At 58.6% G+C, this 111,791-nt stretch carries 121 protein-coding genes and 1 tRNA gene (2 of these 122 running past the window's edge); 33 read left to right on the top strand and 89 right to left on the bottom strand.

The window, feature by feature from the left end; genetic code table 11:
- Window positions 1–1,119 carry the 3' portion of a lytic murein transglycosylase gene (locus tag D3Z90_RS03000; RefSeq protein ID WP_136474339.1) on the top strand. The gene continues 198 nt to the left of window position 1, outside the view, so 1,119 of the gene's 1,317 nt are visible here — the last part of the coding sequence; its start codon lies off the left edge, out of view; the stop codon is at window positions 1,117–1,119.
- Window positions 1,120–1,195: 76 nt separating this feature from the next.
- Here the strand turns inward: D3Z90_RS03000 and D3Z90_RS02995 are convergent, their stop codons facing one another.
- The 13 genes from D3Z90_RS02995 to D3Z90_RS02935 all read right to left on the bottom strand — a co-directional run bounded on the left by D3Z90_RS02995 (window position 1,196) and on the right by D3Z90_RS02935 (window position 13,562).
- Window positions 1,196–2,152: an LD-carboxypeptidase gene (locus tag D3Z90_RS02995; RefSeq protein WP_136474338.1), complete on the bottom strand. Its 957-nt coding sequence runs from the start codon at window positions 2,150–2,152 to the stop codon at window positions 1,196–1,198.
- Between the two features lie 133 nt (window positions 2,153–2,285).
- A complete protein-coding gene (gene lipA / locus D3Z90_RS02990; RefSeq protein WP_136474337.1) occupies window positions 2,286–3,284 on the bottom strand; it encodes a lipoyl synthase in 999 nt (332 codons plus the stop codon).
- A gap of 2 nt (window positions 3,285–3,286) precedes the next feature.
- On the bottom strand, window positions 3,287–3,934 hold the full coding sequence (gene lipB, locus D3Z90_RS02985; protein WP_136474336.1) for a lipoyl(octanoyl) transferase LipB: 648 nt from the start codon (window positions 3,932–3,934) through the stop codon (window positions 3,287–3,289).
- Entirely contained in the window at window positions 3,934–4,206 is a 273-nt protein-coding gene (locus D3Z90_RS02980; RefSeq protein WP_038606559.1) for a DUF493 domain-containing protein, read from the bottom strand. Before D3Z90_RS02980 ends, lipB begins: the two co-directional genes overlap by 1 nt.
- Before the next feature lie 76 nt (window positions 4,207–4,282).
- A complete protein-coding gene (locus D3Z90_RS02975; protein WP_136474335.1) occupies window positions 4,283–5,443 on the bottom strand; it encodes a D-alanyl-D-alanine carboxypeptidase family protein in 1,161 nt (386 codons plus the stop codon).
- 134 nt (window positions 5,444–5,577) lie between these two features.
- Window positions 5,578–6,576: a septal ring lytic transglycosylase RlpA family protein gene (locus D3Z90_RS02970; protein WP_136474334.1), complete on the bottom strand. Its 999-nt coding sequence runs from the start codon at window positions 6,574–6,576 to the stop codon at window positions 5,578–5,580.
- Window positions 6,576–7,586, bottom strand: a complete 1,011-nt coding sequence (gene mltB, locus D3Z90_RS02965) for a lytic murein transglycosylase B (RefSeq protein WP_136474333.1) — start codon at window positions 7,584–7,586, stop codon at window positions 6,576–6,578. Before mltB ends, D3Z90_RS02970 begins: the two co-directional genes overlap by 1 nt.
- Before the next feature lie 17 nt (window positions 7,587–7,603).
- Window positions 7,604–8,707, bottom strand: coding sequence for a rod shape-determining protein RodA (gene rodA, locus D3Z90_RS02960; protein ID WP_168198505.1), 1,104 nt, complete (start codon window positions 8,705–8,707; stop codon window positions 7,604–7,606).
- 38 nt (window positions 8,708–8,745) lie between these two features.
- A complete protein-coding gene (mrdA, locus tag D3Z90_RS02955; protein ID WP_136474331.1) occupies window positions 8,746–10,635 on the bottom strand; it encodes a penicillin-binding protein 2 in 1,890 nt (629 codons plus the stop codon).
- Window positions 10,636–10,651: 16 nt separating this feature from the next.
- Window positions 10,652–11,119 carry a 23S rRNA (pseudouridine(1915)-N(3))-methyltransferase RlmH gene (gene rlmH, locus D3Z90_RS02950; RefSeq protein ID WP_136474330.1) on the bottom strand — a complete coding sequence of 156 codons (468 nt, stop codon included), beginning with the start codon at window positions 11,117–11,119 and terminating at the stop codon, window positions 10,652–10,654.
- A 9-nt stretch (window positions 11,120–11,128) separates the two neighbouring features.
- On the bottom strand, window positions 11,129–11,557 hold the full coding sequence (gene rsfS / locus D3Z90_RS02945) for a ribosome silencing factor (RefSeq protein WP_136474329.1): 429 nt from the start codon (window positions 11,555–11,557) through the stop codon (window positions 11,129–11,131).
- A 45-nt stretch (window positions 11,558–11,602) separates the two neighbouring features.
- Window positions 11,603–12,259 carry a nicotinate-nucleotide adenylyltransferase gene (nadD, locus tag D3Z90_RS02940; RefSeq protein ID WP_371922238.1) on the bottom strand — a complete coding sequence of 219 codons (657 nt, stop codon included), beginning with the start codon at window positions 12,257–12,259 and terminating at the stop codon, window positions 11,603–11,605.
- 31 nt (window positions 12,260–12,290) lie between these two features.
- A complete protein-coding gene (locus D3Z90_RS02935; RefSeq protein WP_136478862.1) occupies window positions 12,291–13,562 on the bottom strand; it encodes a glutamate-5-semialdehyde dehydrogenase in 1,272 nt (423 codons plus the stop codon).
- Between the two features lie 241 nt (window positions 13,563–13,803).
- On the opposite strand from D3Z90_RS02935, the gene D3Z90_RS02930 reads away from it, so the two are divergent.
- Complete coding sequence (locus D3Z90_RS02930; RefSeq protein WP_136474328.1) at window positions 13,804–14,496, top strand: DNA-3-methyladenine glycosylase; 693 nt, start codon at window positions 13,804–13,806, stop codon at window positions 14,494–14,496.
- Between the two features lie 4 nt (window positions 14,497–14,500).
- The gene (locus D3Z90_RS02925) at window positions 14,501–15,817 is read left to right on the top strand and encodes a bifunctional DedA family/phosphatase PAP2 family protein (protein WP_136474327.1); all 1,317 of its coding nucleotides are present in this window, start codon (window positions 14,501–14,503) and stop codon (window positions 15,815–15,817) included.
- Window positions 15,818–15,821: 4 nt separating this feature from the next.
- Here the strand turns inward: D3Z90_RS02925 and D3Z90_RS02920 are convergent, their stop codons facing one another.
- Genes D3Z90_RS02920 through D3Z90_RS02910 form a run of 3 tightly spaced genes read right to left on the bottom strand, consistent with a single transcriptional unit; the run spans window position 15,822 to window position 17,497 of the window.
- Window positions 15,822–16,412 carry an LON peptidase substrate-binding domain-containing protein gene (locus tag D3Z90_RS02920; RefSeq protein ID WP_136474326.1) on the bottom strand — a complete coding sequence of 197 codons (591 nt, stop codon included), beginning with the start codon at window positions 16,410–16,412 and terminating at the stop codon, window positions 15,822–15,824.
- Window positions 16,413–16,421: 9 nt separating this feature from the next.
- Entirely contained in the window at window positions 16,422–17,138 is a 717-nt protein-coding gene (locus tag D3Z90_RS02915) for an LrgB family protein (RefSeq protein ID WP_136474325.1), read from the bottom strand.
- On the bottom strand, window positions 17,135–17,497 hold the full coding sequence (locus D3Z90_RS02910; RefSeq protein ID WP_136474324.1) for a CidA/LrgA family protein: 363 nt from the start codon (window positions 17,495–17,497) through the stop codon (window positions 17,135–17,137). Before D3Z90_RS02910 ends, D3Z90_RS02915 begins: the two co-directional genes overlap by 4 nt.
- 169 nt (window positions 17,498–17,666) lie before the next feature.
- Here D3Z90_RS02910 and D3Z90_RS02905 point away from each other — a divergent pair, with 169 nt between their 5' ends.
- From D3Z90_RS02905 to D3Z90_RS02895, 3 genes are all read left to right on the top strand, one after another.
- Complete coding sequence (locus D3Z90_RS02905) at window positions 17,667–18,122, top strand: MaoC family dehydratase (protein ID WP_136474323.1); 456 nt, start codon at window positions 17,667–17,669, stop codon at window positions 18,120–18,122.
- A gap of 87 nt (window positions 18,123–18,209) precedes the next feature.
- Window positions 18,210–19,940 (top strand): C13 family peptidase, encoded by a 1,731-nt coding sequence (locus tag D3Z90_RS02900; protein ID WP_136474322.1) that lies wholly within the window; start codon window positions 18,210–18,212, stop codon window positions 19,938–19,940.
- A 26-nt stretch (window positions 19,941–19,966) separates the two neighbouring features.
- A complete protein-coding gene (locus tag D3Z90_RS02895; RefSeq protein ID WP_136474321.1) occupies window positions 19,967–20,608 on the top strand; it encodes an oxidoreductase in 642 nt (213 codons plus the stop codon).
- Window positions 20,609–20,640: 32 nt separating this feature from the next.
- Here D3Z90_RS02895 and D3Z90_RS02890 read toward each other — a convergent pair whose 3' ends face one another.
- The 4 genes from D3Z90_RS02890 to D3Z90_RS02875 form a co-directional block, all read right to left on the bottom strand.
- Window positions 20,641–20,928, bottom strand: a complete 288-nt coding sequence (locus tag D3Z90_RS02890) for a YceK/YidQ family lipoprotein (RefSeq protein ID WP_136474320.1) — start codon at window positions 20,926–20,928, stop codon at window positions 20,641–20,643.
- On the bottom strand, window positions 20,925–21,554 hold the full coding sequence (gene ubiX / locus D3Z90_RS02885) for a flavin prenyltransferase UbiX (RefSeq protein ID WP_136474319.1): 630 nt from the start codon (window positions 21,552–21,554) through the stop codon (window positions 20,925–20,927). Before ubiX ends, D3Z90_RS02890 begins: the two co-directional genes overlap by 4 nt.
- Window positions 21,551–22,900 carry a UDP-N-acetylmuramate:L-alanyl-gamma-D-glutamyl-meso-diaminopimelate ligase gene (mpl, locus tag D3Z90_RS02880; RefSeq protein WP_136474318.1) on the bottom strand — a complete coding sequence of 450 codons (1,350 nt, stop codon included), beginning with the start codon at window positions 22,898–22,900 and terminating at the stop codon, window positions 21,551–21,553. The genes ubiX and mpl overlap by 4 nt, the downstream gene beginning before the upstream one ends.
- A 66-nt stretch (window positions 22,901–22,966) precedes the next feature.
- Complete coding sequence (locus D3Z90_RS02875) at window positions 22,967–24,895, bottom strand: sigma-54-dependent Fis family transcriptional regulator (RefSeq protein WP_136474317.1); 1,929 nt, start codon at window positions 24,893–24,895, stop codon at window positions 22,967–22,969.
- A gap of 267 nt (window positions 24,896–25,162) precedes the next feature.
- Between D3Z90_RS02875 and D3Z90_RS02870 the strand changes: the two genes are divergently transcribed.
- From D3Z90_RS02870 to ppa, 8 genes are all read left to right on the top strand, one after another.
- Complete coding sequence (locus D3Z90_RS02870; RefSeq protein WP_136474316.1) at window positions 25,163–26,683, top strand: aldehyde dehydrogenase family protein; 1,521 nt, start codon at window positions 25,163–25,165, stop codon at window positions 26,681–26,683.
- Window positions 26,684–26,795: 112 nt separating this feature from the next.
- Complete coding sequence (gene eat, locus D3Z90_RS02865; protein ID WP_136474315.1) at window positions 26,796–28,244, top strand: ethanolamine permease; 1,449 nt, start codon at window positions 26,796–26,798, stop codon at window positions 28,242–28,244.
- Between the two features lie 51 nt (window positions 28,245–28,295).
- Window positions 28,296–29,690, top strand: coding sequence for an ethanolamine ammonia-lyase subunit EutB (locus D3Z90_RS02860; RefSeq protein ID WP_136474314.1), 1,395 nt, complete (start codon window positions 28,296–28,298; stop codon window positions 29,688–29,690).
- Window positions 29,691–29,701: 11 nt separating this feature from the next.
- Entirely contained in the window at window positions 29,702–30,523 is an 822-nt protein-coding gene (gene eutC, locus D3Z90_RS02855; RefSeq protein ID WP_136474313.1) for an ethanolamine ammonia-lyase subunit EutC, read from the top strand.
- A 104-nt stretch (window positions 30,524–30,627) separates the two neighbouring features.
- The gene (locus D3Z90_RS02850; RefSeq protein ID WP_136474312.1) at window positions 30,628–31,086 is read left to right on the top strand and encodes a GNAT family N-acetyltransferase; all 459 of its coding nucleotides are present in this window, start codon (window positions 30,628–30,630) and stop codon (window positions 31,084–31,086) included.
- Window positions 31,087–31,354: 268 nt separating this feature from the next.
- On the top strand, window positions 31,355–32,002 hold the full coding sequence (locus D3Z90_RS02845; protein WP_136474311.1) for a DedA family protein: 648 nt from the start codon (window positions 31,355–31,357) through the stop codon (window positions 32,000–32,002).
- 9 nt (window positions 32,003–32,011) lie between these two features.
- Window positions 32,012–32,827, top strand: coding sequence for a zinc-dependent peptidase (locus D3Z90_RS02840; protein ID WP_136474310.1), 816 nt, complete (start codon window positions 32,012–32,014; stop codon window positions 32,825–32,827).
- Window positions 32,828–32,918: 91 nt separating this feature from the next.
- Window positions 32,919–33,446, top strand: a complete 528-nt coding sequence (ppa, locus tag D3Z90_RS02835; RefSeq protein WP_136474309.1) for an inorganic diphosphatase — start codon at window positions 32,919–32,921, stop codon at window positions 33,444–33,446.
- A gap of 70 nt (window positions 33,447–33,516) precedes the next feature.
- Here the strand turns inward: ppa and D3Z90_RS02830 are convergent, their stop codons facing one another.
- Together D3Z90_RS02830 and D3Z90_RS02825 are read right to left on the bottom strand one after the other, a co-directional pair.
- Complete coding sequence (locus D3Z90_RS02830) at window positions 33,517–33,780, bottom strand: DUF3077 domain-containing protein (protein ID WP_136474308.1); 264 nt, start codon at window positions 33,778–33,780, stop codon at window positions 33,517–33,519.
- Complete coding sequence (locus tag D3Z90_RS02825; protein ID WP_136474307.1) at window positions 33,777–34,049, bottom strand: hypothetical protein; 273 nt, start codon at window positions 34,047–34,049, stop codon at window positions 33,777–33,779. The genes D3Z90_RS02830 and D3Z90_RS02825 overlap by 4 nt, the downstream gene beginning before the upstream one ends.
- A 417-nt stretch (window positions 34,050–34,466) precedes the next feature.
- On the opposite strand from D3Z90_RS02825, the gene D3Z90_RS02820 reads away from it, so the two are divergent.
- Window positions 34,467–35,177: an XRE family transcriptional regulator gene (locus D3Z90_RS02820; protein ID WP_136474306.1), complete on the top strand. Its 711-nt coding sequence runs from the start codon at window positions 34,467–34,469 to the stop codon at window positions 35,175–35,177.
- A 288-nt stretch (window positions 35,178–35,465) separates the two neighbouring features.
- Here the strand turns inward: D3Z90_RS02820 and D3Z90_RS02815 are convergent, their stop codons facing one another.
- Both D3Z90_RS02815 and D3Z90_RS02810 read right to left on the bottom strand, forming a co-directional pair.
- The gene (locus D3Z90_RS02815) at window positions 35,466–36,575 is read right to left on the bottom strand and encodes a hypothetical protein (RefSeq protein ID WP_136474305.1); all 1,110 of its coding nucleotides are present in this window, start codon (window positions 36,573–36,575) and stop codon (window positions 35,466–35,468) included.
- A 293-nt stretch (window positions 36,576–36,868) separates the two neighbouring features.
- Window positions 36,869–37,696: a hypothetical protein gene (locus D3Z90_RS02810; protein WP_136474304.1), complete on the bottom strand. Its 828-nt coding sequence runs from the start codon at window positions 37,694–37,696 to the stop codon at window positions 36,869–36,871.
- Window positions 37,697–37,855: 159 nt separating this feature from the next.
- On the opposite strand from D3Z90_RS02810, the gene D3Z90_RS02805 reads away from it, so the two are divergent.
- A complete protein-coding gene (locus D3Z90_RS02805) occupies window positions 37,856–38,560 on the top strand; it encodes a LysR substrate-binding domain-containing protein (RefSeq protein ID WP_256658316.1) in 705 nt (234 codons plus the stop codon).
- A 108-nt stretch (window positions 38,561–38,668) separates the two neighbouring features.
- Entirely contained in the window at window positions 38,669–39,661 is a 993-nt protein-coding gene (locus D3Z90_RS02800; RefSeq protein WP_136474302.1) for a toxin-antitoxin system YwqK family antitoxin, read from the top strand.
- A 75-nt stretch (window positions 39,662–39,736) separates the two neighbouring features.
- Here D3Z90_RS02800 and D3Z90_RS02795 read toward each other — a convergent pair whose 3' ends face one another.
- The 4 genes from D3Z90_RS02795 to D3Z90_RS02780 form a co-directional block, all read right to left on the bottom strand.
- The gene (locus D3Z90_RS02795; protein ID WP_136474301.1) at window positions 39,737–40,942 is read right to left on the bottom strand and encodes an RtcB family protein; all 1,206 of its coding nucleotides are present in this window, start codon (window positions 40,940–40,942) and stop codon (window positions 39,737–39,739) included.
- Between the two features lie 255 nt (window positions 40,943–41,197).
- Window positions 41,198–42,403 (bottom strand): GDSL-type esterase/lipase family protein, encoded by a 1,206-nt coding sequence (locus D3Z90_RS02790; RefSeq protein ID WP_136474300.1) that lies wholly within the window; start codon window positions 42,401–42,403, stop codon window positions 41,198–41,200.
- Entirely contained in the window at window positions 42,403–43,530 is a 1,128-nt protein-coding gene (locus D3Z90_RS02785) for an SGNH family hydrolase (RefSeq protein ID WP_136474299.1), read from the bottom strand. The genes D3Z90_RS02790 and D3Z90_RS02785 overlap by 1 nt, the downstream gene beginning before the upstream one ends.
- On the bottom strand, window positions 43,517–44,920 hold the full coding sequence (locus D3Z90_RS02780) for an MBOAT family protein (protein ID WP_256658315.1): 1,404 nt from the start codon (window positions 44,918–44,920) through the stop codon (window positions 43,517–43,519). The genes D3Z90_RS02785 and D3Z90_RS02780 overlap by 14 nt, the downstream gene beginning before the upstream one ends.
- A 243-nt stretch (window positions 44,921–45,163) precedes the next feature.
- Here D3Z90_RS02780 and D3Z90_RS02775 point away from each other — a divergent pair, with 243 nt between their 5' ends.
- The 4 genes from D3Z90_RS02775 (at window position 45,164) to D3Z90_RS02760 (ending at window position 50,277) form a co-directional block, all read left to right on the top strand.
- Window positions 45,164–45,406 (top strand): exodeoxyribonuclease VII small subunit, encoded by a 243-nt coding sequence (locus D3Z90_RS02775; protein ID WP_045182568.1) that lies wholly within the window; start codon window positions 45,164–45,166, stop codon window positions 45,404–45,406.
- Window positions 45,403–46,290: a (2E,6E)-farnesyl diphosphate synthase gene (ispA, locus tag D3Z90_RS02770; protein ID WP_136474297.1), complete on the top strand. Its 888-nt coding sequence runs from the start codon at window positions 45,403–45,405 to the stop codon at window positions 46,288–46,290. Before D3Z90_RS02775 ends, ispA begins: the two co-directional genes overlap by 4 nt.
- A gap of 137 nt (window positions 46,291–46,427) precedes the next feature.
- Complete coding sequence (gene dxs / locus D3Z90_RS02765; RefSeq protein WP_136474296.1) at window positions 46,428–48,326, top strand: 1-deoxy-D-xylulose-5-phosphate synthase; 1,899 nt, start codon at window positions 46,428–46,430, stop codon at window positions 48,324–48,326.
- A 70-nt stretch (window positions 48,327–48,396) separates the two neighbouring features.
- Window positions 48,397–50,277 carry a TonB-dependent receptor domain-containing protein gene (locus tag D3Z90_RS02760; protein ID WP_136474295.1) on the top strand — a complete coding sequence of 627 codons (1,881 nt, stop codon included), beginning with the start codon at window positions 48,397–48,399 and terminating at the stop codon, window positions 50,275–50,277.
- Here the strand turns inward: D3Z90_RS02760 and D3Z90_RS02755 are convergent.
- The 12 genes from D3Z90_RS02755 to nrdR form a co-directional block, all read right to left on the bottom strand.
- A complete protein-coding gene (locus D3Z90_RS02755) occupies window positions 50,255–51,064 on the bottom strand; it encodes a cobalamin-binding protein (RefSeq protein ID WP_136474294.1) in 810 nt (269 codons plus the stop codon). The two genes, D3Z90_RS02760 and D3Z90_RS02755, sit on opposite strands and share 23 nt — an antisense overlap.
- Window positions 51,064–51,483 (bottom strand): MFS transporter, encoded by a 420-nt coding sequence (locus tag D3Z90_RS02750; protein WP_136474293.1) that lies wholly within the window; start codon window positions 51,481–51,483, stop codon window positions 51,064–51,066. Before D3Z90_RS02750 ends, D3Z90_RS02755 begins: the two co-directional genes overlap by 1 nt.
- Window positions 51,480–52,097, bottom strand: a complete 618-nt coding sequence (gene ribA / locus D3Z90_RS02745; protein ID WP_168198425.1) for a GTP cyclohydrolase II — start codon at window positions 52,095–52,097, stop codon at window positions 51,480–51,482. Before ribA ends, D3Z90_RS02750 begins: the two co-directional genes overlap by 4 nt.
- Window positions 52,098–52,203: 106 nt before the next feature.
- Window positions 52,204–52,959 (bottom strand): ABC transporter substrate-binding protein, encoded by a 756-nt coding sequence (locus tag D3Z90_RS02740; protein WP_136474291.1) that lies wholly within the window; start codon window positions 52,957–52,959, stop codon window positions 52,204–52,206.
- 12 nt (window positions 52,960–52,971) lie between these two features.
- A complete protein-coding gene (locus tag D3Z90_RS02735) occupies window positions 52,972–53,475 on the bottom strand; it encodes a phosphatidylglycerophosphatase A (RefSeq protein WP_045182556.1) in 504 nt (167 codons plus the stop codon).
- Window positions 53,472–54,437: a thiamine-phosphate kinase gene (gene thiL / locus D3Z90_RS02730; protein WP_136474290.1), complete on the bottom strand. Its 966-nt coding sequence runs from the start codon at window positions 54,435–54,437 to the stop codon at window positions 53,472–53,474. Before thiL ends, D3Z90_RS02735 begins: the two co-directional genes overlap by 4 nt.
- Before the next feature lie 18 nt (window positions 54,438–54,455).
- Window positions 54,456–54,956 (bottom strand): transcription antitermination factor NusB, encoded by a 501-nt coding sequence (gene nusB, locus D3Z90_RS02725; protein ID WP_136474289.1) that lies wholly within the window; start codon window positions 54,954–54,956, stop codon window positions 54,456–54,458.
- Entirely contained in the window at window positions 54,953–55,429 is a 477-nt protein-coding gene (gene ribE / locus D3Z90_RS02720; protein WP_043861893.1) for a 6,7-dimethyl-8-ribityllumazine synthase, read from the bottom strand. The genes nusB and ribE overlap by 4 nt, the downstream gene beginning before the upstream one ends.
- An 88-nt stretch (window positions 55,430–55,517) precedes the next feature.
- Window positions 55,518–56,609, bottom strand: a complete 1,092-nt coding sequence (gene ribBA, locus D3Z90_RS02715) for a bifunctional 3,4-dihydroxy-2-butanone-4-phosphate synthase/GTP cyclohydrolase II (protein WP_136474288.1) — start codon at window positions 56,607–56,609, stop codon at window positions 55,518–55,520.
- Between the two features lie 18 nt (window positions 56,610–56,627).
- Window positions 56,628–57,293 carry a riboflavin synthase gene (locus D3Z90_RS02710; protein ID WP_136474287.1) on the bottom strand — a complete coding sequence of 222 codons (666 nt, stop codon included), beginning with the start codon at window positions 57,291–57,293 and terminating at the stop codon, window positions 56,628–56,630.
- Window positions 57,294–57,335: 42 nt separating this feature from the next.
- A complete protein-coding gene (gene ribD, locus D3Z90_RS02705; RefSeq protein WP_136474286.1) occupies window positions 57,336–58,466 on the bottom strand; it encodes a bifunctional diaminohydroxyphosphoribosylaminopyrimidine deaminase/5-amino-6-(5-phosphoribosylamino)uracil reductase RibD in 1,131 nt (376 codons plus the stop codon).
- A 2-nt stretch (window positions 58,467–58,468) separates the two neighbouring features.
- Entirely contained in the window at window positions 58,469–58,933 is a 465-nt protein-coding gene (gene nrdR / locus D3Z90_RS02700; RefSeq protein WP_038606259.1) for a transcriptional regulator NrdR, read from the bottom strand.
- Between the two features lie 107 nt (window positions 58,934–59,040).
- Here nrdR and D3Z90_RS02695 point away from each other — a divergent pair, with 107 nt between their 5' ends.
- The 3 genes from D3Z90_RS02695 to trxA are packed head-to-tail and all read left to right on the top strand — an operon-like array spanning window position 59,041 to window position 61,050.
- Window positions 59,041–59,487, top strand: a complete 447-nt coding sequence (locus D3Z90_RS02695) for a YbaY family lipoprotein (RefSeq protein WP_136474285.1) — start codon at window positions 59,041–59,043, stop codon at window positions 59,485–59,487.
- Entirely contained in the window at window positions 59,487–60,146 is a 660-nt protein-coding gene (locus D3Z90_RS02690; protein WP_136474284.1) for a methyltransferase, read from the top strand. Before D3Z90_RS02695 ends, D3Z90_RS02690 begins: the two co-directional genes overlap by 1 nt.
- A 31-nt stretch (window positions 60,147–60,177) precedes the next feature.
- The gene (trxA, locus tag D3Z90_RS02685; RefSeq protein ID WP_136474283.1) at window positions 60,178–61,050 is read left to right on the top strand and encodes a thioredoxin; all 873 of its coding nucleotides are present in this window, start codon (window positions 60,178–60,180) and stop codon (window positions 61,048–61,050) included.
- An 83-nt stretch (window positions 61,051–61,133) separates the two neighbouring features.
- On the opposite strand, the gene D3Z90_RS02680 is transcribed toward trxA, so the two are convergent.
- On the bottom strand, window positions 61,134–61,481 hold the full coding sequence (locus tag D3Z90_RS02680) for a hypothetical protein (RefSeq protein WP_136474282.1): 348 nt from the start codon (window positions 61,479–61,481) through the stop codon (window positions 61,134–61,136).
- A 134-nt stretch (window positions 61,482–61,615) separates the two neighbouring features.
- On the opposite strand from D3Z90_RS02680, the gene D3Z90_RS02675 reads away from it, so the two are divergent.
- The 5 genes from D3Z90_RS02675 (at window position 61,616) to D3Z90_RS02655 (ending at window position 65,501) form a co-directional block, all read left to right on the top strand.
- Window positions 61,616–62,185: a DUF2796 domain-containing protein gene (locus tag D3Z90_RS02675; protein ID WP_136474281.1), complete on the top strand. Its 570-nt coding sequence runs from the start codon at window positions 61,616–61,618 to the stop codon at window positions 62,183–62,185.
- Between the two features lie 13 nt (window positions 62,186–62,198).
- On the top strand, window positions 62,199–62,918 hold the full coding sequence (locus tag D3Z90_RS02670) for an ABC transporter ATP-binding protein (protein ID WP_136474280.1): 720 nt from the start codon (window positions 62,199–62,201) through the stop codon (window positions 62,916–62,918).
- Window positions 62,918–64,183 carry an ABC transporter permease gene (locus D3Z90_RS02665; RefSeq protein WP_136474279.1) on the top strand — a complete coding sequence of 422 codons (1,266 nt, stop codon included), beginning with the start codon at window positions 62,918–62,920 and terminating at the stop codon, window positions 64,181–64,183. Before D3Z90_RS02670 ends, D3Z90_RS02665 begins: the two co-directional genes overlap by 1 nt.
- Before the next feature lie 8 nt (window positions 64,184–64,191).
- On the top strand, window positions 64,192–64,707 hold the full coding sequence (locus D3Z90_RS02660; protein WP_136474278.1) for a DUF3299 domain-containing protein: 516 nt from the start codon (window positions 64,192–64,194) through the stop codon (window positions 64,705–64,707).
- 110 nt (window positions 64,708–64,817) lie between these two features.
- Complete coding sequence (locus D3Z90_RS02655) at window positions 64,818–65,501, top strand: OmpW family protein (protein WP_136474277.1); 684 nt, start codon at window positions 64,818–64,820, stop codon at window positions 65,499–65,501.
- 93 nt (window positions 65,502–65,594) lie between these two features.
- On the opposite strand, the gene D3Z90_RS02650 is transcribed toward D3Z90_RS02655, so the two are convergent.
- Entirely contained in the window at window positions 65,595–66,524 is a 930-nt protein-coding gene (locus D3Z90_RS02650; protein WP_136474276.1) for an NAD-dependent epimerase/dehydratase family protein, read from the bottom strand.
- Window positions 66,517–67,401, bottom strand: a complete 885-nt coding sequence (locus D3Z90_RS02645; protein WP_136474275.1) for a sugar nucleotide-binding protein — start codon at window positions 67,399–67,401, stop codon at window positions 66,517–66,519. Before D3Z90_RS02645 ends, D3Z90_RS02650 begins: the two co-directional genes overlap by 8 nt.
- 197 nt (window positions 67,402–67,598) lie before the next feature.
- On the opposite strand from D3Z90_RS02645, the gene D3Z90_RS02640 reads away from it, so the two are divergent.
- Window positions 67,599–68,441, top strand: coding sequence for an alpha/beta hydrolase (locus tag D3Z90_RS02640; RefSeq protein ID WP_136474274.1), 843 nt, complete (start codon window positions 67,599–67,601; stop codon window positions 68,439–68,441).
- Here the strand turns inward: D3Z90_RS02640 and D3Z90_RS02635 are convergent, their stop codons facing one another.
- Window positions 68,442–69,260, bottom strand: coding sequence for a helix-turn-helix transcriptional regulator (locus tag D3Z90_RS02635; protein WP_136474273.1), 819 nt, complete (start codon window positions 69,258–69,260; stop codon window positions 68,442–68,444).
- 177 nt (window positions 69,261–69,437) lie between these two features.
- On the opposite strand from D3Z90_RS02635, the gene D3Z90_RS02630 reads away from it, so the two are divergent.
- Complete coding sequence (locus D3Z90_RS02630) at window positions 69,438–70,874, top strand: sodium:alanine symporter family protein (protein WP_136474272.1); 1,437 nt, start codon at window positions 69,438–69,440, stop codon at window positions 70,872–70,874.
- Between the two features lies 1 nt (window position 70,875).
- Complete coding sequence (locus D3Z90_RS02625) at window positions 70,876–71,865, top strand: asparaginase (RefSeq protein WP_136478861.1); 990 nt, start codon at window positions 70,876–70,878, stop codon at window positions 71,863–71,865.
- Between the two features lie 6 nt (window positions 71,866–71,871).
- Here the strand turns inward: D3Z90_RS02625 and D3Z90_RS02620 are convergent.
- The 9 genes from D3Z90_RS02620 to D3Z90_RS02580 all read right to left on the bottom strand — a co-directional run bounded on the left by D3Z90_RS02620 (window position 71,872) and on the right by D3Z90_RS02580 (window position 83,204).
- Window positions 71,872–71,967, bottom strand: a tRNA-Sec gene (locus tag D3Z90_RS02620).
- A gap of 6 nt (window positions 71,968–71,973) precedes the next feature.
- Complete coding sequence (gene selB, locus D3Z90_RS02615; RefSeq protein ID WP_136474271.1) at window positions 71,974–73,893, bottom strand: selenocysteine-specific translation elongation factor; 1,920 nt, start codon at window positions 73,891–73,893, stop codon at window positions 71,974–71,976.
- Entirely contained in the window at window positions 73,890–75,320 is a 1,431-nt protein-coding gene (gene selA, locus D3Z90_RS02610; protein WP_136474270.1) for an L-seryl-tRNA(Sec) selenium transferase, read from the bottom strand. The genes selB and selA overlap by 4 nt, the downstream gene beginning before the upstream one ends.
- A gap of 117 nt (window positions 75,321–75,437) precedes the next feature.
- A complete protein-coding gene (gene fdhE / locus D3Z90_RS02605; protein WP_136474269.1) occupies window positions 75,438–76,364 on the bottom strand; it encodes a formate dehydrogenase accessory protein FdhE in 927 nt (308 codons plus the stop codon).
- Window positions 76,365–76,368: 4 nt separating this feature from the next.
- Window positions 76,369–77,022, bottom strand: a complete 654-nt coding sequence (locus D3Z90_RS02600) for a formate dehydrogenase subunit gamma (protein WP_136474268.1) — start codon at window positions 77,020–77,022, stop codon at window positions 76,369–76,371.
- On the bottom strand, window positions 77,019–77,969 hold the full coding sequence (fdxH, locus tag D3Z90_RS02595) for a formate dehydrogenase subunit beta (RefSeq protein ID WP_136474267.1): 951 nt from the start codon (window positions 77,967–77,969) through the stop codon (window positions 77,019–77,021). The genes D3Z90_RS02600 and fdxH overlap by 4 nt, the downstream gene beginning before the upstream one ends.
- Window positions 77,969–81,034 (bottom strand): formate dehydrogenase-N subunit alpha, encoded by a 3,066-nt coding sequence (fdnG, locus tag D3Z90_RS02590; protein WP_136474266.1) that lies wholly within the window; start codon window positions 81,032–81,034, stop codon window positions 77,969–77,971. Before fdnG ends, fdxH begins: the two co-directional genes overlap by 1 nt.
- Before the next feature lie 223 nt (window positions 81,035–81,257).
- Window positions 81,258–81,800, bottom strand: a complete 543-nt coding sequence (locus tag D3Z90_RS02585; RefSeq protein WP_136474265.1) for a single-stranded DNA-binding protein — start codon at window positions 81,798–81,800, stop codon at window positions 81,258–81,260.
- Window positions 81,801–81,809: 9 nt separating this feature from the next.
- The gene (locus tag D3Z90_RS02580) at window positions 81,810–83,204 is read right to left on the bottom strand and encodes an MFS transporter (RefSeq protein ID WP_136474264.1); all 1,395 of its coding nucleotides are present in this window, start codon (window positions 83,202–83,204) and stop codon (window positions 81,810–81,812) included.
- A 134-nt stretch (window positions 83,205–83,338) separates the two neighbouring features.
- On the opposite strand from D3Z90_RS02580, the gene uvrA reads away from it, so the two are divergent.
- Window positions 83,339–86,173 carry an excinuclease ABC subunit UvrA gene (gene uvrA, locus D3Z90_RS02575; protein WP_136474263.1) on the top strand — a complete coding sequence of 945 codons (2,835 nt, stop codon included), beginning with the start codon at window positions 83,339–83,341 and terminating at the stop codon, window positions 86,171–86,173.
- Window positions 86,174–86,268: 95 nt separating this feature from the next.
- Here uvrA and bfr read toward each other — a convergent pair whose 3' ends face one another.
- The 36 genes from bfr to rpoB form a co-directional block, all read right to left on the bottom strand.
- Window positions 86,269–86,733, bottom strand: a complete 465-nt coding sequence (gene bfr / locus D3Z90_RS02570) for a bacterioferritin (RefSeq protein ID WP_136474262.1) — start codon at window positions 86,731–86,733, stop codon at window positions 86,269–86,271.
- A gap of 155 nt (window positions 86,734–86,888) precedes the next feature.
- Window positions 86,889–88,337: a catalase gene (locus D3Z90_RS02565; RefSeq protein WP_136474261.1), complete on the bottom strand. Its 1,449-nt coding sequence runs from the start codon at window positions 88,335–88,337 to the stop codon at window positions 86,889–86,891.
- A gap of 172 nt (window positions 88,338–88,509) precedes the next feature.
- Window positions 88,510–88,896 carry a 50S ribosomal protein L17 gene (rplQ, locus tag D3Z90_RS02560; protein ID WP_002555463.1) on the bottom strand — a complete coding sequence of 129 codons (387 nt, stop codon included), beginning with the start codon at window positions 88,894–88,896 and terminating at the stop codon, window positions 88,510–88,512.
- 42 nt (window positions 88,897–88,938) lie between these two features.
- Window positions 88,939–89,940 (bottom strand): DNA-directed RNA polymerase subunit alpha, encoded by a 1,002-nt coding sequence (gene rpoA, locus D3Z90_RS02555; RefSeq protein WP_003186012.1) that lies wholly within the window; start codon window positions 89,938–89,940, stop codon window positions 88,939–88,941.
- A 22-nt stretch (window positions 89,941–89,962) separates the two neighbouring features.
- Window positions 89,963–90,583: a 30S ribosomal protein S4 gene (gene rpsD, locus D3Z90_RS02550; RefSeq protein WP_136474260.1), complete on the bottom strand. Its 621-nt coding sequence runs from the start codon at window positions 90,581–90,583 to the stop codon at window positions 89,963–89,965.
- A 15-nt stretch (window positions 90,584–90,598) separates the two neighbouring features.
- The gene (rpsK, locus tag D3Z90_RS02545; RefSeq protein ID WP_002555466.1) at window positions 90,599–90,988 is read right to left on the bottom strand and encodes a 30S ribosomal protein S11; all 390 of its coding nucleotides are present in this window, start codon (window positions 90,986–90,988) and stop codon (window positions 90,599–90,601) included.
- A gap of 30 nt (window positions 90,989–91,018) precedes the next feature.
- Window positions 91,019–91,375 carry a 30S ribosomal protein S13 gene (rpsM, locus tag D3Z90_RS02540; RefSeq protein WP_136474259.1) on the bottom strand — a complete coding sequence of 119 codons (357 nt, stop codon included), beginning with the start codon at window positions 91,373–91,375 and terminating at the stop codon, window positions 91,019–91,021.
- 131 nt (window positions 91,376–91,506) lie between these two features.
- Window positions 91,507–91,623, bottom strand: a complete 117-nt coding sequence (gene rpmJ, locus D3Z90_RS02535; RefSeq protein ID WP_002555468.1) for a 50S ribosomal protein L36 — start codon at window positions 91,621–91,623, stop codon at window positions 91,507–91,509.
- Window positions 91,624–91,651: 28 nt separating this feature from the next.
- The gene (secY, locus tag D3Z90_RS02530) at window positions 91,652–92,983 is read right to left on the bottom strand and encodes a preprotein translocase subunit SecY (RefSeq protein ID WP_133210696.1); all 1,332 of its coding nucleotides are present in this window, start codon (window positions 92,981–92,983) and stop codon (window positions 91,652–91,654) included.
- Entirely contained in the window at window positions 92,984–93,418 is a 435-nt protein-coding gene (rplO, locus tag D3Z90_RS02525; RefSeq protein WP_136474258.1) for a 50S ribosomal protein L15, read from the bottom strand.
- Window positions 93,419–93,421: 3 nt separating this feature from the next.
- Complete coding sequence (gene rpmD, locus D3Z90_RS02520) at window positions 93,422–93,598, bottom strand: 50S ribosomal protein L30 (RefSeq protein ID WP_136474257.1); 177 nt, start codon at window positions 93,596–93,598, stop codon at window positions 93,422–93,424.
- A gap of 2 nt (window positions 93,599–93,600) precedes the next feature.
- Window positions 93,601–94,101: a 30S ribosomal protein S5 gene (rpsE, locus tag D3Z90_RS02515; RefSeq protein ID WP_010220316.1), complete on the bottom strand. Its 501-nt coding sequence runs from the start codon at window positions 94,099–94,101 to the stop codon at window positions 93,601–93,603.
- Window positions 94,102–94,104: 3 nt separating this feature from the next.
- Window positions 94,105–94,455: a 50S ribosomal protein L18 gene (gene rplR, locus D3Z90_RS02510; RefSeq protein WP_136474256.1), complete on the bottom strand. Its 351-nt coding sequence runs from the start codon at window positions 94,453–94,455 to the stop codon at window positions 94,105–94,107.
- 10 nt (window positions 94,456–94,465) lie between these two features.
- Window positions 94,466–94,999, bottom strand: a complete 534-nt coding sequence (rplF, locus tag D3Z90_RS02505) for a 50S ribosomal protein L6 (RefSeq protein ID WP_043861928.1) — start codon at window positions 94,997–94,999, stop codon at window positions 94,466–94,468.
- A gap of 12 nt (window positions 95,000–95,011) precedes the next feature.
- The gene (gene rpsH, locus D3Z90_RS02500) at window positions 95,012–95,404 is read right to left on the bottom strand and encodes a 30S ribosomal protein S8 (protein ID WP_010220313.1); all 393 of its coding nucleotides are present in this window, start codon (window positions 95,402–95,404) and stop codon (window positions 95,012–95,014) included.
- 209 nt (window positions 95,405–95,613) lie between these two features.
- Window positions 95,614–95,919: a 30S ribosomal protein S14 gene (rpsN, locus tag D3Z90_RS02495; protein WP_010220312.1), complete on the bottom strand. Its 306-nt coding sequence runs from the start codon at window positions 95,917–95,919 to the stop codon at window positions 95,614–95,616.
- A 13-nt stretch (window positions 95,920–95,932) separates the two neighbouring features.
- Window positions 95,933–96,472 carry a 50S ribosomal protein L5 gene (rplE, locus tag D3Z90_RS02490; protein ID WP_028944480.1) on the bottom strand — a complete coding sequence of 180 codons (540 nt, stop codon included), beginning with the start codon at window positions 96,470–96,472 and terminating at the stop codon, window positions 95,933–95,935.
- A 20-nt stretch (window positions 96,473–96,492) separates the two neighbouring features.
- Window positions 96,493–96,807, bottom strand: coding sequence for a 50S ribosomal protein L24 (gene rplX, locus D3Z90_RS02485; RefSeq protein WP_008374158.1), 315 nt, complete (start codon window positions 96,805–96,807; stop codon window positions 96,493–96,495).
- Window positions 96,808–96,818: 11 nt separating this feature from the next.
- Window positions 96,819–97,187, bottom strand: coding sequence for a 50S ribosomal protein L14 (rplN, locus tag D3Z90_RS02480; protein ID WP_002555479.1), 369 nt, complete (start codon window positions 97,185–97,187; stop codon window positions 96,819–96,821).
- 23 nt (window positions 97,188–97,210) lie between these two features.
- A complete protein-coding gene (gene rpsQ / locus D3Z90_RS02475; protein ID WP_028944481.1) occupies window positions 97,211–97,477 on the bottom strand; it encodes a 30S ribosomal protein S17 in 267 nt (88 codons plus the stop codon).
- A 2-nt stretch (window positions 97,478–97,479) separates the two neighbouring features.
- The gene (rpmC, locus tag D3Z90_RS02470; protein WP_002555481.1) at window positions 97,480–97,671 is read right to left on the bottom strand and encodes a 50S ribosomal protein L29; all 192 of its coding nucleotides are present in this window, start codon (window positions 97,669–97,671) and stop codon (window positions 97,480–97,482) included.
- Entirely contained in the window at window positions 97,671–98,084 is a 414-nt protein-coding gene (rplP, locus tag D3Z90_RS02465; protein ID WP_003255479.1) for a 50S ribosomal protein L16, read from the bottom strand. The genes rpmC and rplP overlap by 1 nt, the downstream gene beginning before the upstream one ends.
- A 12-nt stretch (window positions 98,085–98,096) precedes the next feature.
- Window positions 98,097–98,783: a 30S ribosomal protein S3 gene (rpsC, locus tag D3Z90_RS02460; RefSeq protein ID WP_010220308.1), complete on the bottom strand. Its 687-nt coding sequence runs from the start codon at window positions 98,781–98,783 to the stop codon at window positions 98,097–98,099.
- Between the two features lie 13 nt (window positions 98,784–98,796).
- Complete coding sequence (gene rplV, locus D3Z90_RS02455) at window positions 98,797–99,129, bottom strand: 50S ribosomal protein L22 (protein ID WP_003103908.1); 333 nt, start codon at window positions 99,127–99,129, stop codon at window positions 98,797–98,799.
- Window positions 99,130–99,140: 11 nt separating this feature from the next.
- Complete coding sequence (gene rpsS, locus D3Z90_RS02450; RefSeq protein ID WP_002555486.1) at window positions 99,141–99,416, bottom strand: 30S ribosomal protein S19; 276 nt, start codon at window positions 99,414–99,416, stop codon at window positions 99,141–99,143.
- A 16-nt stretch (window positions 99,417–99,432) separates the two neighbouring features.
- On the bottom strand, window positions 99,433–100,257 hold the full coding sequence (gene rplB / locus D3Z90_RS02445) for a 50S ribosomal protein L2 (RefSeq protein WP_136474255.1): 825 nt from the start codon (window positions 100,255–100,257) through the stop codon (window positions 99,433–99,435).
- Between the two features lie 14 nt (window positions 100,258–100,271).
- Window positions 100,272–100,571, bottom strand: coding sequence for a 50S ribosomal protein L23 (gene rplW / locus D3Z90_RS02440; RefSeq protein WP_010220306.1), 300 nt, complete (start codon window positions 100,569–100,571; stop codon window positions 100,272–100,274).
- Window positions 100,568–101,170: a 50S ribosomal protein L4 gene (gene rplD, locus D3Z90_RS02435; protein ID WP_010220305.1), complete on the bottom strand. Its 603-nt coding sequence runs from the start codon at window positions 101,168–101,170 to the stop codon at window positions 100,568–100,570. The genes rplW and rplD overlap by 4 nt, the downstream gene beginning before the upstream one ends.
- A gap of 12 nt (window positions 101,171–101,182) precedes the next feature.
- On the bottom strand, window positions 101,183–101,818 hold the full coding sequence (gene rplC / locus D3Z90_RS02430; RefSeq protein WP_028944484.1) for a 50S ribosomal protein L3: 636 nt from the start codon (window positions 101,816–101,818) through the stop codon (window positions 101,183–101,185).
- A gap of 80 nt (window positions 101,819–101,898) precedes the next feature.
- Window positions 101,899–102,210 carry a 30S ribosomal protein S10 gene (gene rpsJ, locus D3Z90_RS02425; RefSeq protein WP_003186070.1) on the bottom strand — a complete coding sequence of 104 codons (312 nt, stop codon included), beginning with the start codon at window positions 102,208–102,210 and terminating at the stop codon, window positions 101,899–101,901.
- Window positions 102,211–102,353: 143 nt separating this feature from the next.
- On the bottom strand, window positions 102,354–103,547 hold the full coding sequence (gene tuf, locus D3Z90_RS02420) for an elongation factor Tu (protein WP_105642145.1): 1,194 nt from the start codon (window positions 103,545–103,547) through the stop codon (window positions 102,354–102,356).
- Window positions 103,548–103,578: 31 nt separating this feature from the next.
- On the bottom strand, window positions 103,579–105,726 hold the full coding sequence (gene fusA, locus D3Z90_RS02415) for an elongation factor G (protein ID WP_136474254.1): 2,148 nt from the start codon (window positions 105,724–105,726) through the stop codon (window positions 103,579–103,581).
- 30 nt (window positions 105,727–105,756) lie between these two features.
- Window positions 105,757–106,227, bottom strand: a complete 471-nt coding sequence (gene rpsG, locus D3Z90_RS02410; RefSeq protein ID WP_008089143.1) for a 30S ribosomal protein S7 — start codon at window positions 106,225–106,227, stop codon at window positions 105,757–105,759.
- A gap of 120 nt (window positions 106,228–106,347) precedes the next feature.
- Window positions 106,348–106,719, bottom strand: coding sequence for a 30S ribosomal protein S12 (gene rpsL, locus D3Z90_RS02405; RefSeq protein WP_003186084.1), 372 nt, complete (start codon window positions 106,717–106,719; stop codon window positions 106,348–106,350).
- Window positions 106,720–106,929: 210 nt separating this feature from the next.
- A complete protein-coding gene (rpoC, locus tag D3Z90_RS02400) occupies window positions 106,930–111,129 on the bottom strand; it encodes a DNA-directed RNA polymerase subunit beta' (RefSeq protein WP_136474253.1) in 4,200 nt (1,399 codons plus the stop codon).
- A gap of 64 nt (window positions 111,130–111,193) precedes the next feature.
- Window positions 111,194–111,791: the 3' end of a DNA-directed RNA polymerase subunit beta gene (gene rpoB / locus D3Z90_RS02395; protein ID WP_136474252.1), read on the bottom strand. 3,476 nt of this gene lie beyond the right edge of the window; only the last 598 of its 4,074 coding nucleotides appear in the window; the start codon falls outside the window, past its right edge — the gene reads right to left on this strand; it ends in the stop codon at window positions 111,194–111,196.

The following is a 111,791-nucleotide window of genomic DNA, read 5'->3' as shown; positions in this document are numbered from 1 at the left end:
GCCCAATGGCAAGCGGGCTTCCGTCAGCAGGCCCTGCAGGCGGGCATCAACCCCAGCACGTTTGACCGCGCCTTCCTCGGCGTCACGCCCGACATGGACGTGATCAAGGCCGACCGCAGTCAGCCAGAATTTACCCGGCCCGTGTGGGAATACCTCGACGGCGCGCTCTCACCCCTGCGCGTACGCAACGGCAAAAGCCTGCTGGGTAAAAACGACGAGTTGCTGGGCCAGATCGAACAACGCTATGGCGTAGACCGCAACGTACTGGTCTCGGTATGGGGGATGGAAAGCAACTTCGGCCAGTTCCAAGGCAGCAAATCGGTGATCCGCTCCCTGGCAACCCTGGCCTACGAAGGCCGGCGCCCCGCCTTTGCCCAGGCGCAGTTGATTGCCGCACTGCAGATTCTGCAGAACGGCGACATCCAGCCTGACGCGATGAAAGGCTCATGGGCCGGTGCCATGGGGCAAACCCAGTTCATCCCCACCACCTACAACACCCATGCCGTGGACTTTGACGGTGACGGGCGCCGGGATATCTGGAGCAGCTCTGCCGACGCCCTGGCCTCCACCGCCCACTATCTGCAAAGCTCGGGCTGGAAACGTGGCGAGCCCTGGGGCTTTGAAGTGCAATTGGCGCCAGGCTTCGACTACTGGTTGGCCGACGGTGCGCAACGCAAGACGGTTTCAGAGTGGATGCAACTGGGTCTGAAACTACCGGTCGGCACTACCCTGCCAGCCGGTAGCGAACAGCTGTCTGCTGCCCTACTGCTGCCGGCAGGCTACCGCGGCCCGGCGTTCCTGGTGCTGGATAACTTCCGCGCCATCCTCAAGTACAACAACTCGTCCTCGTACGCCATGGCGGTCGGCCTGCTTAGCCAGCGCTTCGAAGGCTCCGGCTACATTGCGGGCAGTTGGCCCAAGGATGACCTGCCTCTGAGCCGTAGCGAGCGCGTCGACTTGCAGACGCTGCTTAGCGCCAAAGGCTACGACGCCGGTAGCGCCGACGGTATCATCGGCGCCAATACCCGCAAGGCCATCCGCAACGCCCAGCAGGCAATGGGCTGGCCGGCTGATGGCTACCCGACGCATAAGCTGCTGGAAAGCCTGCGTCAGCGTTGACTCTTGAGCGCGGGGCAAGCCCACTCCTACAGAGCTTATCCAACTCTACGGGAGTGGGCTTACCCCGCGATTGCAATCAAGCAAACAAATCTTGCGTCAGACGCAAACAGCGCTGATCCGCATCCAGGTACACCTGCGCTCCCAGCGGCAAGGTGATATTGGGGTCGCAATGACCACTGCGCCATCCCGCCAACACAGGAACCTGCAACGGCTCGAAGATCTCCCGCAATAGCGGTGTGAGCATCTGCACGGTCAACCCGGCAAAGTCCCCGACCAGCACCCCGCGCAGCCCTTCGAACTTGCCCGCCAGGCGCAGCTGGGTGAGCAGCCGGTCGATGCGGTACAAGGGCTCGTTGACGTCTTCGATGAACAGGATTCCCTCTCGGCAATCAAATTCAGCGGGTGTGTTCAAGGTTGCGCAAAGCATGGCCAGATTACCGCCCACCAAGCGCCCTGAAGCCGCGCCTGGGAGGACTGCGGTCAAAGGATGGCTCTGTGGATGTTCCAGCTCGTCACCACGCTTCAAACGCCCGGTGAGCTGTTCGAAAAGAGAAGGCACAGTCGGCGCCTGCTTGTTTGCCAACAATTCAGACTTGAGCATCGCCCCGTGGAAGGTCACGAAGCCGGCATGCCGGGCAATCGCACTGTGCAGCGCAGTGATGTCGCTGTAGCCGACAAAGGGCTTGGGGTGTTTGCGCAGCAATGCGTAATCGAGCTTATCGAGCAAGCGCATGCATCCGTAGCCACCACGCAGGCAGATGATTGCATCGACATCATCGGCAGCGAAGGCCGCATGCAGATCCGCCAGGCGCACGGCATCGTCGCCGGCAAGATAACCTTGTGCCTCAGTCACTCCGGGATAAATACGGCACTGATAGCCGCGTGCTTCGAACCATAGAATGGCTTTCAACGTGTCGATCTGGGCCGGCCCCGCCGGGGCAATGATCGCGATACGGCCATTGCTCGCCAGTGCTGCAGGCAGCCTGGAATCAGCCCTACACGCATCCGCATGATGATCTAAAACAGCGTTCACCCAGACAGCTCCTTATCTGAATTTGGCCTTCGACTCTAGCGCGGTTCACTCACGAGTTTAAGGCGCAAAAGTCCCACAAACAAAAATGCCGATGCCGCTTACAAGCAGGCATCGGCATTGTTCGAAGCCGGGATCAGAGCTTGATCTTGGCCTCATGCGCCTGCTGGTCGGCGTGGTACGAAGAACGTACCAAAGGTCCGGAAGCGACGTTCTTGAAGCCCATCTTCAGGCCTTCCTCGGCGAACCAGGCGAAGGTGTCTGGATGGACGAAACGCTGTACCGGCAGGTGGCTGCGCGATGGCTGCAGATACTGGCCCAACGTCAGCATGTCGATGTTGTGCTCGCGCATGCGCTGCATCACCTCGATCACTTCTTCGTCGGTTTCGCCCAGGCCCAGCATCAAGCCGGACTTGGTCGGAACATGCGGTACCAGCTCCTTGAACTTCTGCAACAGGGTCAGCGACCACTGGTAGTCGGAGCCAGGACGTGCGGCCTTGTACAAACGTGGCACGGTTTCCAGGTTGTGGTTGAACACATCCGGTGGTGTCTCGGCGGTGATCGCCAAGGCTACGTCCATCCGACCACGATAGTCCGGCACCAGGGTTTCCAACTGGACGCCCGGCGACAGCGCGCGAATTTCACGGATGCAGTCGGCAAAGTGCTGGGCACCACCGTCACGCAAGTCGTCGCGGTCCACCGAAGTGATCACCACGTACTTCAAGCGCAGGTCGGCAATGGCGACGGCGAGGTTCTTCGGCTCGTCCACATCCAAAGGTTTCGGGCGACCATGACCAACGTCGCAGAATGGGCAGCGACGGGTGCAGATGTCACCCATGATCATGAACGTGGCGGTGCCGCCGGAGAAACACTCACCCAGGTTCGGGCAAGACGCTTCTTCGCAGACGCTGTGCAGCTTGTGCTTGCGCAGCAATTGCTTGATACGGTCGACTTCCGGCGAAACCGGGATCCGCACGCGGATCCAGTCGGGTTTCTTCGGCAATTCGTCGGTAGGAATGATCTTTACCGGGATACGCGCGACTTTTTCCGCGCCACGCAGTTTGACGCCCGCCTCGACCTTCGGCCGGGGCGCTGGAGTCACGCTTTGCACTGGTTCTTGCACAACAGTAGTCATATTCAGAAGATTCCGCCCGTAAGGGTCGTCTGCTCAGCATAGTCGAGGTGCTTGACCAGCTGCCCGCGCAGCCTTGCCCTTACCTCAGAGAGTTCGATCGAGCCTGCCTGGTCGCGCAGCTGGGTCATGGCCAGCCCCGCATACCCGCAGGGGTTAATCCGGCGGAATGGCGCAAGGTCCATGTCCACGTTCAAGGCAAGGCCATGAAAAGAACAGCCATTGCGAATCCGCAGGCCGAGGGAGGCGATCTTGGCTCCATCGACATAGACACCCGGGGCATCGGCCTTGGCCGCTGCCTCGACGTCGTAACTGGCCAGCAACTCGATCAGGCAGCGCTCCATCCGGGAAACCAGATCACGCACACCAAACCCGAGCCGGCGAACATCCAACAATAAATAAGCCACCAGTTGGCCAGGACCATGATAGGTCACCTGGCCACCACGATCGGTCTGCACGACCGGGATATCCCCCGGCACCAACAGGTGCTCGGACTTGCCTGCCTGGCCCTGGGTGAACACCGCCGGGTGCTCTACCAGCCAGACTTCGTCACCGGTTTCAGGACCACGCTGATCGGTAAACCGGCGCATGGCCTCGAGCACCGGCTCGTATGGCAACAATCCCAAATCGCGAAAGCCGAGGCTTTTCGACATCAGAGCACCATTTTCACGATGCCGGTGGCACGCAGCGCGCTATTGATGTTGTGCAACTGGTCTTCGCCAGTGGCAACAATGTGCAATTGCACAGTGGTGTACTTGCCTTCCTTGCTCTGACGTTCAGCCAGGGTCTTGAGATCGACCTCGGCGTACTTCTTCAGAATTTCGATTACCGTGTCTTTGAAATTGACCACGGTGTCACCGATGACCTTGATCGGGTAATCGGCGCAAGGGAATTCGATTTTGTGCGATTTGTCAGCTTCAGTCATGGCAGTAACGGCCTCGTAAGCCGTGGCAACAACAACACCCCCGCGTGAGTTGGCGGGGGCGTGGCAGGTCACGATATCAGTTGAACAGCCCGTAGAAGAATAGACGAATGCTATCCCACACACGGCCGAAGAAACCAGCTTCCTCAACGGCGTCCAGCGCGATCAGATCAGCACTGTGTACAACGTTGTCATCCAGTTTGACTTCCACTTTACCGATCACGTCACCTTTGGCGATGGGTGCGGTCAATTGTGGGTTCATGGTCATGCTTGCAGCCAGCTTCTTCAATTGGCCTTTAGGCAAAGTCATGGTCAGGTCTTGCGCCAGACCGGCCTTGACCTGGTTGGCCGCACCCTTCCATACCTGCGCCTGAGCAAGCTCGGTGCCCTTCTGGTAGAAGGTCTGGGTTTCGAAGAAACGGAAGCCATAGGTCAGCAGCTTCTGGGTTTCAGCAGCACGAGCCTGCTCGCTGTTGGTACCGAAAACCACGGCGATCAAACGCATGCCGTCACGTACTGCCGAAGACACCATGCAATAGCCGGCTTCGTCGGTGTGGCCGGTTTTCAGGCCGTCGACGGTCTTGTCGCGCCACAGCAGCAGGTTACGGTTAGGCTGCTTGATGTTGTTCCAGAAGAACTCCTTCTGCGAGTAGATCGCATAGTGAGCCGGATCTTCGTGGATGATCGCGCGCGCCAGTACGGCCATGTCGTGAGCCGACGAGTAGTGCTCTGGGTTTGGCAGGCCCGTCGGGTTCATGAAGTGGCTGTTGGTCATGCCCAGATCAGCAGCAGTCTTGTTCATCATGTCGGCGAAGGCGTCTTCGCTGCCGGCGATGTGCTCGGCCAGCGCGACACTGGCGTCGTTACCCGACTGAATGATGATGCCGTGCAGCAGGTCGCTGACGCTGACCTGGGTACCGACCTTGATGAACATACGCGAACCACCGGTACGCCAGGCGTTTTCGCTGACGGTAACCGGGTCGTTCTCACCGATCTGCCCGCGACGGATATCCAGGGTCGCGATGTAGGCGGTCATCAGCTTGGTCAGACTGGCCGGCGGCAAACGCTCGTCACCATTGTTCGCGACCAGGACATTACCGCTGGAAGCTTCCATGAGCACGTAGGACTTGGCTGCCAGTTGCGGCGGCGACGGCATCATCTGCTCTGCCGCGAAGGCAGCAGGGGTGATCATCAGCGGTACAAGCAGGCAAAGGCGTTTGGCAAAGCTGGTTATGTTCATCCGTCTCTCGAAATGGCTAATGAGCTCATGCCCATAGGGGCAAAATGTCTTCAGGCACTGGGCCTTGCGAGCAAAACGACCATTGTACATGGCTGCTCTGCTCGCTTGCATGACAAACCGACCAGTCCCCCCGGTCAGTCTGCCGTCACAACTTTCGGCTGGCCAAGATTGGCCAGACGCACACTGTCCTGCATCTGCTGGGCTTCGCCCTGGCTATTGATCGGCCCCAGGCGCACCCGGTGCAGGGTCTGCTGATTGCGCACAATCGAACTGATGAAAACCGGCGCACTGACCATGCTACTCAACTTGGAGCGCAATAACTCGGCTGCGTCCGGGTTGGCAAAAGCGCCGACCTGCAAGTAAAGACCATTACTGGCCTGGGCGTTGTTGCTGGCTACCTGCAAAGGCACCACTGCCGCAGCATGTTGTTGTGGCGGTGGCGTCCATTGTTCGACGGTACCCGTGCTGGCAGACAAGGCCTGGGTTTGCGCAACCTGCGGCTGGTCCAGCACCATCGGCGCGGGCTGGCCACGCTGGGCCCACCATTGTTTCGGGTCGATGCCCTCGACGCGCACCCGCGCCGTGCCGGTTTCGGCATAACCAAGTTTTTTCGCGGCAGCATAAGACAGGTCAATGATCCGGTCCGAATAGAACGGCCCGCGATCGTTGACGCGCAAAACCACGCTGCGGTGGTTGTCGAGGTTGGTCACCTTGACGTAGGCCGGCAGTGGCAAGGTCTTGTGTGCAGCGCTCATGCCGTAGAGATCGTAGACCTCGCCGTTGGCGGTGTTCTGCCCGTGGAACTTGGTGCCATACCACGAAGCGGTACCTTCAGCGCGGTAATTGCGCGACTCCTGGATCGGGAAATAGGTCTTGCCCAGCACCGTGTACGGGTTGGCTTTGTAGTTACCGGTGTGCACGGTCGGCGTGGCATCGGGGATCTTGGAGACATCGACATCCCACCACGGCGCGCCATCCTTGTGGGCCCGGTTGATGTCCAGGCCCGGCTTGGCGCGCACCACATTATTGGTGCTTTGCGGGGCTGGCTTGCTCGAAGAGCAACTGGCCAGCATCAGGCCCAGGGCTGCACAACCGATCAGTTTCAGAGATGTATCAGAAAACAATACGCGCATTACTTGGCGCCCCGTGCTTGAACCAGCAGGTCCGATAGCTGATGTACCGCCATCGCGTACATTACGCTGCGGTTGTAGCGAGTGATCGCGTAGAAGTTTTTCAGGCCCAGCCAGTATTCAGGGCCGTTCTCACCTTCAAGCCGGAAAGCGGTGACCGGCAGATCATCGCGCAGCGCATCATGACTTGACCAGCCCAGTGCCCGCAACTCTGCAACTGTCTTGACCGCCTCGATTCCCGGGGTCAGCCCCTCATCGACACGCTCGCCACTGACAGTGGCGCGGCTTACGACCTGCTCACCGGCGACCCATCCATGACGCTTGAAGTAGCTGGCAACGCTGCCGATGGCATCGTCCGGGTTGTTCCAGATATTGATGTGGCCATCGCCGTCAAAGTCCACGGCGTAGGCGCGAAAGCTGCTCGGCATGAATTGCGGCAAACCCATGGCACCGGCGTAAGAGCCCTTCAGGGTCAGCGGATCGACCTGCTCTTCCCGGGCCAGCAACAGGTACTCACGCAATTCTTTGCGGAAGAAGTCGGCACGCGGTGGGTAATCGAAGCCCAAGGTGGAGAGCGCGTCGATTACTCGGTAATTGCCGGTGTTTCGACCAAAAAAGGTTTCAACGCCAATAATCGAAACGATCACCTGGGCCGGAACACCGTATTCCTGTTCGGCACGTGCCAATGTCGCCTCATGCTGACGCCAGAAATCCACCCCACGCGCCACACGGGCATCGGTGAGGAACATCGGGCGATAGTCTTTCCAGGGTTTTACCCGCTCGGCCGGACGAGAGATGGCATCGAGGATCGACTGCTTGCGCTTGACCTCGCGAAACACGTCCATCAATTGTTCATCGGCAAAACCGTAGTCGCGAGTCATCTGGGCGACGAACTCGGCTACCTGAGGCGATCCGTCATAGTCCCCGGCCGACGCTTGCTGGACACCACCGAGCAGACCTAGCAGGCCAACCCAGGGCATACAACGAGCAGCCCAGCCACGCATTGCTTGCATTTAATTCTTCACCTTATTCAAACCTGCGCAATCCATTTGCGATGCGTATGGATCGACATTAAAACTCCAAACGCTGACAGCAGCGTCACCAACGAAGTTCCACCATAACTAATGAAGGGCAGCGGCACGCCCACAACCGGCAACAGGCCACTGACCATACCGATATTGACGAATACATAAACGAAAAAAGTCATCGTCAAGCTGCCAGCCAGCAACTTGCCGTAGAGGGTTTGCGCCTGCGCGGTAATAACCAGGCCACGACCGATCAACAACAGGTAGATGAGCAGCAGCGCACAGATACCCACCAGGCCAAACTCTTCGCCCAGCACGGCGATGATGAAGTCAGTGTGGCTTTCCGGGAGAAAGTCCAGGTGCGACTGGGTCCCCAGCAGCCAACCCTTGCCAAACACCCCACCCGAGCCAATGGCTGCTTTGGACTGAATGATGTTCCAGCCGGTGCCCAAGGGATCGCTTTCCGGATCGAGGAAGGTCAGGACCCGCTGCTTCTGGTAGTCGTGCATGACAAAGAACCACATGGCCACCGCCACCGGCACCGCTGCAGCGATTACGCTGAGAATCCAGCGCCAGCGCAGCCCTCCCATGAACAGTACGAAAGCGCCTGAAGCGAGGATCAGCAAGGCGGTGCCCAGATCGGGCTGACGCACGATAAGAATGAACGGCACGCCAATCATGATCAGACTGATCATTACATGCTTCAGGTGCGGCGGCAGTGAGCGCTTGGCCAGGTACCAGGCAATGGTCGCCGGCATGATGATCTTCATGAATTCCGAAGGCTGGAAGCGGATCACCCCGGGAATGTTGATCCAGCGTGTAGCCCCCATGGCGTTATGGCCCATGACGTCGACGACCACCAGCAGGATAACCCCACAGATGTACGCCAACGGCACCCAACGCGCCATGAACCGCGGCTCCAACTGGGCAATGACGAACATCGAGACCAGGCCGATGCCAAAAGAGCTGGCCTGCTTGAGCAGCAAATCCCAGTTCTTGCCGCTGGCCGAATAAAGCACGAACAGGCTGCCAGCCGCCAGGGTCAGCAGCAGGATCAGCAAGGGGCCGTCGATATGGATGCGCTGAAGGAAGCTGGCGCGACGGCGCATCACATCCTCACTGGAGAGCATGCGATCGAAATTACTCATCACGGGGCCGGTTCCTGAGCGATGGACGGGTTGGCGTATTCAGGTTTCAGGCGGCCGTCGGGACCCAGCAGCCAGGCATCCATGACCTGCCGCACCACGGGTGCAGCAACACCAGAGCCAGACTCACCGTTCTCGACCATCACCGATACCACGATCTTCGGATTGTCTGCCGGGGCGAAACCAACGAACAGGGCGTGGTCGCGGTGACGTTCCTGAAGCTTGTTGCGGTCGTACTTCTCGCCCTGCTTGATCGCCACCACCTGGGCGGTACCACTCTTGCCGGCGATCCGGTACTGGGCACCGATGGAAGCCTTGCGTGCAGTACCCCGGGCACCGTGCATCACCTGCTCCATGCCGTGGGTGACCTTGTTCCAGTCGGACTTGTCACGCAGGACGATGTCTTCCATCGGGTTTTCATCCACAGGTGGCAAACCCTCTATGGTCTTGGCCAGGTGCGGACGGTTCCACTTGCCCTTGCTGGCAATCAGCGCAGTTGCCTGGGCCAATTGCAACGGTGTGGTCTGCATGTAGCCCTGGCCGATACCAAGAATCAGGGTTTCGCCCGGGAACCAGGCCTGACGACGGGTCGCACGCTTCCATTCGCGCGAAGGCATCAGCCCCGGTGATTCCTCGAACATGTCCAGCGAGACCTTCTGACCAATACCGAAGCGATTCATGTAGGCCGACAGGCGATCGATGCCCATCTTGTGCGCCAAGTCGTAGAAGTAGGTGTCGTTGGAACGCATGATCGCGGTGTCGAGATCGACCCAGCCGTCACCGCTACGGTTCCAGTTACGATACTTGTGATCGTAATTGGGCAGTTGGTAGTAGCCAGGGTCGAACACCCGGCTCGACGCCGTGACCACGCCGCTGTCGAGCCCGGCGATGGCCACTGCCGGTTTGATCGTCGAGCCTGGTGGGTACAGTCCGCGCAGCACACGGTTGAACAGCGGTCGATCGATTGAATCGCGCAATTCGGCGTAGGCCTTGAAACTGATGCCCGTCACGAACAGGTTAGGATCGAAACTCGGCTGGCTGACCATCGCCAGGACCTCACCCGTATTCGGATCGAGAGCCACAATGGCGCCACGGCGACCGGCCAGCGCAGTCTCGGCGGCTTCCTGCAACTTGATGTCCAGGCTCAGAACGATGTCTTTGCCTGGAATCGGGTCAGTACGCTTGAGCACTCGCAACACGCGGCCGCGGGCGTTGGTCTCGACCTCTTCATAGCCGACCTGACCATGCAGTTCGGGCTCGTAGAAGCGTTCCACCCCGGTCTTGCCGATATGATGGGTGCCGCTGTAGTTGACCGGATCAAGGGTCTTGAGCTCTTTCTCGTTGATTCGCCCGACATAGCCGACCGAGTGAGCGAAATGCGCACCCTGAGGGTAATGCCGTACCAACTGGGCCACCACCTCAACCCCGGGGAGGCGGAATTGATTGACCGCAATGCGGGCAATCTGCTCCTCGGTGAGTTCGAACAGAATAGGTACCGGTTCGAACGGCCGACGCCCCTGACGCATACGCTTCTCGAAGAGGGTACGGTCGTCCGGGGTCAATTCCAGCACTTCGACGATCACATCGAGCACCTGCTGCCAATCCCCGGAACGCTCGCGGGTCATGCTCAAGCTGAAGCTTGGCCGGTTATCGGCGATGATCACCCCATTACGATCGAAAATCAGCCCACGCGTAGGCGGAATCGGCTGCACGTGCACCCGGTTATTTTCCGACAAGGTCGAGTGGTACTCGTACTGGATCACCTGCAGGTAATACAGGCGAGCGATCAGCACGCAGATCAGCAGGACGATTGCCACGGCACCGACCACGACGCGACTGCGCACCATACGGGCGTCTTTCTCGTGATCCTTGAGGCGAATCGGCTGCGTCATTGAAAGGCTTACAGGTCTATTTGTGGTAAGGGTGCCCGGACAGCACGGTCCAGGCGCGGTACAGCTGTTCGCCGATCAGTATCCTTACCAATGGGTGCGGCAGGGTCAGCGGCGACAGCGACCAGCGCTGTTCGGCCCGCGCACAGACTTCCGGCGCCAGCCCTTCCGGGCCGCCGACCATAAAGTTCACCGTGCGTGAGTCCAGCCGCCAGCGGTCGAGCTCGACCGCCAGTTGCTCGGTACTCCAGGGCTTGCCATGGACCTCCAGGGTGACAATCCTTTCCCCTGGCTGGACCTTGGCGAGCATAGCCTCACCCTCCTGACGAATCAGGCGAGCGACATCGGCATTTTTGCCCCGGGTATTGAGCGCAATTTCCACCAGCTCAAGCGAAAGCTCCGAGGGCAGGCGCTTGGCATATTCATGCCAACCGTCCTCGACCCACTTGGGCATGCGCGAGCCGACCGCGATAAGACGCAGACGCACGAGCCTTCCTTATTCCCGGTCTTTGAGATTGTCGGAGTAGGCGTGGGTGTTTTCCGGGCTGTGGTGCTTGCCATCGGCGGCGCGGCTTTGCTCGGCACCCATCCACAGACGCTCAAGGTCGTAGAACTGACGGGCTGCGGCAGTCATCATGTGCACGATAACGTCGTTGAGGTCGAGCAGGACCCAGTCGCTGTCGCCCTTGCCTTCTTCGCCCAACGGCTGAATGCCCTTGGCCTTGACCTGCTCGCGAACCTTTTCCAGCATCGCCGAGATCTGGCGGTTGGAGGTACCGGTGGCAATGATCATGTAGTCGGTCAGACTGTGCTTGTCGCGCACGTCAATGACCTGGATGTCCTGGGCCTTGACGTCTGCCAGGGCGGCCTTGGTCAGTTCGACCAGTTCTTCGGCACTTACGGCACTGTGTTTTTGCTTGGTCATATAAAACTCATTCAACTCAATAGTGTGAGGCGCTTCGCAGCACCTTCAGTTCGGCGCACGGTACAGGTTGTGCGCATCGATGTAGGCCAGTACTGCGTCCGGCACCAGAAACCGCACCGACTTGCCGCTGGCCAGCAGCTGTCGGATCTGCGTGGCTGACACCGCAAGCGGCGTCTGCCAGACGAATGCAATATTTCCCGCTGGCCCAACCAGGGCCTGCGGGTCACTGACTGAGCGTGCGGCCAACAGGTTGCGCAGGGCATCCGGTGGCTCGACGTCGGCATCCGGGCGTTGCAGTACCAGGATGTGACAGTGTTGCAGCAATTCTTCCCAACGATGCCAACTGGGCAGGCCGCAAAATGCATCCCAACCCAGTAGCAGAAACAGTTGATCCGTAGCGGCCAGTTCAGCACGCATCAGCTCTAGTGTCTCGATGGTATACGACGGCGTGTCGCGCGCCAGTTCGCGCGCATCCACCGACAATGTCGGCACGCCTTCCACCGCACAGCGGACCATCGCCAGACGGTCCTGCGCCGATACCTGCGGCGTATTGCGGTGTGGCGGGCGAGCATTGGGCATCAGCCGCAGCTCGTCCAACGCCAGTCCTTCGGCCACCTCGAGCGCACTGCGCAAGTGACCGATGTGCACCGGGTCGAATGTCCCGCCGAGCACGCCAATGCGCCGGGCGGTCGACATCGTCATGACTGGGGCGAGCGGTTTGCGCTCAGCCAAGTCAGATCGACTCCTGTCCACGCAGTTGACCGTCACCGATCACTACGTATTTTTCGCAGGTCAGGCCTTCCAGGCCGACCGGGCCGCGAGCATGCAGCTTATCGGTGGAAATACCGATCTCTGCGCCCAGGCCGTATTCGAAACCGTCTGCAAAGCAGGTTGGGGTGTTGATCATTACCGAAGAGGAATCGACCTCGGCGGTGAAGCGCCGGGCCTGGCCCTGGTGTTCGGTAACGATGGAATCGGTGTGGTGCGAACCGTAGCGGTTGATGTGCTCGATAGCCTGGTCCAGACCGTCTACCACGCGAATCGACAGGATCGCGGCGAGGTATTCGGTGTTCCAGTCTTCTTCAGTGGCCGGCAGCGCTTCGATAATTTCGCGTGTGCGCTCGCAACCACGCAGTTCGACACCTTTTTCCCGAAATTGACTCGCCATTTCCGGCAGGAAGTCCGCGGCGACCCGCTGATCGACCAGCAAGGTTTCCATCGCACCGCAAATGCCATAACGGTAGGTCTTGGCGTTGAAAGCGATGCGCCGGGCCTTGTCCAGCTCGGCATGTTCGGCGACATAGACGTGACAGATGCCGTCCAGATGCTTGATCACCGGCACACGCGCATCACGGCTGACCCGCTCGATCAGGCCTTTGCCGCCTCGCGGTACGATCACATCGACGTACTCCGGCATGCTGATCAGCGCACCTACTGCTTCACGGTCGGTAGTTTCTACCACCTGCACAACCGCCGCGGGCAGGCCGGCTTCGGCCAGGCCGCGCTGGATGCAGGCAGCAATGGCACGATTGGAATGAATCGCTTCGGAACCGCCGCGCAAAATAGTGGCATTGCCCGACTTCAAGCACAGGCTGGCCGCATCGATGGTCACATTTGGGCGTGATTCGTAGATGATCCCAATCACCCCCAGCGGTACGCGCATCTTGCCGACCTGGATACCCGATGGCCGGTAGCTCATGTCACGAATGGCACCGACCGGATCAGGAAGACTGGCCACCTGGCGCAAGCCGACGATCATGCTGTCGATGCGCGCAGGCGTCAGCGCCAGGCGCTCGAGCATGGCAGCTTCCAGTCCGTTGGCGCGGCCAGCGGCCAGATCCAGTTCGTTGGCCGCGGACAATTCGTCGCGAGCAGCGTCCAGCGCATTGGCAGCAGCCTGCAGGGCGCGATTTTTCTGCGCGGTGCTGGCACGACCGATGACGCGAGAAGCCTCGCGGGCAGCGCGACCCAGGCGGGTCATGTAGTCAAGAACGGACTCAGTCATGGGCTCAGTGGTCTTGGCGAAGGGGAAAATCGGCTGAGTATAACTGTCACGCCGCCCGACGCCCAGCGGTGACAGGCGGATGGTCGAAAACACTTATACAAAACCTGTAGCAGTGGGCTCGCCTCGCGCTGCCAGATGGCCGGGGACCAGCGACCGTTGCGCAGCTCACCGCCGGGCAAGCTCGCTCCAAGCCGGGAAGAAATTGCTATTATCGGCCACTAACTACTGCGAAACCGCCAGCATGCCCGACTCCGCCCCCTGCCCGCCCCGGGCCTTGCCCGACAGCTTCTTCGACCGCGACCCGCAGGAACTGGCCAAGGCATTGCTGGGCAAGGTCATCCGCCACCGTCATGGCCCTTACTGGCTATCGGCGCGAATCATTGAAACCGAGGCCTACTACCTCAGCGACAAAGGCAGCCACGCATCGCTGGGTTACACCGAGAAGCGCAAGGCGCTGTTCCTCAATGGCGGGCACATCTACATGTACTATGCTCGCGGCGGTGATTCGCTGAACTTCAGCGCTCACGGGCCCGGCAACGCTGTACTGATCAAATCAGCCTTTCCATTTGTCGACGCAATCTCCGACGACAACAGCCTGGCACAAATGCAGCTGAACAACCCCGACGCCAGCGGCGAGCCGCGCCCAGTCGAGCGCCTGTGCGCCGGGCAGACCCTGCTATGCAAGGCCCTGGGCCTGAAGGTACCGAACTGGGATGCCAAACGCTTCGATCCTGAACAACTGTTCGTCGAAGACTGCGGTATCAATGTGAAACACATTATCCAGACAACCCGCCTAGGCATTCCCACTGGCCGCGATGAACATCTGCTGTTTCGTTTCGTTGACGCCGACTTTGCCCGCCAGTGCACACGGAACCCGCTGCGCCGGGGGCAAGTCGAAGGCCGGGACTATTTTTTACTGACACAAGGAAACTGACACGATGGGCCAATGGCTCGACAGCCTTACCGGTTGGCTAGGTGCCAACCCGCAATGGCTAGGCTTGGCGATTTTTCTGGTGGCCTGCGTGGAATGCCTAGCGATCGCCGGCATCATCGTGCCCGGCACGGTGTTGCTGTTCGCCGTGGCCGTATTGGCCGGCAGTGGCGCTCTGTCGCTGGGTGAAACCCTGCTGCTGGGATTCTTTGGCGGCCTGCTGGGTGACGCCATCTCTTATACACTGGGGCGCAAGTTCCATCAGAACATCCGCCGACTACCGCTATTGCGCCATCACCCGGAATGGATCGGCGGCGCAGAAAGCTATTTCCAGCGCTACGGAATCGCCAGCTTGTTGGTCGGTCGCTTTATCGGGCCGCTACGGCCCATGCTGCCGATGGTCGCCGGCATGTTCGACATGCCCCTGCCACGCTTTATTGCCGTCAGCCTGCTGGCTGGCGCCGGATGGTCGGTGGCCTACCTGCTACCCGGCTGGGCGACAGGTGCGGCGATGCGCCTGCCGCTGCCCGAAGGCTTCTGGCTCGATGCCGGGATGATTTCTGCCGGCCTGGCATTGCTGGTGGGTGTGAGCATCAACTGCAGTCTGCGCAGCATGCGTTACGGCACCCGGGTAATTGCCGCGCTCAGCCTGGTGGCACTGGCAGCCTTGTTTCTCGGTTGGCCATACCTGCACGAGTTCGACCAGGGCTTGATGACCCTGATCCAGGAGCATCGCAGCACCTTCATCGATGGCAGCGTGGTACTGATCACGCGCATGGGTGATTTTCGCACCCAGTTCATCCTTGGCGGGCTGTTGACCGGGTTATTGCTATTGGCGCGACAATGGCGACCAGCGATTTTTGCCGGCGTTACGCTGATTGGTACGGCACTGGCCAATGGCAGCCTGAAATGGCTGTTTGCCCGCGCCCGCCCAGAGGTCTTGAGCGATCCGTTGACAACTTACAGTATGCCCAGTGGCCACAGCTCGGCAGCATTTGCGTTCTTCCTGGTGCTGGCGGTACTGGCAGGACGCGGCCAACCGGCGCGCATGCGACTGACCTGGATTTTGCTCGGCTGCTTGCCGGCATTGGCGATTGCACTTTCTAGGGTGTATCTGGGTGCGCATTGGCCAACCGATATTCTCGCTGGCGCCATGCTTGCCTGCTGCATCTGCGCTACCAGCCTGACCCTGATCCAGCGCCGCGAGCCTCTTACCGCCCTGCCGTTGAAGGTCTGGTGGCTGATTCTGCCGGCGTGTGTCGCCTTGCTGGCGTTCTTCAGCCTGCATTCGCTGCCACACGCCCTGCTGCGCTACCAATACTGACGGATCAGGCGAACAGCTCCCCCTGTAGTCGATCAAGCAATGCCTGGATGGCGTCCAGGCGTTGCTGCGGGGAGTCGATCTCGAGCAGTTCGAGCTTGTCTTCCTCGACAAAGGGCAGCAAGTAGGCCAGCTGGTTGGCCAGCGCCTGCTGACCCGCAACTGTCACCGGCATACCCAGGGCCTCGACCATCGGGTGCTCGCCCAAGGCCTGCAGCAGTGCGAGCAGATCGTGGTGATCATCCTCCAGGGGGCTGTCCTCCAGCTCCGGCAACCAGGACACATCGGCCATCAACAGTTGGTCCTTCTGCACCTCGAACGGCCCCACGCGAAAACGTCTGGTGCCCTCGACTCGGATGCCGAGCAAGCCGTTGTCCTGCTGCTGGAAATCGCGAATCACCGCCTCGCAGCCGATCTGCGAAAAGCCTGTGGGCGCTGTGCCAACCTGCTGCCCCTCGAGAATGCACACCACTCCGAAGCCGCCACCCTGCTTCATGATGCGGCCGATCATGTCGAGATAGCGTGCTTCAAAGATCTGCAAATCAAGGAAGCATCCTGGGAACAGCACGGTATTGAGCGGAAACAGGGGTAACGTCATTGCAAGTCCTCAAGCTACCAGGCTGACTGCCAACGGCAGGAACACCGCGGTGGCAACCCCCATCAGGCTCATCGCCAGTGCCGCAAAGGCACCACATTCATCACTTTCCTGCAGGGCTACCGACGTTCCCACCGCATGAGCGGTGACACCCAACGCCATGCCCCGGGCTTCGGGACTGTGCACCCCGCAGCGCGATAACAGGCCGGGGCCGAAGATCGCGCCGATAACACCGGTAATCAGCACGAACACCGCCGCCAAAGCTGCGACGCCGCCGATCTGCTCAGCCACCAGCATGGCAATTGGCGAGGTGACCGACTTGGGCGCCATGGTCATCAGGATCATGTGCTCGGCACCAAACCACCAGCCAAGCAAAACGCAGGCCCCCGTCGCCACCACCCCTCCGATTACCAGCGTAGTAAAGGTAGGCCAGAACAGCTGACGAATCCGTCGCAGATTGAGATACAGCGGCACGGCCAGCGCAACGGTCGCAGGACCGAGGAGAATGCTCATGATCTCGGTACTTTTTCGATACTCATTGTAAGAAAGGCCACAAGCGAGCAGTACCCCAATGACTACAAGCATCGAGACCAACACCGGCTGCAAAAAAATCCAGCGTGTTTTCTCATAGGCTGCCAACACCAGTTGGTAAGCCCCGAGAGTTATGCCGATGCCGAACAGTGGGTGGTGAATGACAGCGTTCACGGCGCCGCTCCAGTCCAGGCTCATGGCTGCCCCTCACGCTTGCCCTGGCGGGCGATAAGCTTTTGCATCAGCACGCCGACAAAGGCCAGGGTGATCAGGGCAGACAGCACCAGTGCGCCGACGATGGCCCAAAAGTCCGCGGCGATGTCCGCCGCATACACCATCACCCCCACCGCTGGCGGCACCAGCAGCAATGGCAGGTAGCGCAGCAAGCTGTTGGCTGCCTCGCTCAAGGGCGCACCGACTTCACCACGCATCATGAGAAACACCAGTAGCAGCAAAAGACCGATGATCGGCCCAGGCAAAATGGGCACAAACAAATGGTTGATCGCCGTTCCAACCAACTGAAACAGCACCAGCCAGGTCAAACCACGCAACAGCATAACTTTCTCCTTCGGGCCTGGCGGCCATTATAAGCACGCTAACGAGCTGCCTATGTCCTGATATTCGCCTAAAACATGGCGACTTGACCGCTCTGTGCAGGCGTGATGATCTTAGACTTTCGAATCTGCCAAAGTCATAACAAAACCAAAAACAATCTGGAGAGTCACGATGCCCTATGTACCTGTTGCAGAGCTTTCGCAGTACGTTGGTAAGGAACTGGGACGTTCCGAATGGCTGACCATCGATCAAGACCGCATCAACCTGTTCGCCGAAGCCACCGGCGACTTTCAGTTCATTCACGTAGACCCCGAGAAAGCGGCGAAAACACCCTTTGGCAGCACCATCGCCCACGGCTTTCTGACCCTGTCGCTGATCCCCAAGCTGATGGAAGGCATCCTGGTACTTCCTGAAGGGCTGAAAATGGTGGTCAACTACGGCCTCGACAGCGTGCGTTTCATCCAACCCGTGAAAGTCGACAGCAATGTCAGGTTGAAGGTCGACCTGGCCGAGGCTATCGAAAAGAAGCCCGGCCAATGGCTGCTGAAGATTACCGCAACCCTGGAAATCGAAGGCCAGGAAAAGCCGGCCTATATCGCCGAACCGTTGACGCTCTGCTTCGTCTGAAGCTGCCTTATGCTGAAACAGCTCTGTGGCTGTTTCAGTCAGCACATTGTGCGGCATACTCGGGGTCTTACTCGTCCGGACCCCGTCATGCGCCCACTCGTTCCGCTTGCCCTGACCCTACTGCTCACTGCCTGTGGTGATGGCGAGCCGCTGCTCCCCCCTGACGCTCGGTTGCCGGATGGCGGGCGTTACCGTGGGCAGATGGTCGATGGTCTACTCCAGGGCGAGGGACGCATCGATTACCCCAACGGCAGTTGGTATGCCGGTAATTTCCAGGCTGGCCAATGGCACGGCCAGGGTGAGTGGCACGGCAGCAATGGCGAGGTTTACCGCGGTCAGTTCCAGCAAGGCCTGTTCCACGGCCAAGGCACCCTGAAAACCACGGGCAGCAGCTACACCGGCGGTTTCAAGATGGGGCGCCGCGATGGCGAAGGTACCCTCAAAGAAAACGGCCTGCTGTATCGCGGCCAGTTCAAGGACGATCAGTACAACGGCGCCGGACAGCTGGAGTTGGCCGACGGTAGCCAGTACCAGGGCTTGTTCGCCCACGGCAAGCCCAATGGCGAGGGCATTCGCAGCGACATCAGCGGCAACCAGTTCAGCGGTCACTTCAAGGACGGCCAGCTTGAAGGCAGCGGAACCTTCAATAGCGCCGAAGGCGACCAGTACATCGGGACCTTTCGCGACAATCACCTGGAAGGACGTGGCCGGTATGAAAGCACAGACGGCGACGTCTGGATCGGCCAGTTCAAGGACGGCACCCTCAATGGCAAAGGCGAACTGATCGGCGCCGACGGCAGCCATTACAAGGGCAGCTTCGACGACTGGCGCTTCTCGGGCCAGGGACGCCTGCAACTGGCCGATGGTAGCCTGTATGTCGGGGGCTTCGAAAACGATACTTATCACGGCCATGGCCGCCTGACCTCAGCCGATGGCAGCAGCCAGAGTGGCTACTGGGTCAATGGCCAACGTGTGCGCGACGAACAGGGCCGACTGCTACCCGATCCATTGGAGCTGGCGTTACTCAATCAAGGTCACTTGCTGGAGCAAGCACTCGCCAAAGTGCCCGCCTCGACGCCTGAGATCGAACTGTACAGCCTGGCTCTGGCCGGTGACGGCAAACAAAGTGTGTTTCTGCGCGAAGCCAACTATGTCAGCGCACTGCTGAAAAGTCGTTTTGGCGCGGTGGGCCAGATAAACCTGCTCAACCACCGCGATCATCTCGATGACAAGGCCCTGGCGACCCGTGAGAACCTTGCCCGAGCGGCACGCACGCTGGCTGATCGAACCGGCCCTGAGGATCTGGTATTTATCTACCTGACCACCCATGGCAGCCCTGACCACCAACTGGTGCTCGACATCCCACGCCTGCAACTGGCCGACCTGCCTGCCGACGCGCTCGCCAATTCGCTGGCGCCACTGAAGGATCGCGACAAGATTATCGTTATCTCGGCCTGCTACTCCGGTGGGTACATCGATTCGCTCAAAGACAGCAAGACCCTGATCATGACGGCATCGCGCGCCGACCGCGTGTCCTTTGGCTGTTCGGAAGAAGCCGACTTCACCTATTTCGGCGACGCGCTGTTCGCTCAGGCTCTGAACCAGACAGACGATCTGCGCCAGGCCTTTGAACTGGCCAAGGCCAGCGTTGCCGAACGTGAGGCAGCGGAAGGTTTTGACCCTTCCGAACCGCAAATCTGGGCGCCCAGCGAGGTGCTCGAACACTGGCAACGGCTGCGCCAGCAACAGGCGCGCAAGGCGTTGCAAAGCAATGCAGGCAAAGAGACAGTGCATGCAAAAAGTGTCAGCAACCACTAAGCTGACTGTATCAAGGGAGAGACATCATGTACTTGACGCCTCAGCACATCCTGCTTGCCGGAGCCACCGGACTTACCGGTGAACATCTACTCGACCGGTTGCTCAACGAGCCGACCGTCAGCCGCGTGCTGGCCCCTACACGGCGCCCCCTGGCCGAGCACCCGCACCTGGAGAACCCCGTCGGCGATCCTGCCATTTTCTTGCCGCAGTTGGCCGGCCGCGTCGATATCGCCTTTTGCTGCCTGGGAACCACGATCAAGCAGGCGGGTTCGGAACCTGCCTTTCGCGCGGTCGATCTGGACATGGTGGTTGCCTTCGGCAAGCGTGCTCGCGAGATGGGCGCGCGCCATCTGCTGGTGGTGAGCGCCTTGGGGGCTGACTCGAAATCCTCGGTTTTCTATAACCGCGTCAAAGGTGAGATGGAAGAAGCCCTGAAGGCACAGGACTGGCCACAATTGACCATTGCCCGACCTTCGTTGCTGCTTGGCGACCGGGTAGAGCCGCGCCTGGCCGAGCGAGTGGCCGGTCCGCTGTCAAAGCTGATTCCCGGCAAATACCGCGGCATCGAAGCCTGCCAATTGGCCCGCGCGCTGTGGCGCCTGGCGCTGGAAGAGCAGGATGGGATTCGCATTGTCGAATCGGACGAGCTGCGTAAGCTCGGGAAATAATCGCGGGGCTTGCCCCGCGTTACAACCACCCGCTACAACCCTCCAGTCGCCTGAAACCCCACGCCCAACGCGGTCAAAACCGACAAGGGCAACAACAAGGTATCAAGCAAGACGCTCCCTGGCAGATCCAACCCCGGATAACTCGGGGCCTCGGCGCCAAAGCGGTCCATGGCGCAACAACCACCTTGCATCGCGTACAAGTCCAGACGCGTGCCGCTGTAGACCAGCGGCGCACCCGGCTTGGCCGCATCCAGCGTACGCACGGTCGCGCAGCCGCTAACCAACAAACCCAGCAAGGCGATAACCAGCAGCCGCTTCATTCATCCGCGCCGAGGTGATACTCGCCCCAACGTGGCAGCATGTCCTGGGGAATGTTCAGCAGGTTGAGAATTCTGGCCACCACAAAGTCGATCAGGTCATCGATCGTCTGCGGCTGGTGATAGAACCCAGGCGCCGCTGGCAGGATCACCGCCCCCATGTTCGACAACTTGAGCATGTTCTCGAGGTGGATGGTCGAAAATGGCGCCTCACGCGGTACCAGAATCAATTGCCGACGCTCCTTGAGGGTGACGTCGGCAGCACGCTCGATCAGGTTGTTGCAGGCGCCAGTGGCAATTGCCGACAAGGTACCGGTAGAACACGGCACCACCACCATCGCGGCCGGTGCCCCGGAGCCGGAGGCCACCGGAGACATCCAGTCTTCTTTGCCATACACCCGGATCTGCCCATCGGCAGCGCCGGTGTACTCAGTAAGAAACGCCTGTATCGCCTGAGGCTTGGCCGGAAGCACCACATCGGTCTCGGTGGACATCACCAGTTGCGCTGCCTTGGAGATCAGAAAATGCACCTCACGGTCTTCGCGCACCAGGCAATCGAGCAGGCGCAGACCATACTGCGCCCCCGACGCCCCGGTCATCGCCAGGGTGATGCGTTCCGGCCCGCTCATTTCAGCGCCTCGGCCAACTTACCGTGCAGGCCACCAAAGCCACCGTTGCTCATGATCACCACTTGGGTGCCGGGCTTGGCCTGGCTCTTGACCCGCTCGATGATCGCTTCCAGGCTGTCGGCAACCACGGCAGGCACCTTGCACTGCGCGGCGGTGGCGGCCAAATCCCAACCAAGGTTGGGCGGCGCGTACCAGATCACCTGATCGGCGTCGTTGACGCTTTCCGGCAAACCATCGCGGTGGGCACCCAGCTTCATCGAGTTGGAGCGCGGCTCGATTACTGCAATCAGCGGGGCGTCGCCAATGCGCTTGCGCAATCCGTCGAGGGTGGTGGCAATGGCCGTAGGGTGGTGAGCAAAGTCGTCATAAATAGTAATGCCTTGCACTTCGGCGACTTTCTCCATGCGCCGCTTGACGCTTTTGAACGCACTGAGCGCAGCAATACCCATGGCAGGCACTACGCCGACATGACGTGCTGCCGCCAGGGTTGCCAAGGCGTTGGCCACGTTGTGCTGACCGGTCAACTCCCACTCGACAACGCCCTGAGGCTCGCCGTCAAAGCTGACTTCGAAACGCGAACCGTCTGCGCTGAGCAACTTGACCTGCCACTGCCCGCCTTCACCGGTGGTTTGTACCGGGGTCCAGCAACCCATCTTGATCACGCGATCGAGGGCAGGTTCGGTGGTTGGATGAATGACCAGGCCTTCACTCGGAATAGTCCGCACCAAATGGTGGAACTGTCGCTCGATGGAAGCCAGATCAGGGAAAATGTCCGCATGATCAAACTCAAGGTTATTGAGGATCGCGGTACGCGGGCGGTAGTGAACAAATTTTGAGCGCTTGTCGAAGAAGGCGCTGTCGTATTCATCGGCCTCGACCACGAAGAACGGTGTACCGCCCAACCGCGCAGACACCGAGAAATTCTGTGGCACACCACCGATCAAGAAGCCGGGGCTCATGCCCGCATGCTCCAGCACCCAGGCCAGCATGCTGCTGGTGGTGGTTTTGCCGTGAGTACCGGCCACTGCCAACACCCAACGCCCCTGCAAAACGTGATCAGCCAGCCACTGCGGGCCCGACACATAAGGCAGGCCCTTGTTGAGCACATACTCAACCGCAGGGTTGCCGCGTGAGAGCGCATTGCCGATTACCACCAGGTCTGGTGCCGGGTCCAGTTGGGCGGCGTCATAACCCTGGGTCAGTTCGATGCCCTGGGCTTGAAGCTGAGTGCTCATGGGAGGATAGACATTGGCGTCGGAGCCCGTTACCCGATGCCCCAGTTCTTTGGCCAGCACTGCCAAAGAACCCATGAACGTGCCGCAGATACCAAGAATATGAATGTGCATTATCGACCTCACAAAACGTCGAGGCAGGGTAGCCCAGGGCGCAGGAATTCGCATCCTGTGTTTCGCTCAAAGGCGCCTGGCGATGCCGTGCTTGCGAAGTTTTCGATACAAGGTATTGCGGCTAACCCCCAACTGCGCGGCCACATGCGTCATGTGCCAGCGCTGTTGCTCCAGCGCTGCCAACAGAGCCCCACGCTCCGCATCCTCCAAAGGCGCCGCCCCTACCCCCGCTGAGACCGGGCTTGCCCCGCGCAGTGCCCGCTCCGCCCGAATAACGGCCGGAAGCTGCGCATGTTCAATACAACCATCATCACAAAGCGCCACCAAGGTGCGCAGAACCGTACGCAACTGACGCACGTTTCCCGGCCAGGCAAACGCCAGTAACGCGCGCCGTGAGTCTGAAGCCAGGCTCACCACCTGCTCACCCGCCTCCTGGGCCAGAATGAAATCCAACAATTGCGACTTGTCACTGCGCTCACGCAACGCCGGAAGTGCGATCTCCAGGCCGTTGAGGCGGTAGTAAAGGTCTTCGCGAAAACTGCCATCCTCAACCCGCTCCAGCAGGTTGCGGTGTGTGGCGCTGATAATGCGCACGTTGACAGCCTGGGGTTCGCCCCCAATCGGCACCACCATGCGGTCCTCCAGCACCCGCAACAATCGGGTTTGCAGGGCCAAAGGCATGTCGCCAATCTCATCGAGCAGCAAGGTACCGCCGTCTGCCTGCTGAAGCTTGCCGCGCATGCCCTCCTTGCGCGCACCAGTAAAACTGCCACCGCGATAACCAAACAACTCGCTCTCGATCAGGCTTTCCGGAATAGAGGCACAGTTCAGAGCGACAAACGCCTGGTCGCGGCGCTCACTGGCCTGATGCACTGCTTTGGCAAAGGCTTCCTTGCCGCTACCGGTTTCACCATTGATCAGCAACGGCACATCACGTTCGAACACCCGTATCGCTCGGCGAAACTCGTTTTGCAGCAACGGGTCGAGCAAGCAGATGCTCTCAGCTTTTTCTATCTTTTTACCCGGCAACGGCGTTGGCACCAACGGCCGCGCCGGGGCACGCACCTGCCCACGCAAACTGGCGAACAACAGACGACCATCGCGGGTGCGCAGCGGCCAACTGGTGCTGGCCTGCACGGTCGCACGACTGAACAGCTCATCCAGGGCGCAATCGAAAAACATCTCTACGGGCTTGCCCAGCACACCACCACGAATGGCCCCAAGCAGATTCAATGCGCTCTGGTTGACGGCACAAATACGCCCGTCACCATCGAAGGCCAGCAAACCCTCACTGAACAAGCCGACCGATTCGGCCTGCAGATGAAAGCGCAGCAGCCACTGATTTTCGAAATACCGCAGGAAGTAACAACTCTCGATCATCTTCGCCGAGAGATTGACCAAGGCCATGGTATGAAACTGGCTTTGCCGCGATACATCCGGGCGAGCCGATGAAACATCGAGCACCGCCAGCAGTTCGCCATGAGGGTCGAACACCGGGCTGGCGGAGCAAGTAAGGCCGGTGTGGCGGCCGCGAAAATGTTCGTCCTGATGGATGGTCAGGGCCTGGCGCTCAACCAGGCACGTGCCAATGCCATTGGTACCTTCGCAGGCTTCGCTCCAGTCAGCGCCAAGCCATAACCCGGCACGCTCGAAGATACGTCGTTCGGTGGGGGCGGTGACGCAATTGAGGATCACCCCACGGGCGTCGGTGAGCAACACCGCATGCCCAGCCCCTGACAATTGCTGATGCAAACTGCTCATCTCGGTGCCCGCGATCTGCAACACCTGTTGCAAGCGCTCGCGACTTTCGAGCACGCGGCCATGCTCAAGAACGGTCGGCGCAACGCTCAGGGCCGGATCGAGATGGTAGTCCTCAACGCAACGCAGCCACGAACGGGCAATAGAAGGATCACTGCCGGGGCCTTGGGTCTGGGCCTTGCCCTGAGTCACCGTCAGCACTTGCCGGGCATGCCGGCTGAGATGATTGTTCTGCACTTTTTATTGTTCTCCGCAGACGAGATAGACCCAGCATCCTCCACCCGCCCGCGCATTGCAATGTTGAGGTGACCGCCAGGTCACCGTCTGTGCCATTAGCGGTACAAACTGTCACTCCCCTTGTACCGACACTGCTACAGCAGCAACCGGGATCGTCACACAAAATCACGTAACCCACTGATTTCATTAGGCCCAGCAACACTGGCCCAAGCCTTGCTCTATGCTCTATGTATCCTCCCAACAAACACAATAGCCAGGAGACACACCATGCGTTATGCACATCCCGGTACCGAAGGTTCCAAGGTTTCCTTCAAGAGCCGTTATGGGAACTACATCGGTGGCGAGTTCGTTGCTCCGGTCAAAGGGCAGTACTTCGAAAACATCTCGCCAGTAAACGGCCAGCTGATTGCTGAATTCCCCCGCTCCACTGCCGAAGACGTTGAAAAGGCACTGGACGCAGCCCACGCGGCTGCTGACGCCTGGGGCACCACCTCGGTCCAGGCGCGCTCGCTGATCCTGCTGAAAATCGCCGACCGCATCGAGCAGAACCTCGAACTGCTGGCGATTACCGAAACCTGGGACAACGGCAAAGCCATTCGCGAAACCCTCAACGCCGACATTCCCCTGGCCGCCGACCACTTCCGTTACTTCGCTGGCTGCCTGCGCGCCCAGGAAGGCGGCGCCGCAGAAATCGACGGCAACACCGTTGCCTACCACCTGCACGAACCACTGGGCGTGGTCGGGCAGATCATTCCATGGAACTTCCCCATCCTGATGGCGGCCTGGAAACTCGCACCTGCCCTGGCGGCCGGTAACTGCGTCGTGCTCAAGCCCGCCGAGCAAACCCCGCTGGGCATCAGCGTGCTGCTGGAAGTAATCGGCGACCTGCTGCCAGCCGGCGTGCTCAACGTGGTGCAAGGCTATGGCCGTGAAGCCGGTGAAGCCCTGGCCACCAGCAAACGTATCGCCAAGATCGCCTTTACCGGGTCTACCCCAGTTGGCTCGCACATCATGAAATGTGCCGCCGAGAACATCATTCCTTCCACCGTCGAGCTGGGCGGCAAATCGCCGAACATCTTCTTCGAAGACATCATGCAGGCCGAGCCTGCCTTCATCGAAAAAGCTGCCGAAGGCCTGGTGCTGGCGTTCTTCAACCAGGGCGAAGTGTGCACCTGCCCGTCCCGCGCGCTGGTTCAAGAGTCCATTTACCCGGCGTTCATGCAGGAGGTAATGAAGAAGATCAAACAGATCAAGCGCGGTGACCCGCTGGATACCGACACCATGGTCGGCGCCCAGGCCTCCGAGCAGCAGTTCGACAAGATTCTCTCGTACCTGGAAATTGCCGAGAAAGAAGGCGCCGAACTGCTGACCGGCGGCAAGGTAGAAAAACTCGAAGGCAGCCTGGCGACCGGTTACTACATCCAGCCGACCCTGCTCAAGGGCACCAACGAGATGCGCGTGTTCCAGGAGGAGATCTTTGGCCCGGTAGTGAGCGTCACCACCTTCAAGGACGAAGCCGAAGCTCTGGCAATCGCCAACGACACCGAGTTCGGCCTGGGTGCTGGGGTTTGGACCCGTGATATCAACCGCGCCTACCGCATGGGTCGCGGCATCAAGGCTGGTCGTGTATGGACCAACTGCTACCACCTGTACCCGGCACACGCCGCGTTCGGTGGCTACAAAAAGTCCGGCGTCGGTCGTGAAACGCACAAAATGATGCTCGACCATTACCAGCAAACCAAAAACCTGCTGGTGAGCTACGACATCAATCCTCTGGGCTTCTTCTAACCCGCAAGAACAGAGCGGTTTCACCCCGGAACCGCTCTGGCTCGCTTCATGCAAGACCATCACCACAGAAACCGGCATCCGCCGGTGACGATAAAAAAAACAGGTGAATCCTATGCCAAGCGATCACTCCGGCAGCGTGCCGGCTGGTTCTTCTGTCGACTTCGAAAAGGTCGGCACCGACTACTTCCAACAACGTGAACTGAAAAAAGGCGCGGCAGGCTGGGTACTGCTGGTGGGCCTCGGCGTTGCCTATGTGATTTCCGGCGACTACGCCGGCTGGAACTTTGGCTTGGCCCAAGGTGGCTGGGGTGGGATGTTCCTCGCCACCTTACTGATGGCCACCATGTACCTGTGCATGTGTTTTTCCCTGGCCGAACTGTCCTCGATGATTCCCACCGCCGGTGGCGGCTACGGCTTTGCCCGCAGCGCATTCGGCCCCTGGGGTGGCTTTTTGACCGGCACGGCGATCCTGATTGAATACGCCATCGCTCCCGCGGCCATTGCTGTGTTCATCGGCGCCTATTGCCAGTCACTGTTCGGCATCGGCGGCTGGATGATCTACCTGGCCTTCTACATCATCTTTATCGGCATCCACATCTTCGGAGTCGGTGAAGCGCTGAAGCTGATGTTCATCATCACCGCCGTAGCGGCCATTGCTCTGGGGGTGTTCCTGGTCGCCATGGTGCCGCACTTCGATGTGAACAACCTGTTCGACATTGCCCAGACCGATGCCGTTGGCGCCAGCAGCTTCCTGCCGTTCGGCTATGTCGGCGTATGGGCAGCAATCCCCTATGCGATCTGGTTTTTCCTTGCGGTAGAGGGCGTGCCACTGGCCGCTGAAGAAACCAAGAACCCCAAGCGCGACCTGCCACGCGGGCTGATCGGTGCCATGCTGGTGCTGCTGGCGTTCGCCTTGTTGATTCTGGTGGTGGGTCCTGGCGGTGCGGGTGCCGAAGCCCTGAAAAGCTCGGGCAACCCGCTGGTCGAAGCATTGGCCAAAGCCTACGGCGGCTCGACCTGGATGGGCAGCTTCGTCAACCTGGTAGGCCTGGCCGGTCTTATCGCCAGCTTCTTCTCGATCATCTATGCCTACTCGCGGCAGATTTTCGCCCTGTCCCGCGCTGGCTACCTGCCACGCAAACTCTCGCAGACCAACAAAAGCAAGGCACCGGTGCTGGCCCTGGTCATTCCCGGCATCATCGGTTTCGGCCTGTCGCTGACCGGCCAGGGAGACCTGCTGATCCTGGTTGCCGTGTTCGGCGCTACGCTGTCTTATGTACTGATGATGGCTGCACACATCACCCTGCGTATCAAACGCCCTAAAATGGAGCGTCCGTATCGCACACCGGGCGGGATCTTCACTTCAGGCGTGGCGCTGGTGCTGGCTTGCATCGCCGTAGTCGCCGGCTTCCTGGTTGATCCTCGGGTTGTGATTGGCGCCGCCGTCATCTATGGCGTACTGATTGCGTACTTTGCGTTTTACAGTCGGCACCACCTGGTTGCCGGAACACCGGAAGAAGAGTTCGCCGCGATCCAAAAAGCCGAAGAGGCTTTGCACTGATCAACGCCACCCGCGCCGCAGGCCAGGCCTGCGGCGTTCTGGAGATTCTGTATGGCAAGTTTTGTACACACGGCAGGTCAACAGACTTACCGTTTTGAAAGCCTTAAAGAGGTCATGGCCAAGGCCAGTCCGGCACGTTCGGGCGATTTTCTCGCCGGAGTCGCTGCCAGCAACGATGGCGAACGGGTGGCGGCGCAGATGGCACTGGCTGACATACCGCTCAAACACTTTCTCAGCGAAGCGCTGATTCCCTACGAAGAAGATGAAGTCACCCGGCTGATCATCGACACCCATGACGCCAACGCCTTTGCCGCGGTCAGCCATCTGACCGTGGGTGGCCTGCGTGATTGGCTACTGAGTGATCAAGCCGATGAACACAGCCTGCGCGCCCTGGCGCCTGGGCTGACGCCGGAAATGGCCGCCGCTGTATCCAAAATCATGCGCGTGCAGGACCTGGTGCTGGTGGCGCAGAAAATCCGCGTGGTCACCCGTTTTCGCGGCACCATGGGTCTGCGCGGACGCCTGTCCACCCGCCTGCAACCCAACCACCCGACCGATGAGCCGGCCGGGATTGCCGCAAGCATCCTCGACGGGCTGCTGTACGGCAACGGCGATGCCATGATCGGCATTAACCCGGCCACCGACAGCATCGCGTCCATCTGCGCCATGCTGGAAATGCTCGACGCGATCATCCAGCGCTACGACATCCCCACCCAAGCCTGCGTACTGACCCACGTGACCACCTCGATCGAGGCGATCAACCGTGGCGTACCGCTAGACCTGGTGTTCCAATCGATTGCTGGCACCGAAGCAGCCAACGCCAGCTTTGGCATCAACCTCAATGTGCTGAAGGAAGGCTACGAAGCCGGGCTGAGCCTCAATCGCGGTACCCTGGGGCAGAACTTGATGTACTTCGAAACCGGCCAGGGCAGCGCACTGTCGGCCAACGCCCACCATGGCGTCGACCAACAAACCTGTGAAACCCGCGCCTATGCCGTGGCCCGGCATTTCAAGCCGTTTCTGGTCAACACCGTGGTGGGCTTCATTGGTCCGGAATACCTGTACAACGGCAAGCAAATCATCCGCGCCGGCCTTGAAGACCACTTCTGCGGCAAGCTGCTTGGCGTGCCCATGGGCTGCGATATCTGCTACACCAACCATGCCGAAGCCGATCAGGACGACATGGACACGCTGCTCACTCTGCTGGGGGTTGCCGGGATCACCTTCATCATGGGCATCCCAGGCTCCGATGACATCATGCTCAACTACCAAACCACCTCGTTCCACGATGCGCTCTATGCCCGCCAGACCCTGGGCCTGAAACCGGCGCCGGAATTCGAAAGCTGGCTGGCACGCATGGGCATCTTCACCCAGGCCGATGGCCGCGTGCGATTTGGCGACAACCTGCCACCGGCCTTCCGCCAGGCCTTGGCACAACTGGGATAAGCGAGGCGATCATGGCCAACACCCCACAGGACAACAGCAGCAATCCCTGGCTGGAACTGCGCCGACTGACCCCGGCGCGCATTGCCCTAGGTCGCACCGGCACCAGCCTGCCGACCGGCGCCCAACTGGACTTTCAATTCGCCCACGCCCAAGCCCGCGACGCCGTGCACCTGGCGTTCGATCATCAAGGGTTGCGCTCACAGTTGAGTGAGCGCCAGCGCGACAGCCTGCTATTGCACAGCGCCGCGGCCGACCGCCACAGCTACTTGCAACGGCCCGACCTGGGTCGACGCCTGCATCCGGACTCGGCCCAGCAGTTGCGTGAACACGCCGCGGCCAACCCGGGGGGTGTCGATCTGGCTATTGTCGTCGCCGATGGTCTGTCGGCCTTGGCGGTCCACCGTCACACCCTGCCGTTTCTCGCCCGTTTCGAAGAACAGTCCAGTGCCGATGGCTGGTCGCTGGCACCGGTGATACTGGTGGAACAAGGTCGAGTAGCCGTGGCCGACGAAGTAGGTGAGCTGCTCGGGGCAAAAATGACCGTGATTTTGATCGGCGAACGCCCGGGTTTGAGTTCCCCTGACAGCCTCGGCCTGTATTTCACCTACAACCCCAAAGTGGGTCTGACCGACGCCTATCGCAACTGCATATCCAACGTGCGCCTTGAAGGGCTCAGCTACGGCATGGCCGCGCACCGCCTGTTGTACCTGATGCGCGAAGCCTGTCGCCGACAACTGTCGGGGGTCAACCTGAAGGACGAAGCACAGGTGCACACCCTTGAGTCAGACACCGACATATCGAAGAAAGGAAACTTCCTGCTAAGCAAACCTTGAAAGGCAAACGCTTCGTAGATTGCACTTTCTAATTATCTTCAGGCAGCATCTGCCGAGGCGGCCGGCGACTAGCCGCGAATTCCCATGGACCCTGAGGCCTGCTAATGCGGATTATCAAAGCAACCCTGGAACATCTGGACCTGCTCGCCCCGCTGTTCGTCAAATACCGCGAATTTTACGGTCAGCTGCCCTACCCGGACTCCTCCCGTTCGTTTCTGGAAAAACGCCTGGACCGAGGCGAATCGATCATCTACCTGGCGCTGCCCGACGATGACGACAACAAATTGATGGGTTTCTGTCAGCTCTACCCAAGCTTCTCTTCACTGTCGCTCAAGCGCGTCTGGATTCTCAACGACATCTACGTAGCTGAAGACTCCCGCCGCATGTTGGTGGCCGACAACCTCATGCGCGCAGCGAAAAAGCTGGCAAAAGAGACCAATGCCGTACGCTTGCGGGCCTCCACCAGCCGCGACAACGATGTGGCGATGAAAACCTACGAATCCATCGGTTTTCGCGAAGATCAGGAATTCAAAAGCTACATTTTGCCGATCAGCTCAGACTGAACCAGTGGCGCGGGCTTGCCCCGCGATTGCAGATGTCAGCCATGTTGCAATCGCGGGGCAAGCCCACTCCTACGGAATTTGATATCGCTACCTTCCTATCTTGGTAACCCGCCGCTACAAACTGCTCAGGCACAATCTCGTCGCCTCCGTATAATGCGCCCTCCTAAATGTGTGAAACTTTACCCATCACTCGGGTAGCGGCTGATCGCATCCGCACTGCCAGCCATCGCATGCCCTCGACCGGGTTCAAAGAACACAGGTGCTGTACATGGATTTCAACCCGCTAGACCTTATTCTGCATCTCGATGCCTACCTCGATTTACTGGTCAACAACTATGGCCCGTGGATCTACGCGATTCTGTTCCTGGTTATTTTCTGCGAAACCGGTCTGGTAGTTATGCCATTCCTGCCCGGTGATTCCCTGCTGTTCATCGCCGGTGCAGTGGCGGCTGGCGGCGGCATGGACCCGGTACTGCTAGGCGGTCTGCTGATGGTGGCGGCGATACTTGGCGACAGCACCAATTACATCATCGGCCGAACAGCCGGGGAACGATTGTTCCGCAATCCCAACTCGAAAATCTTCCGCCGCGACTACTTGCAGCAAACCCACGATTTCTACGACCGCCACGGCGGCAAAACCGTAACCCTGGCGCGGTTCCTGCCGATTCTGCGCACCTTTGCCCCATTCGTGGCGGGTATCGCGAAAATGCATTACCCACGTTTCCTGGGGTTCAGCGTTGCTGGCACCGTACTTTGGGTTGGCGGCCTGGTAACCCTCGGCTACTTCTTTGGCAACGTCCCGTTTATCAAACAGAACCTGTCATTGATGATCGTCGCCATCATCCTGTTGTCACTGGTGCCGATGATCATTGGCATTGTGCGCAGCCGCATGCACCGCCCCGCCAAGGTCAACTAAGCCCTGGCCATGTGGTCATTGAGCGCCTGGCGCCGTCGCCGTACCCTGGCACGCCATCCCATCGACCCGCAGCGCTGGCAGCGGGTTCGTGAGCGCTTGCCGATGCTTGACGGCCTGACATCTGACGAAGACCACTGGCTGCGTGAAGCTTGCGTACTGTTTCTGCATGAAAAACACCTGAGCGCCCTGCCCGGCGTAGAACTGGACGGCGAGCAGCGGTTGTTTCTGGCTGCCCAGGCCCAACTGCCGTTGCTGCACCTGGGTGAACTGAACTGGTATCAGGGCTTTCACGAAATAGTGCTTTACCCCGACGACTTCCTCAGCCCCCAGCGCCATCGCGATGCCAGCGGCGTTGAGCATGAGTGGAACGGCGAGCACAGCGGTGAAGCCTGGCAACAGGGCCCGGTCATCCTGGCCTGGCCAGGGGTGCTGTCCAGCGGTGGCTGGGAAGGCTACAACCTGGTCATCCACGAACTGGCGCACAAGCTCGACATGCTCAACGGCGACGCCAACGGTCTGCCGCCGCTGCACAACGACATGCGCGTAAGCGACTGGGCCAAGGCCATGCAAGACGCGTTTGACGACCTCAACCGTCAATTGGACCGCAACCCCGACGCCGAAACCGCCATCGACCCGTACGCGGCGGAAAACCCTGCGGAGTTCTTCGCCGTCACCAGCGAATACTTCTTCAGCGCCCCCGACCTGCTCGATGCCGCCTACCCCGCGGTATACCAACAGCTACGCGGTTTTTACCGCCAGGACCCATTGGCGCGCCTGCAGCAATTGCAGCACAACCACCCTCACTACCGGCAGCACCAGGACTGACACTGCCGGACATCAGGGCGAACGTGGCAAGCACCGCGGAATGTGCCTATAATCGCGACCAATTTTTGGCCAAACATGGGGGCACTGCCCAATGAGCTACAGCAAGATTCCGGCTGGCAAAGACCTGCCGAACGACATCTACGTCGCCATCGAGATTCCAGCCAACCACGCCCCGATCAAGTACGAGATCGACAAGGACAGCGACTGCCTGTTCGTTGACCGTTTCATGGCCACCCCGATGTTCTACCCGGCCAACTACGGTTACATCCCCAACACCCTGGCTGACGACGGTGATCCCCTCGACGTGCTGGTTGTTACCCCGTACCCAGTAGCCCCAGGCTCGGTCATCCGTGCCCGTCCGGTCGGCATCCTGAACATGACCGACGACGGCGGCGGCGACGCCAAAGTTATCGCTGTACCGCACGACAAACTGTCGCAGCTGTACGTCGACGTTAAAGAATACACCGACCTGCCAGCCCTGCTGCTGGAGCAAATCAAGCACTTCTTCGAGAACTACAAAGACCTCGAAAAAGGCAAGTGGGTCAAGATCGAAGGCTGGGAAGGCGCTGACGCCGCCCGCGCCGCGATCACCAAGTCGGTAGCTGCCTACAAAGGCTAAGCAACCCACTTAACAAAGAGCCCCGCCAATGCGGGGCTTTTTGTTGGCCGCTGTCTCGGGAGGTGCGGGCTCAAGCCTGTTTAATCCCCAATCCCGCATCATCAACAAGCGCCTTGGCGAATTCACTCAGAAAATAAGCGGCCCACATCATCTCGCCGTCTTCATCCAGCAGCCCTGCCTGAATCAGCTTATGCACGCATCCAAGCACGGTTGAAGCCTGCTCCAGCGCGTAGTCACAGGGCACCCCCGGGCTGATGCGAAACAGCCCCATAGGTACTTGCTCGCTGCAGATGAAATTAACAACGCCTACTGTTTCCCCCGTTTCCGTGCTCATGGCTCTCCCCTCGCGTCCATGGCTTGCAGGGTGCTCAGCGCGTGCTCGACCAACGCCCTGGCCATCTCGGCCGAATGCAGCACGCTCATCAGCATGCCTTGGCCCGGTTCATTGGCGTGGGCTCGGCAAAATTCGTCGGTAGTTTCGTGGATGCCGCGCAGCAGTTCGCTGGCAAAAGCCAGGGAATCAGGAGGGATCAGGTCGCTGTGGATGGAAAAATAGGGGGTGGTGATGAGGGAGGCAGGCGGGTCTGGGACTATTTTTTTCATGGCGTCACTCCTCGTTCCATTTAGGAGCCACCACCTCAATCCTTCTCACGGGATTTAAGGGTGGCAGCCGTACGCAGGGTGAGAAACCGAGGGAACATAGGAAAACTCGGCCAGACCGAAGTCTGCCCGCGCACGGCCGCCATAACATGCTCGCCGCTATATTCATCAACGGGTTCTCACGCCCGGCCATCCAAAAAGACGACCCGAGGAAATTAGCCCTGATGCACTGTCCTAACAACAGAGAAAAGGCGGCAGCGGACGTAGGATAGATCCGAACGCAATCCAAGTTGAATATTTTTACAAAGAAAACTCCTACGCCACCCACGGCAATGCCTGTAAACCCGGCCCATTTGCAGGCTAAAAAATGAACCTCGCGTTTATAGCCCCACCCTTTGAAGGCCTTTAGACTCAGGCCTCATGAATACATCCGGTGATCGACTCAAAAACCTTCTGCACGAGTGCAGCCTGTCGCCTTCCGACTTCGCGGCGCAGCGCCAAGTGACTCCGCAGCACGTCAACAACTGGTTCAAACGAGGCGTACCCTTGGCGCGTCTCGATGAAATCGCCGATCTACTGTGCGTTTGCAGCAAGTGGTTACGTAGCGGCGAAGGCCCCAAACATCCAACCCCCTTACCGCGCACCCATGCCGCCCTGCGCAAACCGGGCACCGAGCCGACAGACCCCAGCCTGCTTGCCGCCAACACTGCAGAAGACATCCAACTGCCGTTCTACAGCATACAATCCAAGCAACTACGACCCATCACCAGCCGCTACCTGCGCCTGCCCGTCCGTGCCCTGGATGCCGTTGGCGTCGACCCCGCCCAAGCGATATGCGTCACCATGCCCACCAACAACATGAGCCCCTTACTGCCGCGCGGCAGCACCTTGGCCATCGACAAAGGCATGACCGACATCGTCGAAGGCGAACTCTACGCCCTCCTGCACAATGGCCGCCTGCGCATCCACAGCATCACCCAACGCGCCAATGGCACCCTGCGCCTGCACAGCCATGACAGCGACGAACACCCCACAGAGACCTACACCCAGACACAACTGAAAAATCAGCGGCTGATCATCCTTGGCTGGGTATTCTGGTGGTCAAGCCTGCGCGACAGCCGCCCTGGTTGAGCGGTTGCGGGTGAATTTTTGCTGGGCAACGGCAGCGATACTCAGTATGCTACGCCGCACATTTAGCCCCGGCTGCTCAGCACGCCAGCGGGCCTGGCGCGGCACACACTGCCTGCAGCCACCTCCCGGCCCCAGCGCCGGAACAACGATTTTAAGGCGGTTGCGGCTTACCATAAATTAGCCAAGACCGTCCCCTAGGAGCCGGCCACAAGCCGGCTTTTTAATGCCTGAACGTCCATGACTGGGCGGTGGGAATGACTAGGTGAATCAGATACCTGACAGCTCCCCTCAGAACCCACCCTCCTGAAAATCCTTGCAATAAAACCCCTCCATGTCTCGCTTTACGCCATGCGGCGAGCCGGGATGTTTGTGGCCACAGGGGCCCTTGGTATCGTGTTTCACGTACCACTCCCGCGTCACCGGATGGGGCGTGCGCTCACCGCGCCAATGGGTGCAGCTGGCGCAGCGATGTTGCGTCGTCAGTGGGCCAACTTTGCGATGTTTGAGCGTAAACGTGCCCAAGTCCACAGGCTTTGATCTGCTGGAACGCTCTGTGCTTTGACTAGGCGGGTCTCGCTGGTCGGATGTAGGGCTGTAGCTGTAGCCTCCCCCGGTACTGTGACTGTGGGTGTCTCGTGAAGACCGGGCGCTGGATGCAGGCGCATTGATAATTGCCCGCCAGAGCGCGTAAAGCCCACCGATTGCCAACAGGGCAACCACAATCTTGCCCAGTAGCGCCTTAATCAAACTAGGCCAGGATTCGGCCTCTTCCTTCGCCAGGCGAACCCGCTCGGCTTCTTCGGCCTTGCTTTGCTGCGCAGCAATCACTTGCCAACCTTGGGCAGCTATTGTCTGGAACGTCTCAGGCTGGAAAATGGCGTTCGAGCCGTCAAGGTTGAAACGGGAGATCTCCTGAAGGCATTGACGTGCCTGGTGGTCGAAGTTCGTCTTGGTAATGCTCAGGCTGCCAGGTGCGTTGACCACTTTTTCCAGGCAGGTGATGAATTGCTGCTTCTCTCTTTGCTGTACCTGCTCCAGGGTTAGCCCCTGAGCGGTGCGATACGGTGCTTTTTTCGCGGGGTACCAACTAAAGGGCGCAGCTTCAAGTTCGCTGAAACGCGCGTCCAGCGCCCGCGACAATTTGTCGAAGGAATAAGCGGTCGTAACGTTGGCTGAAGCGAATTGTTCGGCCAACCCTTTTGACAATATCTGCACACGAACCGCTTTGTCGAAATCAATCCAACGCTGGCGCGCTTCCTCATAGAGGCGGTTCTGTTCTCCGGTAAACGTCACTGCAACGTAATCACCTTGGCGTAGGGATTGAACTGCCGGGAACTGCGTTCGGCATTCATCAATCGTTCGGCTGTGCCAGCGGTCGGCGTTGTAAGCATCCTGCACACACTGCATGTAACCGCGCACATCGCTTTGCGCCTGTTCGATCGGAGGGGTGCTGGCATGCGCGGGTGCAAAAATTATCCACACGCTCATGAAGGTGACGAATCGTCCTGGATTCAGTCGGGGAAGGTGCATGTAGAGGCTCCGGTAAAACAGGCTGTAGGTGGCGTGACTGCTGGTGAACACTCATGGAAGGTTATCGCCTAGGTTCCATTATTCCTTAGCACTCAGTCGCATTTTGCCATCATCGCTTTCGACCGCCGCGACTTTTAACCGGATAAACGTGCAGCGTCTTATCACTTTGCCTCAGGTGCCAGCAACGCACCCACCGACTCAGGGAAATAAGCCACCTGCAGTGGATACTCACGCCCCAGCAGCTTGCCCCGGCCGTACCAAACGACGCCATTTTGATGCAGAACCAGCCCATCACCCGCGTACTCATAGGACGCACCGGTAGAGGTGTTGAATGAAAAACGCTCCGCATCGATCTGGCTGACTTTGTAGGTAACATTTGCCAATGGCAGTTGTTGCTTGACTCGCTCCAGGTAGACCGGTGCCAGGCGAACGAACATATCTTTTGCCTGTTGACGGTAGTCGGAAACTTTCAGGCCTGGGCGACGTTGCAGCTCTGCCGCAATGAGTGCGAAAACATCGGCATTTGCCCTCGCCTCGGTGATTTTTACTGGCAGCACTTGGTTCAACCGAGAATTGTCGATCTGTAGCACTGGCGTACCCGATGCATTACTGGTGGTGATGATGTCCGCCGCATCCACCGGGGAAAGCACTGTCGTCGCAAGATGGGCGGCGCAGGCGGTGGTTTGTGATGATTTATCACCATTAACCAGCAACGAAAGTGGGCTGCCTTGAGTTGGTATCTGCAAAGGGTCGACCCGCTGTTGAGCGAGAAACGCATTTACCTGCTCCTGCCTGAGTTCTCCGCTCGCCAAGCCACATACCTGCTCCATCAGCTTGGGATTGCGCTGGCCGTTAAAGCTGGGCGCCAGGGAGAATACGGCTTCCTGAATGATCGGCAGCGCTGGCACCTCCACCCAATGACGTTGGACATTGGTGCCAGGGGGCAACGTGGCTTTATCACACCCGGTCAGTGCAAAAAGACCCAACAAAAATACTGTCAGTCGGCGCCCGCTTTTTATCTGGAAGTACCCTCACATCTATTCGTTGGTTGCCCACATAACACCATCACCGCTGATTGAGCTTAATCTCGGTGCGCTGTTTGGTCGTATGGGGATACGTTCCTGATTTTGTGCATTTCAGTTGCAGCAGTGACAACAGTCGTCGCCACAATTGTGGAAAAACGCCCGCAATTTTCTGCCGAGTCTTCTAATCGGGTGTTCAACATTGCGCTATCGGACGATATCGAGAGCTACATTTCGCCAAGACTGGTCAACGAGGCAAAGGCTCGCGGTCTCTCCGTTAAATTCGCCTTTCATCAGAGCAATAGCTCGCTGTGGAAAACATCGTTGGCTGACCCCGACATTGACCTGGTCTTGTGCTCCGAACCCAAAGAGCTGACTTCGCACTACAGCTCACAAGTGCTGTTCTCTTCGTCTTACTCATGCTTGTACGACGGCCCGCGGCTCAATCTGAAAAGCCCGCTTACCCGTGACGAATACCTGATGCATGAGCATGTAAGGATTTCCTTCGATGGACGTCGAGGGTTTGTGGACGACCTGCTGGAAAGCGAGGGGGTCGCCCGCCGGGTATCCGCATCTTTCACCCACTTCAGTGGCGCGCTGGCTACCTTGGTACACAGCGACGTGATCGCTACATTGCCTACTTTTGCAGCGCTGTCCTATGCCCGCATAGCGCGCTTGACCGTAAGCCCTGTGCCGATTTTCGTCCCGGCCTTTCGCGTATTCATGGTCTGGGATGTGGAGCACAACGACGACGCACATAATCGCTGGCTGCGCAGCTTTGTCATCGACACCACGCAAGCGTTGCAGCGTGGATCCCTGGCGTCCACCTGAAGAAAAGTACTGGTTTCACTGACGCCACTACATTGACATCACCCAACCAAGCATCGAGACTTCCCGCCTTGTCCACTCTCCAGAATGCTCATCGATATGGAACGCAACATGAGAAATCTACTTGCAGTCGCTCTGGCCGCCGTCTTTCTTACCGGCTGCAGCGCCGAAATCGACAACGCGCAAGTCGTGACTAAAAATGGCCTGATGTACAAGAGCGGAGATTCCGATCCTTTCACCGGTCGCATCGTTAATTTGCCAATCGGTCTGCCAGGCCTTACCGCGCTGTGTAACACGCAAGTGGAAAAGGGTCGCTACGACGGTAAGAGCGAATGTTTCTACGACTCGAAAAAAGTCTACGAGGTCGAGTACGCCGCCGGCAGCAAGAACGGCACCGAGACGGTGTTCGACGCCAAGTCAGGCACCACGATTTCGGTGAAGAACTGGAAGAACGGCCGCCAGGACGGTGTTGCCGAAGAGTACCAGAATGGCGTGCTGACTCATCAGCAGACGTTCAAGGAGGGCAAGCCGGACGCCCAGGAAACTCGCTGGAACGCCGATGGCAGTAAAGTGATCACGCAACTGGTCTGGAGCAATGGCACTAAGTTCAGCGGTTTCGAGACCGACTCCAACGGCAAGCACAACTACGCCAACGGCCAACTGCACGGCCCGCAGATCAAGTTCGACTACTTCGCCGGTAGCCTGAAGAATTTCGTCGGCGCCGAAGAAAACTACAAAGATGGCAAGCTCGATGGTGTACAGAAAAAGTACAAAAACATCCTGCACACCGACATCGTGCTGCAAGCGTCGGAACTCATCTATGAAAACGGTGTTGCGGTTTCAGGCTGGGTTCGTAAATTCGACCCGCTAGACGGTGCGTTGCTTCAGGAAGTTCAGCTGGTGCGTACGCCACAAGCAGAAGATGAAGACTTTGAAAGTGATTATCCGGGCAACCTTGTGCCCGTCGTCGCAACAACCTCTAACGAAAGCTGCGAAGACGCGTGGATGAACGCGTATCGCGCAGAAGTCGGCGAAGACGCCTTGATCAACAGTGAGCAAATCGGCGAGTGGGAATCCTGGTGCGCCGAAGGCAAACGCCCTTAAGCGGCGAACGCTTGGCAAACTTCCAACAAGGGCAGCTCAACAGCTGCCCTTGTTGTTTAAGCACAGCCTGAATGTTCAGCCCTTCACGCACACCACTTGCCGCAAGGTGTGCACCACTTCCACCAGCTCCCGCTGAGCCTGCATTACCGCATCGATATTCTTGTAGGCCATTGGGATCTCATCGATGACGTCTTTGTCCTTACGGCATTCGACATGGGCGGTGGCGCGCACCTGGTCGTTGAGGGTGAACTGTTTTTTCGCCTGGGTGCGGCTCATGGTGCGCCCAGCACCGTGGCTGCACGAGCAGAACGACTCTTCATTGCCCAAGCCACGAACGATGAAGCTTTTGGCGCCCATGGAGCCGGGAATGATGCCCAGTTGGCCTTTCTGCGCCGACACCGCGCCTTTGCGCGTAACCAGGATGTCCTCGCCGAAGTGGCGTTCGCGTTGCACGTAATTATGGTGGCAGTTGACTGCTTCAAGGTTGGCCTCGAATGGCTTTTTCAGCACCTGGCGAGCGGCAGCAATCACCGCCTGCATCATCAACGCGCGGTTTTGCCGGGCGAAGTCCTGGGCCCACTCAACTGCCTCGACGTAATCGGCAAAGTGACGGCTGCCTTCTTCGAAATAGGCCAGATCCTTGTCTGGCAAGTTAGCGATGTGTTGGCGCATATCAGCCTGGGCCAGTTCGATGAACAAGTTGCCAATAGCGTTGCCTACCCCGCGTGAGCCACTGTGTAGCATGAACCAGACGCGGTCGGCTTCATCCAGACAGACTTCGATGAAATGGTTGCCGCCGCCCAGCGTGCCCATGTGCTGACGGTTGTTGGTTTTCTCCAGTCGCGGGTATTTGCCGGTGATCACGTTGAAGCGCCCGACCAAGGCCCGCCAGGCATGGTCAGCCTGCGCCGGCACATGATCCCAGGCGCCCTGATCGTGACGGCCGAAAGTTTTACCATGGGGTACGGCTTTTTCGATGGTGCTGCGCAGGCGATGGAGGTTTTCGGGTAGGTCGCTGGCCACCAGCGAGGTGCTGGCAGCGATCATGCCGCAGCCGATATCTACACCTACTGCCGCGGGAATTATCGCGCCAAGGGTGGGGATCACGCTGCCGATGGTCGAACCCTTGCCCAGGTGCACATCCGGCATGACCGCGAGATGCTTGAAGATGAACGGCATCTTCGCGGTATTGATCAGTTGCTTACGCGCCTCGTCTTCGACCGGTACGCCCTGGGTCCAGAGTTTGATCGGTTTACCACCGGCGACTTCGAGCAGGTTCATGTCACCCCCTGGATATATGCACGTGTACTTACAACCAGAAACATAATGCGTTCGGAAAATTTTACAGTACACCAGACAACAACTAAGGTGTATTTCAGAGGACCGAATCACGACTGGCCGGATGCCAGTCGGCACTTGCTGAGCAGGTGCTCTCGGGCATCTGGATTGGCCTCTTCTTTTTGAGGGCCGGGTCGACGACTTCATGGGACGCCGCAAGCCACCCCGAAGTCGTCCCCGCCTCTCCTTTTCCTTGTCTTACTTCAATTTCAACTGCGTGCGCAGGTAGTCATACAGGCCAGCCGCACTCTTGCGATAACCATCCGCTGTCAGGTGCACCAGATCCCCGCGCGCCAAACCTTGTGCCTGCCAGGCGACAACCGAGCACTGCCCGCCCATGTATGCCTGCCAATCCCAGAACAGGGCGTTGGCTTGCTGGGCTGCCTGGCGCTGGATGGCAATGACCGCTGCCAATTTTTGCGGCTGACGTGCGGCACAGCTGTGTGCCTTGCGTTGCTTGATCGAGTCCGGCGGCCCGACGATCAGCACCGCTGCTCGCGGCAGGTCACGACGCAGACGCTCAAGGGTCTGCTTGAGCTGGGCCTGATACAGGTTGAGGTCAAGGGTGTCGTCGAAGGCTTCGTTGGTGCCATAGGCGAGAATAACCAGATCGGGGCGCAGCGACTTGAGGGTGTCTTGCCAGCCGGGCTGCCATTTGTCTTGGACTTCCAGGCGGGCGCCGTTAATACCCAGGACCGAGTAGATGACACCGGCATTTTTCTGGTTCTGCAGGTACCAGCCGCCCAACACTGTGCCTGGACGGGTGTCGAGAGTCAGCTCCAGCGGCAATCCAACATTGTTCACCACTGGGCCGAATCGCCATTGTCCACCGGTCGCCGCCAGCAGCCGACGGTTCTGGCCGCGGTTGTCGCGCAATAGCAGGCTGGTGCTCGCTTGTGCCTGGTACAGCGCTGAAACCCGGTAGCGCTGGGCGCTGGGTGTACGCGCTTCGATGCGCACGCTGGGTTTCGCTATCAAGGGCACCGACAGGTAGCCGCCGAGCGGAAACTGCGAACTCTGCTGGTTGCGCGCCGACACCAGCTCCCATTGCCGTTTGGCAGTTTTGAGAATGACCTGCTCATAGCGTGTGCCAGGCACTGGGGTTGCAGCAATCAGACCGATCCCGCCATCGCCATATTGCCCTTGAAGCAAGCGGCGCATTTCACCGGTGAAGAGATCGGCCGCCGTGTGTGAGTCGCCGAACTGGACGATAGTAACCGGCGCACGACTTGCGCCCTTGAACTTGTTGGCCAGCACCATCAGGTTGCCGTTGCCCTGGCTTGCCTGCGGTCTGGCCGCAGCATTGGCCGCAGGCGTCGAGCCGCTGACTGCCGCCACCGGGCTGCAACCCGGCAATGCACAGATAAGCAGGGCCAACCCCAGAATGTTATGCAGTCGACGCATCAGTGTCCCGTTACAGTGAGCCCCGGGAAAGCGATCATCGACAGTATCTGCTCGGCGATCAGCTTCTGCCCGGTAATGGTGAAATGAATGCCGTCATCGACACGTGTCTTGACCCGTTTGCCTTGACTGTTCTGCAAGGTATAGGAGAACGTCTCATCCTTGTAACCCAGCACAGGGTTGGCAGAGAGGTAGTGCTGTTGATAAAGCCCGGTCTGCTCTCGGTACAAGTTGCTGAGGTAGGCCATGGCGGTGGAGAGCTTGGTTTTCTGCATGTTTGGCGGCCCTACCCAGATCACCTGGACCTGATGTTCGCGCGCCTCCTGCAAAATCGAATCGATACGCTGGCGATAGGCAGTTTCCCAATCCGGCGACTTGAAGCGCAGGAAGGGTTTGCCCTTGCCCTGCGGCATGTCCCACGGGTCATTAGGCCCGAGAAAAATGACCATCAAGCGAATGTTCGGCGAGCTGTCGAGGGTTTGCGCAACGGTTCGAGGCCAGTTGAAAAACCCTGGATACGCCAGCCCGGTACTTTGCCGGCTGAGGTTGACGCTTTTGATCTGGTAGCGCTTGCGCAGGCTGTTGGCCAGATGCGGCGCAACGCCTTGCATCAGCGAGTCACCAACAAGAAAAACCTCATCACCTGCCGCCAGTGACACGACTGTGGCCGACGGCAATACGCTGGCAGCAACGGACGCTGCCGGTTTGACCGGCGCCACGGCGACCGCTGGCGTGGCCACTTTGACGGCCACAGGCTTGCTCACCACCGCCGCTGCCGGCTGATGCGCAGTGACCAGATTGACCGATACCACCGGTATCGGCGCAGGCAGCTCGACGGTTTTCACTTCAGCTACTGCCGTCTGGCCAGGCTCCAGACTTTTTTCCAGGCTGACCACAAAGCTGTCGCGAGCCGCCCCCAGCGCCTGGGTCAGGTTGCCACCCAAGCGCCACGCCGGACTTTGTCCAAGCACTGGCAGCTCGCAGCTCTGATGGTATTTCTGCTGGCAATAGAGGCTGATCGAGTCCTGGTTCAACCAGAACAGCAACAGCGTGGTCAGGACAATTGCGTAGAAGGCTTTGGCTGCATCCAGTTGCACGCGCAATAGCTGGCCAGAACTAGAAACTTGCATAGATGAACCCCGGCACGCCTGACTGCGAAGCGAAGATAACCAGTGACACGAAGATCCCCAGGGGTACCGGGTACAACTGCCAGGGTAAACGGGTCGATGCGGCAAAGAACTGGCGCAGCAACACCAGCAATTGCGGATATACCGCCACATACACAACGCTGGCCAACAGCAGCAGACCGGTCGACGAGAACACGCCGTCCAGGCTCATGCCGGCAATGCCAGACAGGATGTCCATGGCTTCATCCAGATTCGCACTGCGGAAAAAGATCCAGGCAAAGGCCACGTAGTGGAATGTCAGCAAACGCGCTGCCACCCCCGCTCCCGGCCAACGCATCGGTTGCGGCAGGAAGTAGGTCGATGCTTTATAGAGCGCCAGGCCCACACCGTGCAACGCGCCCCAAATGACGAAGTTGAGGCTCGCCCCGTGCCACAGGCCGGAAATCAGCATGGCCAGGAGCATATTCAGATTGCCGCGCCATACACCGCGACGATTACCGCCCAAAGGGATGTACACGTAATCACGAATGAACAGCGACAGGCTGATATGCCAACGTGCCCAGAACTCCTTGAGGTTGTGAGCGGCGTATGGGGCATTGAAGTTGTCGGGCAAACGAAAGCCCAGCAGCAGGGCGATGCCGGTTACCAGGTTGGTGTAGCCACTGAAGTTGAAATAGATCAGAAAGCTGTAGCCATACACACTCAGGAGTGTCTGTTCTGCCGTGTAACTGCCTGGCGTTTCGAATACTGGATCGACCCATTGGCTCGCCAACCAGGCGCTGCAGAAGAACAGTTTGACCACCGCCAGGGCGATCAGCCCGAGCGCGCGCTGAGGCTCCAGTACCTGGCGCATGACCTGCGGGCGGATCTGCGGCAGCATATGCGCGGCGCGATTGACCGGACCGGCAATCAGACTGGGGAAAAACGCCAGGTACAGGGCCAGGTCCTGAGGGCTCGCGCTGGGCATCTCGCGTCGATTGATCGACACCAGGTAGCTGACCGAGTGAAAGGTATAAAACGACAAGCCAATCGGTACCAGCAGCTCCAGCACCGGTAACGACACGTCAATGCCGGCACCCAGCAATGCGCCTTGCACACTGGCGACAAAGAACTCTTGATACTTGAACAGATAAAAGCAGCCCAGCACCAACAGCAGTACCAGTAAATAACTGAAGCGCCGCCCCGGATAACGCTCACCCAGCAAGCCCAACAGGTAAACCAGGGCACTGTAGCCGAGAAGGACGTACAGCGAATTGAGGCTGAAACTGGCGACCAGCGCGTAGCTTGCCCCTAGCAGTAGTAGGTTCTGAAGGCGAACGCTCCAGCACAAACTCCAGTAAATGACGAAAAACAGGGTAAAGCTAAGACCGAACTCGATAGAAAGGAAGCTCACAACGTAGTCCATTACGTGACGTCAGACAAAGGAGGCCCACCTTCGCGAATGCCGCGAGATAAAGCGGTCGCGATTATGGCAGAGAGCTGCAAGCGCCCACAATGCGAGCCCTTGAGTAAAAGCAAGTATTAGCCGTCGGTCTTTATGCAACAGAATGCGACGAAAGATCCGCCCTGCCGATTTGCTCCCCCCGCCCCGCTCTGCTAGTGTCGCGCCGTTTATACCGCCACCGAGACAGCCGCCATGGCCCGAAAAAAAGCCTCTATTGATTTCGAGCAATCCCTCGCCGACTTGCAAGCGCTGGTCGAGCGCCTGGAGAACGGTGAGCTGTCGCTGGAAGACTCACTGACTGCGTTCGAGCAAGGCATCAGCCTGACCCGTGATTGTCAGAGCGCCCTCGTCCAGGCCGAACAGAAAGTCCAGGTTTTGCTGGAGCGCGACGGCGAACTGAAGGCCGAACCATTCGACGCGGAACAGGCCGAATGATCACCACTTATCAGGCCAGTTGCCAGGCACGGGTCGATGCGGCCCTCGAGCAGTTGTTTGTTCCTCCTTCGGTAGAGCTGACCCGCTTGTACGCCGCCATGCGCTACAGCGTGATGAACGGTGGCAAGCGTGTGCGTCCGTTGCTCGCCTATGCCGCTTGCGAAGCGCTAGGTGGCGCTGCTGAGCAAGCCAATGGCGCCGCCTGCGCTGTCGAACTGATCCATGCCTATTCGCTGGTGCATGACGACTTGCCAGCCATGGACGACGATGATCTGCGCCGGGGCCAGCCCACTACTCACAAGGCGTTTGACGAAGCCTGCGCAATTCTCGCTGGCGACGGGCTGCAGAGCCTGGCGTTCAACGCCCTGCTCGATCCCGCGTTGAGCCCGCAAGCTGACGGAACCCGCCTGGCGATGGTGCGAACCCTGGCTTCGGCTGCAGGCCCAGCCGGTATGGTCGGCGGCCAGGCCATCGACCTCGGTTCGGTAGGCCTCAAGCTTGACCAGACAGCCCTTGAGTTCATGCACCGGCATAAAACCGGCGCCCTGATCGAAGCCAGCGTCCGACTGGGCGCCCTGGCCAGTGCGCGTGCCGACGAAGCACAGCTCAAGGCCCTGCAGACCTACGCCCAAGCCATTGGCCTGGCATTCCAGGTGCAGGACGACATTCTTGATGTTGAGAGCGACACCGAAACCCTGGGCAAACGCCAGGGTGCCGATATCGCCCGGGACAAACCGACCTACCCGGCATTGCTCGGACTGGAAGCCGCCAAGGCTTACGCCATTGAGCTGCGCGACCAGGCCCTGACCGCCCTGCGGCCATTCGACGCAGCAGCCGAGCCGTTGCGTGAACTGGCGCGTTATATCGTTGAGCGCCGTAACTAAGTACTGACTGCATCGCGGAACAAGCCTGCTCCCACCGTAATTGTGGGAGTAGACTTGCCTCGCGATTAGCTCAAATGGGCAGCTATTACCGCAATAAGGTAAACTGCCGCCACTTCATATCTATAACGATTCGCCTGATGCCCACGACGTTTCAAGAGATCCCCCGCGAACGCCCGGTCACGCCGCTGCTCGACCGTGCCGATACGCCTGCCGGCTTGCGTCGGCTGGCTGAAGCCGACCTGGAGAACCTGGCTGACGAACTGCGCCAGGAATTGCTCTATACCGTTGGTCAAACCGGCGGGCATTTCGGTGCCGGCCTGGGCGTAATCGAGCTTACGATTGCCCTGCACTACGTTTTCGACACCCCGGACGACCGGTTGGTGTGGGACGTGGGTCACCAGGCCTATCCGCACAAGATCCTCACCGGTCGCCGCCAGCGCATGAACACCCTGCGCCAGAAGGACGGCCTGGCCGCCTTCCCGCGTCGCGCCGAGAGCGAGTACGACACCTTTGGCGTCGGTCACTCCAGCACCTCGATCAGTGCCGCCCTGGGCATGGCCATTGCCGCCCGACTGCAGAATGATCCGCGCAAGTCGATTGCCGTGATCGGCGACGGCGCGCTGACCGCTGGCATGGCATTCGAGGCGTTGAACCACGCCCAGGAAGTCGATGCCGACATGCTGGTGATCCTCAACGACAACGACATGTCGATTTCGCGCAACGTGGGTGGCTTGTCCAACTATTTGGCCAAGATCCTTTCGAGCCGCACCTATTCGAGCATGCGTGAAGGCAGCAAGAAGGTACTTTCGCGACTGCCCGGCGCCTGGGAAATTGCCCGCCGCACCGAAGAGTATGCCAAGGGCATGCTGGTGCCAGGCACTCTGTTCGAAGAGCTGGGCTGGAACTACATCGGCCCCATCGACGGTCACGACCTGCCAACACTGATCACTACCCTGCGCAACATGCGCGACCTCAAAGGCCCGCAGTTCCTGCATGTAGTCACCAAAAAAGGTAAAGGCTTCGCCCCAGCCGAGATCGACCCGATCGGCTACCACGCCATCACCAAGCTCGAACCCGTCGATGCTCCGGCTGCCGCGCCAAAAAAGGCTGGCGGACCGAAGTATTCGGCAGTCTTTGGCCAATGGCTTTGCGACATGGCTGCTGCTGATCAGCGCTTGGTCGGCATTACCCCAGCCATGAAAGAAGGTTCTGATCTGGTGGCGTTCAGCGAACGTTATCCAGAGCGCTATTTCGACGTGGCCATTGCCGAACAGCACGCGGTTACCCTGGCGGCCGGGATGGCCTGCGAAGGTGCAAAACCGGTGGTGGCCATTTACTCGACGTTCCTGCAGCGCGCCTACGATCAGCTGATACACGACGTTGCGGTGCAGAACCTCGACGTACTGTTCGCTATTGACCGTGCCGGTCTGGTTGGCGAAGACGGTCCGACTCACGCGGGCAGTTACGATTTGTCGTACTTACGCTGCATCCCCGGCATGCTGGTGATGACCCCTAGCGACGAGAACGAACTGCGCAAAATGCTCAGCACCGGCCATCTGTACAACGGCCCCGCGGCCGTTCGCTACCCGCGTGGCAGTGGCCCGAACGCTACCATCGACAGCAGCCTCGAGCCGCTTGAAATCGGTAAGGGTGTAGTTCGCCGTAAAGGCAGCAAGATCGCCATGCTGGTGTTCGGCGTGCAGCTCGCCGAGGCCTTGAAGGTCGCCGAAAGCCTCGACGCAACCGTGGTCGACATGCGTTTTGTCAAACCAATGGACGAAGCCTTGGTACGTGAAATGGCCGCCAGCCATGAGCTGCTGGTGACCATTGAAGAAAACGCCATCATGGGTGGTGCCGGTGCGGCGGTAAGCGAGTTTCTTGCCCGCGAAGCCATACTCAAACCGGTACTGCATCTGGGCTTGCCAGACGTCTATGTAGAACATGCAAAACCTGCCCAGATGCTGGCCGAGTGTGGCCTTGACGCTGCCGGGATCGAAGCGTCAGTGCGTCAGCGGATGCAACTGCTCGGCCTTTGATGCCTGATCGCAGGTCAGGCCCGCTCCCACGGTGGGAACGGGCTTGACCTGCGATTGCCACGGAACTGCCATGAAACTCTCGCGCCTGACCCCGTTCTTGCTGTGCCTGCCTACCTCGCTACTTGCCGACCCCATCGATCGCGACAGTGCCCTGAAGCTGCCCAACACCCTGATCAGCGCCAATCGCCAGGTGGAAGACCGCACGCAGACCAGTGCCGCCAACACGGTGTTCACACGCGATGATATCGACCGCTTGCAGCCTTCCAGCGTCACTGACCTGCTGACACGTGTGCCGGGAGTGCAAGTGGCAAATACAGGCGGACGCGGCAGTGTGCCAAACATCTATATACGAGGCGGAAAAACTGCGCAAAATCTGGTTCTGGTAGATGGAGTGCGTATCGCTAACGCCACTTCAGGTGACAGCGGCCTTCAGTTTTTGGATATCGATCAGATCGAGCGCGTCGAAGTACTTCGTGGCTCACGCTCAGCGATCTATGGCAGCGATGCTATTAGCGGTGTCATCCAGATATTCACCCGCCGCAGCGCCCAACAAGGCCTACGGCCGCGACTACGCCTGGCGGCAGGTAGCGATCAGACTTGGCAACGTAATCTTGGACTATCCGGCGGCGATCAAGACACACGCTTCAATTTCGGCGCCAGCCTCGACGAAAGTGCTGGCATCGACTGGACTCACACATCCTACCCCAGCGACGGTGACCATGACACTTATCGCAACAAGTCGCTCAACTTAAGCCTGAGCCACAACTTTAACGGTGACGTTGAAGCCGGCTTCAACCTCCTCGATAGTCGAGGCCGTAGCGAGTACGACAACCCGTATGGGCGGCTCGACGAGGGTACTTGGCAAAGTTTCAGCCAGGCGCCATACACCGACTACACCGTTAGCAGCCTTGGCACTTACTTAGGAGCTCAACTTAACGAACACTGGTACTCACGCCTTGAACTCGGACATAGCGAAAATCGCGACAGAAAACGCGACAAACTTAGTAGTGAAAGCAGCGAGTTCAATACGTACCGCGACTCGGCCAGCTGGCAGAACGACCTGACATTCGAAGAGCATAATAGCCTGATGGTCGGCGCTGATTGGTATCAGGACCGTGTGCACGCCAGCACTGATTTCGGCGAGGACAGTCGTTGGAACCGTGCCGTCTTTATTCAGCATCGTTTCAAGGGCGAGTGGCTTTCTACCGAGCTGGGTTTGCGTCGCGATCAGAACCAGCAATTCGGTGGACAGAACACTTGGAGCGGCAGCCTGACTCTACCAGTCAATGCAAACAATGATGTGCTGCTCTCATATAGTGAGGGTTTTCGCGCGCCCACATTCAATGACCTTTACTACCCAAAATACAGCAACCCAAACCTAAAGCCTGAGCGCTCCAAAAGCTACGAACTGCAATGGCGGAGCCAGCTCAGTGAAAAGAGTCGTCTGGAAACATCTGTTTATCGCACCAACCTGCGCGATGCGATTATTGTTGGCGAAGGATCAATCCCGCGCAACGTGGCCGCAGCCCAGATCAACGGATTCGAAGCAGCCCTGCATCAACAGTGGTTCGGCTGGCAGAGTAACCTCAGCCTTGCGCTGATTGATCCTCGTGATCGCGACAGCGGCCACACCTTGGCCCGCCGCGCTCGCCGCACTTTGAGCCTGGACCTGGATCGACAGTTCAATCAGATTGGACTCGGTGCCAGCTGGCAAGCAGTAAGTAGTAGCTACGACAATGAGACCAACAGTAACAGCTTGAGCGGTTATGGCCTCGTTGGCTTACGCAGCAGTTGGTACCTCTCTACTGAGCTCACACTAGACCTGAAGATCGACAACGTGCTGGATAAGTCTTACTCCCGTGCCTTATATTCCTATGAAGGGACCAATTACGGCTACCGCGAAGAAGGCCGCACCTGGCTACTCGGCATCACTTGGACACCGGCGCTTTAGTCTCCAGCAACTGACACAACCGCGCCGTTGCCTCGATCATCTGCCCACTGGGCCGTTCCAGGCCTTTGTCCGGTACCTGCAGCAAGCGATCATGGCGTACCGCATCCACCTGCGGCCAAGCCTTCCAGGCATCGAGCTGGGCCTGATCGCTGGCGATGATCACCTGCGGATCCCGCAACAGCACTGACTCCAGGTTGACCTGCGGCGCCGGTATCGTTAGTTCGGCAAACACATTGCGTGCCCCACACACCGCCAGGGCATCGCTGACAATTTGCCCGCCGCCCACGGTATACAAGGGTTTGTCCCAGACTTGGTAGAACACCCGCAGCGGCTGCTCGCGGTGATAACGAGCTCGCAGCCCCTGCAACTGCACACGCAGTTGCTGCGCCCGCTCGCGCCCTTGCTCGGCTCGCCCCAGTTGCGCGCCGATAGCTTCGATCTGCTCGATCAGTTCGTCGATACCATGAGGTTCAGCCGTGTAGGTGGCGATACCCAGCCGCCGCAGCTGGTCGCGTTGGGCTGCCGGTACACTCCCCGGCCAGAGCAACAACAAATCCGGCTTGAGACTGAGCAGACGCTCCATATCGATCTGGCCATAACGCCCTATTGAAGGCACGTGGGCCAACGCAGTCGGACGCTCGCCACCATCGAGCATACCCACCAGCAGGTCAGTAGCCTGCAGTTCGACAACGATTTCCGATAGCGAAGGCGCCAGGCTGACCACCCGCTGGGCTGCAGCGAGCGGTGCGGCCAGTATCAGCAACACCAGCAGCAGTATGCCGCGCATCAGCCCAACTGACGCGGAATACGATAAAGGTAGAGCAGTACCAGACTGGAAACAGCCAGGAGTATCCGCGGCACACCTTCCAGGCCCACGAACACCGACAAGGCGGAGATCCAAGCTGGCAGGCAGGCGAACAGCATGCCCTTGCGCAGCACTCGCGCCAGCTCGATCCAGGCTGCAGGCTCGGCGTCGCTGTCGAGGGACTTTTGGGTGGCAATCAGCGCATGCTTGTAGGCGCCGAAGCGCGACAGGCTGAGGAACATCGACGCCACGCCGGCAATGAACATCGGCATGGCCAGGACCGGAATCAAGTCCTGGCCGTCAGCAAAGGCCCAGCTAAACACCAGCAAAGGCGCCAATGCGACAGCAAGATATTGCCACCACGACAGTTGCAAACGGCGGCGAACCTGAGCCCGGGTCACGCCTGGCCGGCCTCGCTCTGGTGCTCGTTGCCCATCATGTGGCCAAGCTTGCCAGCCTTGGTGGCCAGGTAGTGTTTGTTGTGCGGATTGTGACCGGTATGCAACGGCACGCGCTCCGCCACCGGGATACCCATGCTGGTCAAAGCCTTGACCTTACGCGGGTTGTTGGTCATCAGCCGCAGCGACTTGACCCCCAGGTGCTCAAGCATCGGTTGGCACATGCCGTAGTCGCGTTGATCAGCCGCGAAACCGAGGCGCTCGTTGGCCTCGACGGTATCGGCGCCGCCGTCTTGCAATTCGTAGGCGCGAATCTTGTTCAGCAAGCCAATGCCACGACCTTCCTGACGCAGGTACAGCAATACACCGCGACCCTCGCGCGCAATGGCCTGCAAGGCAGCTTCAAGCTGCGAGCCACAGTCGCAACGCTGACTGAACAGCGCATCGCCGGTAAGGCATTCGGAATGCAGGCGCCCCAACACCGGTTGCCCATCCGCTATATCACCCAGACTGAGCACAACGTGCTCGCGGCCCGTGGCCTCATCAAGAAAGCCATGCATGGTGAAAGTCGCAAACGGGGTAGGCAGCTTGGAAGCGGCAACAAAGACGACGGGCACTTTGTGCTCCTGAATTGAAAGCTTGAAGTGGGCCGATTGTACCAGCATGTGAGCAGGCTGCTCAGGTCGAATGTTTGCTCAAACCCATCGACAGGTACGATTTGAGCTACTTCTGGCCCTTCACCTTGTCGAAGGGATAGGGCTGGGACCAATGACTGAAGATCGCCCGCAACTCACCACTGGCGACCAGTACATCCATGCGCTGATCGAACAACGCCTTGAGCGCCCGCCCCTCTTCGGTGTTGCCAAACGCCAGGTACATCGGCAATTCGGCGATGTGAACGCTGCGGAACTTGTGACGCTCATTCTCGTTAGCCTGATTGAGCACGTAATCGACTTCAGTCTGCGCATCGATATAGAAATCCACCCGCCCACGCTCGAGCATCGGCAGGATCCCTTCGCGCCGCTGCACCTCACGGTATTCGCCAACCTTGGGCAGGTAACTCTGGTAGTCGTAGCCACGAACCCAGGAAAGTTTGAACTGGCCGAGGTTATCCAAGGTAGGCAGCGGCTTGCTGGCCAGGCTCAGGGCGTAAATGTGGTCGGTATCGAAATGCCAGCGCGGATAGAGGTTGTCAGCGCTTTCTTCAAAATAGGAACCTACCCAGGCATCGGCTTCGCCGCGTTTGACCAGGCCAATTGCCCTGCTATACGGGACACTGACGCTCTGGACCTTGACGCCAGCCGGCTCGAATACCTTGCGCAGAATATCCCAGGCGATGCCGCTACCGTCGGCGTTGGTGTAGTCCTCCCAGATCTCGCTGGCCAGTCGTACCTGCTTGGGAACTGTGATTGTCTCGCTGGCATGAACGCCACTGGCAACCAGCGCCAGGATCAACAGGACTACTCGCCATCCACGCATTGCACCACTCCCTTAAGTGACACTCCATACAAGCACTTGCATACCCAACCAAGCGAAGACCCCAGCTAGCACATCGTCAAGCATGATTCCGACGCCGCCATGCACATGGCGGTCAATCCAGCGAATCGGCCAGGGCTTGAGGATGTCGAAGAAACGGAACATCAAAAAGCCCGCCAGTAGCCATTGCCAACCTTCCGGAACCAGCCAGAGGGTGATCCACATGCCGACCATTTCGTCCCAGACAATGCCTTCATGGTCGTGAACACGCAAGTCATCGGCAACTTTGCCGCACAGCCAGAAGCCGAACAGCATGGTCAGGCCCAGCATCAGCCAGTAGCCCCAGTCGGGCAGCATCTGCCACAGCGGAATGAAGGGTAACGCTACCAGCGAGCCCCAGGTTCCCGGCGCCTTGGGCAAGGTCCCGGAGCCGAAGCCGAATGCGAGAAAGTGCCAAGGATTGCGCCAGACCGAAGGCGGAACATTCTCCGCAGGCACCTGATTGGGGTGGTCGGTCACGGTTGCTCCCTAAAATGTTGATAGCCCCGGGTTGTCGGGGTGATGTCCTTGCCCTGGTCATCTACCAGGGAAACGCCAGCGCCAGCGCCTACACGCCCCACCACATGGATCGGCCAACCGGCCTCCAGCAGGGGTGCAAGCTCCTCCTCAGGCAAGGTGAACGCCAGTACGTAATCGTCACCGCCGGTCAATGCGGCTTGTTGAGCCCCTTGATGACCGAATAACGTTTGCAGCGCCGGCGAGATTGGCAGCCTGCTCAGTTGCACTTGCACAGACACCTGCGACGCCTTGGCGATATGCCCACAATCGGCCAACAGCCCATCGGAAATATCCAACGCCGAAGTAGCCTTGCCGCGTAGCGCCTGCCCCAGAGCAAATTGCGGCTGGGGCGACCAGTAATGGGCCAGCAGCGGATCAGCCACCGCCGGGCCAGCCTGCTGCTGGCCAAGCACCAACGGCAAGGCACCGGCAGCATTGCCAAGCTCGCCACCCACGCACAGCAAGTCACCAGCACGGGCGCCGCTGCGGGTCAGGGCCAAACCAGAGGGCACGCGGCCGAACACGGTCATGGTCAAGCTCAGCGGGCCACGGGTAGTGTCACCACCGATAAGGCTGAGTTGGCATGCTTGCGCCATCTGGTTCAGGCCGTGGGCATAGGCCTGCAGCCAGTCGGCACGCACCTCTGGCAGGGTCAGGGCAAGGGTAAAGCCAATGGGCGTGGCGCCCATGGCAGCCAGATCACTGGCAGCAACAGCCAGCGAACGCTGACCGAGCAAAAAAGGGTCGCAGACAGCCGGGAAATGCACCCCGGCCACCAGCGTATCGGTGGAGATCGCCAGCTGTTCACCCGGCGCCAGGCTGAGCAAGGCGCAATCGTCGCCAATGCCCAACGCAACCGCTTCGCCGCCTTGCGCGCAAGGCGCGGCGGCGAAGAAATGGCGAATCAGCTCGAACTCACCCATTGGCAATCAGCGCCGGAATCAGCGCTTGAACGCCTTTACTTCGGCTTCACGCAGCCGCGGAGCCAGTTTGTCGAGCACACCGTTGACGAACTTATGGCCGTCGGTGGCGCCGTAGACCTTGGCCAACTCGACACCTTCGTTGATGACTACACGGTATGGCACGTCAACGCGCTTGATGAACTCCCAGGTAGACAGGCGCAGAACCGCCAGTTCAACCGGGTCGAGCTCTTCAAGGGCCAGGTCCAGGCACGGGACCAGAGCCTTGTCGATTTCTTCCTTGATTGCCGGAACCCCATGCAGGATTTCGCGGAAATAGGCACCATCGACATCGGTGAAATCGTTATCGACCCGGAACTGCGCTTCGATCTCGTTCAGCGAGTGCTTGGCCATGTGCCATTGGTACAGCGCTTGAGTCGCAAGCTGACGAGCTTCGCGACGCTTGGCGCTTTTCGATGGTTTGCCAGCATCCGCAGGTTTTGGATCGCGCGGGTTGAAACGATCGCTTTCGTCGCTAATCACTTGGCCTCCAACTGCGCCAGCAGGCTGACCATTTCCAGGGCGGACAGAGCAGCTTCGGCACCCTTGTTGCCGGCTTTGGTGCCGGAACGCTCAATGGCCTGTTCAATCGAGTCGACAGTCAGGACACCGAATGCCACCGGTACGCCGAACTCCATGGACACCTGGGCCAGGCCTTTGGTGCATTCGCCCGCCACGTATTCAAAGTGCGGGGTACCGCCACGAATCACTGCGCCCAGGGCGATGATTGCGGCATATTCGCTTTGTTGGGCGACTTTCTGTGCAACCAGCGGGATCTCGAACGCACCCGGGGCACGAATGATGGTGATGTCGCTTTCGCTCACGCCATGGCGAACCAGGGCATCAACGGCACCGCTTACCAGGCTTTCGACTACGAAGCTGTTGAAGCGGCCAACCACCAAAGCATAGCGACCTTTGGGGGCAATGAAGGTACCTTCGATGGTCTTCAGGGACATTGTGGGGTTCTCATCTTAAAGAGCCAGGCCGCAACGGTGCGGCCTGTGGGAGTTTTGTTCCGAATCAACAGCGGGAATCGCCCCTGCTTTATTCGGAGGGCACGTATTCTACAACTTCCAGATCGAATCCGGATATCGCATTGAACTTCATTGGTGAGCTCATGAGGCGCATTTTGCGTACGCCCAGGTCCCGCAGAATCTGCGAACCGGCACCGACCGTGCTGTAGGTGGTCGGCGTTTTCACTGGAGAGGCATCAGCGCTTTCACGGATATGCGCCAGCAATACATCGCCTTCCAGCGGGTGACCGAGCAGCAACACCACACCGCTGCCGGCCTCGGCGACCGCGCTCATGGCGGCGCGCAGGCTCCAGCGACCTGGCTGCTTGACCATCAACAGGTCGCGCAATGGGTCCATGTTGTGTACCCGCACCAGCGTCGGTTCTTCTGCACAGATGTTGCCCAGGGTCAGAGCCATGTGCACATCGCCTTCAACCGAATCGCGGTAGGTCACCAGGTTGAAACTGCCCAGTTCGCTGTCCAACGGCTGCTCGGAAATCCGCTGAACGGTACGTTCGTGGATCATGCGGTAATGGATCAGGTCGGCAATGGTGCCAATCTTGATGCCGTGCTCGGCGGCAAATGCCTCCAGTTCCGGGCGACGGGACATGGTGCCGTCGTCGTTCATCACTTCACAGATCACACCGCTTGGTTCGAAACCAGCCATGCGCGCCAGGTCGCAAGCCGCTTCGGTGTGGCCTGCACGGGCCAGGGTTCCGCCAGGTTGCGCCATCAGCGGGAAGATGTGCCCCGGGCTGACGATGTCTTCGGCCTTGGCATCACGAGCGGCGGCAGCCTGCACAGTGCGAGCGCGATCAGCCGCGGAAATACCGGTGGTGACGCCGGTTGCGGCTTCGATCGAGACGGTGAATTTGGTACCGAAACCGGAACCGTTACGCGGCGCCATCAGTGGCAGCTTGAGCGTTTCGCAGCGCTCACGCGACATCGGCATGCAGATCAGACCACGGGCATGCTTGGCCATGAAGTTGATGTGCTCGGCCTGGCAGCACTCGGCAGCCATGATCACATCGCCTTCGTTCTCGCGGTCTTCGTCATCCATCAGGATGACCATTTTGCCTTGGCGGATGTCTTCAACCAGTTCTTCGATGCTGTTGAGCGCCACGCGGCACCCCCTTTCAAATCAGGATTTCAGGTAGCCGTTGGCGGCCAGGAAACTTTCGGTAATGCCGCTGCCGTTGCTCGACTCTGCAGCTTTGTCACCCAGCAGCAAACGCTCCAGGTAACGGGCCAGCAGGTCGACCTCAAGGTTGACCCGACGACCTGGACGGTAGTCGGCCATGATGGTTTCGGCCAGGGTATGCGGGACGATGGTCAGCTCGAATTCGGCGCCATCGACGACGTTCACTGTCAGGCTGGTGCCATCGACAGTGATCGAGCCTTTGTGGGCAATGTATTTGGCCAGTTCCTTGGGCGCACGAATGCGGAACTGGATGGCGCGGGCGTTATCGCTGCGCGAGACCACTTCGCCGACACCGTCGACATGGCCGCTGACCAGGTGGCCGCCCAGGCGCGTTGTCGGCGTCAGCGCCTTCTCCAGATTGACCCGGCTACCGCTCTTGAGGTCGTTGAAGGCGGTGCAATCCAGGGTTTCGCGACTGACGTCAGCCCAGAAGCCATCGCCAGGCAGCTCGACAGCTGTCAAGCAAACACCGTTGACGGCGATACTGTCGCCCAGTTTGACGTCGCCCAGGTCGAGCTTGCCGGTTTCGACATATACCCGCACGTCGCCGCCTTTGGGAGTCAGGGAGCGGATACTGCCGATGGATTCGATGATGCCGGTGAACATGAGTCCTCCTCGAGAACAGGGCTGCGCGTAGCTAGCCTGGAATTATACGCCGGGTGTCGGCACAGGAACCGCAGTGACTCGCCAGTCATCGCCTACTGCGCGCATTTCAGTAATTTTCAACTGCACCGCCTCACACATGTGGTTCAGCGGCAAATCCAGCAAAGGCCGGGCGCTGGAGCCCAGAAACTTGCCGGCAACAAAGATCTGATATTCGTCGATCAGGCCAAGCTGGGCAAAAGCGCCTACCAATCCGGCTCCTGCTTCCAACAACACTTCACTGCTTCCGCGCGCCGCCAACTCGCGCAGCAGCGCAGGCAGATCCACTCGGCCGTTGACACCCGGCAAGTGCAGCAACTCATGACCGGCTTCGGCATAGGCCGGATCAACGGCCGCTGCGGTAATTACCAGTGCCGGCCCGGCCTTGAAGAACGGCGCATCGAGTGGCAGGCGCAAGCGGCCATCGACCAGCACACGCAACGGTGGGCGCTCGAGGGCAAGTGCGGTGGTTTGCGGATCAAGGCCCAACTCGTCACCGCGCACGGTCATTCGCGCATTGTCGGCCAGCACGCTTTGGGCACTGGTCAGCACCACGCTGGAGCGGGCACGCAGACGCTGTACCGCTGAACGCGCGGCGGGGCCTGTTATCCACTGGCTCTCGCCGTTGGCCATGGCCGTGCGGCCATCCAGGCTCATGGCAAGCTTTGCCCGCACAAACGGCAGGCCGAACTCCATGCGCTTGAGGAAACCTGGGTTGAGCGCGCGCGCTTCGGCTTCGAGCACACCGCTGGCAACGTCGATACCGACTTCGGCCAAGCGCTTGAGCCCTTGCCCCGCCACTTGTGGGTTGGGGTCCTGCATGGCCGCGACCACACGCGCTACGCCCGCCTTGACCAGCGCCTCGGCACAAGGCGGCGTACGCCCGTGGTGGCTGCACGGCTCAAGGGTGACATAAGCGCAGGCGCCACGCGCCAGCTCGCCCGCTTCACGCAACGCGTGTACTTCGGCGTGAGGCTCACCCGCTCTGACATGCCAGCCTTCGCCGACGATCTGACCATCGCGCACGATCACACACCCGACACGCGGGTTGGGATGGGTTGAATACAAGCCCTTGCGAGCCAGTTCCAGGGCACGGGCCATGTAATGGGCGTCGAGTACTGCGCGTTCGTTTGACATGCCTACTCTTTAGCCGGCTCACGCGCCAGGCGATCGATTTCTTCACGAAACTCGTTGAGGTCCTGGAAGCGCCGATAAACCGAGGCGAATCGGATGTAGGCGACTTCATCGAGCTTTTGCAGCTCGTTCATCACCAGTTCACCGACTACCAGGGATTTGACCTCGCGCTCGCCGGTCGCTCGCAGCTTGTGCTTGATATGCGCCAACGCCGCTTCCAGGCGCTCGACGCTGACCGGTCGCTTTTCCAGGGCGCGCTGCATGCCAGCACGCAGTTTTTCTTCGTCGAAGGGTTGGCGACTGCCGTCCTGTTTGATCAGGCGGGGCAGAACCAGCTCGGCTGTTTCGAAGGTGGTGAAACGTTCGCCGCAGGCAACGCATTCGCGTCGACGGCGCACTTGCTCGCCCTCGGCTACAAGTCGCGAGTCGATGACCTTGGTGTCGTTGGCACCGCAGAAGGGACAGTGCATGGTGGCAGGCAACAAAAAAAGGGAGGGCCATGGTAGCGCATCCCACTGGCAAGACAAGCCAAAGGGGTTACCATCCACTGAGGAAATATGCCGCGAAGGAATTCCCCATGCCATTTCGAGCGCTCGTTGTGCTCAGTTTTGCTGCCTTGTTAGCCGCCTGTAGCAGCGATAAACCCACGTCTGCACCGGCGCCCAAGGCACCGGTTGCCAGTAAAACGCCGAAAAGTCTCGGTCCGCTGCCAGCCTACCAACGTGAATTGAGCGGAACCCTGCTCAATATTCCAGCAGGGGCCGAAGTCGAGCTGGCCCTATTGGTCATCGATGAACGCGGCCGCCCGCAAAACCTGCTGGCCAGCAGCACCTTGAGTGGCAACGGACTCGATTTGCCGTATCAACTGCGGTTTAACCCGCAGGCCTTTCCAGCAGGTGCCCGCGTTGAGCTACGCGGCCGCGCCAGCAAGTCCGGCCAATTGATTCTGCACCTGCCGCCCGTGCGAATCGCCCAGGCGCAAAGCCAGGCAACCGGTCCGCTGCGTTTCGAAAAGGCGCCATGATGGCGCCGGCGCCCCTGCAGCAGGCCCTGGGTGAACTACTCGGGGACGCTCGGCTGGTGGTAAGCGACCTGCCGGAGTGCTCACTCAAGCTCTGGCTGATTGACGCCGAGAACATGGACCGTGAATTCAGCTCCGAGGAAACCCGGCGCATCCTCCATGAGCCACCCTACTGGAGCTTCTGCTGGGCCAGCGGCCTGGCCATGGCGCGCTATCTGGATCAGCACCGGCACTGGGTGCAGGGTAAGCGTGTGCTGGATTTTGGCGCAGGCTCCGGCATTGCCGGCATCGCTGCCGCGCGGGCGGGCGCCCTCGAAGTGGTGGCCTGCGACCTCGACCCACTGGCGCTGCAGGCCTGCCGGGCCAACGCAGAACTCAATGGCGTGGAGCTGAACTATTCGGAGGATTTCTTTCAGGAGGATGATCGCTTTGATCTGATTCTGGTCGCCGATGTGCTCTATGACCGGGCCAACCTGCCGTTGCTGGACAGTTTTCTCAGTCGAGGCCAACAAGCCCTGGTTGCTGACTCGCGTGTACGAGACTTCAGCCACCCGCTGTACCAACCTTTGGGCGTGCTTGAGGCGCTGACCTTGCCGGACCTGGCCGAGCCCCACGAATTCCGTAGGGTCAGCCTGTACCACGCCAGCCGCCAGCCTTTATAGTGATGCCATTCACGGATTTTCGAGAGTCGCGATGAGCCAAGACACCCCTTATGTTTTCGACACCAGCGCTGCCGATTTCGATCAGCTGGTAATCGCCAACTCCCACCACAAACCGGTGCTGGTCGATTTCTGGGCCGAGTGGTGCGCCCCCTGCAAAGCGCTGATGCCGCTGCTCGCGCAAATTACCGAGAGCTATCAAGGCGAACTGTTGCTGGCCAAGGTCAATTGCGATATCGAGCAAGACATCGTCGCCCGCTTCGGTATTCGCAGCCTGCCAACCGTAGTACTGTTCAAGGACGGCCAGCCAGTCGATGGCTTTACCGGTGCCCAGCCAGAATCGGCGATACGCGCCCTGCTCGAGCCTCATGTGCAAATGCCAGCGCCGACTGCGGCTGATCCGCTGGAGCTTGCCCAGGGACTGTTTGCCGAAGGTCGCTTCAGCGAGGCCGAAACCACCCTCAAGGCGTTGCTGACCGAAGACAACAGCAATGCCGGTGCGTTGATTCTGTACGCCCGCTGCCTGGCCGAGCGCAGCGAGCTGGGTGAAGCCCAGGCAGTGCTCGATGCAGTCAAAAGCGACGAGCACAAAGCGGCGCTGGCCGGTGCCAAGGCGCAACTGACCTTCCTGCGTCAGGCTGCAGACCTGCCCGAAGTCGCCGACCTCAAAGCGCGCCTGGCGCAAAACGGTGAAGACGACGAAGCGGCCTATCAACTGTGCATCCAGCAGTTGTCACGCCAGCAGTACGAAGCCGCTCTGGATGGCATGCTCAAGTTGTTCGTGCGTAACCGCGGTTACGAAGGCGGCCTCCCGCACAAGACGCTGCTGCAGGTGTTCGACCTGCTGGGCAATGATCATCCGCTGGTGGGTACCTACCGTCGCAAGTTGTTCGCGGCGTTGTACTAATTGCTCGACGACTGGCGGGGGCAGGTGGCTTGTTTAGCCTGGCCCCGCTGGCTGTGAACTCAGGCGCAGCTCAGCCCTTGGAGTCAACCCAGCCAGAGATAGATCGGCGCATCCACCCCGCTTTCAACTTTCACCTCGGCGCTGTGGCGCAGACGCACCAGTAACCGCTTACCGGCAGCGGTATTGCCCGCCAAACCCTCCAAATGCTCAAGCAACTCAGGTCCATTGAGCTGCCCGGCATTGCGCAGCACTTCCCGAGCGGCTTGCCAAAGAGCGTCATCCGGCCTGCTGCTTGCCATTGTGGAGACTGTCGCTGGCGCCTCTTGCGGTGCTGCTGCAGTAAGCTGCCCACCCAGCTGTGCCCACTCCGCAGGGTCCAGCTCCAGGGTCAAATCCACCGGCCAGTCGCCGATATGTCCACGAATTCGCACGGTCGTTTCCTCTGCTTCAGTGATGGGCACCATGCTCCCATGCTAAAGATCTGTCGCCAAGCAGACTGGTATCGGCGCAACAAGTTGTTATAACATAACCAAACAATCTCTTGCGCCCTCCTGGAGTCTTGCCCATGCGTCGCCTGTTCCTTGCGTTGCCGTTCGCCTTGTTGCCTCTGGCCGTTGCTCAAGCCCACGAGGATCACGACCATGATCATGATCATGATCACGCCCATGGCAGCCTTGGCGCCCATGAGCACGGCGTTGCCCGTCTCAATGTTGCACTCGATGGCAAGTCGCTGGAGCTGGAGCTGGAGAGCCCGGCCATGAATCTGGTCGGCTTCGAGCATGCCGCCAGCAGCGACAGTGACAAAGCCAAGGTTGCCGCCGTGCGCGCACAACTGGAAAAACCGCTTGCGCTGTTCACTGTGGATAAAGCGGCCAATTGCAGCGAAGCAGACCGGGACCTGGAAAGCCCATTGTTTGGCGACACGCCAGAGGCCGCTAAAGATCACCATGACCACAGCGAGATCCACGCTCACTACAGGTTTGACTGCGACAAACCCGAGCAGCTCGGCAAGCTGGACTTGAGCCCTCTGTTCAAGGCGTTCCCCGCCACCCAGAAAATTCAGGTACAACTGATCGGACCCAATGGCCAGCAAGGCATCGAAGCCACTGCAGCCAACGCCTCAATTCCTTTGTAAAAGCCCCTTTGCTATGAGCCAGGCATTGATTGAACTGACCGACCTGGGCTTTGCCTGGCCGGGCCAAGCCCCCCTGCTGGATATCCCTAGCTTGCGCCTTGAGGCGGGTGAATCCTTGTTTCTCAAAGGCCCCAGCGGCAGTGGCAAAACCACCCTGCTCGGTCTGCTTGGCGGTGTACAGCAACCTGGCCGTGGCAGCGTTCGTCTGCTCGGCCAGGACTTGAGCGAGCTGAGTATGGCCGCACGCGACCGCTTTCGAGTCGATCACACCGGCTACATTTTCCAGCAATTCAACCTGCTGCCATTTCTTTCGGTGCGCGAGAACGTCGAATTGCCTTGCCGTTTTTCACGCAACCGCGCACAACGTGCGGCGTCGCGTCATGGCAGTGTCGATCAGGCCGCTGCCAGCCTGCTTGCGCACCTGGGCCTGAAGGATCCGGCCTTGCTCGCGCGGCGCGCAGACAGCCTGTCCATCGGCCAACAACAACGGGTTGCGGCCGCCCGCGCCTTGATCGGCCAACCGGAACTGGTAATCGCCGACGAACCGACCTCGGCGCTCGACGCTGATACCCGCGAAGCGTTCATCCGCTTGCTGTTTGCCGAATGCCACGATGCAGGCTCCAGCTTGCTGTTCGTCAGTCATGACCAGAGCCTGGCAACCCTGTTTGATCGTCAGGTCTCACTGGCCGACCTCAACCGCGCAGCTCAGCCAGCCACCGACCTGGAGGTCTGATGTACCTGCTTCGTCTTGCCCTGGCGAGCCTCGCCAATCGACGCTTCACCGCTTTTCTCACCGCGTTTGCGATCGCCTTGTCGGTGTGCCTGCTGCTGGCGGTGGAGCGCGTGCGCACCGAAGCCCGGGCCAGTTTCGCCAGCACCATCAGTGGCACCGACCTGATTGTCGGTGCTCGTTCCGGGTCGGTGAACCTGCTGCTGTATTCAGTGTTTCGCATCGGCAATGCCACCAACAATATTCGCTGGGACAGCTACGAGCACTACGCCAGCGATAAACGCGTGAAATGGGCGATTCCAATTTCGCTCGGTGACTCTCATCGCGGTTACCGTGTGATGGGCACCACCGACAGCTACTTCGAACATTATCAATACGGCCGCAAGCAGCACCTGCAACTGGCTCAGGGTCGCGCCTTCGCCAGCGACCCGTTCGAGGTGGTTCTGGGCGCCGAGGTGGCGCAGGCCCTGCACTATTCGCTGGGTGACAAGTTGGTGCTGGCTCACGGTGTAGCCGCCATCAGTCTGGTCAAGCATGACGACAAACCCTTCACCGTCGTTGGCGTACTCAAACGTACCGGCACCCCGGTAGACCGCACGCTGCACATCAGCCTCGGCGGCATGGAGGCGATGCACATCGACTGGCACAACGGCGTACCCGCCCGTGGCGCTGGCCGCATCAGCGCCGACCAGGCGCGCAACATGGACCTGACGCCCGCTGCGATAACCGCAGTCATGCTCGGTCTGAACAACAAGATTTCTACCTTCAGCCTGCAGCGTGAAATCAATGAATACCGCAACGAGCCACTGCTGGCGGTTTTGCCGGGTGTGGCCCTGCAAGAGCTCTGGAGCCTGATGGGCACCGCCGAGCAGGCTTTGTTCGTGGTGTCATTGTTTGTGGTACTGACCGGGCTGATCGGCATGCTCACCGCCATCCTTACCAGCCTCAACGAACGTCGCCGGGAGATGGCCATTCTGCGCTCGGTTGGCGCTCGCCCTTGGCATATTGCGGGCCTGCTGGTGCTTGAAGCGATGGCATTGGCAGTGGTTGGCATTGCCGCGGGGCTGGGCTTGCTGTATCTCGGTATCGCTCTGGCCCAGGGCTACGTTCAAGCCAACTACGGACTGTTTCTGCCATTGGCCTGGCCAAGTGCGCATGAATGGAACCTGCTGGCGCTGATCCTCGGCGCCGCTTTACTGATGGGCAGCGTCCCAGCCTGGCGAGCCTATCGGCAGTCGCTGGCCGATGGCCTGTCCATTCACCTGTGAGAGTCTTGATGTCACGCGTTCTGCTTTCGATACTGCTGCTGGTAACGACTCCGCTGTGGGCCGATGAACCTCGCACCCTGGAATGGCCGCAACTGATTCCAGCGGGTGCACCGATCATCCAGCCGCAAATGGCGCCACTTCACGACCTGTCGCAGTTGAGTGATGCGCTGGCCGCCGAGTCAGCGCCCGCCGCCCTTCAGCAAGCGCCAAACGCCCCGGTGGTCAAGGCGCTCGATGGCCAGTTCGTGAAGTTGCCAGGCTATATCGTGCCGCTGGAGGTCAGCGAGGAAGGTCGGACCACCGAGTTTCTATTGGTGCCTTACTACGGCGCCTGCATCCATGTTCCGCCACCACCCTCAAATCAGATCGTGCACATCGTCAGTGAAATGGGCGTAAGGATCGAAGACCTCTATCAGCCTTACTGGATCGAAGGCCGCATGCAGGTAAAAAACACCAGCAGTGAGTTAGCCGATGCCGGTTATCAAATGGAGGCAGAAAAGATCTACGCATACGAACTGCAATGATCACCCAGCAACTTCGGCTTCTACGCTTTCATTGAGCTGGGTCAAATTGCCAGTCCCGCGGCTCTTTACCATTGGTCGTACTTAATTCTAAACGTCCTTTGGGAGCTTCCATGAACAAGACCTTGCTCAGCGCCTCGCTCATTACCTTGGCGCTCGCAGCCCCTGTTGCTCACGCCCACCAGGCGGGTGACTTCATTTTGCGTGCCGGCGCAATCACCACTGCTCCCAACGAAAACAGCGGTGACATCAAGCTCGACGGCACCAAGGTCTCTGGCACCAAAGCGACGCTGGATAGCGACACCCAACTGGGCCTGGCCTTCGCCTACATGCTGACCGACCACATCGGCTTGGAACTGCTGGCGGCCACTCCGTTTCAACACACCGTAGGTGTAAAAGGTCTGGGCGCAGGCCTGGATGGCAAGCTGGGCGACATCAAACAACTGCCACCGACCTTGTCGCTGCAGTACTACCCGATGGAACCTTCTTCCAAGTTCCAGCCTTACGCGGGTATCGGTCTGAACTACACCATGTTCTTTGACGAAGACCTGAGCAGCAACCGCAAGGCTCAAGGCTTCAGCAACCTGAAGCTGAAAGACTCGGTCGGTCTGGCGGGTCAGTTGGGCATGGACTACATGATCAACGAGCACTTCCTGGTCAACGCCGCGGTCTGGTACGTGGACATCGACACCAAGGCAACCATCGACGGTCCGAGCGCCCTGGGCGTCGGCAAGACCAAGGTCGACGTAGATGTCGATCCATGGGTCTACATGGTAGGTGTAGGTTACAAGTTCTGATTTAGCGTTTGATACACATCGCGGGGCAAGGCCGCTTTCACAAAGATCTCCTGGTCTTGTGGAAGCGGCCTTGCCCCGCGATGCATTCCGGCTCTAGCGCCCCAACAGTCGTGCCAACCCTTGGGCAATCGATGTCGGCTCTGGAAAGTTGAAGCGAGCCAGCAAACGCTGGTTGTTCGCACGCGAATGGCGGATATCGCCAGAACGGGCCGGCCCATAAGTGATGCTTGGCAGATCGCCCACCACCGATTTCAGCGCCGCCAGCAACTGGTTAAGCGAGGTGGCCTGGTTCAAACCGATGTTGACCGCCCCGTCCTCGACCTGCGCCTGCTCCAGGGCCTGAACCATTACGTTGACCAGATCGCCGACGTAGAGGAAATCCCGGGTCTGCTCGCCGTCCCCGAACAGTGTGATCGGCTGCCCGCTGAGCGCCCGCTCGCAGAAAATACTGATCACTCCCGAATACGGCGAGGAAGGGTCCTGGCGTGGTCCGAAAATGTTGAAGAAGCGGAACACCACCGGTTCCAGACCATGCTGGCGACGATAGAAATCCAGGTATTGCTCGCTGGCCAGTTTATCTACCGCATAAGGCGTAAGCGGTGCCTTGGGTGCGTCCTCTTCGATAGCCAGACCTTCGCCATTGTTACCGTAGACAGCCGCGCTCGAGGCAAATAGCACCCGTTTGATGCCATTGAGGCGCATGGCCTCGCATACATTCAACGTGCCGATGAAATTGCTTTGATGGGTTTTAACCGGGTCATCCACCGAGGCTTGCACCGAGGCAACGGCCGCCAGGTGAACCACTGCCTGACATCCCAGTGCCGCCCGCTTGACCAGCTCGCCGTCGGCAACATCGCCTTCGATCAGCTCAAGCTTGGGGTTGTCCATTTGCAGGTTGCCAGGTTTGCCAGTCGACAAGTCGTCGAGGATGCGCACCGCGTAGCCTTGCTCCAGCAATGCATCACTCAGGTGAGAACCGATGAAACCCGCGCCACCGGTGATCAGAATTGGAGAATCAGCCATTTCGATAGAATCGATCCAGTAAAGGCGGCAAACCCGAGCGCCAGGCTCGAGGCTTGATACCGAAGGTATGCAGGATTTTCTTGCAGGCCAGCACTGCGTGTTGCGGCTCATCGCTGGCATCCGGACGTGCTGCATGGGCCTGCGCGGTAGGCGCGGTAACGGCCAGTTTGTGCAGTTGCGCCGCCTCGGAGAGGATAGCCTGGCCCAGCACCAGCGGTGTGGTCGCTTCGTTGCCGGCGTAATGGTACGTGCCCCACAACGGCGCCGCGCAATCGAGTTGCTTGAGCACCGAGAGAATGACCCGCGCGGCATCGTCCACCGGCGTTGGATTGCCTCGACGGTCATCGGCCAACTGCAACTCCTGAGGCTGTTCGGCGCGGGTCAAAAAGCGCCCGAGCACGCCGTCGATACTTTCGTCGAGCAACCAGCCAAAGCGCAACAACACGTGCTGCGGGCAGGTGGAGCGCACGCTTTGCTCGATTCGCCACAACGCCTGGCCACGCAGGCCCAAAGGCAGCGGTTCATCTTTTTCGCTGTAGGCTGTGGCGCGCGAGCCATCGAAAACCCGGTAGCTCGAAGGCTGGATCAGAATTATGTTGTGGTGCTGGCACAGTTCCGCCAGGCGCTCCACCGAACGCTCTTGCTGAGCCAAGCGCTTTTCGCTGACCGACTCAGCCTGAAACCAGTCAAAGTAATAAGCCAGATTCACCAACGCGTCGGGGCGGGTGTCATCCAGCAACTGGGTCAAGCTGGCCGGGTCCCAGCCGTTCTCTGGCGGACGCGGTGCCAGAAAGCCGATATCTTCCTCGGCCCCGAGTCGAATCAGCGCTTGCCCGAGGGCATTTCCACCACCCAACAGCATCAGGCGCATTCGCATAGAGTCAGCAGATCCGAGCAAAGTGATTGAGATAAAGGACACATTTTGCGTTCTCCGGCAAGGGAAGTCCAACGCCAGCCTAGGTTACACAGCGTTTACGTGCCGATTTCCAGGCATTGTGTTGTCGCCGACACGAATCGGCAAACGGCATATAATCGGCCAGATACGCGCATTCTTCGCTTCTCAAGGCGGTGTCCATGGAACTTGAAGCAGCTTCGAAACAACGCTCTACCTGGCAATTCAATGAGCCCAGCCCCGGCGCGGAACACTTCATCACCGAACACTTCGATCACTATCAGCAACAGGCTCGACTGTTGCTGCCCGAGGTCGAGCGGGCCCCGCCGCTATTCGTCGTCGGTGGCGCACAATCGGATTTCACCCGGCTCAACCCTTTGCTGTATCGGTTACAGGCAATGGGTATCGGCTCGCTGACCGCCAATCTGTCCGGTCACAGCGTTGCCAGCGAGCCGGGGGCGGGCAAACCTTCGTTGCTTACCAACCGTGAAGAAGCGCTGCGTTTCCATCGTCATATCGCTGCGCGCTGCCAGACCATCATTGGTCACAGCCTCGGGGCCTCGATCGCCTTGAAGCTGGCAGCACAGCAAGCCGCTGTGGATAAACTGGTGCTGATCTGCCCAGCCGTCTATCCGGACAGTGCGCATGACGCCCCTTTCGGCCCTGCATTCAAGGCGGCCATTAGCAAGCCCTACGGTTTTCTCGATTGCGACAGCTTCGAGTTTCTACGCCGTTTCCAGGGACGGGTGCTGCTGGTGATGGGTGAATTCGACGGACTGAACTCTCAAACATTCGGACAAGGCGCCGGTACTTCGGCAGGAACCCAGTGGCTGGCCGGCGCTCAACGCTACAGCCCTATACCGGAAGAAGTTACCCGCACGTTGCTCAAGTCAGTGCCTCCACCGCATCTGGAATGCCTGTTACTGTCGAACTGCGATCACGGGATTGCCGCACATTTACGCAGCACACCGATGGTCGCGGATCAGGTGGCTCAGACAATCGCCGAGTTCATCGGCGCCGCATGATCACTCGATCTCGAACAGGCCATTGCTGATCGGCCCGACACTGAGGCGCTCACGCACATCATCATCGATACGCGGATCGTCAGGACGGTACAGCTTCACCTGGCGATACGCGTTGATGCGGTTGATCTGCGTACCGAGAAATTCCCAGACGACCCGGGTACAGGCCGGGGTTCGCCGATCGCCGCTGGAAACACCAGTCTTCAAGCCGTTCAGGCGCGTGATGCGACTTTTGAAGCTGGGAATCAGGATGGTCTGGCTCATCTCGTTTACGGTCAGCGACTCGTAATCCATGAGAAACAGGCGGTCCTGCAACTGGAATGCCGCGCCCAGATAACGACAACGCACCCAGTCTTCGGCCTGCACATCGGTGCTGCTGGAGCGCTCCTGACGCTCCTGGCGCTCGAACAGGAACGTGCCTCGCTCCTCACGCAAATGTACCAGCGACAGCAGGATCGAGCCTGGCACCGACATGCAATTGGAGTATTCGAAGTAGTAACCGCAATAGCGCGACAGATTGCCACTTTGCTCGCGCAACGGCCGCAACAGTTCGCTCAGCGGGTCTTCCTGGGTTGCGGTGACGGTGGCTGGATTGCGCACCCCAATCAAGCGCGCGAACTGCTCAGGTGGCAGGCCCAGCTCGTAACCCTCCACACCGAAGAAATCACCGATGCGCTTGAGGTTGAAGGGCGTCGGCTGGCTTTGGCCGCTCAGGTACTTGTTGAACTGCGCCCTGTTGATCGAAAGCTGACGGCAAACCTCCGAGATAGAGCGGTAGTGACTGCAGGCCAGTTTCAGGTTGATGCCGAGATTTTCGCTCATTCGAGCCATTCCAGGTGATGCGCTAGATGCCAGTTTAGCATCAAGTCGCATCAATTTAGAGCAACCAGCGAAATTGTAACCATATTTATCTTGGCCAACCATGCGCGCCAAGGATGCGGCTCATCGGCGTCGCGTCGGTTGTCTTTCACGCAAAGAATAAGAATCGAGGGTTACTCCATGCTCGAAGCGCTCAATGATTTCCTCTCGGGGAAACTCCTTATCGTACTCATCGTCGGACTGGGCAGTTATTTCACCATCCGCTCCCGGTTCGTTCAGTTTCGCCATTTCGCCCACATGTTCAGCGTGTTCAAGGAGTCCTTGCATGGCCAGGCTGGGCAACTGAGCTCGTTCCAGGCGCTGATGTTGAGCCTGGCCGGCCGCGTCGGTGCCGGTAACATTGCAGGTGTGGGTATTGCCGTGACCCTCGGAGGCCCTGGCGCCGTGTTCTGGATGTGGGTGACGGCGCTGGTCGGCATGTCCAGCAGCTTCTTTGAATGTACCCTGGCCCAGGTCTACAAACGTAGTGATGGCGACGGTCTGTATCGCGGCGGTCCGGCTTACTACATCCAGCACGGCCTGAAGCTCAAGACCATGGCAGTGGTGTTTTCGCTCCTGCTGCTGGTGACCTATGGCTTCGCCTTCAACGGCCTGCAGTCCTATACCGTGACTCACTCGCTGCAGAACGCTTTCGGTTTTGCCCCTGAGCGCACCGGTATCGCTCTGGCAGTGTTGCTGGCCATCGTGTTCATTGGCGGCATCAAGCGTATCGCCGCGGTTTCCGACCTGCTGGTGCCGGTCAAGACCTTGGCTTACATCGGTGTCACCTTGTACGTGATCGGCAGCCAGATCGAACACGTGCCAGCGATGCTGGAAACCATCTTCAAAAGCGCTTTCGGTCTTGATCCAGCCTTCGGCGGCTTGCTCGGCAGTGCGATTGTGATGGGCGTGAAGCGTGGCGTGTTTGCCAACGAAGCGGGCCTGGGCAGTGCGCCCAACGTCGCCGCCGTGGCAGCCGTGCGTCACCCTGGCGCGCAGGGCGTGGTCCAGGCGTTCAGTGTGTTCCTCGATACTTTCGTTATCTGCACCTGCACCGCGCTGTTGATTCTGCTCTCTGGCTTCTACACCCCAGGTTTCGAAGGCGATGGCATCGTCCTGACCCAGAACTCCCTGGCTGCTGTTGTCGGTGACTGGGGCCGTCTGTTCGTCAGTGTGGCGCTGTCGCTGTTCGTGTTCACCTGCATCCTCTACAACTACTACCTGGGTGAAACCAGCCTGCAGTTTTTGACCCGCAACCGTCTGGTCCTGCTGGCTTACCGCGGCCTGGTGCTGGCGCTGATTGTCTGGGGCTCGGTGCAGAACCTGTCCACAGTATTTGCCTTCGCCGACATCACCATGACTTGTCTTGCCTTCGTCAACCTGATCGCCCTGGCGCTGTTGTTCAAGGTCGGTCTGCGGGTGATGCGCGATTACGATGAGCAGCGCAAAGCGGGGATCAAGCAGCCGGTGTTCGATGCGTCAAAGTTCAGTGACCTGGACCTTGACCTGCAAGCATGGCCAGCGACGCCAGCGATCAAGGATGAAGTCATCGCTGCCGTTGCGCAGCCGCAGCACTGAAATGCGCGCCGTTAACAACCTGCTAGTCCTTTATACCGGAGGCACCATTGGCATGCTCGAGACACCGAACGGCCTGGCGCCCGCCGGTGGCTTCGAGGCGCGCATGCGCGACTACCTGGCCGCTCACCCCCAGTCGCCCACGATCGGCTGGACCTTGCGCGAGCTGTCGCCTTTGCTCGACAGCGCGAACATGCAGCAGGCCAACTGGTTATCGATGTGCGAAACGATTGCCCGTGCAGTGAAACAGGATGGCCACGATGGCGTCCTGGTCTTGCATGGCACCGACACCCTCGCCTATAGCGCAGCGGCGTTGTCGTTTCTGTTGCTTGGGCTGCAGGTGCCGGTGGTTCTGACCGGCTCGATGCTGCCCGCTGGAGCCCCAGGCAGCGATGCCTGGGGCAACCTGTGCGGGGCCTTGAACTTATTCGAAAAAGGCGTCGAGAACGGCGTGCACCTGTTTTTTGCAGGGCAGTTGTTGCACGGCGCTCGCGCCAGCAAATTGCGCAGCGAAGCGTTCGACGCCTTTGTCGCATTCCCGCGGCATCGCAGCGGCCCCCAAGCAGAACGAATACCGGCGGTGCTCACCTATTGTCAGCCTCGTATTGCAGTGAATCTGGCTGTACTCCCGGTTTTTCCGGGGCTGCAGGCGGCGCATGTGCGCGCGCTGATCGACAGCGGTGTCAAAGGCTTGCTACTGGAGTGCTACGGCAGCGGAACCGGGCCATCCGACGATGAAGCCTTGCTCGACGTTCTGGCTGATGCACGTCGACGCGGTGTGTTGATCGTCGCCATCAGCCAATGCCCGCAAGGCAGCGTGGTGTTCGATACCTACGCCGCAGGCAGTCGACTGCGCGATGCCGGGCTGGTGTCTGCAGGCGGCATGACCCGTGAAGCAGCGCTGGGCAAACTGTTTGCACTCCTGGGGGCGGGGCTGGATGCCGAGACAGCGCAGCATTGGTTTGCCCTGGACCTGTGCGGCGAGCGCGCATAGGCGAAATGGCGGAAGGCAGCGGGAGTCGAACCTGCCCGGGAACGGCTGCCGTCCCCAACCGGGTTTGAAGCCCGGCCGCGCCACCGGGCGCGATTGCCTTCCTTGAAATCAGTGCCCGGGCGATTGTGCCAGGGCATTGTCGGCACGCACCTGACGCCGGTCACCCATGCGCCTGGTCAGGCCTATTCGATCAAAATACTCCAGCACCTGAATACTGCGCTTGCGGCCAATACCCAATACATCCCGAAAGGCGGTTACCTGCACCACTGGATCGTCACTGGCCAGCTGCAAGAGCATAGCTGCCATTTGTCGGATTGTGCCCTCAGGATAGAACAGATCCCGCACGACCTGATGCACTTGCCCCAAACGCGCCAGCTTGCGCAGTAACAAACGAACCTGCGCCTCCTCTTGCCCCACCACCCTTGCCAGGTCACGCACCCAGGGCGGGTCGAATTGCCCTTGTGCCAGCAACGGCTGCAACTGGTGCCACAGTGCGTCATCGGCTTCGCTCAGGCGAATCTGATGTTCAGGTAAATGTAACCATGGACCGCTGCCGATGATCGCTGCGCTGGCCAACAACTCGTCGAGCAGACTGATAAAGGCCGGGCGTTCCAGCGCCAGCGCTGCGAAACGACGCAGGCGGTCACGGTCAGGGCCAAGTTGGTCAGGCTCTTGTTCATGAAAAAGCGCCAACTGAGCCAACACTGTCTTTTTCAAGGCCTGCCATCGTAGCGCGGTGAACATCAGCGGCCCCTGGCGCGTCGCGATCACCTGCACATTTGAGGGTAACGTCCAGCTACTGCGCAAGCAGTTGAACTGACGCTCCAAACGTTGTGGGTCGAGGCCGACTTCGTCGTTGGCCAACAACGCGGGCAAGGCTTGCTCCAGGCTGGAGGCACTGGCCAATGCCTGCAACTGTGCCAGGCGTGTCCCGCTACGACGCTGCCGGGCTGGGGCGTAAGGGTCCAGTACCCGTCCACCACCGAGGGTGCGCTGCGCACTGTGATCACGCAGCACCAGACAGTCGCCGTGTACCGCCTGCAACGGCGCGTTGAGTTGCAACTGGGCGAACATGCGTGCGCCGGGAAGCAGTTGTTCGCCCTGCAGCAAAGCGACTCGAGCGCTGACATCCTGGGTACCCAGGTGCACATGAACCGGGCTGAAATGAGTGAAACTGCGTATTTCACTGGCAAGCAACTGCAGTTCGATATCGACCCGTTGCGTTGGCCCATGTAGCCACTCGGCGAGCAGCCAGTCACCACGATGAATCTGCGCCAGCTCCAGACGCTCGGCGCTGATATTCAAGGCCACCCGTTGACCCGCCCACGCCTCGGCCACCGCCTGGTTCTGCGCGTGTAACCCGCGTACCCGCACAGCCTTTCCGAGCTTGCCCAGCGCCAAGGTATCACCCAATTGAACCTGGCCATCGAGCGCCGTGCCGGTGACGACGATACCTGCGCCTGGCACTGCGAATGCACGGTCGATGGCCAGTCGAAAACCACCGCGGCGGCCACGTTCGCGAATTTCTCCTTGAGCCTCGATCAAGGCGTGGCGCAACGCATCGACCCCGTCACCGCTCACGCTCGATAGCGGATACTGTGCGGCGCCAGCATAGGGCCCGGCTGCCAGTAGCACCTTAATCTGCGCTTGCACTTCGCGAACCCTGCTCGCCTCTACCCGGTCGCACTTGCTGATCGCCACCAACGCCTGGGGAATACCCAGCAATTGCACAATGGCCAGGTGCTCGCGAGTCTGGGGCATGACCCCATCATCAGCGGCCACCACCAGCAACACCAGATCGATGCCTTGCGCCCCGGCCAGCATGTTGTGGATAAACCGCTCGTGGCCGGGCACATCGATGAACCCCGTCAACGGTGCTCCCGGTTCCAGGCTCGCGTAGCGATAACCCAGGTCGATGGTCATGCCCCGTTCACGTTCTTCGCGGCGCTGGTCTCCCGCTTGTCCGGTAAGCGCTTCAAGCAACGAGGTCTTGCCATGATCAATGTGCCCCGCCGTCCCGACAATCACCTCACCGTCTCCATCCGTTGCAGCTCGGGCAGTTGCGCCAGCCAACCGGCCTCATCATCCAATTGGCGCAAGTCCAGCCACAGGGCGTCATCATCAATACGCCCGAGCACAGGAATCGGCAGCTTGCGCAGGGCCTCCTCCAAACCGAGCAAACTGCGCCCGCGCAAGCGCTTGGATAACCGCGGACGCAAGCACAAAGCGGCGCTGGGCAAACGGGCGACCGGCTGACTGCCGCTGCCAATCATGCTCAATGCAGGCACCGCGGCAACCTCCCAGCGATCGCCCATGACCGTTCTGAGCTGTGGTGCAAGGCGTTCGGCCTGGGCAAGGATTTCAGTCTGCGCACGGGTCAGTAAGCGCAGGCTGGGCAAACGCTCGGCCAGCAGGTCCGGGTTACGGTACAGCCCTAAAACCGCTTCCAGCGCGGCGAGTGTCAGCTTGTCGACCCTGAGCGCTCGCTTCAGTGGGTTTTTCTTGATCCTGGAAATCAGCGCCTTGCTTCCAACGATAATCCCGGCCTGCGGACCGCCAAGCAGCTTGTCGCCACTGAACGTGACAATGTCCGCCCCATCGGCCAATGCCTGGCGCACGGTCGGTTCTGCAGGCAGCCCCCAACGGGTCAGGTCGAGCAGGCTGCCACTGCCCAGGTCTTCGAGCAGCGGCAGATCATGTTTATGCGCCAGTTGTGCGAGCTCTGCGGTGGGCACCTGGGTGGTGAAGCCCTGGATGCTGTAGTTGCTGCAATGCACCCGCATCATGAGTCCACTGCGCGGACCAATAGCCGCCTCATAATCGCGAGCATGGGTACGATTGGTGGTGCCCACCTCATGCAACTTGACCCCAGCTCTGGCCATGATGTCCGGGATACGAAAGGCCCCGCCAATCTCGATCAGTTCACCCCGGGAAATAATGCCTTCCTTGCGCGCGCCCAGGCTGTTAAGCGCCAGCAACACCGCAGCGGCATTGTTATTGACCACCGTGACCGCCTCGGCTCCCGTCAACTCACGAATAAGGCCTTCAATCAGGTCATCGCGGTCGCCGCGCTTGCCGGTAGCCAGATCAAACTCAAGGTTCAGCGGATAGCGCGCAGCGCGTTGCACAGCCTCGACTGCTTCTTCGGGCAACAGCGCCCGCCCCAGGTTGGTATGCAACACCGTGCCAGTGAGGTTGAACACCCGCCGTACCTGGCTTTGGTGCTGGGCCACCAGCCGTTCACCAGCGCGGCCGGCAAGCACTGCTGGAGCCATCTCTACGGCTTCAAGATGACCGAGCCGGGCCGGCTCGCGCAGATCATCGAGCAACTGGCGCAAGGTGGCCAATACAGCATCACGGCCATATCGGTCGATCAAGGCTTGGCAGGCAGGATGACGAAGCAAGGTGTCGATGGAAGGCAGGCGATTGGGGAGCTGGGCAAGATTCGAGGGCATTGAAGAGGTTACCTTCGGCAGTGTGGGCCACAGCGCGGAACATGCCTGCTCCTGAAATGAAGGAGCAGGCTTACCCCGCGCTGGCGGCGACGCAAAACCTGAGTGTAGACGCTCGGCTCACTCGCCTCCCGGGGCCAGCATCAGGTTCGGCGCCAGCCGCTGGTACCCCTCCTGATCCAGACGCAGATCCAGGGCCAGACTTGCCAGATCTGCCGACAATGCTTCAGCCTCAGGCGCGCACTCCAGATAGACCTGCTTCAGATAACTCTTGCACCCCGGACAGCATTCCGCACGTAGCGGCTCCTTGCCCGGCGCATGGCGATCATCTTCAAGGGTGAAGTAGGTCAACCCCTTGCTCTGCTCGCAGTAGATACACTTGACCCGCACCACATGCCACTCACATGCGCAGAGCGAACACACCAGATAGCGCAGACCGTTGTACTTGCCGCGATGACGAATCACGCCCGCCATCGGCGGCGATCCGCAGGCAGGACATTGGCAAAGGCTGTCGCCACCTTTGAGTCCGTTGCTCGGCAAATTCAGCAACCAATGGCTCCAGGCAGCCTGCAACGCTGCGCCAAGAAACGGCACCAGCGCTGCCGGTACCGCACTGAACTGACCTGTCAGCAGGGCGATACCCCACAGCTTGCGCTGCTCGGCACTGGATGTACTCAAGGTACTTAGCGCGGCGCTGAGCTCGGCGCTGCCAGGGCTTTGATAACGCTGTAGCAAGGCATCGAGATAAGCCAGCCAATGCCCCTCGCGCACCAGACTGTCGGCAGCCAGCGGTGGCAATCCATGCTCCACACACAAGCGCTGGCGCTCTGTCTCGGCTGGCGCGGCCACGAGCGGTTGATCGAGCAGGCTTTGCTGGGTTCGGCATAACCCAGCGATCAGGCGCAGGTAATCACCTAACGGATTCCCCTCGGCGAGCGCATCCAGGCGGGCCGCTCGCAAGGCGAAGATGTTGGCAGGTGGCAGGTAGAGGAACGGCGGCGTGGTGGCCGCCGCTTCAATCTGCCCAGGTTCAAGAATGGTGCTCAAGTGGTCATCCTTTTTTACTGATCTGCGAGTCCGGCGGATCCTCGCGCGTCACTTCCCGATACCATAGTTCATGGTGCTTTTTCGCCCAGGCGCGGCTCACCCAACCATGCAACATGGCACTGACCGAGCCCTTGATCCAGATCCCGGCATAGATATGCACAATGATGCTCAACACCAGCACAAAGGCCGCCAATGCGTGCAACAAGGTGGCCAGGCGAATTGCGCCAATGTCAAAGTACTGGCTGAACCAGGCTCGCCAGATCACCACGCCACTGATCAGTAGCACCAACATGCATAACAGCAAGGTCCAGAACAACAGCTTCTGCCCGGGGTTGTACTTGCCTATCGGTGGAACACCCTCCTCCTCGTTTAGCATTACCCGGTCAATACGCCTGAGCCACAGGCGGTCATTGGCAATGAAGTAGTTGGCCCGCCAGAAGCGCAGCACCAGGCCGAGGAAGAACACAAACATCAATACACCCATGAACGGATGCAAGATGCGTGTCCACGGCCCGCCTCCGAACAAATGACTAAGCCAGAACAGCGCCGGGTGAAACAGCGCCAGCCCCGATAGCGCAGCCATGATGAACAAGATCGCCACCAGCCAATGGTTGGTTCGCTCGTTGGCGTTGTAGCGCAGGATGGGTTTGTCTTTCATGGCCGTTCCTCCCCTTGCGCACCCGGTTTGTGCGGGTCGTACACATGCACTGTCGGGTCGACGACGTGCACGCTGGTGTCCGGCGCAGTCGGATGCTCGTCCTCCTCGACGCGTTGCGGGCCGATACGCACATAATGGAAAAAGCCGGCCAGCACCGCAGCGCCCATTGCCAGTAGCGCCAGCGGTTTGCTCACGCCCTTCCACAGTCCGACTAGCGAGCTAATCACCGGCTGATCCGGCAGACCCGCATACAGCTTCGGTTGATCGGCGTGGTGCAGTACATACATCACGTGGGTACCGCCGACGCCATCGGGGTCATACAAACCGGCCTGGTCGAAGCCCCGTGACTTGAGGTCGACGATGCGCTCGGCGGCATGCTCTTTCATGTCCTCCTTGGTGCCGAACACAATCGCCCCGGTCGGACAGGTTTTCACGCAGGCCGGTTCCAGACCTACCGACACTCGGTCCGAACACAGCGTGCACTTGTAGGCCTTGTGGTCCTTCTGCGAAATACGTGGGATGTTGAATGGGCAACCCGTAATGCAATAGCCGCAGCCGATGCAATGATCCTGATTGAAATCGACGATGCCATTGGCGTGCTTAATGATCGCGCCCGGGCTCGGACACGCCTTCAAGCAACCCGGATCGGCGCAGTGCATACAGCCATCCTTGCGGATGAGCCATTCCAGATTGCCCTCGGTGTTTTCATGCTCGGTGAAGCGCATCAAGGTCCAGGTCTGTGCGCTGAGGTCATGGGGGTTATCGTAAGTACCGTAGCTGTGACCCACCTCGTCACGCAGCTCGTTCCACTCCGAGCATGCCACTTGGCAGGCCTTGCAGCCGATACACTTGGTGGTATCGATGAGCTTGGCCACTTCCTCTTGGTGGCGGATTGACGAAGGCGTTGTGGTGGTGGCCGAACGGGCGATGATGTCTTGGCTAGCCATCAGATTTTCTCCACGTTGACCAGGAACGACTTCGATTCCGGCGTTTGGGTGTTGCCGTCACCGAGGAACGGCACCAGGGTGTTGGTCAGGTAGCCGTGCCGGGTGACCCCGGTAAAGCCCCAGTGCAACGGAATGCCGATCTGATGCACGGTCTGGTTGTTGACCTGTAGCGGACGAATGCGCTTGGTCACCACGGCCACAGCCTCAATGTGGCCACGCTTGCAGGTGACGCGCACCCGGTCTCCAGCGGCGATGCCCTTCTCTTTGGCCAGGACCTCACCGATCTCGACGAACTGCTCCGGCTGAGTCACCGCGTTGATCGGGCAGTGCTTGGTCCAGAAGTGGAAGTGCTCAGTCAGTCGGTAGGTAGTGGCGGCATATGGGAATTCCTTGGCCTGCCCCAACGTGTCCCATACAGAATCGAACACCCGACCGGCCGGGTTACTGGTGGCCTTTTTGTTGTTGGGGTGCAACGGATTGACCCCAATCGGCGTCTCGAACGGTTCGTAATGCTCCGGGAATGGCCCTTCGGCCATCTTGTCGAGGGCGAAGAATCGCGCCACTCCTTCAGGGTTCATGATGAACGGATTCATCCCCATTTCCGGTGCAACATCTGCCTTGAAGTCCGGCACGTCGGTACCACCCCACGCCTTGCCGTTCCACCACACCAGACGCTTGTTTGGCGACCAGGGATTACCTTGCACGTCAGCCGAGGCGCGGTTGTAGAGAATCCGCCGGTTGGCAGGCCAGGCCCAGGCCCAACCCAGGTTCTGCTTCATACCGAACGGATCGGCATTATCGCGCCGGGCCATCTGATTGCCCTGCTCAGTCCAACTGCCACAGAAAATCCAGCAACCGGAAGCGGTACTGCCATCGTCCTTGAGCTGGGCGAAAGCGGCTAACTGTTGCCCTGCCTTGACCGTCGCCCCCGTGGCATCGGTCACGTCTGTGACGGCATAGCCATTGAACTCCTTGGCGATCTCTTCCGGTGATGGTTCGTGAGGCACCTTGTACGGCCAACTGAGCTTCAGGATCGACTCGGCCCAGGCGCCGCCCTCGCGCTGGTATCGCTCGCGCAGACGCAGGAACAGCGCGCTCATGATCCACACGTCGGTACGCGCCTGGCCTGGGCCTTCAGCGCCCTTCCAGTGCCATTGCAGCCAGCGGCTACTGTTGACCAACGAGCCGTCTTCTTCGGCGAAGCAGGTGGTGGGCAAACGGATTACTTCCGTTTGCACATTCGCTGAATCGACATCGTTGAACGGCCCGGCATTGCGCCAGAACTCTGAGGTTTCGGTCGCCAAAGGGTCCATCACTACCAGCCATTTGAGCTTGCTCAGTGCGGCGGTGACGCGGTTTTTGTCAGGCAAGGCAGCAATCGGGTTGAAGCCCTGGCAGAAGTAACCGTTGACCTCTTCCTTGGCCATCATGTCGAACATCTTCAACACGTCGTAGCCTGGGATATCCAGCTTGGGCAGGTAGTCATAGGCCCAGTTGTTCTCGGCCGTGGCGTTGGCGCCATACCAGGCTTTCATCAGGCTGACATGGAACTTGCCGTAGTTCTGCCAATAGGACAACTGCCCAGGTCGCAGAGGCTTGGGTGCACGTTTGGCAATAAAGGTGGCGTAGTCCTGCTCGGCATCCCCTGGCAGGGTCAGATAACCCGGCAGCAGGTTGGAAAGCAGCCCCAGGTCCGTCAGCCCTTGAATGTTGGAGTGACCGCGCAAGGCGTTAACACCACCACCTGGCATACCGACGTTACCCAGCAACAACTGCACCATGGCGGCACTGCGAATAATCTGCGAGCCAATCGAGTGCTGGGTCCAGCCCAGGGCATAGAGGATCGTCATGGTCTTGCCCGGTTGCGAGCAGGTGGCGATCTCCTCCCAGACCTTGCGCATGTTCTCAAGCGGCATGCCGCAGATCTGACTGGCCAGCTCCGGTGTGTAGCGGCTGTAATGCTGCTTCATCAACTGGAACACGCAGCGCGGGTCCTGCAGGGTCGGGTCAACCTTGGCAAAACCATCCTCACCCAGCTCATAGCCCCAACCGGACTTGTCGGTGTAGCTGCGCTTGTCCGCGTCATAGCCACTGAACAGGCCATCTTCAAAGCCATAGCCGGCTTTGACGATAAACGACACGTCGGTGTAGTTACGCACGTACTCGTGCTGAATCTTGTCCTCTGTCAGCAGGTAATTGATCAGCCCGCCCATGAAGGCAATATCGGTACCGGTACGGATAGGCGCGTAATAGTCCGCTACCGAAGCGGTTCGGGTAAAACGCGGGTCGACCACAATCAGCCGTGCCTTGTTATGGGCCTTGGCCTCGGTTACCCATTTGAAGCCACATGGATGGGCTTCTGCAGCGTTGCCACCCATCACCAGAACCAGATTCGCGTTGGCGATATCAGTCCAGTGGTTGGTCATGGCTCCACGGCCGTACGTCGGGGCAAGACTTGCCACCGTCGGGCCATGTCAGACACGTGCCTGGTTATCGAACCCCAGCATGCCAAGACTGCGAATAACTTTGTGGGTCATGTAGCCCGCTTCGTTGGACGACGCCGACGCGGCCAAAAAGCCTACGCTCAACCAGCGGTTGACGGTCTGGCCTTGGGCGTTCTTCTCAATGAAGTTGGCATCACGATCTGTTTTCATCAGGTCAGCGATGCGATCCAGCGCCTCATCCCACGACACCCGGGTCCATTCCTGGCTGCCCGGCTTGCGCACTTGTGGATACTGCAGGCGATTGGGGCTGTGGATAAAGTCCAGCAGGCCGGCACCTTTCGGGCACAACGTGCCGCGATTCACCGGATGATCAGCGTCGCCTTCGATGTGGATGATGTTCTGGGCCACGTTCTTGGCCGCGTCCCCCTGGCTGTACATGATCAAACCACAGCCGACTGAACAATAGGGACAGGTGTTACGGGCTTCTTTGGTATGCGCCAGTTTGAAGTGACGCACCTGCTCGGCGAAAGCCGGTGTCGGGGCCATGCCCAACGCAGCCAAGCTCGAGCCTCCAAGGCCAATCGCGGCGACCTTGAAGAACTGCCGACGGTTGAGATCCATCGTGCGCTCCTGATCAGGTGGTGGACGCGCGGGACGTTGCCGGCGCCTCTTGAACGATCACGGTGGCGACTTTTGCAGCAGTCACCAGTTGATACTGTAGTCAAGATTTCAGGATGTACGATGAAAGCGGACTACCGGCACATAGCCATATCTGATCAGGCATAAAAAAACGCCCGGCGCATTGCGTCGGGCGTTTTGAAGATACAGCGTTCTGCGCTACGAATCAGAACGGAATATCGTCATCAAAGCTGTCGAAGTCCGGAGCGGGCTGCGGCGCGGCCTGTTGCGGCGCTGGACGCTGCTGGGGAGCCGACTGCTGAGGGCGCTGAGCCTGCTGGCGTGGCGCCTGGTTGTAGTTACCGCCCTGGTTGCCGCCTTGATTGCCACCCTGGTTGTACTGGTTGCCACCGTCCTGATTCTGTGGGCGACCGCCCAGCAGTTGCATGGTGCCCTGCATGTCGACAACGATTTCAGTGGTGTAGCGCTTGATGCCGTCTTTTTCCCACTCGCGGGTCTGCAGCTTGCCTTCGATGTAGACCTGCGAACCTTTGCGCAGGTACTCGCCGGCGATTTCCGCGACCTTGCCGAACATCGACACGCGGTGCCATTCGGTTTTCTCTACCTTCTGACCGGTCTGCTTGTCGGTCCACTGCTCACTGGTCGCCAGGCTCAGGTTGGTCACGGCATTACCGTTGGGCAGGTAGCGGACTTCTGGATCCTGACCGCAAGTACCGACCAGAATGACTTTGTTAACCCCACGGGCCATAACGTTCTCCTAGGCTTCGCACGCTGCGGAGGTCGGGTTTACCAAACGCTCCAGGGTCGTGCGATCCAAAATTTGTGTATCAAGTTTGATATAGATGGCGGCTTCATCGACCACCACCACTGCGTCGGTCACACCCGGTACGGCCAACAGCCTTTCGGTCAGTCCCGCCTCGCGGACCGCCTCGGCCGACAACGGCATGCGCAGGCTGGTCACGTACGGCGGCTCACGCATGCTCAGCGCAACGATCCACCACACTGCACACAAGACTGCGCAGCCCAGGAACACCGTACTCAAGCCACCGTGCTGGAACAACCAGCCACCGAGAATTCCTCCCAACGCGGCACCAAGGAATTGGCTGGTGGAATAAACCCCCATTGCCGTGCCCTTGCCGCCGGCGGGCGATACCTTGCTCACCAGCGAAGGCAAGGATGCCTCCAGCAGGTTGAAGGCAGTAAAGAATATCACGGTGCCGATCACCAGTTCGCGCAAGTTGTCTGCTGACAGCCAGAAGTACAGCTCGGTAAGCACCAAAACACCGACCGCGCCAAGCAGGACACGTTTCATCTTGCGCTTTTTTTCGCCGTAGATGATGAACGGGATCATTGCAAAAAATGAGATCAGCAAAGCAGTGAGATACACCCACCAGTGCTCTTCCTTCGGCAACCCGCCACGCTCGACGAAAGCCAGCGGCAAAGCAACGAAGCTGGCCATGAGGATTGCATGCAGGACGAAAATACCCACATCGAGGCGCAACAGGTCCGGGTGACGCAAGGTCGGGCCCAGGGCCTGCTTGGCGACGCCTGACTCACGATGCTGCAAAGCACCGTGGGACGCCGGCACGAGGAAAGCAATCAGAGCGATACCGATTACCGCCATGACCGCAGTGGCGAGGAAAAGCCCGGACAAACCAAAAGCACGCGTCAGCAACGGGCCAACGACCATGGCCACGGCGAACGACAAACCAATGCTCATGCCAATCATGGCCATGGCCTTGGTGCGATGCTGCTCACGGGTCAGGTCTGACAACAGCGCCATCACCGCCGCGGAAATCGCTCCGGCACCTTGCAGGATACGGCCAGCAATCACGCCCCAGATCGAATCAGCCTGCGCTGCGAGCACGCTGCCCAGGGCAAAGATCACCAAGCCCAGGTAAATCACCGGACGACGACCAATGCGATCGGAGATGATCCCGAACGGTATTTGCAGAAAAGCCTGGGTCAGGCCATAGGCACCAATGGCCAGACCGATCAGCGCCGGTGTGGCGCCCGCCAGGTCCATGCCATAGGTCGCCAGTACCGGCAGAACCATGAACATGCCAAGCATACGGAAGGCGAACACCAGAGCCAGGCCGCCTGCGGCGCGGGTTTCGCTAGCACTCATGCGTTCGCTGTGGGGATCGTGCATGGATAAACCTCGTGTGAACCGGCGGCGATTCTACCAGTCCCATCGCTTAACGGCATATACGTGACGCTTTGCCGCGTAATGGCATGGAGCCGTATACTCAACCGTTTATGTTACGCCCGCCAAGCGAGGCCGCAGTGGACAAGATCCTGATTCGTGGGGCACGGACCCACAACCTGAAAAACATCGACCTGACCCTGCCCCGGGACAAGCTGATCGTTATCACCGGCCTGTCCGGTTCCGGCAAGTCTTCGCTAGCGTTCGATACTCTTTACGCCGAAGGCCAGCGCCGCTACGTAGAATCGTTGTCGGCGTATGCACGTCAGTTCCTGTCGATGATGGAAAAGCCTGATGTAGACACTATCGAAGGCCTGTCTCCGGCCATCTCCATCGAGCAGAAATCAACCTCGCACAACCCGCGGTCGACCGTCGGCACCATTACCGAAATCTACGATTACCTGCGTTTGCTCTACGCCCGCGTAGGTACGCCGCGCTGCCCGGACCACGATATTCCCCTGGAAGCACAAACGGTCAGTCAGATGGTCGACCTGGTGCTGGCGCAGCCCGAGGGCAGCAAGCTGATGCTGCTGGCCCCGGTGATTCGTGAGCGTAAAGGCGAGCACCTGGCTGTCTTCGAAGAGCTACGCGCCCAGGGCTTCGTGCGCGCCCGGGTCAATGGCAAATTGTTCGAGCTCGATGAACTGCCGAAGCTGGATAAACAGAAAAAGCACACCATCGAAGTCGTGGTCGATCGCTTCAAGGTTCGCGACGATCTTCAGCAGCGCCTGGCCGAATCCTTCGAGACCGCGCTGAAACTGGCCGATGGCATCGCTCTGGTTGCTTCGATGGACGACGAGCCATTCGAAGAGATGATTTTCTCGGCTCGCTTTGCTTGCCCGATCTGCGGCCACGCCATCAGCGAGCTGGAACCCAAGCTGTTTTCTTTCAACAATCCAGCCGGCGCATGTCCGACGTGTGACGGGCTGGGCGTTAAACAGTTCTTTGACATAAAACGCTTGGTCAATAGCGAACTGACCCTCGCCGAAGGGGCAATTCGCGGCTGGGACCGGCGCAACGTCTATTACTTCCAGATGCTCGGCTCGTTGGCCACACATTACGACTTCAGCCTCGAAGTGCCCTTCGGCGAGCTGCCTGCCGACCAACAGAAAGTCATTCTGCACGGCAGCGGCAAGCAAAACGTCGACTTCAAGTACTTGAACGATCGGGGCGACATCGTTAAACGCTCGCACCCGTTCGAAGGCATTGTGCCGAATCTGGAGCGTCGCTATCGCGAGACCGAATCGGCAACCGTACGCGAAGAGCTGGCCAAATTTCTCAGCACCCAACCATGCCCGGACTGCCGCGGCACGCGCTTGCGCCGTGAAGCACGTCATGTGTGGGTCGGCGAGAAAACGCTGCCTGCCGTAACCAACCTGCCAATTGGTGATGCCAGCACTTACTTTGGTGGTCTCAAGCTGACGGGCCGCCGTGGCGAAATCGCCGACAAGATTCTCAAGGAAATTTGTGAACGTCTGCAGTTTCTGGTCAATGTCGGCCTCGACTACCTGACCCTGGACCGCAGCGCCGACACGTTGTCGGGTGGCGAAGCCCAGCGTATCCGCCTGGCCAGCCAGATCGGTGCCGGCCTGGTAGGGGTGATGTATATTCTCGATGAGCCGTCTATCGGCCTGCATCAGCGTGACAATGACCGCTTGCTGGCGACCCTCAATCACCTGCGCGATATCGGCAACACAGTCATCGTCGTAGAGCACGACGAAGATGCTATTCGCCTTGCCGACTACGTGGTGGACATCGGCCCCGGTGCTGGCGTGCATGGCGGCCAGATTGTCGCTGAGGGTACTCCCGCCGAGGTCATGGCCCATCCGGACTCACTGACGGGCAAGTACCTGTCGGGGCGCGTGAAGATCGCCGTACCGGCCAAACGTACTCCGCGCAACAAGAAGCTTTCGCTCAAACTCAAAGGCGCACGCGGCAACAATCTGCAGAATGTCGACCTGGAGATCCCGATCGGCCTGCTGACCTGCGTGACCGGGGTATCCGGATCGGGCAAGTCGACCCTGATCAACAACACTTTGTTCCCCCTCAGTGCCACCGCTCTCAACGGCGCCAGCACCCTGGAGGCGGCGCCACACGACAGTTGTGATGGCTTGCAGCACCTGGACAAGGTGGTGGATATCGATCAAAGCCCGATCGGTCGCACTCCGCGCTCGAACCCAGCAACCTACACAGGTCTGTTCACCCCCATCCGCGAACTGTTCTCTGGGGTGCCAGAGTCCCGTTCCCGTGGCTATGGCCCTGGCCGCTTCTCGTTCAACGTCAAAGGTGGACGCTGCGAGGCCTGCCAGGGCGACGGGCTGATCAAGGTTGAAATGCACTTCTTGCCGGATATCTACGTACCCTGCGACGTGTGCAAGAGTAAGCGCTACAACCGCGAAACCCTGGAGATCAAGTACAAGGGCAAGAACATCCACGAAGTGTTGGAAATGACCATCGAGGAAGCCCGCGAGTTCTTCGACGCGGTGCCGGCCCTGGCGCGCAAACTACAGACCTTGATGGATGTCGGTCTGTCTTATATCAAGCTGGGGCAATCGGCAACGACGCTCTCCGGCGGCGAAGCGCAGCGGGTAAAGCTTTCCCGTGAGCTATCCAAGCGCGATACCGGCAAAACTCTGTATATCCTCGATGAGCCGACCACGGGCCTGCATTTCGCCGATATCCAGCAGTTGCTTGACGTCCTGCACCGCCTGCGCGACCACGGCAACACTGTGGTGGTCATCGAGCACAACCTGGACGTGATCAAGACCGCCGACTGGATCGTCGACCTGGGCCCCGAGGGAGGCTCCAAAGGCGGCCAGATCATCGCCTTCGGTACGCCTGAAGAAGTGGCCGGGATGAAACAGTCCCACACCGGACACTACCTCAAGCCACTACTGGAGCGTGACCGCGCCTGAAACCTGTCGGCTAGAACGGCGAACCCAATGGGTTTCGCCGACTCTGCAGATGCAAAAAGCCCCGCACTGGCGGGGCTCTTTTTTACACGGGAAAATTACATCTGCGATTGCAGGTAGTTCTCCAGACCGATCGACTTGATCAGGCCCTGCTGCTTCTCCAGCCAGTAGGTGTGATCTTCCTCGGTGTCGGCCAGTTGCACGCGGAGAATGTCGCGGCTGATGTAATCCTTGTGCAGCTCGCACAGCTCGATGCCTTTGCACAGCGCAGCACGGACTTTGTACTCAAGTCGCAGATCGGCAGCAATCATTTCCGGGACAGTCGTACCCACGTCCAAATCTTCCGGACGCATGCGTGGAGTACCTTCGAGCATGAGGATACGACGCATCAGGGCATCAGCGTGTTGGGTCTCTTCCTCCATCTCGTGGTTGATACGCTCGTAGAGCTTGCTCAAGCCCCAGTCTTCGTACATCCGCGAGTGAATGAAGTACTGATCACGCGCCGCCAGTTCGCCCGTCAGCAACGTGTTGAGATAATCGATTACGTCCGGGTGACCTTGCATCGCCTTGCCTCTCCCTGTGTGAAAGTCATAGTTTGAACCAGGATCGTCGACAGGTCACTTGAAATCAGGCAAAAAAGTGCAAAAAAACCGGTAAACAGTAGTGATATTCATTGAAAAACCGCCCAAATGAGGGCGGTTCTTCTTATCACTTCGACTTAGGCGAGATTTATGCCCAAAGCCTTGGCGATGCCTTCTCCATAGGCCTGATCGGCCTTAAAAAAGTGCTGCAGTTGCCGCTGTACTACCTCTTCAGATACACCCGCCATAGCACCGGCGATGTTGCTGATGAGCAGCGCCTTCTGGTCGGCGTTCATCAAGCGGAATAACGCGCCGGCATGACTGTAGTAGTCAGTGTCTTCGCGGTGATCATAACGATCAGCCACACCATTGAGGGCCAATGCCGGCTCGGCAAATTCCGGCGCCTGCTTTGGCGCACTGCTGTAGCTGTTAGGTTCGTAGTTCGGCGCCGCTCCACCATTGCTCCCAAAGGCCATGGCACCATCACGCTGGTACGTGTTTACCGGGCTGCGTGGTGCGTTTACCGGCAATTGCTGGTGGTTGGTTCCCACCCGATACCGATGAGCATCTGCGTACGCGAATACGCGTCCCTGGAGCATACGATCAGGCGACAGACCAACACCTGGAACCATGTTGCTCGGGCCAAACGCAGCTTGCTCGACTTCGGCGAAATAATTGAGTGGATTGCGGTTGAGCTCCAGCTCACCAATTTCGATCAATGGGTATTCTTTCTGCGACCAGGTCTTGGTCACGTCAAAAGGGTTCTCGTCGCGGCTTGCCGCTTCTTCTTCGCTCATCACCTGAATGCACACCGCCCACTTAGGGAAGTCACCACGCTCGATGGCTTCGAACAGATCACGCTGGGCGTAGTCCGGATCGGTACCTGCCAGGCGCGCTGCATCGGCGGGCGCCAAGTTTTTGATGCCTTGCTTGGTCTTGAAGTGCCACTTCACCCACGTACGCTGGCCTTGGGCGTTGATCAGGCTGTAGGTGTGGCTGCCAAAACCGTGCATATGACGGTAACCATCAGGAATACCGCGGTCTGAAAAGAGGATGGTGACTTGGTGCAGTGCTTCAGGCGAATGCGACCAGAAGTCCCACATCGCTTGCGCGCTCTTCAGGTTGCTTTGCGGCAGACGCTTTTGAGTGTGGATAAAGTCAGGAAACTTCAATGGATCTCGAATGAAGAAGACTGGCGTGTTATTGCCAACGATGTCCCAATTGCCCTCTTCGGTGTAGAACTTCAGGGCGAAACCACGCGGGTCGCGTTCGGCGTCCGCCGAGCCTCGCTCGCCGCCGACAGTTGAAAAGCGCAGGAAGGTCTCGGTCCGCTTGCCAATGGCATTGAACAGCTTGGCACAACTGTACTGGGAGATGTCCCTGGATACAGTGAAAGTACCGTAGGCTCCCGAGCCCTTGGCATGCACGCGACGCTCAGGAATGTTCTCGCGATTGAAGTGAGCGAGTTTCTCAATCAGGTGAAAGTCATCCAGCAACAACGGCCCCCGCGGCCCAGCAGAGCGTGAGTTCTGGTTGTCTGCTACCGGTGCACCGCTGGCGGTGGTCAGTATTTTGGTCTGGCTCATGCGCTATCTCCCTATCGGTCTCAAACTGCCGGCTAATCGGCTTGGAGTGAGTATCGACCAGAACTATGACAACAACAAATTCATTGCCTGACTCAGATCAATAGATTGCTTCAATGCATGAACACACAAAAAACCGGGCACGAGGCCCGGTTTCTTGTTTCAGACTGTCGCCTTACTCAGCAGCTTCTACCGAGCCACCGACAGGACGATCAACCAGCTCGACGTACGCCATAGGTGCGTTATCGCCAGCGCGGAAGCCGCACTTGAGGATACGCAGGTAGCCGCCCTGACGGGTGGCATAGCGCTTGCCCAGATCGTTGAACAGCTTACCGACGATTTCTTTCGAGCGAGTACGGTCGAAAGCCAGACGACGGTTAGCTACGCTGTCTTCCTTGGCCAGGGTGATCAGCGGCTCGGCAACGCGGCGCAGTTCCTTGGCTTTCGGCAGGGTAGTTTTGATCAGCTCGTGCTCGAACAGCGACACCGCCATGTTCTGGAACATGGCCTTGCGGTGAGAGCTGGTACGGCTCAGGTGACGTCCACTTTTACGATGACGCATGATTCATTCCTTACCAAACACTACGTTCGGTGATTACGACGATCAGGCAGTCGCCTTGTCGTCTTTCTTAAGACTTGCAGGCGGCCAGTTGTCGAGGCGCATGCCGAGGGACAGACCACGGGAGGCCAGAACGTCCTTGATTTCAGTCAGGGACTTCTTGCCCAGGTTCGGAGTCTTCAACAGTTCTACTTCGGTGCGCTGAATCAGATCGCCGATGTAGTAAATGTTCTCCGCCTTAAGGCAGTTGGCCGAACGCACGGTCAATTCCAGATCGTCAACCGGACGAAGCAGGATCGGATCGATCTCGTCTTCCTGTTCGACTACCACTGGTTCACTGTCACCTTTGAGGTCGACGAACGCAGCCAACTGCTGTTGCAGAATGGTTGCAGCACGACGGATAGCCTCTTCAGGATCCAGAGTACCGTTGGTTTCCAGATCAATAACCAGCTTGTCCAGGTTAGTACGCTGCTCGACACGGGCGTTTTCCACCACGTATGCGATACGGCGAACCGGGCTGAACGAAGAGTCAAGCTGCAAGCGACCAATGCTGCGGCTTTCGTCTTCATCGCTCTGACGCGAATCGGCCGGCTCATAACCACGACCACGAGCTACGGTGAGCTTCATGTTCAGGGCGCCGTTAGACGCCAGGTTAGCGATTACGTGATCGGGATTAACGATCTCGACATCATGATCCAGCTGAATATCGGCAGCGGTAACCACCCCCGAACCCTTTTTCGACAAGGTCAGCGTAACTTCGTCACGACCGTGCAGTTTGATAGCCAGGCCTTTCAGGTTCAACAGGATTTCAATGACGTCTTCCTGTACACCTTCGATTGCCGAGTACTCATGGAGCACACCGTCAATCTCGGCCTCGACTACTGCACAGCCGGGCATTGAGGACAACAGGATGCGTCGCAGCGCGTTGCCCAGGGTATGGCCAAAGCCACGCTCGAGAGGCTCGAGCGTGATTTTAGCGCGGGTTGGACTGACGACCTGCACATCAATATGGCGGGGCGTCAGGAACTCATTTACCGAAATCTGCATGGATGCACCTATTTTCTAGCCCTTACTTGGAGTAGAGCTCGACAATCAGGCTTTCGTTGATGTCGGCGGAGAGATCACTGCGAGCTGGAACGTTCTTGAAAACGCCCGACTTCTTGGCAGTATCCACATCTACCCACTCAACGCGGCCACGCTGGGCGCAAAGTTCAAGGGCTTGAACAATGCGCAGCTGGTTCAGCGACTTCTCGCGAACCGCGACCACGTCACCCGGACGAACTTGGTAGGACGGAATGTTTACAGTCTTGCCGTTAACGCTGATCGCTTTGTGCGAAACCAGCTGACGGGATTCGGCACGAGTAGCGCCAAAGCCCATACGATAAACGACGTTATCCAGACGGCACTCGAGCAGCTGCAGCAGGTTCTCGCCGGTTGCACCCTTCTTGGAGGCTGCTTCCTTGTAGTAACCGCTGAACTGACGCTCGAGAACGCCATAGATGCGACGTACTTTTTGTTTCTCACGCAGCTGGGTGCCGTAGTCGGACTGACGGCCACGGCGCTGGCCGTGGATACCTGGGGCTGCTTCGATGTTGCACTTCGATTCCAGAGCGCGAACGCCGCTCTTCAGGAACAGATCGGTGCCTTCACGACGAGACAGTTTGCATTTTGGACCAATGTAACGTGCCATTTATCTGTCTCCTGATTACACGCGGCGCTTCTTCGGCGGACGGCACCCGTTATGCGGGATTGGCGTCACGTCGGTGATGCTGGCGATCTTATAGCCACAACCGTTCAAAGCACGAACAGCGGACTCACGACCTGGACCTGGACCCTTGACGTTAACGTCGAGGTTCTTCAGACCATATTCCAGCGCAGCTTGACCAGCACGCTCAGCAGCTACTTGAGCAGCGAACGGGGTGGACTTGCGAGAACCGCGGAAACCCGAACCGCCGGAGGTAGCCCAGGACAGAGCGTTACCTTGACGATCGGTGATGGTCACGATGGTGTTGTTAAAAGACGCGTGAATGTGGGCGATGCCATCAACCACTGTCTTTTTGACTTTTTTACGAGGACGAGCAGCAGGTTTTGCCATTTCTAAATTCCTGTCGATTCGCTGGTGCGATTACTTGCGGATCGGCTTACGCGGGCCCTTACGGGTACGCGCGTTGGTCTTGGTACGCTGACCGCGTACTGGCAGACCCCGACGATGACGCAGGCCGCGGTAGCAACCCAGGTCCATCAACCGCTTGATTTTCATGTTGATGTCACGACGCAGATCACCTTCGGTGATGTACTTCGCAACTTCAGTACGCAGCGATTCAACCTGCTCGTCGCTCAGATCCTTGATCTTTGCGGCTGGGTTAACCCCAGTGTCTACACAGATTTTCTGTGCAGTAGTGCGACCAACACCATAGATGTAGGTCAGCGAGATAACAGTGTGCTTGTTATCTGGAATGTTGACGCCTGCAATACGGGCCATTCAGTGGGACTCCAATTGACAGCTACCTACGCCCCGGAAGCCAAGAAATAGGGCGCGAGATAATATCGCTGTAGAAACAATTAATCAACCCAGCAGCGCACTAGCTGCTGGGTTTGTAGCGCAGATCACACTCAGCCTTGGCGCTGCTTGTGACGTGGTTCCGCGCTGCAAATTACTCGAACGACACCTTCGCGGCGAATAATTTTGCAGTTACGGCACAGCTTTTTCACCGATGCACGAACTTTCATCACCAACTCCTCGAACCTTAAGGGTCTCTCAGCGCAGCAAACCGCTGCCGCCGTAGCCTTTCAGGTTGGCTTTCTTCATCAGGGATTCGTACTGGTGCGAAACGAGGTGCGATTGTACTTGGGACATGAAGTCCATCACAACCACTACCACAATCAGCAACGAGGTCCCGCCAAGGTAGAACGGAACGTTTGCCGCAACCACCAGGAACTGGGGAAGCAGACAGACGGCCGTCATATAAAGAGCACCGAACATGGTCAAACGAGTCAGAACGCCATCAATGTAGCGCGCCGATTGTTCACCAGGACGGATACCCGGAATAAAGGCACCGGACTTCTTCAGGTTCTCCGCTACGTCTTTCGGATTGAACATCAACGCCGTATAGAAGAAGCAGAAGAAAATAATCCCTGCACTAAACAGCAGAATATTCAACGGCTGACCAGGAGCGATCGACTGCGAGATGTCCTGCAACCAGCCCATACCTTCGGACTGACCGAACCAGGCACCCAGCGAAGCCGGGAACAGCAAGATGCTGCTCGCGAAAATGGCAGGAATAACGCCCGCCATATTCACTTTCAGCGGCAAGTGGCTGGTCTGCGCAGCAAAAACCTTACGGCCCTGCTGACGCTTGGCGTAGTGAACGGCGATACGACGCTGACCACGCTCAATGAACACCACAAAACCGATAATCGCTACTGCCAGCAAACCGATAGCAACCAGAGCGAAGATGTTGATATCGCCCGTACGTGCAGACTCGAAAGACTGCCCGATTGCTCTCGGAAGACCGGCGACGATACCTGCGAAGATCAACATCGAGATACCGTTGCCTACACCGCGTTCAGTGATCTGCTCACCCAGCCACATCATGAACATTGCGCCAGCCACAAACGTGGATACCGCAACGAAATGGAAGCCAAAGTCAGCAGAAAACGCCACGCCCTGACCGGCCAGACCAATGGACATGCCAATGGCCTGGACCAGCGCCAGGACTACGGTGCCGTAGCGGGTGTACTGGCTGATCTTACGACGGCCAGCTTCACCTTCCTTCTTCAACTGCTCCAGCTGCGGGCTGACGGCGGTCATCAGTTGCATGATGATCGATGCCGAAATGTACGGCATGATCCCCAGTGCAAAGATGCTCATCCGCTCCAGCGCGCCGCCGGAAAACATGTTGAACAAGCTAAGAATGGTCCCCTCATTCTGTCGAAACAGTTCCGCCAGCCGGTCCGGGTTGATACCTGGAACTGGGATGTGTGCGCCTATCCGATAGACGATGATCGCCAGGAACAGAAAACGCAGACGAGCCCAAAGTTCAGACATCCCGCCTTTGCCGAGCGAAGAGAGAGCACCTTGCTTAGCCATTTATTCCTCGAACTTGCCGCCAGCTGCTTCGATAGCCGCACGCGCACCTTTGGTGGCTGCGATACCCTTGATGGTGACTGCGCGAGTAACTTCGCCCGACAGCATGATTTTCACACGCTGAACGTTCTGGTTAACCACGTTGGCATCCTTCAAGGATTGCACGGTGACAACGTCGCCTTCCACTTTGGCCAGTTCGGACAGACGCACTTCGGCGCGGTCCATGGCTTTCAGCGAAACGAAGCCGAACTTCGGCAGACGACGGTGCAGCGGCTGTTGGCCGCCTTCAAAGCCTGGAGCGATGGTGCCACCGGAGCGGGAGGTTTGACCTTTGTGACCACGGCCACCAGTCTTACCCAAACCACTACCGATACCACGACCCGGACGATGCTTCTCGCGACGGGAACCCGGCGCTGGACTCAGATCATTGAGTTTCATCGATTAACCCTCGACGCGCAGCATGTAGTAAGCCTTGTTGATCATCCCGCGATTCTCGGGAGTATCCAGGACTTCTACAGTGTGACCGATGCGGCGCAGACCCAGACCCTTAACGCACAGTTTGTGGCTAGGGATACGGCCGGCGGTGCTTTTGATCAGCGTTACTTTAACGGTAGCCATGATCAGCGGATCTCCTCGACGCTCTTGCCGCGCTTGGCAGCAATGGATTCAGGAGATTGCATAGCCTTCAGACCCTTGAAAGTGGCGTGAACCACGTTTACAGGGTTAGTCGAGCCGTAGCATTTGGCCAGGACGTTCTGAACACCAGCAACTTCCAGGACAGCACGCATTGCGCCACCAGCGATGATACCGGTACCTTCGGAGGCAGGCTGCATGTACACCTTCGACGCGCCATGGGCGGACTTGGTGGCGTACTGCAGAGTGGTGCCATTCAGGTCAACCTGAATCATGTTGCGACGAGCAGCTTCCATAGCTTTCTGGATCGCAGCTGGTACTTCGCGCGATTTGCCACGGCCGAAACCAACGCGACCCTTGCCATCACCCACCACGGTCAACGCGGTGAAGGTGAAGATACGGCCGCCTTTTACGGTCTTGGCAACGCGGTTAACTTGAACCAGCTTCTCGATGTAGCCTTCGTCGCGCTTTTGATCGTTATTTGCCATAACTTAGAACTCCAGCCCGCCTTCACGAGCACCTTCAGCCAGCGCCTTAACGCGGCCGTGGTACTTGAAACCGGAACGGTCAAAGGCAACTTGAGATACACCGGCGGCTTTCGCGCGCTCAGCTACCAGCTTGCCAACCTTAGTTGCCGCGTCGATGTTGCCAGTGGCGCCATCACGCAGTTCTTTGTCCAAAGTCGAGGCGCTGGCCAGGACTTTGCTGCCGTCGGCCGAAAGGACCTGGGCATAGATGTGCTGCGAGGAGCGATACACGCAGAGACGCACGACTTCGAGTTCGTGCATTTTCAGGCGTGCTTTGCGAGCGCGACGCAGTCGAGTAACTTTTTTGTCGGTCATTTGCTAGGCCCTACTTCTTCTTGGCTTCTTTACGACGGACGACTTCGTCCGCGTAACGCACACCCTTGCCTTTGTACGGCTCTGGTGGACGGAAGTCGCGGATTTCAGCGGCCACCTGACCTACCAGCTGCTTATCGATACCCTTGATCAGGATATCGGTCTGGCTTGGGGTCTCAGCGGTGATGCCCTCAGGCAATTCGTAATCCACTGGATGCGAGAAGCCCAGCGCCAGGTTCAGCACAGTGCCTTTAGCCTGAGCTTTGTAACCAACACCGACCAGCTGGAGCTTACGCTCGAAGCCTTGGCTTACGCCTTGGACCATGTTGTTAACCAGGGCACGGGTAGTACCGGCCATAGCGCGAGTTTGTTGATCGCCATTGCGAGCAGCAAAACGCAGCTCACCAGCTTCTTCAACGACTTCTACGGACGAGTGAACGTTCAGTTCGAGAGTGCCCTTGGCACCCTTCACCGAAAGCTGTTGGCCGACGAACTTAACTTCGACGCCAGCTGGCAGCTTAACGGGGTTCTTAGCGACGCGAGACATGCTTATCCCCCCTTAGAACACTGTGCAGAGAACTTCGCCGCCGACACCGGCAGCGCGCGCAGCACGATCAGTCATCACACCTTTGTTGGTGGAGACGATAGACACGCCCAGACCGCCACGTACTTTTGGCAGCTCTTCGACGGACTTGTACTGACGCAGGCCTGGACGACTTACGCGCTTGACTTCTTCGATGACCGGACGGCCTTCGAAGTATTTAAGCTCGATGGAAAGCGATGGTTTTACTTCGCTGCTGACTTGGTAGCCAGCGATGTAACCTTCGTCTTTCAGAACTTTGGCAACCGCAACCTTCAAAGTCGACGAAGGCATGCTTACGACGGACTTTTCAGCCATCTGGGCATTACGGATGCGAGTTAGCATGTCCGCTAACGGGTCCTGCATACTCATGGGCTAGACGCTCCTGATACAAGAAAAATTAGCCTTTCGGCTACTACAGTCTCCAAAGCGAGCCAGGTGAAAAAACCCGGGCTCAGGAGAGCCGGTCATTCTAGACAGATCCCAGAAACGAAACAAGCCCCATAAGGGGCTTGTTTCGTTGCAATGTCACCGGTGGTCGGAAGATCGCTCCCCCGCCACCTGGACGCTGCCGGTACGTCTTACCAGCTGGCTTTAACCAGACCTGGAACGTCACCGCGCATTGCTGCTTCACGCAGCTTGTTACGGCCAAGGCCGAACTTGCGGTAAACGCCGTGTGGACGACCGGTGATGCGGCAGCGGTTACGCAGGCGCGAAGCGCTGGCGTCACGTGGCTGCTTCTGCAGAGCTACAACAGCTGCGAAACGCTCTTCTGGAGTTGCTTCCAGATTAACGATGGTCGCTTTCAGCTCGGCACGCTTCTTGGCGTACTTGGCAACAGTGAGCTGACGCTTCAGCTCACGGTTTTTCATGCTCTTCTTGGCCATTTTCCTACTCCAATCAGTTGCGGAACGGGAATTTGAAAGCACGCAGCAGAGCGCGGCCTTCGTCATCGTTCTTGGCAGTGGTGGTCAGGGTAATGTCCAGACCGCGCAGAGCATCGATCTTGTCGTAGTCGATTTCCGGGAAGATGATCTGCTCTTTCACGCCCATGCTGTAGTTGCCACGACCATCGAAGGACTTGGCATTCAGGCCGCGGAAGTCGCGAACCCGAGGCAGGGAGATCGCCAGCAGGCGGTCCAGGAATTCGTACATACGATCACGGCGCAGAGTAACTTTAACGCCGATCGGCCAGCCCTCACGGACCTTGAAGCCCGCGATGGATTTCCGAGCGAAAGTCACAACGGCTTTCTGACCGGTGATCTTCTCCAGGTCAGCAACAGCGTGCTCGATGACTTTTTTGTCGCCGACAGCTTCGCCCAGACCCATGTTCAGGGTGATCTTGGTAACGCGCGGAACTTCCATCACGTTCGCCAGCTTAAGTTCTTCCTTAAGCTTCGGAGCAATTTCCTTCCGGTAAATCTCTTTCAGTCGTGCCATGGTCTTCTACCTAGCAGTGTTCAAGCATCAACCGCTTTTTGGGTCGACTTGAAGACACGAATTTTCTTGCCTTCTTCTACTTTGAAACCAACGCGGTCAGCCTTGTTGGTTTCGCCGTTGAAAATGGCGACGTTGGAAGCGTGCAGTGGCGCTTCTTTCTCGACGATACCGCCTTGTACGCCCGACATCGGGTTAGGCTTGGTATGACGCTTCACCAGGTTGATCCCACCAACGACCAGACGGTCGTCAGCGAGAACCTTGAGCACCTTACCGCGCTTACCTTTGTCTTTGCCGGCGATCACGATGATCTCGTCGTCACGACGAATCTTTTGCATGTCGGATCTCCTTACAGCACTTCTGGGGCGAGCGAGACGATCTTCATGAACTTCTCAGTACGAAGTTCACGGGTCACTGGCCCAAAGATACGGGTGCCGATCGGCTCTTGCTTGTTGTTCAGCAGAACAGCAGCATTGCCATCAAAGCGGATGATGGAGCCGTCAGCACGACGGACACCGTGGCGAGTGCGGACTACAACAGCAGTCATCACTTGGCCTTTCTTCACTTTACCGCGAGGAATTGCTTCCTTGACGGTTACCTTGATGATGTCACCGATACCGGCGTAACGGCGGTGGGAACCGCCGAGCACCTTGATACACATGACGCGACGAGCGCCGCTGTTATCGGCCACATCGAGCATGGATTGAGTCTGAATCATAAAATTTCTCCGACCCTTAGCCCTTAGACTTCAACAGCGCGTTCGAGAACTTCAACCAGTGCCCAAGCTTTGGTCTTGGCCAGCGGACGAGTCTCACGGATGGAGACCTTGTCGCCGATGTGGCACTGATTGGTTTCGTCGTGCGCGTGCAGCTTAGTCGAACGCTTAACGTATTTACCGTAGATCGGGTGCTTTACGCGACGCTCGATCAGTACGGTGATGGTTTTGTCCATCTTGTCGCTGACGACACGGCCAGTCAGCGTACGGACGGTTTTTTCAGCTTCAGCCATGATTACTTACCTGCCTGCTGGTTGAGCACAGTTTTCACGCGAGCGATGTCACGCTTAACTTGCGAGAGCAGGTGCGACTGCCCCAACTGGCCAGTTGCTTTCTGCATACGCAGATTGAACTGGTCGCGCAGCAAGCCGAGCAGTTGCTCGTTCAGCTGCTGTGCTGATTTTTCACGAAGTTCATTCGCTTTCATCACATCACCGTCCGCTTAACAAAGGAGGTGGCGAGAGGCAGCTTTGCAGCCGCCAAGGCGAAAGCCTCACGCGCCAGCTCTTCAGAAACACCCTCGATCTCGTACAGGACTTTGCCTGGCTGGATCTGGGCAACCCAGTATTCCACGGAACCTTTACCTTTACCCATCCGCACTTCGAGAGGCTTCTTGGAGATCGGCTTGTCCGGGAACACACGGATCCAGATCTTACCGCCACGTTTTACGTGACGAGTCAGGGCACGACGTGCCGATTCGATCTGGCGAGCGGTGAGACGACCGCGAGCAACAGCTTTCAGAGCAAATTCGCCGAAGCTGACTTTGCTACCGCGCAGCGCCAGACCACGGTTGTGGCCAGTCATCTGCTTGCGGAATTTTGTACGCTTTGGTTGCAACATTTGGCGTACCCCTTACTTAGCAGCTTTTTTACGAGGCGCTGGTGCTTGTGGTTTCAGTTCTTCTTGGCGACCACCAATAACTTCGCCTTTGAAAATCCAAACCTTCACACCGATCACACCGTAAGTGGTGTGAGCTTCGTAAGTGGCATAGTCGATGTCAGCACGCAGGGTGTGCAGTGGCACACGACCTTCGCGATACCATTCAGTACGTGCGATTTCAGCACCGCCGAGACGACCGCTCACCTGGATCTTGATGCCTTTGGCACCAATGCGCATGGCGTTCTGTACGGCGCGCTTCATGGCGCGACGGAACATCACACGACGCTCCAGCTGCTGAGCTACGCTCTGAGCTACCAGCATACCGTCGAGTTCCGGCTTGCGGATCTCTTCGATATTGATGTGCACAGGCACACCCATTTGCTTGGTCAGGTCCTGACGCAGTTTCTCAACATCTTCACCTTTCTTCCCGATAACGATACCTGGACGAGCGGTGTGGATGGTGATGCGTGCAGTTTGAGCCGGACGATGGATATCGATACGGCTAACGGACGCGCTTTTTAGTTTGTCTTGGAGGTACTCACGCACATTCAGATCTGCGAGCAAATAGTCCGCATAAGTCCGACCGTCTGCGTACCAGACGGAGGTGTGCTCCTTGACGATTCCCAGGCGAATGCCAGTGGGATGTACTTTCTGACCCATCTGATCGACTCCGTTACTTGTCCGCAACCTTGACAGTGATATGGCAAGACCGCTTGACGATGCGATCAGCGCGGCCTTTGGCACGCGGCATGATGCGCTTCAGCGAACGCCCTTCGTTGACGAAAACGGTGGAGACCTTCAGGTCATCAACGTCTGCGCCTTCGTTATGCTCGGCGTTGGCTACGGCCGACTCGAGGACTTTCTTCATGATTTCAGCGGCTTTTTTGCTGCTGAAGGCCAACAGGTTGAGCGCTTCGCCCACCTTCTTCCCGCGGATCTGGTCGGCGACCAAGCGGGCTTTCTGGGCGGAGATTCGAGCGCCCGACAACTTAGCGGCTACTTCCATTTCCTTACCCCTTAACGCTTGGCTTTCTTGTCAGCCACGTGCCCACGATAAGTGCGGGTACCGGCAAACTCGCCCAGTTTATGGCCGACCATGTCTTCGTTCACGAGAACTGGGACGTGTTGACGACCGTTGTGTACCGCGATGGTCAGACCGACCATTTGTGGCAGGATCATCGAACGGCGCGACCAGGTCTTAACTGGTTTGCGATCGTTCTTTTCCGCCGCCACTTCGATCTTCTTCAGTAGGTGAAGATCGATAAAAGGACCTTTTTTCAGAGAACGTGGCACTGTCGTATCCCTCTATTTACTTGCGACGACGGACGATCATGTTGTCGGTACGCTTATTACCACGAGTCTTCGCGCCCTTAGTCGGGAAGCCCCATGGCGATACCGGATGACGACCACCGGAGGTACGACCTTCACCACCACCATGTGGGTGGTCAACCGGGTTCATGGCAACACCACGAACGGTTGGGCGAACGCCACGCCAGCGTTTAGCACCAGCTTTACCCAGCGAACGCAGGCTGTGCTCGGAGTTCGAGACTTCACCCAGGGTCGCACGGCATTCAGCCAGGACTTTACGCATCTCACCAGAGCGCAGACGCACGGTCACGTAGACACCTTCGCGAGCGATCAGCTGAGCCGAAGCACCAGCGGAACGAGCGATTTGTGCACCTTTGCCCGGCTTCAGTTCGATGCCGTGAATGGTGCTACCCACTGGAATGTTGCGCAGTTGCAGGGAGTTGCCTGGCTTGATTGGAGCCAGTGCGCCTGCGATCAGCTGGTCGCCAGCACTCACGCCTTTAGGGGCGATGATGTAGCGGCGCTCGCCGTCTGCGTAGCACAGCAGTGCGATGTGAGCAGTACGGTTTGGATCGTATTCGATACGCTCGACAGTGGCGATGATGCCATCTTTGTCGTTGCGACGAAAATCGACCATACGGTAATGCTGCTTATGACCACCACCTACGTGACGAGTAGTGATGCGGCCATTGTTGTTACGACCACCAGACTTCGACTTCTTCTCGAGCAGCGGTGCGTGAGGAGCGCCTTTGTGCAGCTCCTTGTTGACCACCTTGACCACGAAACGGCGGCCAGGGGAAGTCGGTTTGCATTTAACGATTGCCATGATGCACCCCTTCCTTACTCAGCACTGCTGCTGAAATCGAGATCTTGGCCTGGCTGAAGCGAAACGATCGCTTTCTTCCAGTCATTGCGCTTGCCCAGACCACGTGCGGTACGCTTGGTTTTACCCAGAACGTTTACGGTCGACACGTTTTCGACTTTTACGCCGAACAGGCCTTCGACAGCTTTCTTGATTTCCAGCTTGGTTGCATCAGTAGCAACCTTGAATACGAACTGGCCTTTTTTCTCAGCCAGAACGGTAGCCTTCTCGGAAACGTGCGGGCCAAGGAGGACTTTAAATACGCGTTCCTGGTTCATCCCAGCAGCTCCTCGAATTTCTTCACGGCCGACACAGTGATCAACACTTTGTCGTATGCGATCAGACTGACCGGATCGGAACCCTGCACGTCACGTACGTCGACGTGTGGCAGGTTACGAGCAGCCAGGTACAGATTCTGATCAACAGCGTCAGAAACGATCAGTACGTCGCTCAGACCCATGCCGTTCAGCTTGTTCAGCAGGTCTTTGGTTTTCGGTGCTTCAACAGCGAAGTCCTGAACCACGACCAGACGGTCGGTACGCACCAGCTCAGCGAGGATGGAACGCATTGCTGCGCGGTACATCTTCTTGTTGAGCTTCTGCGAGTGATCCTGAGGACGAGCTGCGAAAGTGGTACCACCGCCACGCCAGATTGGGCTACGGATAGTACCGGCACGAGCGCGACCAGTACCTTTCTGACGCCATGGGCGCTTACCGCCACCAGCAACGTCGGAACGGGTTTTCTGCTGCTTGGTACCCTGACGGCCGCCAGCCATGTAGGCCACGACTGCTTGGTGAACCAGCGTCTCGTTGAATTCGCCACCGAAAGTCAGTTCGGAAACTTCGATCGCTTGAGCGTCATTTACATTTAGTTGCATGTCAGCTTCCCCTTACCCGCGAGCCTTGGCAGCCGGACGCACAACCAGATCACCGCCAGTAGCGCCAGGAACGGCACCCTTGACCAGCAACAGATTGCGTTCAGCGTCGACGCGCACTACTTCCAGGGACTGAACGGTCACGCGCTCGGCGCCCATGTGACCGGACATTTTCTTGCCCTTGAATACACGACCAGGAGTCTGGCACTGGCCGATAGAGCCCGGGACGCGGTGGGAAACGGAGTTACCGTGGGTGTTATCTTGACCGCGGAAGTTCCAGCGCTTGATGGTACCGGCGAAGCCTTTACCTTTCGACTGACCGGTAACATCTACCATCTGGCCAGCAGCGAAGATTTCTGCATTGATCAAGTCGCCAGCCTGGTAATCGCCTTCTTCAAGACGGAATTCCCAGACACCGCGACCAGCGGCAACGTTCGCTTTAGCGAAGTGACCTGCTTGAGCAGCAGTCACACGCGAAGCACGACGCTCACCAACAGTGACTTGCACTGCACGGTAGCCATCGGTTTCTTCGGTTTTGAACTGGGTGACGCGATTCGGCTCGATCTCAATGACCGTGACCGGAATGGAGACACCTTCTTCGGTGAAAATACGGGTCATACCGCATTTACGACCGACTACACCAATAGTCATGTTGTAAACCTCATGAGTGTACGGGGCTTTCACCCGCTATGGCCGCCCATTTCAGAGCGTTACACGACTAAGACAGAGTCTTAGCCGAGGCTGATCTGCACTTCCACGCCGGCCGCAAGATCAAGCTTCATAAGCGCATCAACGGTTTTATCCGTTGGCTGGACGATGTCCAGAACGCGCTTATGAGTACGGATCTCGTACTGGTCACGCGCGTCTTTGTTGACGTGCGGGGAGACCAGAACGGTGAACCGCTCTTTACGGGTAGGCAGTGGAATTGGACCACGCACTTGAGCACCAGTACGTTTCGCGGTTTCCACGATTTCCTGGGTGGATTGGTCGATCAGGCGATGGTCAAAAGCCTTCAACCTGATACGGATTTGCTGATTTTGCATTGGATTTCAGACTCCAGGCTGCTATTCCCACCGGGCGCACTACGCCCGTTAAAAGGAGGCGTGATTCTATAGACGCCCCTATTGGGTGTCAACCCAATAAAAAAAGCCCCCGCTAAGCGGGGGCTTTTTCAACCTATCGAGAATTACTCGATGATTTTGGCTACGACGCCAGCGCCGACGGTACGACCGCCTTCACGGATAGCGAAGCGCAGACCATCTTCCATTGCGATGGTTTTGATCAGAGTGACAGTCATCTGGATGTTGTCACCTGGCATTACCATTTCAACGCCTTCTGGCAGCTCGCAGTTACCAGTCACGTCAGTAGTACGGAAGTAGAACTGTGGACGGTAGCCTTTGAAGAACGGAGTATGACGGCCGCCTTCTTCCTTGCTCAGAACGTATACTTCTGCGGTGAACTTGGTGTGCGGCTTAACCGAACCTGGCTTGACCAGAACCTGACCACGCTCAACGTCGTCACGCTTGGTACCACGCAGCAGAACGCCGCAGTTCTCGCCAGCACGACCTTCGTCCAGCAGCTTGCGGAACATCTCAACACCGGTGCAGGTGGTGGTGGTGGTGTCACGCAGACCAACGATTTCCAGGGCGTCCTGAACGCGGACGATACCACGCTCGATACGACCGGTAACAACGGTACCACGACCCGAGATCGAGAATACGTCTTCGATTGGCATCAGGAACGGCTTGTCGATAGCACGCTCTGGCTCTGGGATGTAGCTGTCCAGAGTTTCAACCAGACGCTTGACAGCGGTGGTGCCCATTTCGTTGTCGTCTTTGCCTTCCAGCGCCATACGAGCCGAACCGATGATGATCGGAGTGTCGTCGCCTGGGAAGTCGTAGGTGGACAGCAGGTCGCGAACTTCCATCTCAACCAGTTCCAGCAGCTCAGCGTCGTCTACCAGGTCAGCCTTGTTCAGGAAGACCACGATGTACGGAACGCCAACCTGACGGGACAGCAGGATGTGCTCACGAGTTTGTGGCATCGGACCATCAGCGGCCGAGCAAACCAGGATCGCGCCGTCCATCTGGGCAGCACCAGTGATCATGTTCTTCACGTAGTCAGCGTGACCTGGGCAGTCAACGTGAGCGTAGTGACGAATGTTCGAGTTGTACTCAACGTGTGCGGTGTTGATGGTGATACCGCGAGCTTTCTCTTCTGGAGCGCTGTCGATCTTGTCGAATTCGACGACGGCCGAACCGAAAACTTCGGAGCAGACGCGAGTCAGAGCTGCGGTCAGAGTGGTTTTACCGTGGTCAACGTGACCGATGGTGCCAACGTTGACGTGCGGGAGGGAACGATCAAATTTTTCTTTAGCCACGACAGTGAACTCCTAGCCTAAAGGGGCTGAATCAGCCTTGTTTTTTAACGAGCGCTTCGACGATATTCGACGGAGCTTCGGCGTATTTGGAGAATTCCATGGAGTAGCTCGCGCGACCCTGAGACATGGAACGAACGTCGGTCGCATAACCGAACATTTCTCCGAGCGGAACTTCAGCACGGACAACCTTGCCGGACACCGAATCTTCCATACCCTGGATCAGGCCACGACGACGGTTCAGGTCACCCATCACGTCACCCATGTAGTCCTCAGGGGTCACAACTTCTACCTTCATGATCGGCTCAAGCACTTTGCCGCCGCCTTTGGCTGCGAGCTGCTTGGTCGCCATGGAGGCCGCTACCTTGAACGCCATCTCGTTGGAGTCGACGTCGTGGTAAGAACCATCAAACACGGTTGCCTTCAGGCCGATCAGCGGATAGCCGGCAACGATGCCGTTCTTCATCTGCTCTTCGATACCCTTCTGGATCGCCGGGATGTATTCCTTAGGAACCACACCACCTACAACTTCGTTGGTGAATTCCAGACCTTCGGTGATGTTGCCTTGCGCGTCCACGGATGGCTGCGAGAAGCGAATCCAGCAGTGACCGAACTGACCACGACCACCGGACTGACGAACGAACTTACCTTCGATTTCGACGTTGTCCTTGGTGATCTGCTCGCGGTAGGAAACCTGCGGCTTACCGATGTTGGCCTCGACGTTGAACTCGCGCTTCATGCGGTCAACGAGGATGTCCAGGTGAAGCTCGCCCATACCGGAAATGATGGTCTGGCCGGTTTCTTCGTCGGTCTTGACGCGGAACGACGGGTCTTCTTGAGCCAGTTTGCCCAGTGCGATACCCATCTTTTCCTGGTCTTGCTTGGTTTTCGGCTCAACAGCTACCGAAATCACAGGCTCCGGGAAGTCCATACGCTCGAGAATGATCGGCTTGTCGGCATTGCACAGGGTGTCACCGGTGGTGACGTCCTTCATGCCGATCAGAGCAGCGATGTCGCCTGCCAGTACTTCTTTGATCTCTTCACGCTGGTTGGCGTGCATCTGCACCATACGACCAACGCGCTCTTTCTTGCCCTTGACCGAGTTGATCACGGAGTCGCCAGACTGCAGCATGCCCGAGTAAACGCGCACGAAAGTCAGGGTACCCACGAACGGGTCAGTAGCAATCTTGAACGCCAGAGCCGAGAACGGCTCATTGTCGTCAGCGTGACGCTCGTCATAATCGCCTTCAGTCAGCTCTTCCTTCGGCTTCTCGATCAGGTCAGGGTGGATACCCTTGATCGCAGGAATCTCGGTAGGAGCAGGCAGGAAGTCGATAACGGCATCGAGAACCAGTGGAACGCCCTTGTTCTTGAAGGAGGAACCGCAGACAGCCGGAACGATCTCGCTGGCCAGGGTGCGCGCGCGCAGGCCTGCCTTGATCTCTTCGACGCTCAGCTCACCTTCTTCAAGGTACTTGTTCATCAGCTCTTCGTTGGCTTCTGCAGCGGCTTCGACCATATTGGCGCGCCACTCTTCAGCCAGCTCCAGCATATCGGCAGGAATCTCTTCCTCGCGATAAGTGGTGCCCTTGTCGTCGTCGTTCCAGTAGATAGCCTTCATCTTGATCAGGTCGACCTGACCCTGGAAGTTATCTTCCGAACCGATGGCCAACTGAACAGGAACCGGGGTGTGACCCAGACGATTCTTGATCTGACCGACAACACGCAGGAAGTTGGCACCAGCACGGTCCATCTTGTTCACGTAGACAACACGTGGAACACCGTACTTGTTGGCCTGACGCCATACGGTTTCGGACTGCGGCTCAACGCCGGAAGTACCGCAGAATACAACGACGGCGCCGTCGAGTACGCGCAGGGAACGTTCTACTTCAATGGTGAAGTCAACGTGGCCCGGGGTATCGATGACGTTTACGCGGTATTTGCCATACTGGCCACGGGAACCCTCCCAGAAGGTGGTTACAGCAGCGGAGGTAATGGTAATACCCCGCTCCTGCTCCTGCACCATCCAGTCGGTAGTCGCGGCGCCATCATGCACCTCGCCCATTTTGTGGCTCAGGCCTGTGTAAAACAGGATCCGCTCAGTAGTGGTAGTTTTGCCTGCGTCAACGTGCGCGCAAATACCAATGTTACGGTAGCGGTTGATTGGTGTAGTACGAGCCATAGAGCCCTCGCAAAAAGATTGATGCTTGAATTAGAAGCGGTAGTGCGAGAACGCTTTGTTGGCTTCGGCCATACGGTGTACGTCTTCACGCTTCTTGACTGCAGCACCTTTGCCTTCAGCAGCATCCAGCAGCTCGCCAGCCAGGCGCAGGGCCATGGACTTCTCGCCACGCTTACGGGCGTAGTCTACCAACCAGCGCATTGCCAGGGCGTTACGACGGGATGGACGAACTTCAACAGGAACCTGGTAAGTGGCACCGCCAACACGGCGCGACTTAACTTCGACCAGCGGAGCGATGGCGTCGAGAGCTTTCTCGAAGATTTCCAGGGGATCGCTGTTCTTGCGTTCTTTGACCTTGTCCAGCGCACCGTAAACGATACGCTCGGCAACGGCCTTCTTGCCGCTTTCCATCACGTGGTTCATGAACTTGGCGAGGATCTGGCTTCCGTATTTTGGATCGTCCAGAATCTCACGCTTGGCTGCTACACGACGTCTTGGCATTGATAAGCCCTCAAACGGTCTTCAGGTTAGCCCGGGACAGTGAACCCATTGGATTCGTGCCCGACCTTACTCTTATCGACTCAATAAAATGAATTACTGCAAATTGCTGCAAACGACCGATTACTTCGGACGCTTGGTACCGTACTTCGAACGACCCTGGTTACGGCCTTTAACGCCGGAAGTATCCAGAGAGCCGCGAACGGTGTGGTAACGAACACCTGGCAAGTCTTTTACACGACCGCCGCGGATCAGTACCACGCTGTGCTCTTGCAGGTTGTGGCCTTCACCACCGATGTACGAGGAAACCTCGAAACCGTTGGTCAGACGCACACGGCATACTTTACGCAGTGCCGAGTTAGGTTTTTTCGGCGTAGTGGTGTACACACGGGTGCACACGCCACGACGTTGCGGGCAGTTCTGCAGCGCAGGAACGTCGGATTTCTCGACGATACGCTTACGCGGCTGACGTACCAGCTGGTTGATAGTTGCCATCTACTAGCTCCACTGTTGTCTTGCGACGCTATTGTCTTGCAAGAAAAGCAAAAATTGGCAGGACGAAGTCCCACCAAATTTAGGGGTACAAGAGTCTAAAGAGGATCTTGTCCCCAGTCAAGACGAGGCCCCAGCCTCCCCTCCCCGGTCATCGGCAACAATTTATGTCACCAATGCGCGGATCGGGTCAGCCGGGGCCCTGCCCTACTTTCAATTACCGCTGGAGTTCAGCGCTTCAGTCAGTGCGGCTTCCACCTCACTGGCACTTACGCGCAGCGGCTTGTCGGCATCACGGCGACGCTTGCGCTCGCTGTGGTATGCCAGACCGGTACCGGCCGGGATCAGACGACCCACGACCACGTTTTCTTTCAGGCCGCGCAGGTAATCGCGCTTGCCAGTTACCGCCGCTTCGGTCAGCACTCGAGTGGTTTCCTGGAAGGAAGCCGCCGAGATGAACGATTCGGTCGACAGCGAGGCCTTGGTGATACCCAGCAGCACACGGGTGAACTTGGAGACAAACTTGTCTTCCGCGCCAAGGCGCTCGTTCTCCACCAGTACGTGGGTCAGTTCCATCTGGTCGCCCTTGATGAAGCTGGAATCGCCCGACTCGGAAATCTCAACCTTGCGCAGCATCTGACGCAGAATGGTTTCGATGTGCTTGTCGTTGATCTTCACGCCTTGCAGACGGTAAACGTCCTGAATCTCGTTGACGATGTACTTGGCCAATGCGCTTACACCCAGCAGACGCAGGATGTCGTGCGGATCGCTTGGACCGTCGGAGATAACTTCGCCGCGGTTCACTTGTTCGCCTTCGAAGACGTTCAGGTGACGCCACTTCGGAATCAGCTCCTCGTACGGATCGGTACCGTCGTTCGGGGTAATAACCAAACGACGCTTGCCTTTGGTTTCTTTACCGAACGCGATGGTGCCGCTGACCTCAGCCAGAATCGAGGCTTCCTTCGGACGACGAGCTTCGAACAAGTCAGCAACGCGCGGCAGACCACCGGTGATGTCACGAGTCTTCGAGGTCTCTTGCGGAATACGCGCGATAACGTCACCAACACCGATCTGTGCACCGTCAGCCACACCAACCAGGGCGTTCGCCGGCAGGAAGTACTGTGCAGGTACGTCGGTACCCGGCAGCAGCAGATCCTTGCCATTGGCATCGACCATCTTGATTGCAGGACGAATTTCTTTACCTGCAGCCGGACGATCTTTGACGTCCAGAACTTCAATGTTGGTCAGGCCGGTCAATTCGTCAGTTTGACGCTTGATCGTGATGCCTTCTTCCATGCCCACGAAGGTCACGGTACCTTTCATTTCGGTAACGATCGGGTGGGTGTGCGGGTCCCACTTGGCGACGATAGCGCCAGCGTCGACCTTATCGCCTTCCTTCACCGAGATCACGGCGCCGTACGGCAGTTTGTAGCGCTCACGCTCACGACCGAATTCGTCGGCAATAGCCAATTCACCGGAACGCGATACGGCAACCAGGTTACCGTCGGCACGCTCAACCTGCTTCAGGTTGTGCAGACGGACCATACCGCCGTTCTTCACCTGGACGCTGTCAGCAGCCGAGGTCCGGCTTGCAGCACCACCGATGTGGAACGTACGCATGGTCAGCTGAGTACCCGGCTCACCGATGGATTGCGCAGCGATAACGCCGACCGCTTCACCGATGTTCACCTGATGACCGCGAGCCAGGTCACGACCGTAGCACTTGGCGCAAATGCCGTAGCGAGTTTCACAGCTGATCGGCGAACGCACGATGACTTCGTCGATGCTGTTCAGTTCGATGAACTCAACCCACTTCTCGTCGACCAGGGTACCGGCCGGAACGATAACGTCGTCGGTGCCTGGCTTGAACACGTCACGGGCAATGACACGACCCAGAACCCGTTCACCCAGCGGCTCAACAACATCGCCACCTTCAATGTGCGGCGTCATCAGCAGGCCCTGCTCGGTGCCACAGTCGATCTCGGTCACAACCAGATCCTGGGCAACGTCTACCAGACGACGAGTCAGGTAACCGGAGTTCGCGGTTTTCAACGCGGTATCCGCAAGACCCTTACGAGCACCGTGAGTCGAGATGAAGTACTGCAGTACGCTCAGACCTTCACGGAAGTTCGCGGTGATCGGCGTCTCGATGATCGAGCCGTCCGGCTTGGCCATCAGACCACGCATACCGGCCAACTGACGAATCTGAGCTGCCGAACCCCGAGCACCGGAGTCAGCCATCATGTACATCGAGTTGAAGGACTCTTGCTCGACTTCGTTACCATCGCGGTCGATGACCTTCTCTTTCGAGAGGTTGGTCATCATCGCCTTGGAAACTTCGTCGTTCGCCTTGGACCACAAGTCGATAACTTTGTTGTACTTCTCGCCCTGGGTTACCAGGCCGGAGGCGTACTGACTCTCGATCTCTTTCACTTCGTCGGTGGCAGTACCGATGATGCGGGCTTTCTCGTCCGGGATAACGAAGTCGTTAACACCGATGGAAACGCCAGAGATGGTCGAGTAGGCAAAACCGGTGTACATCAGCTGGTCAGCGAAGATCACGGTCTCTTTCAAACCAACCACGCGGTAGCACTGGTTGATCAGCTTGGAGATCGCCTTTTTCTTCATTGGCTGGTTGACCACGTCGTACGACAGACCTGGTGGTACAACCTGGAACAGCAACGCACGTCCGACAGTGGTGTCGACGATACGGGTATTCTTGACGCTGCCACCATCACGATCGTTAACGGTTTCGTTGATACGAACCTTGATCTTGGCATGCAGGGCAGCTTCGCCAGCGCGGAATACGCGGTCGACTTCCTGCAGGTCGGCAAATACACGACCCTCACCCTTGGCATTGATGGCTTCACGGGTCATGTAGTACAGACCCAGTACAACGTCCTGCGACGGAACGATGATTGGCTCACCGTTGGCTGGCGACAGAATGTTGTTGGTCGACATCATCAGCGCGCGCGCTTCGAGCTGAGCTTCCAGCGTCAGCGGCACGTGAACGGCCATTTGGTCACCGTCGAAGTCGGCGTTGTACGCAGCACAGACCAGCGGGTGCAGCTGAATAGCCTTACCTTCGATCAGTACCGGTTCAAAAGCCTGGATACCCAAACGGTGAAGGGTCGGCGCACGGTTGAGCAGTACGGGGTGTTCGCGAATCACTTCGGCGAGAACGTCCCAAACCTCTGGCAGCTCGCGCTCGACCATCTTCTTGGCGGCCTTGATGGTGGTCGCCAGACCACGCATTTCCAGCTTGCCGAAAATGAACGGTTTGAACAGCTCGAGAGCCATCTTCTTCGGCAGACCGCACTGGTGCAGACGCAGGGTCGGACCTACGGTAATTACCGAACGGCCAGAATAGTCAACACGCTTACCGAGCAAGTTCTGACGGAAACGACCCTGCTTACCCTTGATCATATCAGCCAAGGATTTCAGAGGACGCTTGTTCGAACCAGTGATGGCACGACCGCGACGGCCGTTGTCCAGCAAGGCGTCGACCGCTTCTTGCAGCATGCGCTTTTCGTTACGCACGATGATGTCCGGAGCGGACAGATCGAGCAGGCGCTTCAGACGGTTGTTACGGTTGATAACCCGACGATACAGATCGTTCAGGTCGGAAGTCGCGAAGCGACCACCATCCAGCGGAACCAATGGACGCAGATCTGGCGGCAATACCGGCAGAACAGTCAGAACCATCCACTCAGGCAAGTTGCCCGAGCCCTGGAAGGCCTCCATCAGCTTCAGACGCTTGGACAGCTTCTTGATCTTGGTTTCCGAGTTGGTCTGCGGAATTTCTTCGCGCAGGCGACCGATCTCGTGCTCCAGGTCGATAGCGTGCAGCAGTTCACGGACAGCCTCGGCACCCATACGGGCGTCGAAGTCATCACCGAACTCTTCCAGCGCTTCGAAGTACTGCTCGTCGTTGAGCAGTTGGCCTTTTTCCAGCGTGGTCATGCCCGGATCGATAACGACATAGCTCTCGAAGTAGAGAACGCGCTCGATATCACGCAGGGTCATGTCCATCAGCAGGCCGATACGGGACGGCAGCGACTTCAGGAACCAGATGTGGGCAACCGGAGAGGCCAATTCAATGTGCGCCATGCGCTCACGACGAACCTTGGCCAGAGCGACTTCAACGCCACACTTCTCACAGATGACACCACGGTGCTTCAGGCGCTTGTACTTACCGCACAGGCACTCGTAATCCTTGACTGGGCCAAAGATCTTGGCGCAGAACAGGCCGTCACGCTCAGGCTTGAACGTACGGTAGTTGATGGTTTCCGGCTTTTTCACTTCACCGAACGACCACGAACGGATCATCTCAGGCGAGGCCAGTCCGATACGGATGGCGTCGAACTCTTCGACTTGACCCTGGTTTTTCAGCAAATTCAGTAGGTCTTTCAAGGCCTTTCCTCCTGGCGGAGCAGGGAGCGGGCTTTTCAGCCACGCTCCCGATTCGCGTCACGTGTTATTCGGTTTCCAGATCGATATCGATACCGAGCGAACGAATCTCTTTGATCAACACGTTGAAGGACTCGGGCATGCCCGGCTCCATACGGTGATCGCCGTCCACGATGTTTTTGTACATCTTGGTCCGACCGTTCACGTCGTCCGACTTCACTGTGAGCATTTCTTGCAGGGTGTATGCCGCGCCGTATGCTTCCAGCGCCCACACTTCCATCTCCCCGAAACGCTGACCACCGAACTGCGCCTTACCACCCAGCGGCTGCTGGGTAACCAGGCTATAAGAACCAGTGGAACGCGCGTGCATCTTGTCGTCCACCAAGTGGTTCAGCTTGAGCATGTACATGTAACCAACGGTCACTGGACGCTCGAACTTGTTGCCGGTACGGCCGTCGAACAGCTGCATCTGACCGCTTTCTGGCATGTCTGCCAGTTTCAGCATGGCCTTGATCTCGCTTTCCTTAGCACCGTCGAAGACTGGAGTGGCCATTGGCACACCGCCTTTGAGGTTCTTCGCCAAATCCAGGATTTCCTGGTCGGAGAAGTCTTCCAGGCTTTCCTGGCGGCCACCGATCTCGTTGTAGATCTCAGTGAGGAACTTG

Source organism: Pseudomonas sp. DG56-2, assembly GCF_004803755.1.
GTDB lineage: Bacteria > Pseudomonadota > Gammaproteobacteria > Pseudomonadales > Pseudomonadaceae > Aquipseudomonas > Aquipseudomonas auratipiscis.
The sequence above is the reverse complement of the archived record's forward strand: the minus strand, read 5'-3'. Positions and strand labels throughout refer to the sequence as shown.

Coding starts and splice junctions, on each gene's coding strand:
- rpmC (WP_002555481.1), bottom strand. CDS start 97,671: ATGAAAGCGAATGAACTTCGTGAAAAATCAGCACAGCAGCTGAACGAG.
- rpsJ (WP_003186070.1), bottom strand. CDS start 102,210: ATGCAAAATCAGCAAATCCGTATCAGGTTGAAGGCTTTTGACCATCGC.
- rplF (WP_043861928.1), bottom strand. CDS start 94,999: ATGTCTCGCGTCGCTAAGAACCCCGTTAAGCTGCCAGCTGGCGTCGAA.
- bfr (WP_136474262.1), bottom strand. CDS start 86,733: ATGCAAGGTCACCCGGACGTAATCGATTATCTCAACACGTTGCTGACG.
- nrdR (WP_038606259.1), bottom strand. CDS start 58,933: ATGCACTGTCCCTTCTGCGGTGCCAACGACACCAAGGTCATCGACTCG.
- mltB (WP_136474333.1), bottom strand. CDS start 7,586: ATGCAAGCAATGCGTGGCTGGGCTGCTCGTTGTATGCCCTGGGTTGGC.
- D3Z90_RS02760 (WP_136474295.1), top strand. CDS start 48,397: ATGAAACTCTCGCGCCTGACCCCGTTCTTGCTGTGCCTGCCTACCTCG.
- D3Z90_RS02740 (WP_136474291.1), bottom strand. CDS start 52,959: ATGCGTGGATGGCGAGTAGTCCTGTTGATCCTGGCGCTGGTTGCCAGT.
- rplQ (WP_002555463.1), bottom strand. CDS start 88,896: ATGCGTCATCGTAAAAGTGGACGTCACCTGAGCCGTACCAGCTCTCAC.
- mrdA (WP_136474331.1), bottom strand. CDS start 10,635: ATGACGCAGCCGATTCGCCTCAAGGATCACGAGAAAGACGCCCGTATG.
- D3Z90_RS02690 (WP_136474284.1), top strand. CDS start 59,487: ATGGCGCCGGCGCCCCTGCAGCAGGCCCTGGGTGAACTACTCGGGGAC.
- D3Z90_RS02660 (WP_136474278.1), top strand. CDS start 64,192: ATGTCACGCGTTCTGCTTTCGATACTGCTGCTGGTAACGACTCCGCTG.
- D3Z90_RS02975 (WP_136474335.1), bottom strand. CDS start 5,443: ATGAACATAACCAGCTTTGCCAAACGCCTTTGCCTGCTTGTACCGCTG.
- D3Z90_RS02845 (WP_136474311.1), top strand. CDS start 31,355: ATGGATTTCAACCCGCTAGACCTTATTCTGCATCTCGATGCCTACCTC.
- rplB (WP_136474255.1), bottom strand. CDS start 100,257: ATGGCAATCGTTAAATGCAAACCGACTTCCCCTGGCCGCCGTTTCGTG.
- D3Z90_RS02565 (WP_136474261.1), bottom strand. CDS start 88,337: ATGAGCCAGACCAAAATACTGACCACCGCCAGCGGTGCACCGGTAGCA.
- D3Z90_RS02820 (WP_136474306.1), top strand. CDS start 34,467: ATGAATACATCCGGTGATCGACTCAAAAACCTTCTGCACGAGTGCAGC.
- D3Z90_RS02775 (WP_045182568.1), top strand. CDS start 45,164: ATGGCCCGAAAAAAAGCCTCTATTGATTTCGAGCAATCCCTCGCCGAC.
- rpmD (WP_136474257.1), bottom strand. CDS start 93,598: ATGGCTACCGTTAAAGTAACGCTGATCAAAAGCACCGCCGGCCGTATC.
- lipB (WP_136474336.1), bottom strand. CDS start 3,934: ATGTCGAAAAGCCTCGGCTTTCGCGATTTGGGATTGTTGCCATACGAG.
- rodA (WP_168198505.1), bottom strand. CDS start 8,707: ATGCGCCGTCGCGCCAGCTTCCTTCAGCGCATCCATATCGACGGCCCC.
- D3Z90_RS02755 (WP_136474294.1), bottom strand. CDS start 51,064: ATGCGCGGCATACTGCTGCTGGTGTTGCTGATACTGGCCGCACCGCTC.
- rpsG (WP_008089143.1), bottom strand. CDS start 106,227: ATGCCAAGACGTCGTGTAGCAGCCAAGCGTGAGATTCTGGACGATCCA.
- D3Z90_RS02825 (WP_136474307.1), bottom strand. CDS start 34,049: ATGAAAAAAATAGTCCCAGACCCGCCTGCCTCCCTCATCACCACCCCC.
- D3Z90_RS02675 (WP_136474281.1), top strand. CDS start 61,616: ATGCGTCGCCTGTTCCTTGCGTTGCCGTTCGCCTTGTTGCCTCTGGCC.
- secY (WP_133210696.1), bottom strand. CDS start 92,983: ATGGCTAAGCAAGGTGCTCTCTCTTCGCTCGGCAAAGGCGGGATGTCT.
- selA (WP_136474270.1), bottom strand. CDS start 75,320: ATGCCCTCGAATCTTGCCCAGCTCCCCAATCGCCTGCCTTCCATCGAC.
- eutC (WP_136474313.1), top strand. CDS start 29,702: ATGGCCAACACCCCACAGGACAACAGCAGCAATCCCTGGCTGGAACTG.
- dxs (WP_136474296.1), top strand. CDS start 46,428: ATGCCCACGACGTTTCAAGAGATCCCCCGCGAACGCCCGGTCACGCCG.
- D3Z90_RS02860 (WP_136474314.1), top strand. CDS start 28,296: ATGGCAAGTTTTGTACACACGGCAGGTCAACAGACTTACCGTTTTGAA.
- D3Z90_RS02790 (WP_136474300.1), bottom strand. CDS start 42,403: ATGCGTCGACTGCATAACATTCTGGGGTTGGCCCTGCTTATCTGTGCA.
- D3Z90_RS02915 (WP_136474325.1), bottom strand. CDS start 17,138: ATGAGCCTGGACTGGAGCGGCGCCGTGAACGCTGTCATTCACCACCCA.
- rplN (WP_002555479.1), bottom strand. CDS start 97,187: ATGATTCAGACTCAATCCATGCTCGATGTGGCCGATAACAGCGGCGCT.
- D3Z90_RS02580 (WP_136474264.1), bottom strand. CDS start 83,204: ATGCACGATCCCCACAGCGAACGCATGAGTGCTAGCGAAACCCGCGCC.
- D3Z90_RS02655 (WP_136474277.1), top strand. CDS start 64,818: ATGAACAAGACCTTGCTCAGCGCCTCGCTCATTACCTTGGCGCTCGCA.
- D3Z90_RS02635 (WP_136474273.1), bottom strand. CDS start 69,260: ATGAGCGAAAATCTCGGCATCAACCTGAAACTGGCCTGCAGTCACTAC.
- D3Z90_RS02900 (WP_136474322.1), top strand. CDS start 18,210: ATGCGCCCACTCGTTCCGCTTGCCCTGACCCTACTGCTCACTGCCTGT.
- D3Z90_RS02630 (WP_136474272.1), top strand. CDS start 69,438: ATGCTCGAAGCGCTCAATGATTTCCTCTCGGGGAAACTCCTTATCGTA.
- rpsQ (WP_028944481.1), bottom strand. CDS start 97,477: ATGGCTGAAGCTGAAAAAACCGTCCGTACGCTGACTGGCCGTGTCGTC.
- D3Z90_RS02785 (WP_136474299.1), bottom strand. CDS start 43,530: ATGCAAGTTTCTAGTTCTGGCCAGCTATTGCGCGTGCAACTGGATGCA.
- rplO (WP_136474258.1), bottom strand. CDS start 93,418: ATGAAACTCAATGATCTGAGTCCAGCGCCGGGTTCCCGTCGCGAGAAG.
- D3Z90_RS02890 (WP_136474320.1), bottom strand. CDS start 20,928: ATGAAGCGGCTGCTGGTTATCGCCTTGCTGGGTTTGTTGGTTAGCGGC.
- rplW (WP_010220306.1), bottom strand. CDS start 100,571: ATGAACCAGGAACGCGTATTTAAAGTCCTCCTTGGCCCGCACGTTTCC.
- ispA (WP_136474297.1), top strand. CDS start 45,403: ATGATCACCACTTATCAGGCCAGTTGCCAGGCACGGGTCGATGCGGCC.
- D3Z90_RS02905 (WP_136474323.1), top strand. CDS start 17,667: ATGCCCTATGTACCTGTTGCAGAGCTTTCGCAGTACGTTGGTAAGGAA.
- D3Z90_RS02710 (WP_136474287.1), bottom strand. CDS start 57,293: ATGTTCACCGGCATCATCGAATCCATCGGCAGTATCCGCTCCCTGACT.
- D3Z90_RS02920 (WP_136474326.1), bottom strand. CDS start 16,412: ATGACGTTACCCCTGTTTCCGCTCAATACCGTGCTGTTCCCAGGATGC.
- D3Z90_RS02665 (WP_136474279.1), top strand. CDS start 62,918: ATGTACCTGCTTCGTCTTGCCCTGGCGAGCCTCGCCAATCGACGCTTC.
- D3Z90_RS02800 (WP_136474302.1), top strand. CDS start 38,669: ATGAGAAATCTACTTGCAGTCGCTCTGGCCGCCGTCTTTCTTACCGGC.
- rpsE (WP_010220316.1), bottom strand. CDS start 94,101: ATGGCAAATAACGATCAAAAGCGCGACGAAGGCTACATCGAGAAGCTG.
- rpsL (WP_003186084.1), bottom strand. CDS start 106,719: ATGGCAACTATCAACCAGCTGGTACGTCAGCCGCGTAAGCGTATCGTC.
- ribE (WP_043861893.1), bottom strand. CDS start 55,429: ATGTCCCTGAAGACCATCGAAGGTACCTTCATTGCCCCCAAAGGTCGC.
- rpoA (WP_003186012.1), bottom strand. CDS start 89,940: ATGCAGATTTCGGTAAATGAGTTCCTGACGCCCCGCCATATTGATGTG.
- fusA (WP_136474254.1), bottom strand. CDS start 105,726: ATGGCTCGTACTACACCAATCAACCGCTACCGTAACATTGGTATTTGC.
- rpsM (WP_136474259.1), bottom strand. CDS start 91,375: ATGGCCCGTATTGCAGGCGTCAACATTCCAGATAACAAGCACACTGTT.
- D3Z90_RS02670 (WP_136474280.1), top strand. CDS start 62,199: ATGAGCCAGGCATTGATTGAACTGACCGACCTGGGCTTTGCCTGGCCG.
- ubiX (WP_136474319.1), bottom strand. CDS start 21,554: ATGAGCGGGCCGGAACGCATCACCCTGGCGATGACCGGGGCGTCGGGG.
- D3Z90_RS02910 (WP_136474324.1), bottom strand. CDS start 17,497: ATGCTGTTGCGTGGTTTGACCTGGCTGGTGCTGTTTCAGTTGGTTGGA.
- rpsD (WP_136474260.1), bottom strand. CDS start 90,583: ATGGCACGTTACATTGGTCCAAAATGCAAACTGTCTCGTCGTGAAGGC.
- rplX (WP_008374158.1), bottom strand. CDS start 96,807: ATGCAAAAGATTCGTCGTGACGACGAGATCATCGTGATCGCCGGCAAA.
- D3Z90_RS02850 (WP_136474312.1), top strand. CDS start 30,628: ATGCGGATTATCAAAGCAACCCTGGAACATCTGGACCTGCTCGCCCCG.
- D3Z90_RS02970 (WP_136474334.1), bottom strand. CDS start 6,576: ATGCGCGTATTGTTTTCTGATACATCTCTGAAACTGATCGGTTGTGCA.
- rplR (WP_136474256.1), bottom strand. CDS start 94,455: ATGACCGACAAAAAAGTTACTCGACTGCGTCGCGCTCGCAAAGCACGC.
- rpsN (WP_010220312.1), bottom strand. CDS start 95,919: ATGGCCAAGAAGAGCATGAAAAACCGTGAGCTGAAGCGTCAGCTCACT.
- rplE (WP_028944480.1), bottom strand. CDS start 96,472: ATGGCACGACTGAAAGAGATTTACCGGAAGGAAATTGCTCCGAAGCTT.
- rplD (WP_010220305.1), bottom strand. CDS start 101,170: ATGCAACTAAATGTAAATGACGCTCAAGCGATCGAAGTTTCCGAACTG.
- D3Z90_RS02585 (WP_136474265.1), bottom strand. CDS start 81,800: ATGGCCCGTGGGGTTAACAAAGTCATTCTGGTCGGTACTTGCGGTCAG.
- rplC (WP_028944484.1), bottom strand. CDS start 101,818: ATGACTATTGGTGTAGTCGGTCGTAAATGCGGTATGACCCGTATTTTC.
- D3Z90_RS02895 (WP_136474321.1), top strand. CDS start 19,967: ATGTACTTGACGCCTCAGCACATCCTGCTTGCCGGAGCCACCGGACTT.
- rplV (WP_003103908.1), bottom strand. CDS start 99,129: ATGGAAGTAGCCGCTAAGTTGTCGGGCGCTCGAATCTCCGCCCAGAAA.
- rpsK (WP_002555466.1), bottom strand. CDS start 90,988: ATGGCAAAACCTGCTGCTCGTCCTCGTAAAAAAGTCAAAAAGACAGTG.
- D3Z90_RS02650 (WP_136474276.1), bottom strand. CDS start 66,524: ATGGCTGATTCTCCAATTCTGATCACCGGTGGCGCGGGTTTCATCGGT.
- D3Z90_RS02830 (WP_136474308.1), bottom strand. CDS start 33,780: ATGAGCACGGAAACGGGGGAAACAGTAGGCGTTGTTAATTTCATCTGC.
- D3Z90_RS02840 (WP_136474310.1), top strand. CDS start 32,012: ATGTGGTCATTGAGCGCCTGGCGCCGTCGCCGTACCCTGGCACGCCAT.
- rpsH (WP_010220313.1), bottom strand. CDS start 95,404: ATGAGTATGCAGGACCCGTTAGCGGACATGCTAACTCGCATCCGTAAT.
- ribD (WP_136474286.1), bottom strand. CDS start 58,466: ATGTCAAACGAACGCGCAGTACTCGACGCCCATTACATGGCCCGTGCC.
- D3Z90_RS02645 (WP_136474275.1), bottom strand. CDS start 67,401: ATGCGAATGCGCCTGATGCTGTTGGGTGGTGGAAATGCCCTCGGGCAA.
- rpsC (WP_010220308.1), bottom strand. CDS start 98,783: ATGGGTCAGAAAGTACATCCCACTGGCATTCGCCTGGGAATCGTCAAG.
- D3Z90_RS02695 (WP_136474285.1), top strand. CDS start 59,041: ATGCCATTTCGAGCGCTCGTTGTGCTCAGTTTTGCTGCCTTGTTAGCC.
- thiL (WP_136474290.1), bottom strand. CDS start 54,437: ATGGGTGAGTTCGAGCTGATTCGCCATTTCTTCGCCGCCGCGCCTTGC.
- ppa (WP_136474309.1), top strand. CDS start 32,919: ATGAGCTACAGCAAGATTCCGGCTGGCAAAGACCTGCCGAACGACATC.
- D3Z90_RS02870 (WP_136474316.1), top strand. CDS start 25,163: ATGCGTTATGCACATCCCGGTACCGAAGGTTCCAAGGTTTCCTTCAAG.
- D3Z90_RS02930 (WP_136474328.1), top strand. CDS start 13,804: ATGCCCGACTCCGCCCCCTGCCCGCCCCGGGCCTTGCCCGACAGCTTC.
- D3Z90_RS02795 (WP_136474301.1), bottom strand. CDS start 40,942: ATGAACCTGCTCGAAGTCGCCGGTGGTAAACCGATCAAACTCTGGACC.
- mpl (WP_136474318.1), bottom strand. CDS start 22,900: ATGCACATTCATATTCTTGGTATCTGCGGCACGTTCATGGGTTCTTTG.
- D3Z90_RS02980 (WP_038606559.1), bottom strand. CDS start 4,206: ATGACTGAAGCTGACAAATCGCACAAAATCGAATTCCCTTGCGCCGAT.
- trxA (WP_136474283.1), top strand. CDS start 60,178: ATGAGCCAAGACACCCCTTATGTTTTCGACACCAGCGCTGCCGATTTC.
- D3Z90_RS02600 (WP_136474268.1), bottom strand. CDS start 77,022: ATGAAAGACAAACCCATCCTGCGCTACAACGCCAACGAGCGAACCAAC.
- rplP (WP_003255479.1), bottom strand. CDS start 98,084: ATGTTGCAACCAAAGCGTACAAAATTCCGCAAGCAGATGACTGGCCAC.
- rsfS (WP_136474329.1), bottom strand. CDS start 11,557: ATGACCAAGCAAAAACACAGTGCCGTAAGTGCCGAAGAACTGGTCGAA.
- lipA (WP_136474337.1), bottom strand. CDS start 3,284: ATGACTACTGTTGTGCAAGAACCAGTGCAAAGCGTGACTCCAGCGCCC.
- D3Z90_RS02640 (WP_136474274.1), top strand. CDS start 67,599: ATGGAACTTGAAGCAGCTTCGAAACAACGCTCTACCTGGCAATTCAAT.
- nadD (WP_371922238.1), bottom strand. CDS start 12,259: ATGACGATGTCGACCGCCCGGCGCATTGGCGTGCTCGGCGGGACATTC.
- D3Z90_RS02625 (WP_136478861.1), top strand. CDS start 70,876: ATGCGCGCCGTTAACAACCTGCTAGTCCTTTATACCGGAGGCACCATT.
- D3Z90_RS02925 (WP_136474327.1), top strand. CDS start 14,501: ATGGGCCAATGGCTCGACAGCCTTACCGGTTGGCTAGGTGCCAACCCG.
- fdxH (WP_136474267.1), bottom strand. CDS start 77,969: ATGGCTAGCCAAGACATCATCGCCCGTTCGGCCACCACCACAACGCCT.
- rpmJ (WP_002555468.1), bottom strand. CDS start 91,623: ATGAAAGTTCGTGCATCGGTGAAAAAGCTGTGCCGTAACTGCAAAATT.
- eat (WP_136474315.1), top strand. CDS start 26,796: ATGCCAAGCGATCACTCCGGCAGCGTGCCGGCTGGTTCTTCTGTCGAC.
- D3Z90_RS02935 (WP_136478862.1), bottom strand. CDS start 13,562: ATGACTGAGTCCGTTCTTGACTACATGACCCGCCTGGGTCGCGCTGCC.